General features: G+C 44.1%; 100 protein-coding genes and 3 tRNA genes (1 of these 103 only partly in view). 56 read left to right on the top strand and 47 right to left on the bottom strand.

Annotation, left to right across the window (positions count from 1 at the left end):
* The 6 genes from IEV61_RS07620 to IEV61_RS07595 form a co-directional block, all read left to right on the top strand.
* Positions 1-789, top strand: the 3' portion of a protein-coding gene (locus IEV61_RS07620; protein ID WP_188415350.1) for an aspartyl protease family protein. It extends 183 nt beyond the left edge of the window; 789 of the gene's 972 nt are visible here — the last part of the coding sequence; the start codon falls outside the window, past its left edge; the stop codon is at positions 787-789.
* Positions 790-794: 5 nt separating this feature from the next.
* Positions 795-2222 (top strand): glycogen-binding domain-containing protein, encoded by a 1428-nt coding sequence (locus IEV61_RS07615; protein WP_188415348.1) that lies wholly within the window; start codon positions 795-797, stop codon positions 2220-2222.
* Between the two features lie 94 nt (positions 2223-2316).
* Complete coding sequence (locus tag IEV61_RS07610; protein ID WP_188415346.1) at positions 2317-2640, top strand: hypothetical protein; 324 nt, start codon at positions 2317-2319, stop codon at positions 2638-2640.
* Positions 2627-3277 (top strand): ATP-binding cassette domain-containing protein, encoded by a 651-nt coding sequence (locus tag IEV61_RS07605; RefSeq protein WP_188415345.1) that lies wholly within the window; start codon positions 2627-2629, stop codon positions 3275-3277. The genes IEV61_RS07610 and IEV61_RS07605 overlap by 14 nt, the downstream gene beginning before the upstream one ends.
* A gap of 10 nt (positions 3278-3287) precedes the next feature.
* Positions 3288-4076, top strand: coding sequence for a PhzF family phenazine biosynthesis protein (locus IEV61_RS07600; RefSeq protein WP_188415342.1), 789 nt, complete (start codon positions 3288-3290; stop codon positions 4074-4076).
* A 34-nt stretch (positions 4077-4110) separates the two neighbouring features.
* The gene (locus IEV61_RS07595; protein WP_229747068.1) at positions 4111-4527 is read left to right on the top strand and encodes a hypothetical protein; all 417 of its coding nucleotides are present in this window, start codon (positions 4111-4113) and stop codon (positions 4525-4527) included.
* A gap of 71 nt (positions 4528-4598) precedes the next feature.
* Here IEV61_RS07595 and IEV61_RS07590 read toward each other — a convergent pair whose 3' ends face one another.
* Entirely contained in the window at positions 4599-5240 is a 642-nt protein-coding gene (locus IEV61_RS07590; protein WP_188415340.1) for an NAD(P)-dependent oxidoreductase, read from the bottom strand.
* A gap of 149 nt (positions 5241-5389) precedes the next feature.
* Here IEV61_RS07590 and smc point away from each other — a divergent pair, with 149 nt between their 5' ends.
* The gene (smc, locus tag IEV61_RS07585; protein ID WP_188415338.1) at positions 5390-8932 is read left to right on the top strand and encodes a chromosome segregation protein SMC; all 3543 of its coding nucleotides are present in this window, start codon (positions 5390-5392) and stop codon (positions 8930-8932) included.
* Positions 8933-8936: 4 nt separating this feature from the next.
* Here the strand turns inward: smc and IEV61_RS07580 are convergent, their stop codons facing one another.
* From IEV61_RS07580 to IEV61_RS07565, 4 genes are all read right to left on the bottom strand, one after another.
* Positions 8937-10475, bottom strand: coding sequence for a S41 family peptidase (locus IEV61_RS07580; protein WP_188415335.1), 1539 nt, complete (start codon positions 10473-10475; stop codon positions 8937-8939).
* A 70-nt stretch (positions 10476-10545) separates the two neighbouring features.
* A complete protein-coding gene (locus IEV61_RS07575; RefSeq protein WP_188415333.1) occupies positions 10546-11145 on the bottom strand; it encodes an HAD family hydrolase in 600 nt (199 codons plus the stop codon).
* Positions 11138-11440, bottom strand: a complete 303-nt coding sequence (locus IEV61_RS07570; RefSeq protein WP_188415331.1) for a hypothetical protein — start codon at positions 11438-11440, stop codon at positions 11138-11140. The genes IEV61_RS07575 and IEV61_RS07570 overlap by 8 nt, the downstream gene beginning before the upstream one ends.
* Positions 11441-11444: 4 nt before the next feature.
* On the bottom strand, positions 11445-12101 hold the full coding sequence (locus IEV61_RS07565; RefSeq protein ID WP_188415330.1) for an ABC transporter ATP-binding protein: 657 nt from the start codon (positions 12099-12101) through the stop codon (positions 11445-11447).
* A gap of 177 nt (positions 12102-12278) precedes the next feature.
* Between IEV61_RS07565 and sucC the strand changes: the two genes are divergently transcribed.
* Both sucC and IEV61_RS07555 read left to right on the top strand, forming a co-directional pair.
* Positions 12279-13469 (top strand): ADP-forming succinate--CoA ligase subunit beta, encoded by a 1191-nt coding sequence (sucC, locus tag IEV61_RS07560; protein WP_188415328.1) that lies wholly within the window; start codon positions 12279-12281, stop codon positions 13467-13469.
* A 210-nt stretch (positions 13470-13679) separates the two neighbouring features.
* Positions 13680-14213, top strand: coding sequence for a YceI family protein (locus IEV61_RS07555; protein ID WP_188415326.1), 534 nt, complete (start codon positions 13680-13682; stop codon positions 14211-14213).
* Positions 14214-14264: 51 nt separating this feature from the next.
* Here the strand turns inward: IEV61_RS07555 and IEV61_RS07550 are convergent, their stop codons facing one another.
* Positions 14265-16439 carry a PAS domain-containing protein gene (locus IEV61_RS07550; RefSeq protein ID WP_188415324.1) on the bottom strand — a complete coding sequence of 725 codons (2175 nt, stop codon included), beginning with the start codon at positions 16437-16439 and terminating at the stop codon, positions 14265-14267.
* A 378-nt stretch (positions 16440-16817) separates the two neighbouring features.
* On the opposite strand from IEV61_RS07550, the gene IEV61_RS07545 reads away from it, so the two are divergent.
* Positions 16818-17438, top strand: a complete 621-nt coding sequence (locus tag IEV61_RS07545; RefSeq protein ID WP_188415322.1) for an L-threonylcarbamoyladenylate synthase — start codon at positions 16818-16820, stop codon at positions 17436-17438.
* Positions 17439-17565: 127 nt separating this feature from the next.
* Here the strand turns inward: IEV61_RS07545 and trpA are convergent, their stop codons facing one another.
* The 4 genes from trpA to trpD all read right to left on the bottom strand — a co-directional run bounded on the left by trpA (position 17566) and on the right by trpD (position 21244).
* Positions 17566-18336, bottom strand: coding sequence for a tryptophan synthase subunit alpha (trpA, locus tag IEV61_RS07540; RefSeq protein ID WP_188415320.1), 771 nt, complete (start codon positions 18334-18336; stop codon positions 17566-17568).
* Between the two features lie 116 nt (positions 18337-18452).
* Positions 18453-19634, bottom strand: coding sequence for a tryptophan synthase subunit beta (gene trpB / locus IEV61_RS07535; protein WP_188415319.1), 1182 nt, complete (start codon positions 19632-19634; stop codon positions 18453-18455).
* Between the two features lies 1 nt (position 19635).
* Positions 19636-20232 carry a phosphoribosylanthranilate isomerase gene (locus IEV61_RS07530; protein WP_262890596.1) on the bottom strand — a complete coding sequence of 199 codons (597 nt, stop codon included), beginning with the start codon at positions 20230-20232 and terminating at the stop codon, positions 19636-19638.
* Between the two features lie 22 nt (positions 20233-20254).
* Positions 20255-21244, bottom strand: coding sequence for an anthranilate phosphoribosyltransferase (gene trpD, locus IEV61_RS07525; protein WP_188415315.1), 990 nt, complete (start codon positions 21242-21244; stop codon positions 20255-20257).
* A gap of 220 nt (positions 21245-21464) precedes the next feature.
* Here trpD and IEV61_RS07520 point away from each other — a divergent pair, with 220 nt between their 5' ends.
* Positions 21465-22415 (top strand): ion channel, encoded by a 951-nt coding sequence (locus IEV61_RS07520; protein ID WP_188415313.1) that lies wholly within the window; start codon positions 21465-21467, stop codon positions 22413-22415.
* A gap of 80 nt (positions 22416-22495) precedes the next feature.
* Here IEV61_RS07520 and IEV61_RS07515 read toward each other — a convergent pair whose 3' ends face one another.
* Genes IEV61_RS07515 through recR form a run of 3 tightly spaced genes read right to left on the bottom strand, consistent with a single transcriptional unit; the run spans position 22496 to position 24757 of the window.
* The gene (locus tag IEV61_RS07515) at positions 22496-23311 is read right to left on the bottom strand and encodes an SDR family oxidoreductase (RefSeq protein WP_188415311.1); all 816 of its coding nucleotides are present in this window, start codon (positions 23309-23311) and stop codon (positions 22496-22498) included.
* A complete protein-coding gene (locus IEV61_RS07510; RefSeq protein ID WP_188415309.1) occupies positions 23295-24134 on the bottom strand; it encodes a glycosyltransferase family 2 protein in 840 nt (279 codons plus the stop codon). Before IEV61_RS07510 ends, IEV61_RS07515 begins: the two co-directional genes overlap by 17 nt.
* Before the next feature lie 5 nt (positions 24135-24139).
* Positions 24140-24757 (bottom strand): recombination mediator RecR, encoded by a 618-nt coding sequence (gene recR, locus IEV61_RS07505; protein ID WP_188415308.1) that lies wholly within the window; start codon positions 24755-24757, stop codon positions 24140-24142.
* Positions 24758-24973: 216 nt separating this feature from the next.
* Here recR and IEV61_RS07500 point away from each other — a divergent pair, with 216 nt between their 5' ends.
* From IEV61_RS07500 to IEV61_RS07490, 3 genes are all read left to right on the top strand, one after another.
* Positions 24974-26512 carry a sodium:solute symporter gene (locus IEV61_RS07500; RefSeq protein WP_188415307.1) on the top strand — a complete coding sequence of 513 codons (1539 nt, stop codon included), beginning with the start codon at positions 24974-24976 and terminating at the stop codon, positions 26510-26512.
* Between the two features lie 27 nt (positions 26513-26539).
* Positions 26540-27247 (top strand): LOG family protein, encoded by a 708-nt coding sequence (locus tag IEV61_RS07495; RefSeq protein WP_188415306.1) that lies wholly within the window; start codon positions 26540-26542, stop codon positions 27245-27247.
* A 183-nt stretch (positions 27248-27430) separates the two neighbouring features.
* On the top strand, positions 27431-29095 hold the full coding sequence (locus tag IEV61_RS07490; RefSeq protein ID WP_188415304.1) for an alpha-L-fucosidase: 1665 nt from the start codon (positions 27431-27433) through the stop codon (positions 29093-29095).
* A gap of 67 nt (positions 29096-29162) precedes the next feature.
* Here IEV61_RS07490 and IEV61_RS07485 read toward each other — a convergent pair whose 3' ends face one another.
* Positions 29163-30131: a wax synthase family protein gene (locus IEV61_RS07485; protein WP_188415303.1), complete on the bottom strand. Its 969-nt coding sequence runs from the start codon at positions 30129-30131 to the stop codon at positions 29163-29165.
* Positions 30132-30134: 3 nt separating this feature from the next.
* Positions 30135-30569 (bottom strand): hypothetical protein, encoded by a 435-nt coding sequence (locus tag IEV61_RS07480; protein WP_188415302.1) that lies wholly within the window; start codon positions 30567-30569, stop codon positions 30135-30137.
* Between the two features lie 240 nt (positions 30570-30809).
* On the opposite strand from IEV61_RS07480, the gene IEV61_RS07475 reads away from it, so the two are divergent.
* Entirely contained in the window at positions 30810-32057 is a 1248-nt protein-coding gene (locus tag IEV61_RS07475) for a TCR/Tet family MFS transporter (RefSeq protein WP_188415301.1), read from the top strand.
* 68 nt (positions 32058-32125) lie between these two features.
* On the top strand, positions 32126-33364 hold the full coding sequence (locus IEV61_RS07470; protein WP_188415300.1) for a TCR/Tet family MFS transporter: 1239 nt from the start codon (positions 32126-32128) through the stop codon (positions 33362-33364).
* 143 nt (positions 33365-33507) lie between these two features.
* On the opposite strand, the gene IEV61_RS07465 is transcribed toward IEV61_RS07470, so the two are convergent.
* Positions 33508-34101: a DUF502 domain-containing protein gene (locus IEV61_RS07465; RefSeq protein ID WP_188415299.1), complete on the bottom strand. Its 594-nt coding sequence runs from the start codon at positions 34099-34101 to the stop codon at positions 33508-33510.
* A 14-nt stretch (positions 34102-34115) separates the two neighbouring features.
* Positions 34116-36581 carry a bifunctional UDP-N-acetylmuramoyl-tripeptide:D-alanyl-D-alanine ligase/alanine racemase gene (locus IEV61_RS07460; protein ID WP_188415297.1) on the bottom strand — a complete coding sequence of 822 codons (2466 nt, stop codon included), beginning with the start codon at positions 36579-36581 and terminating at the stop codon, positions 34116-34118.
* Positions 36582-36638: 57 nt separating this feature from the next.
* On the opposite strand from IEV61_RS07460, the gene IEV61_RS07455 reads away from it, so the two are divergent.
* From IEV61_RS07455 to IEV61_RS07445, 3 genes are all read left to right on the top strand, one after another.
* Complete coding sequence (locus tag IEV61_RS07455; RefSeq protein WP_188415294.1) at positions 36639-37121, top strand: regulatory protein RecX; 483 nt, start codon at positions 36639-36641, stop codon at positions 37119-37121.
* A 110-nt stretch (positions 37122-37231) separates the two neighbouring features.
* Positions 37232-37304: transfer RNA gene (locus IEV61_RS07450), tRNA-Gly, on the top strand.
* A 99-nt stretch (positions 37305-37403) separates the two neighbouring features.
* A tRNA-Leu gene (locus IEV61_RS07445) sits at positions 37404-37488 on the top strand.
* A gap of 65 nt (positions 37489-37553) precedes the next feature.
* Here the strand turns inward: IEV61_RS07445 and IEV61_RS07440 are convergent.
* Positions 37554-38072 (bottom strand): hypothetical protein, encoded by a 519-nt coding sequence (locus IEV61_RS07440; protein ID WP_188415292.1) that lies wholly within the window; start codon positions 38070-38072, stop codon positions 37554-37556.
* Between the two features lie 259 nt (positions 38073-38331).
* Here IEV61_RS07440 and IEV61_RS07435 point away from each other — a divergent pair, with 259 nt between their 5' ends.
* Positions 38332-38997 (top strand): Type 1 glutamine amidotransferase-like domain-containing protein, encoded by a 666-nt coding sequence (locus tag IEV61_RS07435; RefSeq protein ID WP_188415290.1) that lies wholly within the window; start codon positions 38332-38334, stop codon positions 38995-38997.
* A 167-nt stretch (positions 38998-39164) separates the two neighbouring features.
* Here IEV61_RS07435 and IEV61_RS07430 read toward each other — a convergent pair whose 3' ends face one another.
* Entirely contained in the window at positions 39165-39530 is a 366-nt protein-coding gene (locus tag IEV61_RS07430) for a DUF2200 domain-containing protein (RefSeq protein WP_188415288.1), read from the bottom strand.
* A 215-nt stretch (positions 39531-39745) separates the two neighbouring features.
* Entirely contained in the window at positions 39746-39994 is a 249-nt protein-coding gene (locus IEV61_RS07425; RefSeq protein WP_188415286.1) for a hypothetical protein, read from the bottom strand.
* A 216-nt stretch (positions 39995-40210) separates the two neighbouring features.
* Between IEV61_RS07425 and IEV61_RS07420 the strand changes: the two genes are divergently transcribed.
* From IEV61_RS07420 to IEV61_RS07405, 4 genes are all read left to right on the top strand, one after another.
* Positions 40211-40283: transfer RNA gene (locus IEV61_RS07420), tRNA-Gly, on the top strand.
* 202 nt (positions 40284-40485) lie between these two features.
* A complete protein-coding gene (locus tag IEV61_RS07415) occupies positions 40486-40980 on the top strand; it encodes a hypothetical protein (protein ID WP_188415285.1) in 495 nt (164 codons plus the stop codon).
* A gap of 292 nt (positions 40981-41272) precedes the next feature.
* The gene (locus tag IEV61_RS07410; protein ID WP_188415283.1) at positions 41273-44047 is read left to right on the top strand and encodes a glycoside hydrolase family 2 protein; all 2775 of its coding nucleotides are present in this window, start codon (positions 41273-41275) and stop codon (positions 44045-44047) included.
* A 21-nt stretch (positions 44048-44068) separates the two neighbouring features.
* The gene (locus IEV61_RS07405; RefSeq protein ID WP_188415282.1) at positions 44069-45865 is read left to right on the top strand and encodes a glycoside hydrolase family 9 protein; all 1797 of its coding nucleotides are present in this window, start codon (positions 44069-44071) and stop codon (positions 45863-45865) included.
* Positions 45866-45901: 36 nt separating this feature from the next.
* On the opposite strand, the gene IEV61_RS07400 is transcribed toward IEV61_RS07405, so the two are convergent.
* From IEV61_RS07400 to rlmF, 3 genes are all read right to left on the bottom strand, one after another.
* Positions 45902-46369, bottom strand: coding sequence for a hypothetical protein (locus IEV61_RS07400; RefSeq protein WP_188415281.1), 468 nt, complete (start codon positions 46367-46369; stop codon positions 45902-45904).
* Between the two features lie 65 nt (positions 46370-46434).
* Entirely contained in the window at positions 46435-46887 is a 453-nt protein-coding gene (locus IEV61_RS07395) for a GNAT family N-acetyltransferase (protein ID WP_229747066.1), read from the bottom strand.
* A 24-nt stretch (positions 46888-46911) separates the two neighbouring features.
* Positions 46912-47859, bottom strand: coding sequence for a 23S rRNA (adenine(1618)-N(6))-methyltransferase RlmF (rlmF, locus tag IEV61_RS07390; RefSeq protein ID WP_188415280.1), 948 nt, complete (start codon positions 47857-47859; stop codon positions 46912-46914).
* Between the two features lie 93 nt (positions 47860-47952).
* On the opposite strand from rlmF, the gene IEV61_RS07385 reads away from it, so the two are divergent.
* The gene (locus tag IEV61_RS07385; RefSeq protein ID WP_188415279.1) at positions 47953-48186 is read left to right on the top strand and encodes a VF530 family protein; all 234 of its coding nucleotides are present in this window, start codon (positions 47953-47955) and stop codon (positions 48184-48186) included.
* A gap of 147 nt (positions 48187-48333) precedes the next feature.
* On the opposite strand, the gene IEV61_RS07380 is transcribed toward IEV61_RS07385, so the two are convergent.
* Positions 48334-49644: a DEAD/DEAH box helicase gene (locus IEV61_RS07380; protein ID WP_188415278.1), complete on the bottom strand. Its 1311-nt coding sequence runs from the start codon at positions 49642-49644 to the stop codon at positions 48334-48336.
* A 200-nt stretch (positions 49645-49844) separates the two neighbouring features.
* Here IEV61_RS07380 and IEV61_RS07375 point away from each other — a divergent pair, with 200 nt between their 5' ends.
* Positions 49845-50318 carry a VOC family protein gene (locus IEV61_RS07375; RefSeq protein ID WP_188415276.1) on the top strand — a complete coding sequence of 158 codons (474 nt, stop codon included), beginning with the start codon at positions 49845-49847 and terminating at the stop codon, positions 50316-50318.
* Positions 50319-50493: 175 nt separating this feature from the next.
* Here IEV61_RS07375 and IEV61_RS07370 read toward each other — a convergent pair whose 3' ends face one another.
* Positions 50494-51573, bottom strand: a complete 1080-nt coding sequence (locus IEV61_RS07370; RefSeq protein ID WP_188415274.1) for an AI-2E family transporter — start codon at positions 51571-51573, stop codon at positions 50494-50496.
* Positions 51574-51766: 193 nt separating this feature from the next.
* On the opposite strand from IEV61_RS07370, the gene IEV61_RS07365 reads away from it, so the two are divergent.
* Together IEV61_RS07365 and IEV61_RS07360 are read left to right on the top strand one after the other, a co-directional pair.
* Complete coding sequence (locus IEV61_RS07365) at positions 51767-52066, top strand: ArsR/SmtB family transcription factor (protein ID WP_188415272.1); 300 nt, start codon at positions 51767-51769, stop codon at positions 52064-52066.
* Positions 52067-52086: 20 nt separating this feature from the next.
* The gene (locus IEV61_RS07360; protein WP_188415271.1) at positions 52087-53193 is read left to right on the top strand and encodes an NADH:flavin oxidoreductase; all 1107 of its coding nucleotides are present in this window, start codon (positions 52087-52089) and stop codon (positions 53191-53193) included.
* A gap of 60 nt (positions 53194-53253) precedes the next feature.
* Here the strand turns inward: IEV61_RS07360 and IEV61_RS07355 are convergent, their stop codons facing one another.
* Positions 53254-54240, bottom strand: a complete 987-nt coding sequence (locus IEV61_RS07355; protein ID WP_188415269.1) for a 2-hydroxyacid dehydrogenase — start codon at positions 54238-54240, stop codon at positions 53254-53256.
* Between the two features lie 200 nt (positions 54241-54440).
* Here IEV61_RS07355 and IEV61_RS07350 point away from each other — a divergent pair, with 200 nt between their 5' ends.
* The gene (locus IEV61_RS07350) at positions 54441-55700 is read left to right on the top strand and encodes an MFS transporter (RefSeq protein WP_188415267.1); all 1260 of its coding nucleotides are present in this window, start codon (positions 54441-54443) and stop codon (positions 55698-55700) included.
* Between the two features lie 19 nt (positions 55701-55719).
* Here the strand turns inward: IEV61_RS07350 and IEV61_RS07345 are convergent, their stop codons facing one another.
* From IEV61_RS07345 to IEV61_RS07335, 3 genes are all read right to left on the bottom strand, one after another.
* Positions 55720-56013: a TIGR03643 family protein gene (locus IEV61_RS07345; protein ID WP_188415265.1), complete on the bottom strand. Its 294-nt coding sequence runs from the start codon at positions 56011-56013 to the stop codon at positions 55720-55722.
* Positions 56014-56200: 187 nt separating this feature from the next.
* Positions 56201-58135, bottom strand: a complete 1935-nt coding sequence (locus IEV61_RS07340) for a glycoside hydrolase (RefSeq protein WP_188415263.1) — start codon at positions 58133-58135, stop codon at positions 56201-56203.
* 85 nt (positions 58136-58220) lie between these two features.
* Positions 58221-58643: a secondary thiamine-phosphate synthase enzyme YjbQ gene (locus IEV61_RS07335; RefSeq protein ID WP_188415260.1), complete on the bottom strand. Its 423-nt coding sequence runs from the start codon at positions 58641-58643 to the stop codon at positions 58221-58223.
* Positions 58644-58774: 131 nt separating this feature from the next.
* Here IEV61_RS07335 and IEV61_RS07330 point away from each other — a divergent pair, with 131 nt between their 5' ends.
* Positions 58775-60013: a GAF domain-containing sensor histidine kinase gene (locus tag IEV61_RS07330; RefSeq protein WP_188415258.1), complete on the top strand. Its 1239-nt coding sequence runs from the start codon at positions 58775-58777 to the stop codon at positions 60011-60013.
* Positions 60014-60270: 257 nt separating this feature from the next.
* The gene (locus tag IEV61_RS07325) at positions 60271-61272 is read left to right on the top strand and encodes a YhdH/YhfP family quinone oxidoreductase (protein ID WP_188415256.1); all 1002 of its coding nucleotides are present in this window, start codon (positions 60271-60273) and stop codon (positions 61270-61272) included.
* Here the strand turns inward: IEV61_RS07325 and IEV61_RS07320 are convergent.
* The 3 genes from IEV61_RS07320 to IEV61_RS07310 form a co-directional block, all read right to left on the bottom strand.
* Positions 61269-62000, bottom strand: a complete 732-nt coding sequence (locus IEV61_RS07320) for a ThuA domain-containing protein (protein ID WP_188415254.1) — start codon at positions 61998-62000, stop codon at positions 61269-61271. The two genes, IEV61_RS07325 and IEV61_RS07320, sit on opposite strands and share 4 nt — an antisense overlap.
* 124 nt (positions 62001-62124) lie before the next feature.
* Positions 62125-64629: a TonB-dependent receptor gene (locus IEV61_RS07315; RefSeq protein WP_188415252.1), complete on the bottom strand. Its 2505-nt coding sequence runs from the start codon at positions 64627-64629 to the stop codon at positions 62125-62127.
* 92 nt (positions 64630-64721) lie between these two features.
* Positions 64722-66551, bottom strand: coding sequence for a PAS domain-containing sensor histidine kinase (locus IEV61_RS07310; protein ID WP_188415250.1), 1830 nt, complete (start codon positions 66549-66551; stop codon positions 64722-64724).
* 197 nt (positions 66552-66748) lie between these two features.
* Here IEV61_RS07310 and IEV61_RS07305 point away from each other — a divergent pair, with 197 nt between their 5' ends.
* The gene (locus IEV61_RS07305; RefSeq protein WP_188415248.1) at positions 66749-69382 is read left to right on the top strand and encodes a glycoside hydrolase family 3 C-terminal domain-containing protein; all 2634 of its coding nucleotides are present in this window, start codon (positions 66749-66751) and stop codon (positions 69380-69382) included.
* 150 nt (positions 69383-69532) lie between these two features.
* Here the strand turns inward: IEV61_RS07305 and IEV61_RS07300 are convergent, their stop codons facing one another.
* The 3 genes from IEV61_RS07300 to IEV61_RS07290 all read right to left on the bottom strand — a co-directional run bounded on the left by IEV61_RS07300 (position 69533) and on the right by IEV61_RS07290 (position 76018).
* Entirely contained in the window at positions 69533-70546 is a 1014-nt protein-coding gene (locus IEV61_RS07300) for a PorP/SprF family type IX secretion system membrane protein (RefSeq protein WP_188415246.1), read from the bottom strand.
* A gap of 7 nt (positions 70547-70553) precedes the next feature.
* Entirely contained in the window at positions 70554-74138 is a 3585-nt protein-coding gene (locus IEV61_RS07295; protein ID WP_188415244.1) for a PKD domain-containing protein, read from the bottom strand.
* Between the two features lie 239 nt (positions 74139-74377).
* Complete coding sequence (locus IEV61_RS07290; protein ID WP_188415242.1) at positions 74378-76018, bottom strand: M28 family peptidase; 1641 nt, start codon at positions 76016-76018, stop codon at positions 74378-74380.
* A gap of 122 nt (positions 76019-76140) precedes the next feature.
* Between IEV61_RS07290 and IEV61_RS07285 the strand changes: the two genes are divergently transcribed.
* The 4 genes from IEV61_RS07285 (at position 76141) to IEV61_RS07270 (ending at position 82715) form a co-directional block, all read left to right on the top strand.
* A complete protein-coding gene (locus IEV61_RS07285) occupies positions 76141-76608 on the top strand; it encodes a MarR family winged helix-turn-helix transcriptional regulator (protein WP_188415240.1) in 468 nt (155 codons plus the stop codon).
* A gap of 67 nt (positions 76609-76675) precedes the next feature.
* Positions 76676-78025 (top strand): TolC family protein, encoded by a 1350-nt coding sequence (locus tag IEV61_RS07280; RefSeq protein ID WP_188415238.1) that lies wholly within the window; start codon positions 76676-76678, stop codon positions 78023-78025.
* 23 nt (positions 78026-78048) lie between these two features.
* Positions 78049-79140 (top strand): efflux RND transporter periplasmic adaptor subunit, encoded by a 1092-nt coding sequence (locus tag IEV61_RS07275; RefSeq protein ID WP_188415236.1) that lies wholly within the window; start codon positions 78049-78051, stop codon positions 79138-79140.
* Between the two features lie 152 nt (positions 79141-79292).
* Positions 79293-82715 (top strand): efflux RND transporter permease subunit, encoded by a 3423-nt coding sequence (locus IEV61_RS07270; RefSeq protein WP_188415234.1) that lies wholly within the window; start codon positions 79293-79295, stop codon positions 82713-82715.
* A gap of 183 nt (positions 82716-82898) precedes the next feature.
* Here the strand turns inward: IEV61_RS07270 and IEV61_RS07265 are convergent, their stop codons facing one another.
* A complete protein-coding gene (locus IEV61_RS07265) occupies positions 82899-83966 on the bottom strand; it encodes an oxygenase MpaB family protein (RefSeq protein WP_188415232.1) in 1068 nt (355 codons plus the stop codon).
* 79 nt (positions 83967-84045) lie between these two features.
* On the bottom strand, positions 84046-84474 hold the full coding sequence (locus IEV61_RS07260; protein ID WP_188415230.1) for a hypothetical protein: 429 nt from the start codon (positions 84472-84474) through the stop codon (positions 84046-84048).
* Between the two features lie 184 nt (positions 84475-84658).
* On the opposite strand from IEV61_RS07260, the gene IEV61_RS07255 reads away from it, so the two are divergent.
* Together IEV61_RS07255 and IEV61_RS07250 are read left to right on the top strand one after the other, a co-directional pair.
* Complete coding sequence (locus IEV61_RS07255; RefSeq protein WP_188415229.1) at positions 84659-84895, top strand: hypothetical protein; 237 nt, start codon at positions 84659-84661, stop codon at positions 84893-84895.
* A gap of 33 nt (positions 84896-84928) precedes the next feature.
* Positions 84929-85540, top strand: coding sequence for a PRC-barrel domain-containing protein (locus tag IEV61_RS07250; RefSeq protein ID WP_188415226.1), 612 nt, complete (start codon positions 84929-84931; stop codon positions 85538-85540).
* Between the two features lie 206 nt (positions 85541-85746).
* Here IEV61_RS07250 and IEV61_RS07245 read toward each other — a convergent pair whose 3' ends face one another.
* Positions 85747-88032 carry a TonB-dependent receptor gene (locus IEV61_RS07245; RefSeq protein WP_188415224.1) on the bottom strand — a complete coding sequence of 762 codons (2286 nt, stop codon included), beginning with the start codon at positions 88030-88032 and terminating at the stop codon, positions 85747-85749.
* 83 nt (positions 88033-88115) lie between these two features.
* Complete coding sequence (locus IEV61_RS07240; RefSeq protein ID WP_188415222.1) at positions 88116-88436, bottom strand: hypothetical protein; 321 nt, start codon at positions 88434-88436, stop codon at positions 88116-88118.
* 161 nt (positions 88437-88597) lie between these two features.
* On the opposite strand from IEV61_RS07240, the gene IEV61_RS07235 reads away from it, so the two are divergent.
* Positions 88598-89539 carry a cation diffusion facilitator family transporter gene (locus IEV61_RS07235; RefSeq protein WP_188415220.1) on the top strand — a complete coding sequence of 314 codons (942 nt, stop codon included), beginning with the start codon at positions 88598-88600 and terminating at the stop codon, positions 89537-89539.
* Positions 89540-89561: 22 nt separating this feature from the next.
* Here IEV61_RS07235 and pyrF read toward each other — a convergent pair whose 3' ends face one another.
* Entirely contained in the window at positions 89562-90401 is an 840-nt protein-coding gene (gene pyrF, locus IEV61_RS07230; RefSeq protein WP_188415219.1) for an orotidine-5'-phosphate decarboxylase, read from the bottom strand.
* Between the two features lie 274 nt (positions 90402-90675).
* Here pyrF and rho point away from each other — a divergent pair, with 274 nt between their 5' ends.
* The 3 genes from rho (at position 90676) to purS (ending at position 93829) form a co-directional block, all read left to right on the top strand.
* A complete protein-coding gene (gene rho / locus IEV61_RS07225; RefSeq protein ID WP_188415217.1) occupies positions 90676-92472 on the top strand; it encodes a transcription termination factor Rho in 1797 nt (598 codons plus the stop codon).
* 392 nt (positions 92473-92864) lie between these two features.
* Positions 92865-93581, top strand: coding sequence for a CDP-alcohol phosphatidyltransferase family protein (locus tag IEV61_RS07220; protein WP_188415215.1), 717 nt, complete (start codon positions 92865-92867; stop codon positions 93579-93581).
* Positions 93578-93829 carry a phosphoribosylformylglycinamidine synthase subunit PurS gene (purS, locus tag IEV61_RS07215; RefSeq protein ID WP_188415213.1) on the top strand — a complete coding sequence of 84 codons (252 nt, stop codon included), beginning with the start codon at positions 93578-93580 and terminating at the stop codon, positions 93827-93829. The genes IEV61_RS07220 and purS overlap by 4 nt, the downstream gene beginning before the upstream one ends.
* A gap of 453 nt (positions 93830-94282) precedes the next feature.
* Here purS and IEV61_RS07210 read toward each other — a convergent pair whose 3' ends face one another.
* Entirely contained in the window at positions 94283-94654 is a 372-nt protein-coding gene (locus IEV61_RS07210; protein WP_188415211.1) for an Hpt domain-containing protein, read from the bottom strand.
* Between the two features lie 16 nt (positions 94655-94670).
* On the bottom strand, positions 94671-95159 hold the full coding sequence (gene folK / locus IEV61_RS07205) for a 2-amino-4-hydroxy-6-hydroxymethyldihydropteridine diphosphokinase (RefSeq protein WP_188415209.1): 489 nt from the start codon (positions 95157-95159) through the stop codon (positions 94671-94673).
* Positions 95160-95245: 86 nt separating this feature from the next.
* Here folK and sppA point away from each other — a divergent pair, with 86 nt between their 5' ends.
* The 5 genes from sppA (at position 95246) to IEV61_RS07180 (ending at position 101642) form a co-directional block, all read left to right on the top strand.
* Complete coding sequence (sppA, locus tag IEV61_RS07200; protein ID WP_188415207.1) at positions 95246-97021, top strand: signal peptide peptidase SppA; 1776 nt, start codon at positions 95246-95248, stop codon at positions 97019-97021.
* Positions 97022-97296: 275 nt separating this feature from the next.
* Positions 97297-98988, top strand: a complete 1692-nt coding sequence (locus IEV61_RS07195; protein WP_188415205.1) for a DNA polymerase/3'-5' exonuclease PolX — start codon at positions 97297-97299, stop codon at positions 98986-98988.
* 34 nt (positions 98989-99022) lie between these two features.
* Complete coding sequence (rfaE1, locus tag IEV61_RS07190; protein ID WP_188415203.1) at positions 99023-100003, top strand: D-glycero-beta-D-manno-heptose-7-phosphate kinase; 981 nt, start codon at positions 99023-99025, stop codon at positions 100001-100003.
* A 143-nt stretch (positions 100004-100146) separates the two neighbouring features.
* The gene (gene rfaE2, locus IEV61_RS07185; RefSeq protein ID WP_188415201.1) at positions 100147-100650 is read left to right on the top strand and encodes a D-glycero-beta-D-manno-heptose 1-phosphate adenylyltransferase; all 504 of its coding nucleotides are present in this window, start codon (positions 100147-100149) and stop codon (positions 100648-100650) included.
* Positions 100651-100670: 20 nt separating this feature from the next.
* Positions 100671-101642, top strand: a complete 972-nt coding sequence (locus IEV61_RS07180) for a glycosyltransferase family 9 protein (protein WP_188415199.1) — start codon at positions 100671-100673, stop codon at positions 101640-101642.
* A gap of 12 nt (positions 101643-101654) precedes the next feature.
* Here the strand turns inward: IEV61_RS07180 and IEV61_RS07175 are convergent, their stop codons facing one another.
* The gene (locus IEV61_RS07175; protein ID WP_188415197.1) at positions 101655-102146 is read right to left on the bottom strand and encodes a hypothetical protein; all 492 of its coding nucleotides are present in this window, start codon (positions 102144-102146) and stop codon (positions 101655-101657) included.
* A gap of 257 nt (positions 102147-102403) precedes the next feature.
* On the opposite strand from IEV61_RS07175, the gene IEV61_RS07170 reads away from it, so the two are divergent.
* The 4 genes from IEV61_RS07170 to IEV61_RS07155 all read left to right on the top strand — a co-directional run bounded on the left by IEV61_RS07170 (position 102404) and on the right by IEV61_RS07155 (position 105239).
* Positions 102404-103114 carry a porin family protein gene (locus IEV61_RS07170; protein ID WP_188415195.1) on the top strand — a complete coding sequence of 237 codons (711 nt, stop codon included), beginning with the start codon at positions 102404-102406 and terminating at the stop codon, positions 103112-103114.
* A gap of 123 nt (positions 103115-103237) precedes the next feature.
* On the top strand, positions 103238-103960 hold the full coding sequence (locus IEV61_RS07165; protein ID WP_188415193.1) for a porin family protein: 723 nt from the start codon (positions 103238-103240) through the stop codon (positions 103958-103960).
* Between the two features lie 74 nt (positions 103961-104034).
* The gene (locus IEV61_RS07160) at positions 104035-104712 is read left to right on the top strand and encodes a porin family protein (protein ID WP_188415191.1); all 678 of its coding nucleotides are present in this window, start codon (positions 104035-104037) and stop codon (positions 104710-104712) included.
* Between the two features lie 53 nt (positions 104713-104765).
* Complete coding sequence (locus IEV61_RS07155) at positions 104766-105239, top strand: SixA phosphatase family protein (RefSeq protein ID WP_188415190.1); 474 nt, start codon at positions 104766-104768, stop codon at positions 105237-105239.
* A 576-nt stretch (positions 105240-105815) separates the two neighbouring features.
* Here the strand turns inward: IEV61_RS07155 and dprA are convergent.
* Positions 105816-106922, bottom strand: a complete 1107-nt coding sequence (gene dprA, locus IEV61_RS07150; RefSeq protein ID WP_188415187.1) for a DNA-processing protein DprA — start codon at positions 106920-106922, stop codon at positions 105816-105818.
* A gap of 340 nt (positions 106923-107262) precedes the next feature.
* Here dprA and IEV61_RS07145 point away from each other — a divergent pair, with 340 nt between their 5' ends.
* Entirely contained in the window at positions 107263-107640 is a 378-nt protein-coding gene (locus IEV61_RS07145; protein WP_229747064.1) for a BlaI/MecI/CopY family transcriptional regulator, read from the top strand.
* Positions 107637-109247 (top strand): M56 family metallopeptidase, encoded by a 1611-nt coding sequence (locus IEV61_RS07140; RefSeq protein WP_188415185.1) that lies wholly within the window; start codon positions 107637-107639, stop codon positions 109245-109247. Before IEV61_RS07145 ends, IEV61_RS07140 begins: the two co-directional genes overlap by 4 nt.
* A 59-nt stretch (positions 109248-109306) precedes the next feature.
* Here the strand turns inward: IEV61_RS07140 and rsmG are convergent, their stop codons facing one another.
* Genes rsmG through IEV61_RS07125 form a run of 3 tightly spaced genes read right to left on the bottom strand, consistent with a single transcriptional unit; the run spans position 109307 to position 111645 of the window.
* Positions 109307-109933 carry a 16S rRNA (guanine(527)-N(7))-methyltransferase RsmG gene (rsmG, locus tag IEV61_RS07135; RefSeq protein ID WP_188415183.1) on the bottom strand — a complete coding sequence of 209 codons (627 nt, stop codon included), beginning with the start codon at positions 109931-109933 and terminating at the stop codon, positions 109307-109309.
* The gene (locus IEV61_RS07130; protein ID WP_188415181.1) at positions 109934-110527 is read right to left on the bottom strand and encodes an RNA polymerase sigma factor; all 594 of its coding nucleotides are present in this window, start codon (positions 110525-110527) and stop codon (positions 109934-109936) included.
* Positions 110518-111645 carry a glycosyltransferase gene (locus tag IEV61_RS07125; RefSeq protein WP_229747063.1) on the bottom strand — a complete coding sequence of 376 codons (1128 nt, stop codon included), beginning with the start codon at positions 111643-111645 and terminating at the stop codon, positions 110518-110520. Before IEV61_RS07125 ends, IEV61_RS07130 begins: the two co-directional genes overlap by 10 nt.
* Before the next feature lie 167 nt (positions 111646-111812).
* Between IEV61_RS07125 and tgt the strand changes: the two genes are divergently transcribed.
* From tgt to IEV61_RS07110, 3 genes are all read left to right on the top strand, one after another.
* Complete coding sequence (gene tgt, locus IEV61_RS07120; RefSeq protein ID WP_188415179.1) at positions 111813-112943, top strand: tRNA guanosine(34) transglycosylase Tgt; 1131 nt, start codon at positions 111813-111815, stop codon at positions 112941-112943.
* The gene (locus tag IEV61_RS07115; RefSeq protein WP_188415177.1) at positions 112943-114058 is read left to right on the top strand and encodes an LptF/LptG family permease; all 1116 of its coding nucleotides are present in this window, start codon (positions 112943-112945) and stop codon (positions 114056-114058) included. Before tgt ends, IEV61_RS07115 begins: the two co-directional genes overlap by 1 nt.
* Positions 114059-114119: 61 nt before the next feature.
* A complete protein-coding gene (locus tag IEV61_RS07110; protein WP_188415175.1) occupies positions 114120-115019 on the top strand; it encodes a DMT family transporter in 900 nt (299 codons plus the stop codon).
* The last annotated feature ends 324 nt before the right edge of the window (positions 115020-115343 follow it).

Here is a 115343-nt window from a genome sequence, read left to right as displayed (position 1 = left end):
GAGGCACAGGTAGATTCAGTTTCAGGCAACTTTGTGTTGGATACCGGTGCTCCCTACTTGGTGCTTAATTCCACTTACTTCAGAGATATGCCCCACCTGGGCGAGAGAGAATCAAACGGGGTTAACGGAACAGCCACCGGCACATTTAAAACGCAGGTGCGCAATTTTGGCATAGGCTTCGATCTGCATTATAATAAGCTAACGGCCGATGTTGTAGACCTATCGGCTATTGAAAACAGCAAAAACATTAAAATACTTGGTTTGCTGGGCACTCAAATATTCAGGAAGATTGCCATAACCATAGATCTCTTTCATAACGTAATGTACCTGCACAAGCTGGATAACAAGGGCAACTTAGCCGACCAGGAACGCCCCTTTGCACAGCCCGACATGCGCATGCCGTTTAAAAACATAAACGATGTTCTTTTTATACAAGGTGTAATTAACGATAAAAAGCTTTGGTTTGCTTTTGATACCGGTGCCGAAAGCAACCTGCTGCATACCAGTGCTCCCGATAAAATTCTATCGTCAATGAGTATTGTTAACAAATCAAAAATTGTGGGCGTTGGCGGCTTACGTTATGATATAGTTTACGCAAAATTTGACAAGCTAACCATTGGCAACTATGCATTTATTAACAACCGCATACTTATAACCAACCTCGAAAATTTGGGTAAAGCTTACGGACAATCGGTTGATGCTGTGCTGGGCTACGACTTTTTTTCGCGCGGCATTTTTACGATAAATTTCGTAAAAAATGAATTTGAAATGTACATTTACAAGCATTGATGGAGATGAAACTGCTTAAACATTTCATAGTAATGTGTTTGGTGCTTGGTACTTTTACCAAGGCAGTGGCACAAAACCGCAGTCGGTTCTTCATCAAGAGCAATCACTTTGTACTGGTGTTGGATGCAAAATCTAACAAGGCCGAGATAGACAGTTTACTCCGCATTGCCAATATACCCGGTTTAACCAGCGATATGATCATCAGCGGCAGTATACCTAATATTGTTGGTGGCTGGCGTATTAAAAAAGTTAAAGGCGGCGCGGTAGAATTAAACAAACCTTTAACCAAAAACCAGCCTGTTACACAACTCAACCATTATTTAGTTACTAATAATATAGTAAAAACCGAATCGAGTCCGGGTTACCCGGGCGACGTTTTATACGGCGTAAACAACTTTTCGAAGATAACCGTACGCGAACTGCCATCGGGAATAACGCGTTTCTTTTTCCCGGGTCGTACCGATGTAAGGCGCATACAGTTGTCGGGCAGCTTTAACGGATGGACCACCTCAAAAGGATTAATGACCAAGACCGATAGCGGCTGGGTTAGCGACATTAAATTAGAGCCCGGTCCTTACGCCTACAAGTTCATTGTAAACGGGCAGTGGATACACGACCTGAACAACAAACTTACCGAGAACGACGGGCATGGTAACTATAATTCCATTTACTATCGTTACAACTACACCTTTAAATTGGCTGGTTATAACTCCGCGAAGCGTGTTATCCTGGCAGGCAGTTTTAATAACTTTAATGTTAGTGAACTGGTGATGACACTGCAAGGCAGCCGCTTGGAAAAACAACTCTATTTGCACGAAGGCACGTACTTATACCGCTTTATGGTTGATGGCCGCTGGATAACCGACCCGGCCAATGCAAATAAGTCGGCTAAAGACGGTATCATGAATTCGGTATTAACGCTGGGTGAGCATATAACTTTTAAGCTCAATGGCTTTGCCAACGCTAAAGACGTTTGTTTATCAGGCAGCTTTAATAACTGGGACCCCGATATGCTGCATTTTCAAAAAACAGCTACCGGCTGGGTATTGCCATACACACTCCCTGCAGGCAATTACCTTTACAAATTTGTGGTAGACGGACAGTGGATGACCGACCCAACAAACCCCCATACCACCGTTATTGCGGAGAATATCAACTCATTTTTATCACTTAAACCTAATTATACCTTTGTACTAAAAGGCAATAATTCTGCAAAAACCGTACGCCTGGCCGGTAACTTTAACGAATGGAACTTTTATGGTTACACCATGGCCCATAACGGTGATGAATGGAGCATTAGCATGCGCTTTAAACCCGGTAAAGTACTTTACAAGTACATAGTTGATGGTAATTGGATAATTGACCCCGGCAACAGGCAATGGGAGCAAAACGAATTCAACACAGGCAACTCTGTTTTGTGGATAGGTAACTGATATACGGCGCAACCTTTATTTCCTAGCAAATACAATAAGCCCGATTTTTTAGTGTTTGATAGCTTTAACCCTGTCAGTCACAACTTAATTCTTCATGCATAAGCTTACCATTCTGCTGCTGCAATTCAATAAACCGTTATGGCTATGCCATTTAATGTTTAGTGTATTTGGCCTTTACTTCGTTATGCTGAACGGAATAGGCTTGCTAATAGTAAGTTTCTCCTTAAAATTAGCCGGTTACCTTGGTGCAACGCTTTACCAAAATTATTTTACACCGCAGATCTATTTTTATTACCGCAACACCGGGAACCCTGTTCGCAAGCTCTACCTGTATAGTTACGCCATAGATTTTTTGCTCTACCTCGCCATTATAGCCGTTTACCAGTCTACTTTAACTTCGCCTCATGCTAAGGGTTGATAGCGTGCAATTAGCCTTTAACGGTCGTAAGATTTTGCAAGACATTTACCTCGATTGCAAACCCGGCGAAATTGTGGGCATACTTGGTCGTAACGGCTGCGGTAAATCAAGTTTGCTGAAGATCATATTTGGCACACTAAATCCTGATTACAAGTACATAAGCATAGACGATCGATATGTTAAAAAAGGGTATGTAGGTAACCAGATAGCTTACCTGCCTCAACATCACTACCTGCCTGCCAACATTACCATTAATAAAATGGCGCCTATGCTGGTAGACCGTAAAGATTGGGAAGAGTTTGCTGCCTATCCTACATACCAGGCACATGCGCATAAAAAGCCCGGCGAACTTTCGGGCGGAGAGATACGGCAGCTTGAAATGCTCATGATATTGTATAGCAGTGCAACCTATATTTTAATGGATGAGCCTTTTACGCACATATCGCCCGTACAGGCCGATGATTTTAAAGCCATACTACGTAAACGTGTCAAAACCAAAGGACTCATCGTAACCGATCACCAGTATCAGAATATTTTAGAAGTAAGTGACCGTATCATTTTGATAGAAAACGGCCATACAAAAATGATTGCTAAGCATGAAGAATTGGTAACTTACGGTTATCTTAGTGGCATATAGCAAGTAATTAATGACTATTCCTATTTATCAGGCCGATGCCTTTACCAGCGAATTATTTGGCGGCAATCCCGCAGCTGTCTGTCCATTAACCAAGTGGCCTGCCGATGAAGTAATGCAAAAAATTGCCTTTGAAAACAACCTGGCCGAAACCGCCTTTTTTGTAAGAACCGAAGATGGCTACCACCTGCGCTGGTTTACCCCCGAACTGGAGATTGACCTTTGCGGCCACGCCACCCTGGCAACAGCCCATATTATTTTTACGGAGTTGGGTTTTACAGGCGCTTCCATAAATTTCAGCACCGAAAAAGCCGGTGAACTTGTGGTCACCAAAAATAACGACCGTTATACGCTCGATTTTCCATCACGACCGCCCTACCCTGCCGAAATGCCCGACGGTTTACTGGAAGGCCTAAATAACAAAATGCCCATTGCGGTAATGCGCTCGCGCGATTATTTCCTGGTATATGAAAACGAGCAGAATATTATCGACATGCAGCCTAACCATTTCCTGCTTTCTAAGATAGATGCCATTGGCATCATCGTAACTGCACCCGGCAAAGAGGTTGACTTTGTATCGCGCTTTTTTGCCCCGGCCTGCGGCGTACCCGAAGACCCGGTAACCGGCTCGGCCCATTGCAATTTGATACCCTACTGGGCCGAAAAGCTGGGTAAAACAGAACTGCATGCCTACCAGCTATCTGCCCGCAAAGGTGAGTTGTGGTGTGAATTTAAGGGTGAACGAGTGCTGATGAGTGGTAAGGCGGTCACTTATTTGAAGGGTGAGATATATGTTATATAGAAATAACAATGAATAATTTAAAACCTAGTATGTCATGATTCAAAGCCAAAAGCTTACCGAGGATGAAACCATCATTTTGTTAATAGACTACTTAGCAAAAGATGGATGGAATATTGATAGTCATTGCCTGGGACAAATAAGAGGTTGTGATATTATTGCCTCAAAAAATTCACAAAAATTTTTTATAGAAGTCAAAGGAGCTAAAGCTGGCGATGCATCACCTACAAAAAAGCGAATATTCTTTGATAGTGGTCAAATTAAAACGCATTTTGGAAAAGCGATCGTAAAGATATTAGATGACAAATATTTGCATCCTAATGCAACATTTGCAATTGCTCATCCTAATGACACTTTAATAAAAAAAGCCATTGGCCATCTAACGCCTTCACTCAAATTATTAGGAATTCAACATTTTTGGGTAGCCGTTGATGGTACAGTAACTGCTGATTAAGCTTTTATAGTCGCCATTGTAAATCAGGACGTAAACTCGTTATAGTAAGAATTACAACACAAAACTTTTGTTTAATATCCAACTGTAAACTGTTCACGAATATGCTGAGGCTGCTCGATCTCATCTAAAACAGCTACGGCAAAATCCTCCATCGATATAAAGCTGCGACCTTGCTCATCTGCTATCAACTGATTGGTACCCGTGCGGAAAACGCCTGTACGTTCGCCTGAAGCAATTTCTGCGGCAGGGCTTACGTAGGTCCACTCCAATTCCGTTTCTTTTTGATACAGCTTCAATGCTTCGCGGTGTGCCAGCGCAACGGCTTTGTAAGCTTCGGGGAATTCGGGGGTATCTACCAGTTGCACACCCGGCGCTACTTCCAGGCTGCCTGCGCCACCTACTACAATTAAACGTTTTACACCGGCTTGCCTAACCCCATTAAGTAAAGGCAATACCACCTCGTAAATGGTTGATGCCGGTGTACCATGTGTGTTGCTGTAAGCGCTCACCACCACATCATGGTCAAAGGCTCCGGTTTCTACCTCCTGCGAATCGAACATGTCAGCCTTGGCCACTTTTAAGTCGGGCTTATTGCCGGGGTTATAATTTACCGGGTTGCGCACTACGGCGGTCACAAAATATCCGCGGTTTAAAGCTTCGTCAACTATGCGGCTGCCTATTTTACCGCCTGCGCCAAATACTGCTATTTTCATGGTAAATTGTATCAAGTAATATTGTATAAACACTTACCCGTATAAATGTTTTGAAGCCCGTTAACATTGTAGTTACGGTATATGGTTAAACCATTTTTTTACGTTAATTTGGAGGTTTAAACGTAATTGAAGGTACGGTTGCAGAGTAAATGCAGTTAACAAAGTTGGAGGTCAAAGGCTTTAAGAGCTTTGGCGATAAGATCACCATTAATTTTAACGAGGGGGTTACCGCTATTGTGGGGCCTAACGGCTGCGGTAAATCTAACGTGGTCGATTCTATTCGCTGGGTATTGGGCGAACAGAGCACCCGTGCCCTACGATCAGAGAAGATGGAGAATATCATCTTCAACGGCACCAAAAGCCGCAAACCTGCAAACCTGGCCGAGGTATCGCTAACTTTTGATAACACCAAAAACGTATTGCCTACCGAGTTTTCGCAAGTAACGTTGACCCGCAAGTTGTACCGCACCGGCGAAAGCGAGTACCGCTTAAACGATGTGCAGTGTCGTTTAAAAGATATTACCGATCTGTTTTTAGATACCGGCATCGGAGCCGACTCCTACTCTATCATCGAACTCAAGATGATAGACGAGATCATCACCAACAAGGAAGGGTCGCGCCGTAATTTGTTTGAGGAAGCATCGGGCATCTCAAAATACAAGCTCCGTAAAAAGCAAACATTTAACAAGCTCAAAGATACCGAGGCCGACCTGGAACGGGTACAGGATCTGCTTTTTGAGATAGAAAAAAACTTAAAAACGCTGGAGAACCAAGCCAAGAAAACCGAACGCTATTACAAACTTAAGGAGCAGTACAAATCGCTCAGCGTTATGCTGGCTTCATTCCGTATTGTATCGTTCACCGATGCTTTGGTGCGCATTGAGGAGCAGGAACAAAAACATAGAGAGGAACGCACAGGCATTACCTCAAAAATTGACTCGCTTGAAGCCGCGTTGCAGCAGCAAAAGCTGGACAATTTGAACAAAGAGAAAAATCTGTCGGTTCAACAAAAAGCGACCAATGAGTGCATCTCTAAGATAAGGGCTTACGAGAGTGAGAAAAAGATCAAAAACGAACAGCTTAAATTTCAGCGCGATAAAGAGGCCCGGTTAACCGAGGAGCTGGAACGTGACCGCAACCAGCTGAACCATGTTCTATACAACATTAAACGCCTTAACGAAGAGAAGCTACAGGAAGAAGAAAACCTGGAAACGGTGAGTAATAAACTGGCCGACTTAAAGCAAGCGGTAGACGACCTGCGCCAGGAACAAACCATTGCCCGTGCCGAGCTAAACGAGGTAAGCAGCATTAATAACCGGCTGCAAAACCAAATTTACCAGGCCGAAAAAGACCTGGACATACTTCGCATTCAGCAACAAGCCCTGGAGCAGGAAAGCCAACGGAACATGGAAGATACGGCCAGCCGCGAGGTGGAACTAAGCCACTTTAACCAGTTGGTGGCTGAGTTGGAGCAACGCCTACAGACCGCCGAGGGCGAGCAACGAGCCGCTGTTGAATTTGAAGCGCAATTACAGGAACAGATCAGGGAAACGGAAGGGCAGATTGCCGGCACCAAGGATAATATAGCGGGGTACAGCAGGCAGTTGGACGCCAAGCAAAATGAGTACAACTTGACCAAGAGTATGGTAGATAACCTGGAAGGTTTCCCGGAATCTATCCGTTTTTTGAAGAAGCAAACCGACTGGGCAAAAAGCATTATGCTGTTTAGCGATATTTTGTTTTGCCGTGAAGAATACCGCATTGCCATTGAGAATTACCTGGAACCACTGATGAACTACTTTGTAGTTGATAACTACGAACAGGCGATTAAAGCCATTAACTTGCTCCGCAGTTCATCCAGAGGTCGAGCCCAGTTCTTTATATTAGATCATTATAAAGCATTGGGTGAACTAACACCGGTTGCTGCAACAGAAAGTTTGCTGCCTGCTTTAAGCGTAGTGGAAGTTGAGCCACGGTATCGTCCGTTGTGTAATTACTTGCTACGCAACGTATATCTGGTAGATGATGCCGCCGAAAATGATTTGAATACCTCAGCTGTACCACAAGGCAGGGTGCTGCTGGGTAAAAGCGGCCGCTTTAGCAAATCGGTATTCAGCATGGCTGGTGGATCGGTTGGATTGTTTGAGGGCAAGCGGATAGGCCGGGCTAAGAATTTAGAAAACCTGGCTAAAGAGATACGCCAAACCGAACAACAAATAGGTGCCTACAAAGCTGAGCAGGAAGCCCTGCAAAGCAAACTGGTGGCCTTAAAAGCATCAGGCAAAACAGCTGAAATACAGCAAAAACAGCAAGAACTAAACCGCCTGCATACCGAACTGGTTACCGTAACCACCCGGCGAGAGCAGTATCAAACCTTTATTACCAACAGCCGTAACCGCAAAGAGGATATTGCCCAGAAGATACGCAGCATACAGGAGGAAGAACAAAAGCTTATCCCGGCACTGGCCGAGTTAAAAACACAGAAAGAGATACAAAGCGACCGGTTGTTAGACAAGCAGGAAGCTTTTAACGAACTGAACGAATATACCACCGTACAAAGCAACGCTTACAACCAGGAAAACATTCGCTTTCATCAACAGCAAAACAAGGTAGCCGGTTTAAATAAAGATTTAGAGTACCGCGAAAGTCAGCAGGATAGCCTAGAAGCACGCCTGCAAACCAACACCACCGAAATGGAAAAGGTGCAGGCCGCCTTATTAGAAACCTTGCAGCAAACCGATTTTTCGGACGATGAACTGCTGGATATGTATAGCCAGCTCGAGGAATTGGAACAGGCTACCAAAGTGGCCGAGCAGGATTATTATACCTCGCGCGGACAGGTGACTGAAAAAGAGAACGAGATCACACAATTACGCCGCCAAAAAGACCAGGCAGATGTAATTGAAAATGAGCTGAAAGACAAACGCACCAACCTAAAACTGGAACTAAACGCTTTAAAGGAAAGGCTTTCTGTAGAATTCAATATAGACATTAACGACCTGCTGGAAACCGAGATACCTGCTGAAGAGAATGAGCACGATTTGCGTGAGCGCACCGAGAAGCTTAAGAAACAGTTGGACGAGTTTGGGGCCATTAACCCTATGGCTTTAGAGGCTTTTAAGGAGATGAACGAGCGCTATGAGTTTATTCAAGCGCAAAAGAAAGATTTAATGGAAGCCAAGGCTTCGCTTCTCTCCACCATACAGGAGATTGATGATACGGCCCGCGAAAAGTTCATGACGGCCTTTATTATGGTGCGCGAGAACTTTATCAAAGTATTCCGCTCGTTATTTAACGAGGAAGATTCGTGCGATTTGATTCTGACCGACCCTAACCGGCCGCTGGAATCGGATATCGATATTATTGCGAAGCCTAAAGGCAAACGACCGCTATCTATCAATCAGCTCTCTGGCGGCGAGAAAACGCTGACAGCAACGGCTATCCTGTTCTCGCTTTACCTGTTAAAGCCTGCCCCTTTCTGTATTTTTGATGAGGTGGATGCCCCGCTGGATGATACCAATATTGATAAGTTTAACAACATTATCCGCAAGTTTTCATCAAGCTCGCAGTTCATCATTGTGTCGCATAATAAAAGAACCATAGCCAGTACCGATGTAGTATACGGCGTGACTATGGTTGAACAGGGAATATCCCGTGTGGTGCCGGTCGACTTACGCCAACTGGCCGATTAATATCTTAGTGTTGTAAACGCTCTAACGAACGGGTATGTACAGCACCTTTAAACTCTTGCTTGGTATCTAAAAGCATGTTGGCATCACGCAGCTTGGTTTGATCTGCAGTTGGCGTAACGCTAAGCGTACTTAAGCTGGCTACTGTATAATTTCCCTTTTCGATGAAGTTGATGGCACGAGCCAGTAAACCCTCGGCCGGGTCGCCAAAATCTTTGGTTACATCATCATTAGCAGTTACACCTGCAAAGTTTCCTCCCGGAACCATACCCTGGTAAAAATCGGCCTTGCCTTGTGAGTTTTGGCTTTCAAATTCAGAAATATACAAATCGTATTTACCTACCGGAATACCGAAGAAACCAACCGGCTTACCATAAGAAGTACGGCCAATAAGCTGCACACCACCCGGCAATGCTGGCATTACGTTATTGATCAGCAACTCGCTGGCAGATGCTGTGCTGCCTGTTACAATGAAGAATGCCCTGTTTAAGTTTAAGGTACCCTTTTTAGCAAAACTGTAAGTATTGTTAGCCAAGCTAAAGTAGCCGTTTGGTATACTGTATTTTTTAGCCAGTAAAGGGTAGGTACCAGCTTGTAGCTTAGCATTGAAACGTTCGGTAAACATTACGGTACCATTTTTTGAAGCCGGAGCGATGTAATTGGCAATATATTCAGATGTCTCAACCGCACCACCACCATTGTAACGCAAATCAACAACCAATTCAGTAACATTATTGGCTGCAAAAAAAGCAAATGCCTCATCAATTTTTGCTTGGGCATTGGTTAAAACCGTAAAACGGCTAAAAGCAAAGTAACCTACTTTTTTACCCGAACCAGTGGTGATAACGCTGTACTTAATGACGGGGTTAATGGTATAACTACCCTTATTAATAGTAACCGTTGCGGTAGTATTATCGGGCTTTTGCACGGTTAAGGTAATAGAGTTACCGCCCAGCGCTTTAACTACAGACAACAAATTAGGATCGGAGTTAGGATCGGCACTGTTTGGATTGTAATAAATGTCTGTGCTATTATTTACAGCAGTTACTTTATAACCACGCGCAATACCCGCTGTACTGGCCGGTGAACTTGGATATACATAGCGGATACGTAGATCATTATAGGCATTATAAAATACCGAGAAGCCAAAATCCCCGCCGGTGCCTCCTATTGAAGTAGCCGCCTGACCCTCATCTATGTACGAGTATTTAGCTGTACCCGGGTAGCTGGCATCGTATTCGTACGGTCTGTTAGCATTTGTAGGGTTAAGCTTTAATTGCGAAAAAGCATCAATTTCTGCCTGCAAGGCAGCACCATCGCTGCTGCCGGTAAACTTACGCGGATTAAATACACTTGCTTCGGGCAAGGCATCGTACCATAAATATTCTTCACGCGCATATGCGTAAACAGAATCCTTCAACAGATCAAGCGCTGATGCATTTGTTGTTCCCTGGCCACCGGTTAAATCTCCACCATCTGTTTTATTCTTTTTACATGAAGTAAATGTAACGGCGAGTAAAATCAGAGCGTATATAATTTTTTTCATTATCAGCTAATATTTTTTCTTTAACGTGCAATGTAATAATATATTACAAGGAAACAATGCAAAGCAATATTTATAAAGCTATATAATCAATTCCGCAAGATTCAGCGCAAAAACGGTCGGTATCGGTAACGCCCAACATCAAGGTTTCGCGACGTTGCAGGTGATGCTTATCTAGCAGGAGATGAACAATATCGGGTTCGGGTTTAGGTGCTACCTCTTCGGCGAAGTAACAGGTAAGGTATTTTTCCAGCCCTTGCCAATCGGTATGTTTTATTTTATTGAGCTGCTGCAGGGGATTGCCGTTGGTTAAAATAAAAATTTGTTTACGGTCTACTACAATATCTTGCAATAAGGTAAGCATGTGTGGATATAACATTATTTTTAATGGAATCTGCGCTGCCGTATGTAAATGCTCAAAGTTAAAGCGGTACTTTTCATCGAGTTTAAAATGCTCCTGTAGGGTGTTAAATACGGCATTGGCACCCTCCTTTTCATAAGCTTGTACCATGAGGTTTACCAGTACCTTGGCATTAAGCAGTTCGGTGTATTCCAAAAAGCTTGCAAAGAGGTAATACACCTGGTACAGGTATTCCTTTTCGGGGAAAAGCACATTATCCAGCTCAAAAATGAAACCCTTGATGCGTGGGTCTATATCGCTGTACTTAATCATAAGAAGCAATTATATCTATACCGTATTCTTTAAAAAGCAATCCGGCGGGTGCCAGGGCTTGCGCCTCCTCGTTACGCAACACGTAAACTGTATTTACATTGTAGTCCAGGCAAAAAGCCAGCATTTGATGCGGATAAGCTTCTTTACCGGGATCAGGCAGCTTTACCATTTTACCTGCTTTGATCATTACCTCGGGCAGATCAAGATAGTCGCCCAACAATACGGTTTGCGTTTGTAGCTGATTTTTAACCTGGTGAGCTTTTGCCGAACTGGCTGCTGTTATTAAAGTATACACTATATTATGATTGAACAATTAAACCGTCTTTCATGGTTACTTTGCGGTCGCTCAGCGCGGCCAGATCTTCGTTATGAGTAACGATGATAAATGTTTGATTAAACTCGTTACGCAGCCTGATGAAGAGTTCATGCAGGTCGCGTGCGTTCGCCGAATCGAGGTTACCCGAGGGCTCATCGGCAAGGATCATGGCCGGTTTATTCACCAGCGCACGGGCCACTGCCACCCTTTGCTGCTCACCGCCCGATAGTTGGTTGGGCTTATGATGTATACGACTGCTTAAGCCCAGCATATCCAACAATGTAGCGGCACGTTTCTCGGCTTCAGCTTTGGGTGTACCTGCAATAAAAGCAGGGATGCAAACATTCTCCAAGGCGTTAAACTCAGCCAACAGATGATGGAACTGGAAAATAAAGCCAATTTGCGTATTGCGAAAATGGCTCAATTGCTTACTGTTTAAGCCGCTGATCTCCGTTTCATTTAAAAACAACTGGCCGGCATCGGGCTTATCAAGGGTACCAATAATGTTCAGTAAGGAACTTTTGCCGGCGCCTGAGGCACCTACTATGGTTACAATTTCGCCTTGCTGTACTTCGAGATTCACTCCTTTTAAAATATGGAGTTTACCGTAAGTTTTTTGAATACCCAGTGCTTTTAGCATAGTTGCAAATGTAATTAAAAAAGAAATTGGTTGATTGGTTGATTGGTTGATTGGTTGATTGGGTCAAGTTAACCATTCACTATTAACCAATCAACTACTTAACCACTCAACTACTCACTAAAAAAATTTCATAACTCCAACCTAAATTGTAGATTTACAGCAAATTCTTTACAACAAATGAATATTCACGAATATCAGGGTAAAGCCATACTTAAAAGTTTTGGCGTTAGAGTACAGGAAGGCATCGTAGCCGACACTGTGGAAGAGGCTGTTGAAGCCGCCAAAAAGATGAAGGAAGATTACGGTTCGAGCTGGGTGGTTATTAAAGCCCAGATACATGCCGGCGGCCGTGGTAAAGGCGGCGGTGTAAAGCTGGCAAAAAACCTTGATGAGGTTAAAGAAAAAGCAGAAGCCATTTTAGGCATGCAACTGGTTACTCCACAAACCGGCCCGGAAGGTAAACTGGTTAGCAAAATATTAGTTGCTCAGGATGTTTACTACCCCGGCGATAGCGAAACCAAAGAGTTTTACATAAGCGTTTTGTTAGACCGTGCCAAAGGCCGTAACATTATCATGTACTCTACCGAAGGTGGTATGGACATTGAAGAGGTTGCACACTCTACCCCCCACTTAATACACAAAGAAGAAATTGATCCTAAAGTTGGCTTACAAGGTTTTCAGGCACGTAAAATTGCCTTTAACTTAGGTTTAAGCGGCGATGCTTTTAAGGATATGGTAAAATTCATCGCTGCCTTATACAAAGCTTACGATGCTACCGATTCTTCTCAATTTGAAATTAACCCGGTGTTAAAAACATCAGACAATAAAATTTTAGCGGTTGATGCTAAAGTAAACCTGGATGATAACGCTTTGTACCGCCATGCAGATTACGCCGCCTTGCGCGATACTGCAGAGGAAGACCCTACAGAGGTTGAAGCAAGTCGCTCTAACCTTAACTACGTTAAACTAGATGGTAACGTAGGTTGTATGGTTAACGGTGCCGGTTTAGCAATGGCTACTATGGACATTATTAAGATTGCCGGTGGTGAGCCTGCTAACTTTTTAGATGTAGGTGGTACTGCCAATGCACAAACTGTTAAGGCTGGCTTCAACATCATTTTGAGCGACCCTAAAGTTAAAGCTATCCTGATCAATATTTTTGGTGGTATTGTACGTTGCGACCGTGTTGCACAAGGTGTAATTGATGCTTACCATGAAATTGGAAACATTCCTGTACCTATCATCGTTCGTTTACAAGGCACTAACGCTAAAGAAGCAAAAGAATTGATCGATAACTCGGGATTAAAAGTTTACTCGGCTATCTTGTTAAAAGAAGCTGCACAGTTAGTAACCGAAGTTTTAGCATAACCCCTCCCAACCCACCTCAAAAGGGAGGGCTTTAGAATCATCTCCCTCTCCTTTGGAGAGGGCCGGGTTGATGTTATTTATTGACAAATATCAAGAAGGGAACACAAAATGTTCCCTTCTTTTGTAACCATAAATTATAATTAAAAAACATTTACATGTTTAAACACATGAATGTTTATAATTGTGTAATCATTTAACAATCATAATATTATGGCAACTACCAAATGGGTTTTAGACCCAATGCACTCAGAAGTACAGTTTAAGGTTAAACACCTGGTTATTTCTACCGTTACCGGATCTTTCCGCAAGTTTGAAGGCGAAGTGGTAACTGAAAGCGACGATTTCCAAGACTCGGAAGTTGATTTTTCATTAGACGTAGCCAGTATTGATACTACGCAGGAAGCTCGTGACCAGCATTTAAAATCGGCTGAGTTTTTTGATGCAGAAAACTACCCTACTATTAATTTCAAGTCTACCTCGTTGAAAAAGGTGAGCGACGAAGATTACAAGCTTGACGGTAACCTAACCATTAAAGGCGTAACCAAACCTGTTACCATGGACGTGGAGTTTGGTGGTTCAGCGGCAGATTTCTATGGCCAGACCAAAGCAGGCTTTGAAATTACCGGTAAAATTAACCGTAAAGAGTTTGGCTTAACCTGGGATGGTATAACCGAAGCCGGTTCTATTGTAGTGGGTGAAGATGTAAAGCTCATTATCAACGCGCAGTTTACTAAACAAGCATAACCAGCGATTGACAAACATATTTAAGCCATGTGATATACCGCATGGCTTATTTTATTTCAATTCTTGTAGTTCTATGCTATCCTTACCCACGTAAAGCTCATTGCTAATTTTATCCGTAATGGTGTGTACTATCTCGTCAAGCTCTTCGGCACAAATGTTTATCATTTGAATGATCTCGTCTTTTTCCTCTTCACTTTCAGAATCTTTGGCCAAATAAACTAATCCTAATATGGAAGCCACCGGCTTGCGTATTTCATGCGAACTAAGCCATGATATTTCCTGAAGAATTTTGTTCTGCTTGTATATCTTCTCTTCTTTATCTTTTCGTTCGGTAATATTATTATAAACGGCTATGTAACCAATATGCTCTGCACAATCGTTAAATAACGGAGTGTACTCAATATTTACCCATTGAATTTCGTCGTTTCTCAAGTGATGCTTAAGGTCTACGGTGAAGGTTTCCAGTTTACGTTTTCGTTCGCATATCTCTTGAATTAACTCTTCGGATACTAAGCTGGCACCTAACAAATCTTTAGGATAATGGCCTTTAACTTGTGCATAAGTATTGCCTGTATACATTTCAAATGCCTTATTCACCCAGGTTATACGGTGTTCCGTATCCATCACCACAATCATATTGTTAACCTTGGTAATAATATCGGCCAGGCGCTTATTTTCTTCATTAGCCCGTTTTAACTGGTCAATATCTTTCACAGCACCAATAATACGCACAACCTCGTTATCGTTGTTATAAATGTAATACGCCTGGGCATAGATGTACTTATAAACATCCACTCCACACTTTATGCGATATTCATACCGCCAAATTTGCTCCTTATTGGCAATAACCTTTTGCTGACTTCTTAAAACATCCTCCCGGTCGTCGGGATGTATCAAAGAACGCCACCAACGTAGGTCGCCGCCTATGTGGTCAATTTCACAGTCGATAAGCTCTGTTATCCGAGTGTTAAATATTAGGCTGTCGTCTATTACGTCATAATCGTAAATTACATCTTGTGTTGCCTTGGTCACTATCTCATAGCGTTCAATAACCTCATTCAGGTTTATTTCGTTCTGTTTTTTTTCTGTAATATCGGTAAAATATACAGCAATACCATCTTCTGTGGGATAGGCAGAAACATGGTGCCATTGTTTAAAGTGCTGCCAATAAGCCTCAAATTTCAAGGATGTTTTTTCGGCAAGCGCCTTTTCATACTGCCTGTAAGTAATTCTTTCTTCGGCACCCGGAAACACTTCTTTAAATTCTTTACCAATGATGTCGGCCTTGCTTAAACCAGTTTCTAACTCAAACTTTTTATTTACGTTGGTAAATACCAGGTTTTCGTTAAGCGTGTAAAAGCCCTCATTAATATTGTTGAGGGTATCTTCAAGGCTAAATAAATAACGATTACGCTCTGATTCCAACTGCTTGAGCTCAGTAACATTTTGTGTTGTCCCTATTACTTTATATGGCTTGCCATCCAAATACTCTAACCTGGCCACCTGCCTTAAATAGCGCTCCTGACCATTTAATAAGGTAATACGATGCGTAACGTTTAGCTGCTTACCTTTCTCCACCAGCATCTCTAAACCTTCTATCATAGCCGGCCTGTCTTCCGGGTGAATATGATCTACATATAGTTCATAAAGATTCAAAGCTGGGTTAGGCTCAACATCGGTAATAATGTACATCTCATCAGACCATAGCAGCTGCCGGGTATCGAGATAAAATTCCCAACCACCAACCTGTACAATTTGCTGTGTTTCAGAAAGCTTTTCTTTTTGCCTTAACAAATCGGCATTCAGTTGCTTTAACTTAGTTTCGTAATTTATGGTTTCTGATACATCCTGCACGGCAACCATTACGCAGGGTTTGTTTTCGAAGACAATTTGCTGCGAGTTTATAATTACATGAAGCAATGTGCCATCTGCCTTACAATGCATCCACGTACCCGACTTCTTAATATTAGAGGAAACACTGCGAAGCGCTTCTAATACTTTGTACTGCTCTTCGGCGGGCCTAATGTCAAGAATGGTCATGGACAGGAACTCGTTGCGGCTGTAGCCGTATTGCTTAATGGCCGATTCGTTAACGGAAACGAACCTCAGGCTCTCGAGGTCGTATACCCAATTGGGAATAGGGCTATCCTCATAAATTAAACGGTACTTATGCTCACTTTGTGAAAGACGCTTATTATTTAGCCTGATGAGGTACCATATTAGCATACTGGTAACCAGAACAAAAAACAATCCTTTGCCACTATTAATGATTTCTACAAAATCTTCGTTGAAAGAATTGCGGAAAAGAAAAAGCAATTTATCACTTAATGTGATCCAGATAATACTGATTAATAAATAAATAACGGATATGCGAACCGGCCCCAACTTCATTAGCTCCTTGATGATTTTGTGATTACTCAGGTAGGTACAGTACGAAATTGAAGAAAAATAGTTCAGCAGAAAAATATGAATGTAATAATTAATCCAGGCTTTACTCAATTAACCTAGTCTTAAATACAACTGTTTACACAAGAAATTAATGCTTTGTCGACAGGATATTACACAATTTAAAAACTAATCCCGACGTATATTTGCTATCTACTTATGCTTATACGAATCTACCCCGAAAATCCTAACCCTAAAGCTATTGAACAAGTAGTGCAGGTGCTGAAGAAAGGCGGACTTATTATTTATCCTACAGATACCGTTTATGGTTTAGGCTGTGATATAACTAACCACAAGGCTATTGAGGCAGTAGCCCGTATCAGGAACATTAAACCCGAAAAGGCTAACTTTTCTTTCATTTGCCACGACTTGAGCAATTTGAGCGATTACACCAAGCCTATTGATAATGCCATGTTCAGGGTATTAAAGAAAGCCCTGCCCGGACCATTTACTTTTATATTGAATGCCAGCGGCAACGTACCTAAGCTATTAAGCTCAAACAAAAAAACAGTAGGTATAAGGGTACCTGATAATGATATAGCCCGCGAGATAGTGAAGCAGTTGGGCAACCCTATTTTGTCTACTTCGATAAAAGATGATGACGATATCATTGAGTACTCTACCGATCCCGAACTCATCCACGAAAAGTACGAAAACCTGGTAGACCTTGTTATAGACGGCGGTTACGGCGGAAATGTAGCTTCTACCGTGGTGGATGTAACTTCTGGAGATTTTGAGGTTATACGTGAAGGCAAAGGCGATTTGGACGCTTATTTATAAGCCCCGCTTAAAAGAACGACTGTTATTCCAAACGACAGTGAGAGATCTTGTTTAAAGCTGCATGTTGCTTTCCTTGCAGGAGTAACAAGATTCTCGTTATCACTCGGAATGAAGGACGCGAGGAGGATTATCCTCTAATCCCCTTCACAAATTCCGGTATTCTTTCCATATAGTTGTCCTCGGCTAAAAACTTCACAAAAGCACTGCCCACAATGGCACCGTTGGCGTAAGACGTAGCTTTATCGAATGCTGCTTTGTTACCAATGCCGAAGCCAATCACGATAGGGTTATTCAACTCCATATCTTTAATACGCTTGAAATAGGTTTCGGTAACGTCTGACAGTGCTAAATTACCACCGGTTATTGAGGCAGACGACAGCAGATAAATAAAGCTGTTGCTCAACTCATCTATTTTGCGAATGCGGGCTTCGGCGGTTTGCGGGGTTACCAAAAATATATTGCTGATGTTGTGGTTAGCAAAGCTGTCTTTGTACAAGGTTTCATACTCATACATGGGTAAATCGGGTACAATAACACCGTCTACCCCTACTTCGGCCGCTTTGGCGCAAAAGCGCTCTACACCGTATTGCACCATAGGATTGGCATAGCCCATGAGCAATACCGGTATGCTTACCCGCTGACGCAGTTCGGCCAGTTGCTCAAACAGCAGGTTCAGGTTCATGCCATTATCCAAAGCCTGTTGCGAGCTATGCTGAATGGTAGGCCCGTCGGCTACAGGGTCACTGTAAGGAAAACCTATTTCTAAAAAGTCTGCTCCTGCTTTTTCTAAAGCTTCAGCTATATCGATGGTGCTGTTAATCGTTGGGTATCCGGCAGTGAAATATACTGAAAGAAGGTTGTTCTTTTTTTGATTGAATAGGCTGTTGAGGCGGTTCATTTTTTTGTTTTATATCTCGTCATTGCGAGGTACGAAGCAATCTCTGCACGACAGGTAAACCGTCGACTTTTCTACGCAGGGATTGCTTCGTACCTCGCAATGACGCTTGTTTACTACTAAAAGCCGAAATGTTTAATATAAGTACTCAGATCTTTATCGCCCCTGCCCGAAAGACAGATCACCACGTTATCCGTTTTCTCAAACTTCATTTTCTCCAGGTATGCAAAGGCATGTGCCGATTCTATAGCAGGAATGATGCCTTCCAGTTGTGACACCAGCAAACCAGCCTCTAAAGATTCGTCATCGGTAATATTTACATATTGCGCGCGCTGTACCTTGTGCAAATGCGCGTGCTGCGGACCAATTCCCGGGTAATCTAAGCCAGCCGAAATGGAATATGGCTCTACCACCTGTCCGTCATCGGTTTGCATCAGGATGGTACGACTGCCGTGTAATATCCCCTCCCGGCCTAACACCGATGTAGCCGCCGAACGACCGCTGTTAACACCCTTACCCGCTGCTTCTACTGCGATTAGCTTTACCTCTTCATCATCTAAAAAATGATAGAACATGCCCATAGCGTTACTCCCGCCGCCTACACAGGCCAGCACATATTCGGGCAGCTCTTTGCCGGTATGCTCCAGCAACTGCTTCTTTGTTTCAAGCGATATGATAGATTGGAAACGGGCTACCATTTCGGGGTAAGGATACGGCCCTACTACCGAGCCTATAATATAGTGTGTATCTATAGGATTGTTGATCCAGTCGCGCATGGCCTCGTTAGTCGCATCTTTAAGAGTTTTACTACCCGATGTTGCAGCTACTACTTTTGCGCCCAGCATTTTCATACGAGCAACATTTGGTGCTTGGCGCTCCATGTCAATTTCGCCCATGTAAACTACGCACTCAATACCTTTTAGCGCACAAACCGTAGCCGTAGCTACACCGTGTTGACCGGCACCGGTTTCGGCAATAATACGTTTTTTACCTAAGCGTTGAGCCAGTAAAATTTGCCCTATAGCATTGTTTATCTTGTGCGAACCGGTGTGGTTCAAATCCTCCCGTTTCAGGAAGATGTTGGCGCCGTATTTTTCAGACAACCGCTTAGCCAGGTATAAGGGCGAAGGACGGCCAACGTAATCTTTCATCAACTGGTCAAACTCCGCAATAAATGCTTCGTCGGTTATGATGGCATTGTATTGCTGGCGCAGTTCTTCTACATTAGGGTACAGCATCTCGGGGATGTATGCTCCGCCAAAATCGCCGTAGTAGCCTTGCTCGTTAACGTTATATTTCATGTTAATCTCTTAATATTTTAAAAGCTTCGCTAAGCTTGTCTGTATCTTTTAAACCGGGTTGTATCTCAAACCTGCTGTTTAAGTCAACACCATAAAAGGCAGGGTGTTTAATATGCTTTATGTTTTCTAAGTTTTCGAGGCTTAACCCGCCTGATAAAAAGAAAGGAACGTTTAGTTTATAGTTTTCTAGCACCTGCCAGTTGAATGTTTGCCCCGAACCGCCATGTGTCACGGTTTTGGTATCAAACAAAAAGTAATCTACGCTGCCTGCATAATCATTCAATGTATCAAAGTTAAAGTTCTCATCAACCCCAAAAGCTTTTAACACGGTTACCTTACTGCGTAACTGCACACACAGCGCCGGGCTTTCATTACCATGCAGTTGTACCGCTCCCAAAGCAAAGCGTTCTATGAGGCTAATTATAACCGCTATATCCTCATTTACGAATACGCCGGTCTTAATCAAATTATCAGGCATATTTTGCAAATCAGTCATTTGCAAATCACCTACATGCCTGGGCGATTTAGCATAAAATATCAAACCCATATAATCAGGCTGTAACCTCATTAAGGCATCTATATTTTCCGGGGACCGCATTCCGCAAACCTTTATCTTCATCTTAGATTTGCAGTAACTGCTTGAAACTGTTTAACGCTTTATGACTTAGCAGCGCCTGTTCGGCTTCGTAAAAGCAATCGGAAAAGGTTTTGGCCGGCTCTATGGTACGTATTGCCAAGCCGGCGTTGCACAGCACTACGTTGTTTTGCGAAGTGCTCCCCTTGCCGTTAAGCACTTTTGTAAATATTTCTGCTGAATCGGCTACCGTATGTCCGCCAGTTATTTCGTTAGCGTCCACTTTATCAAAACCCAACCCGCTAATGCTGTTGATCTTTTCGCCTTCGGTCGAAAATGTTTTGAAATCGCCCGTTAATGATACCTCATCATAGCCATCCAGCGCATTCACAATAGTATAATTAACTGTAGATTTTTGGTATAAATAAGCATATAAACGTGCCAGTTCGAGGTTGTAAACGCCTACCATCTGGTTATTGGGCTTTGCCGGGTTAACCATAGGGCCCAGCATATTAAAGAAAGTTTTAACGGCCAATTCACGGCGAATAGGTGCTACCGTCTTCATGGCCGGGTGAAATAGGGGGGCATGTAGAAAGCAGATACCGGCATTATCCAAACTACTGTTCAGCTTACTTTCATCATTAGTAAACTGGTAGCCCAAATACTCCATTACATTAGAGGAACCGCAGCCTGAAGACACGCCGTAATTACCATGCTTGGCCACTTTATACCCTGCACCGGCTACTACAAACGATGCCAACGTAGATATATTGAACGTATCCTTACCATCGCCCCCGGTACCGCATAAATCTATCAGGCTATCGGCCTCCAGTTTGATGGGCAGGCAAAGTTCGAGCATGGCATCGCGGAAACCCTCCAGTTCATCTACGGTGATGGTGCGCATGCAATAGGCCGTCATAAATGCCGCCATTTGCGAGGCATTGTATTTCCCCTGCGCAATGTTGGTAAGTATATCTTTAGACTGCCCGCGGCTAAAGGTTTTATGTTCGAATAAGTGGTTTAATATTGCTTTCATTAGCTGCCAAAAAAAAGAAGGATTGCCTTTGGGGCAATCCTTCAATATATCATATTTATATAAACAGGAGATTGCCTTACGATTTCTCGTTAAGCCACCACCAGTTATTGTTTTGTATCTTCATTATTTTGTGTGGCAAATATGATTAATGTTTTTCCGAAATGCAAATCATACTTCTATTTTTACATACTTATACCGTTATCATTTCAAGCTGCTGTCTATGTCCCCCAAAAACTTACCCGATAATCCGCAAAACGACTTAGGCTTAGGCAACAAAGCCATTAAACAGCGCATTATTAACCGCGATGGCAGTATAAATATTAAACGCAAGGGCCTACCTTTTTTCAGCACATCTGATAACTATAATGCGCTTATCACTATGCGCTGGCCAAAGTTTTGGTTCATCGTTATTGGCGTTTATTTATTAACCAATATCCTGTTTGCTACCATATATGTAAACATAGGCGACAATAACTTATTGGGTGCCGACACGCAAACGCACTATCACCACTTTTTGAGCGCTTTCTTTTTTTCGGCACAAACGCTTTCTACGGTGGGTTACGGTCATGTTAGTCCACAAGGTATACCCACCAACTTCGTAGCCGCTTTTGAGTCGATGCTGGGTTTGCTGGCTTTCGCCATTGCCACGGGCTTATTATACGGGCGTATATCAAGGCCGTCGGCCAAAGTTGCCTACAGCGATATGGTATTAATTGCCCCTTACGCCCCTACCGGACGTGGTTTGATGCTGCGTTTAGCCAACAAGCGCCACAATGTGTTAATTGATTTAGACATTGAACTGGTATTTTCTTACAACGAAGAGGTAGCAGGAAAGACAATAAGGCGGTTTCATAACCTTAAACTGGAGCGCAGTAAGGTGAGCATTTTAACCCTGAGCTGGACGGTGGTACATCCCATTGATGAAAATAGTCCTTTGTACCATATGACCGCAGAAGATATGGAAGCAGGCCGCGCTAATCTGGTGGTTTTAATGCAGGCTTTTGACGATACGTTTTCGCAAACCGTACACTCGCGCACATCTTACCTTCATGATGAGATAGTTTGGGGTGCAAAATTCACTCCGGCTTTTTATGATGACCCTAATGGATTAGTTACACTTGATCTGAATAAAATAAGCGATTATACAACAGCCAGCTTACCGGCAACGTAAATATAATACAGCTGATTACTCTTGCAATAATTTATTATCTCAGAGCCCTACCTCGCGAGTAGGTTCGGAATGGTTGTTTTTTACTTCAACAACGGATCCTTCTCCTTAGCAAACACATTGTAAACCAGCTTATCCAACAATGCCGGCAGCAATTTGCTTAAAGTAACCGTAAGCTTACCCTGCCCAGTCATGATCAAAGTACGGGCACGGCCTTCAATGCCGCCTGTAATGATTTTAGCTACTTCATCAACGCTCATCATTTTTTCCTCATCCAAGCTACTTTCACCTTGTTGCTGGGCGGCTTTGTTGAGTGCGGTATTGCGGATATTGGAGGCGGTGAAGCCCGGACAGGCAGTCATCACATGTACACCGGTTTTAAGATTTTCTACACGCAGGGCATCCAAAAATCCATTCATGGCAAATTTAGAGGCCGAATAGCCGGTACGCCCCGGCAAGCCTTTGTAGCCCGCAATGGACGATACACCAACTATGCTACCCTTGGTTTTCAATATTTCGGGCAGTGCATATTTGGTGCAGTAAACCGTGCCCCAAAAGTTAACATCCATCAGTTTTTTAAGCACCTGCAGGTCAAGGTCGTTAAATAAGGCACGCATAGATATACCTGCATTGTTAACCAGCACATCAATTTTGCCGAAGGTTAAAATGGCTTGTTTGATCAGAAAGGCACAATCTTCTTCAATGCTTACATCGCATTGAACAGCCAGTGCTTTAACTTTGAATTGCTTTTCGAGGTCTTGCGTAATTTCGCAGAGAGTAACGTACTGGCGGGCACCTAAAACGAGGTTAGCTCCCTTGCCGGCCATTTCATAAGCCAAGGCTTTGCCTATGCCTGATGATGCACCGGTAATAATAACAACTTTATTGCTTAAGTTCATATGCTGACGAAGACCACCTTGGCATCGCTTTCATGCGTAGCTCGGGCATCCTGAATAAATATTTTGCGGCGAAAATAAGCATTGCGCCATAAAAGTTCCTGATATAATACATGCTTGCTTTAGATACCGGTGAAGTATGTTGCTGAATAACGAAAGTTTTAGCAAAATAGAAGTTCTTAAACCCGGCCAGCCTGATGCGGTAAGAAAGATCAATATCTTGCCCGTAAACAACAAAACGCTCATCAAACAACCCAATTTCGCTTAATGCATCCTTACGCAGCAGCATAAAGCAGTTATTCAAAACATCGGTTTCGGTATTCTCAAACTCTTCTACCCAACCTGCCTTGTAATGGTGGCTAAATAACTGTGACTTAGAAAATAGTTTGGATAAGCCTGTGTATTTGAAGAAGTTGATCCAGTTATCGGGCATGCTCTTTTTAGATTCTGGCACAAAATGTCCTTCTGCATCCAGCATACGCACAGATACGCCTCCGGTATCAGGGTGAAGCTTCATAAAATCAAGGATCTTATCCAGTGTATCTTCGCCCACTATAATACTCGGATGCAGGAGCAGTATATGGCTGCCTGTGGCCTCTTTAATACCCTGATTTGCGGCTTTAGAAAAGCTTACGTTCTTGTCATTTACAATAAGCTGAAACTCGCTGAATTCGGTAGAGATCATCTTTACCGATTGGTCTGCCGAAGCATTATCCACCAAAATAACCTCGGCATCCATTTGCTGGATGGCCACTTTTAAAGCAATCAAAGCTTGCTTTAAAAGGTTACAGGTATTATGGTTAACAATAATGACAGATAATTTCATAGCACTTATTTGGCAAGGGAACTTTCGTAAGGTACGCGGGTAGCAATTGACCGTCCTAAGGTAATTTCATCCACGTACTCTAACTCTCCTCCAAAGGCTATGCCACGGGCTATGGTGGAGATGTTTATTTTGAAATCTTTTAAACGCTTATGCAAATAAAAGATGGTAGTATCGCCTTCCATAGTGGCGCTTAGGGCGAATATGACCTCTCTTACCTCATTTGCCTTAATTCTTTCTACCAAAGTGTCTACTTCAAGGTCAGAAGGGCCTACGCCATCCATAGGTGAAATTAGTCCGCCAAGTACATGGTATACACCGTTGTACTGATTTGTATTCTCTATAGCCATTACATCGCGGGTGTCTTCTACCACGCAAATGGTGCCACGGTCGCGTTTGTGCGAGGCGCATATTTCGCAAACGGTATGGTCGGATATGTTGAAACACACCCGACAATGCTGTATTTCGTTGCGCAATTTGGTCATGGCTACGCTAAAACGCTCCACATCGGACTTGTCCTGATTGAGCAGGTGCAGCACCAGGCGCAGGGCCGTTTTTTGGCCAATGCCCGGCAGTTTTGAAAATTCAAGCACCGCGTTTTCCAGCAACTTCGACGAAAAATTCATATGCCCAAATTTACACAAAATAAGGCTCAAATTGGGTCAGCGCAGCTTCATATAAGTAGGTATAAATCCATTATTTCTTCAAAAAACTTCATAAAATTTCATAATAATACAAACACGAATTAGGCAGGTAAATACTTTTGTAGTAGCTTTAAGCCCCTCCCAAACCCTCCCCGGAAGGGAGGGCTTTTTAACCAATATTTTACATTTATAGAAATTATGGCTCCCGGAGTTTTACTTTTATTTATAGCCGGATATTTTTTGGTGCTCATCCTCATCTCCTACCTTACCTCGCGCAAGGCATCAGACAACGATACTTTTTTTGTGGCCAACCGCAATTCTAAATGGTACCTGGTAGCCTTTGGGATGATAGGCACGGCACTAAGCGGCGTAACTTTTATATCGGTACCCGGCAAGGTGGGTGCACCCAGCGGCGATGAGTTCGCTTACTTCCAGTTTGTGCTGGGTAATGCGGCCGGGTTCATTGTCATAGCCACCGTACTGCTACCTCTGTATTACCGTTTGCAGCTCACTTCAATCTACAGTTATATTGAGGGTGCCTTGGGCACATGGAGCTATAAAACGGCGGCTACCATCTTCCTCATCAGCCGTACCATCGGGTCATCGTTCAGGTTGTATTTGGTGGTTATCGTTTTGCAGAAATTCATCTTTGATAGTTACGGCATTCCGTTTTGGGCTACGGTGCTATTTTGCCTGGTGCTTATATGGTCATACACCTTTAAAGGAGGCTTAAAAACCATTATAATTACCGATAGCCTGCAAACGCTGTTCCTGGTATCGTCGGTTTTTCTGTCTATCTACTTCATTTGCCGTAGTTTGGACTATAATATTTTTGAAGCGGCCGATGCCATCAAAAACAGCAGCTACTCCAAGATCTTCTTTGTGAACGATTTTATGAGCAGTAAGCTTCACCTCGGCAAGCAGTTTTTAGGCGGCTTATTTATCACCATTGCCATGACCGGGCTTGACCAGGACCTCATGCAAAAGAACCTGAGCTGCAAGAACATTGGCGAGGCTCAAAAGAATATGTTCAGCTTTACGGCGGTCTTCGTGGTGATCAATATCTTCTTTTTGAGCGTGGGCGCCTTACTATACATCTATGCCGCTAAAAACGGCATCAGCGTGGAGAAAACTGATTACCTCTACCCTACCATTGCCCTTAAATATTTGGGCGTACTACCTGCCATTGTTTTTATGCTGGGATTAACGGCTGCCACCTTTGCTACAACTGATTCGGCCCTTACGGCACTTACCACCTCTTTTTGTGTAGACTTTTTAAATTTTAACAAACGCGCGGATACTAACAGCAAACCGATGGTGCGGGTGAGGCATTACGTGCATATTGCTTTTTCGCTGCTGATGTTTATTACGATCATCATTTTTAACTCCGTTAATAACTCGGCGGTGGTGAGCGCCATATTTACTGTTGCATCTTTTACCTACGGGCCCTTGTTAGGTTTGTATGGCTTTGGACTCTTTATGAGTAACAGGCAGGTACATGACAAGTTGGTACCCATAATTTGTACTTTGTCTCCGGTAATATGCTTCTGCCTTAAAATAGCATCTGAAAAGATCTCGCCTGAAGAAACCGGTTTATTCCTTTGGCTTAAAACGAATATTGGCAGCTTACTGCATGGCTATGTTTTCGACAATGAACTTATCATAATTAACGGATTAATTACCTTTGCCGGCTTGCTGCTAACGTCGAAGGCTAAAACAAAAGTAGCAGCGTTATAATTACTATACTTTTGATATAACATATATATGACAGGTGATGATAAACTAAGACACGCTTTCCAAAACCAAAGCTGGCACGAAATTAAAACGTCAGACTCATGGCAGATCTTCAAGATCATGGCCGAGTTTGTGGATGGCTTTGAAAAACTGGCCAAAATAGGCCCCTGCGTATCTATCTTCGGATCGGCACGCACCAAAAACGACAACCCTTACTATGAAATGGCGGTAGAATGCGGCCGTTTGCTTACCGAGCAGGGTTACGGCGTAATATCTGGCGGTGGTCCGGGTATTATGGAGGCGGCCAACAAAGGTGCCTACGAAGCCGGTGGTAAATCGGTTGGGTTGAACATTGAGCTGCCTTTTGAGCAATTTCACAACAAATACATCGACCGCGATAAACTACTTGAGTTCGATTACTTTTTTGTGCGCAAGGTAATGTTCATGAAATACTCGCAGGGCTTTATCGTGCTGCCCGGCGGCTTTGGTACACTCGATGAATCATTTGAGGCCATTACCTTAATTCAAACCGGTAAAATTGCCCGCTTCCCTATCGTGTTTGTAGGTGTTGATTATTGGAAAGGTTTGTTTGAATGGGTGGAAGAAAAAATGCTGCATAGTGAGCACAACATCAGCCCTGATGATTTGCACCTTTACCGCCTGGTAGATACTCCGCAGGAAGCAGTAGATCATATCTTCCGTTTCTACGAGAAGTATTTGCTGAAGCCGAATTTTTAGCAATACAATTAAAGTATTATTTAAAACAAGCGGGATCTCTTCAGGAAGATCCCGCTTTTATTTTGAAGTGGATTTGCCTTCCTCGATTGAATGCCTGGGTAAGTAGTTAAATTTGTTTTTAAGCGTGATTTTAAAATCATCGATAATACATTTACCTTACGCTCAATTATAACCACCTGTTTTATGAAAAGAAGAACCGCAATTAAGGGCATTACCGCCACAGCGGCTGCGCTATGGCTGGCCAAAGTAGCCGAGGCTGCCCAGGTAAGCAATCCAATTGTACGTGGCGAAGGAATTGCCGCCGGTAAATTTAAACCCACTTGGGATTCTTTAAAGCAGTACGAGGTGCCCAACTGGTTCAAGGATGCCAAGTTTGGCATGTGGGCACACTGGGGACCACAATGCCAACCCGAACATGGCGACTGGTACGCACGCGGTATGTACCAGGAAGGCTCAGACCAATATAAATTTCATGTGCAAAAATATGGGCATCCTTCAAAATTTGGATTTAAAGACGTTATAAACGAGTGGAAGGCCGAAAACTGGAACCCCGAAGAACTGGTTGGCTTATATAAAAATGCAGGTGCGCAATACTTTTTTGCCCTGGCAAACCATCACGATAATTTTGACCTCTACAAAAGCAAGTACCAGCCCAACTGGAACTCTACCAAAATAGGCCCTAAAAAAGACCTGATAGACGGTTGGGCCAAAGCTGCTAAGAAGCACGGCATGCGTTTTGGAGTAAGCGTGCATGCTTCACATGCCTGGCGCTGGTACGAGTCGGCACAACTGGCAGATAAGTCCGGTCCGCTGGCCGGGTTACCCTATGATGGTAAACTAACCAAAGCTGATGGCAAGGGTAAGTGGTGGGATGCATTAGACCCTCAGGAACTATACGCACAAAACCATGCTTTAAGTACAGACAGCCAAAACCCCGGAGCTATTCATGAACAATGGGGCTGGCAAAACGGCGCTGTAGCACCCAGCAAGGCATATTGTGATAACTTTTTTAACCGCACCATAGAACTGCTGGATAAATACGAGCCCGACCTTGTGTACTTTGACGATACCGCCCTGCCGCTATGGCCCGTTAGCGATGCAGGTTTGCGTATTGCTGCACATATGTACAACAGCAGCATAAAAAAGCACAAGGGCCAGTTAGAAGCCGTAATTTTTGGTAAGATATTGGATGCCGAACAACAAAAATGCATGGTTTGGGATATTGAGCGCGGCCAAAGCAATAAAATTGAGCCTTTTATATGGCAAACCGATACTTGCATTGGCCAGTGGCATTATGACCGCCGGGTGTACGACCAAAAACGTTATAAAAGTGCTCAAACCATCATCCATACCCTTGTGGATGTAGTGAGCAAAAACGGTAACCTGCTGGTAAATGTACCCGTGCGCGGCGATGGTACAATTGATGAGCAGGAAAAGGCTATAGTAGCCGGTATAACCACCTGGATGCAGCAAAACAGTGAATGTATATATGCTACCCGCCCATGGACGGTATTTGGCGAAGGGCCGGCTATGGAAAATGCCGCACCTCTGAGTGCACAGGGCTTTAACGAAGGCAAAGGCAAACCTTTTACCGCCGAAGACATACGCTTTACCACCAAAGGCGATATTTTGTATGCCATAGCCCTGGGCACACCTGCCGACGGTAAGATCAGGATCAAAAATCTTTCTACAGGGAATAGTAAATATCCTAAATCAATTGGCCGCGTAGAGCTGGTTGGCATTAAGCAACCTTTGGCTATGGAACGTAATACCGATGCTTTAACTGTTACTTTACCTACCGACAGACTGGGGCAAGTAGCTTATGCCTTAAAGGTTATTCCAGGTTAGAATGGATGAGGTTGCGATATCTGTCAGTGCTTATATTAGACATTTTTTAACTATTTATTTAAATCTTTTATAAACTTAACCCCGCCAGCGGCCATACAATTTGCTTAATAAACTGCTCATGAAACAGCAAGGGCATGGGCAATATCAACCAAAAAAACACCCATGCTCTTGCCCAAAACCAGTGCTGCACAAAGGTAAACTTGTTCAATACCAAAGCTTTTTCTACCAGGACTGCAGTACCTTGTATAAAGAAGTACAATGTTGGTAAGCCATAGCCGCTGTGCACAGGAATGCTTAGTGCCAGCTCGTGCAATAGACCAGAGAACAGGAAGGCCAGCATCAGGGCAATAGTGCCGCCCGTTTTGTTTTTTAACGGCCTGAAAATGGCCATAGAGGTCATCTCGCTAAAAGCTAAGTTCCAGCGTTTGCCCCAAAACTCGGCAAGGCTGGTGGCTTTGGCAGGCTGCCTGAATAACACGTAGGTGTTTACGCCCGCCAATCGCCAGGTACCGGCGCTTATGCCCAGCAATCCAAAATGTAGTATCAGGCTAAAACCTACAAGCAGCATTATACTCACCAAAGTATAGGTTAAACCGGTATTCCATGGTAACCCAACTACCTGGTGTGCTAACAAAACAACAGCAGCCCCGGCAATAACACGGCTTACACCAAACTTAATTATTGGCCAGGCTTGCGGCACCGGTTTACCGCCTAAAGTTTCAAAAGGTTTAGCCCGCATACCTACCCAACCAACCGCAAAAGCCAGCCATTGCGGCATTGTTAAATTGGGCGCTTTACCCTTATACTCGCAGATAACGGCAATAACTTTCATACCCGTAAACGTGGTGGCAATAATGGCCAGCATTTGTATTATAGGATGCACGGCTGCAAAAGCAAAATAGACATCGCCTACGCCAAGTAGCAACAGCAGCCAGCTAAGTAAAAGCTGCTGCCTTTTCACTAAAACGTAACCCACAAAAACCAAGCTTGCATTTAACAGCGCAAAATGAAGCAGGGTTAACAGCTCAATTTTCATGGCTTACAGTTGTATAAAGTTGGAGTAAAAGGTATAGCTGTATACTGCGCTGAAAAAAAAGAATAGTGTTACCAATACACCCTCTCCCAGTTTATGCCAACCGCTTGTGGGGAAATTTGCCCTGTCAAAATAAAAGAATTGGATGCCAACGCGTGAAATCCAATAGACAGCGATAAACCCACTTACAAGCGTTGCCAGCCTGCTGCCGTTGGTAAGATCGGCGTGAACAAATACAGAAAGCAGCCCAAAACTGAAGTTAAAAACCAGGATATAACATGCATAAGTATAAAAAATTTGCTTAATAAGCGGCTGTACCTTGGCCATTTCCTTGCCCCAGTTTAATAATTTGGGTATAACCACGCTGCCTGCAGCCAAACATATTTGCCCAATGCCTGCCAAAAAAATTAAATGCTGAATGTTGATGTCTGATGCTTTCATTTTTGCCCTCCTTTTTTGTTAAATCTCGATTGATTAATACAATACAAATGTATGTATTTTATTGAACTTTCAAATATTATTGAAAGTTTATTTTATATATTTATATCGATGGGCTGTCTTACATCATATTACCTGTTGGGTATTATGAATGCTTTTTAACGTTCAGAACGGCCACACACATAGAAAAATGCCTTAGCTAACATCAATATTCAAAATAAAAAAGCTTTATTTACATTAATTATGAACCAACCTGCACAACCTAAACGTGAGGCTGCTTTAGGCTTTATTTTCATTACACTACTCATCGATGTTACCGGCTTTGGTATCGTGATCCCGGTTTTTCCTAAGTTAATTGAGCATTTAATACATGGCAATTTGAGCGATGCTGCACGTTACGGCGGCTGGCTCACCTTTGCTTACGCCATTATGCAATTCCTGTTTTCGCCGGTGTTGGGTAACCTAAGCGATAAATATGGCCGCAGGCCGGTATTGCTGGGTTCGTTGTTAGGTTTTGGTATCGATTATACTTTTTTGGCCTTTGCCCCTACCATTTGGTGGCTATTTATAGGCCGTATTATAGCGGGGATAACCGGTGCCAGCTTCACCACGGCATCGGCTTACATTGCCGATGTGAGCACCCCCGAAAAAAGGGCACAAAACTTTGGTATTATTGGTGCCGCCTTTGGTATCGGCTTTATTATAGGTCCGGTGTTGGGTGGAGTGCTGGGCCAGTACAGTGTGAAGCTTCCCTTTTTAGCCGCAGCCGGCTTGGCTTTGCTCAACGCGGCTTATGGTTACTTTATTTTACCCGAGTCTTTATCAAAAGAGCACCGCCGCGAGTTTGAGTGGAAACGTGCTAACCCGGTAGGCTCATTGATGCAACTCAAAAAGTACCCTGCTATTAGCGGCTTAATTGCCTCCCTCATCCTCATTTACATAGCTGCCCATGCCGTGCAAAGCACCTGGACGTTTTTCACCATGGAGCGCTTTAAATGGAGCGAGAGTTTGGTGGGCTACTCTTTGGGCTTTGTGGGTTTAATGTCGGGCTTGGTGCAGGGGCTGCTTATTAGAGTGACAATTCCTAAACTGGGGCAAAAAAAGAGTATTGTAATTGGGCTGCTGCTTTACAGCATTGGCCTGTTCTTGTTTGCGTTTGCCAACCAAAGCTGGATGATGTTTGCCATATTGATACCTTATTGCCTTGGTGGTATTGCCGGCCCGGCCTTACAAGGGTTGATCAGCAATCAGATACCGCCTAACGAGCAAGGCGAACTACAGGGTGGCTTAACCAGTTTGATCAGCGTTACCTCGATCATTGGTCCGCCATTAATGACCACGCTTTTTGCCTGGTTTACCAGCAAAAGTGCGCCTTTCCTCTTTCCCGGTGCACCTTTCCTGATGGGTGCCGTATTGATGCTGGTAAGTTCGTTGCTGGCTATCCGCAGTTTCAGGCGGGCACGCGCAGCCAACCTTAAAGCCTCCGTTTAAAGATAAAGGCACTTTTTAATGAAACAATTTTGACCAAATGCCTTTTAAAAGGTGTTAGTTTTGTACAAATGGATGAACCAAACGGGCATAAGCGCCCTGCAGCGCTAAGCTTTATTTTTATTACTGTATTAATTGATACGTTGGGCCTGGGTGTAATTATCCCTGTGTTACCCAAACTACTCGAGAAGCTGGGCAATTTTGATATTAGCATGGCTTCTCAAATAAATGGGTACCTCACTTTTGCCTATGCATTTATGCAGTTCGTATTTTCATCAGTATTGGGCAACCTGAGCGACCGTTTTGGTCGCAGGCCTGTGCTGCTGATCTCTATGGTGGGCTTCGGTATCGATTATGCGCTTATGGCATTTGCCCCTACCGTTTTCTGGCTGTTTGTAGGGCGCATAATTGCAGGTATTGCCGGTGCCAGCAGCACCACAGCCACCGCCTACATAGCAGATATTAGTACGGGCGATAAACGCGCCGCCAACTTTGGTATCATAGGCGCTGCAACAGGTTTAGGTTTTATTTTAGGTATTGGCCTGGGCGGTTACCTGGGCGAAGTAGGGCTGCGTATACCGTTTATGGCTGCCGCCGGTTTAGCGCTGCTTAACGCCGCTTACGGCTACTTTGTACTGCCCGAATCTTTAGCTGTTGAAAACCGTCGCCCTTTTGACTGGAGCCGGGCCAACCCTATTGGTGCACTTAAACGTTTAGCCATGTACCCTGCCATAGCGGGGCTTATTAGTGCATTTAGCCTGGTTTACATTGCATCAAAGGCTGTAGAAACGGTGCTGGCATTTTTCCTGGTCGAAAAATTTAAATGGAGCATGAGCAGTATCAGTAGCCTCGGTATTTTTATTGGCGTGCTTTTAATTGCCATACAGGGCGGCCTGATCAGGATCATTATTCCAAAACTGGGGCAGGAAAAGAGTATTGTGGTTGGGTTGATGTTTTATGCCATTGGCTTAACACTCATCGCCTTTGCCAGCCAGGGCTGGATGATGTACCTGTATATGATACCTTATTGCCTGGGCGGTATATCGGGCCCGGCACTGCAAGGTTTAATTACAAGCAAAGTAGAACCCAACGAACAGGGCGAATTGCAGGGCGGCTTGAACAGTTTGCTCAGTATCACTACCGTAATAGGTCCGTTATTAATGAGCTCTTTATTTGCTCATTTCACCAACACCAAAACTTCATCTATTTACTTCCCCGGCGCACCGTATTTGCTGGGGGCTATATTGATGCTTATTAGTACAATCATAGCGATCAGGAACTTTAAGCGACCGGTGGTAGCGGCGCAGTAAAAATGGAGGTATTGAGGGTTGTCAATCGTAATGCACTGTCATTTCGAGTGCTAACGAGAAATCTTGTTTGTCAACGCCTGTGGCTTACTTTGCAATTTGAACAGGATCTCTCACTATCGTTTGAGATGACAGGTTTGTAACAACTACTTCAACTCCGTAACCCCACCCGAGATCACGAATTTCATCATGTCGGCGGCGCTTTTGTCGATATGCGTTACGTTTTCGGCAGATACGATCAATACCTGACCGGCAAAAGAATACGAAAAAGGAAAGTAAACGGCGACATCGCCGGGTAAGCCTATAACCGAAAGATCATGCTGAGTGAGGAAGCCTATCTTTTTTACACCCGGGCTTACTTCAACCAGCACCGGTTCGTTAAACTTCTTCTCCTCCCCTACAAAAGCTTCGGTAAGGTCTTTAATGGAGGAGTAAAGAAATTTGAAAAGCGGCAAACGGTTAAGCCATCGCGAAAGCCAGTTACGAATAGGGTCGGTTATTACGCTGGTCACCAGTACCCCGGCAATCATGATCAAAACCAGCACCGTTAAAATGCCTAACCCTGGTATGTAAAGGCCTTTCCCGGTTTTGGGGTTAACCCACAGTACATCGCTCAGGTTGAGGGCATTATCTAATTTAGAAACCGCCCAATAAATTAAGAAGATAGCAACGCCCATAGGCACTACTACCAAGAGTCCTTTAATAAAGTATCTGAATAATAAGCTGGCAAACCTGTTCATATCCAGGTGCAATTTTACTCATAAAAATACACTCTTTTTACGCGCTGCGAAATATTGGTCAATATTTCGTACGGAATGGTGCCTATCTGTTGGGCCAGGTCTTCGATGGTTTGCAGTTCGTTAAACACGATCACTTCATCGCCCTCCTTTACCTCCACACTGCTTACATCTATCATACACATATCCATAGCAATATTACCTACGGTGGGTACCAGCACGCCTTTCACCAGCATTTTGCCCACGCCGTTGCCAAAGGCCCGCAGGTAGCCATCGGCATACCCAATGCGGATGGTGGCTATGCGGCCGTCTTTCAGCAAACTGCCGTTGCGGTTATAGCCAATGGTATCGCCTGCTGTTATGTTTTTAACCTGTGAGATACTGGTTTTTAAAGTAGCAATGGGTTGCAGTCCATTCAGATGGTCGGGCACGGCGGCATCAATACCATACAAGCCAATGCCGAGGCGCACCATGTTAAACTGAGCATCGGGCCAGCGGGTAATGGCCGAGGTATTGGCAATATGCTTAATGACCTCGTAGCCTAAAGCTGCCTCTATTTGCTCAAAAGCTTGCTTAAAATGCTTAATTTGTTTGAGGGTAAAGGCATCGTGCGCTTCCGAATCGCTGGCCACCAAATGCGAAAACATAGATTGCACTTGGATGTACTGGTTATCTTCGAGCAAATCGCACAGGGCATCCCATTCAAAGTCTTCAAAACCCAAGCGGTGCATGCCGGTATCTATCTTTAAGTGGACCGGGTAATGGCTGATGCTGTGCAGGCGGGCAAATTTCACAAACTTGTCCATCAGGCCAAAGCTGTAAATTTCAGGCTCCAACTTGTATTCCACCAGCCTGTCAAAGGCAGATGGCTCGGGGTTGAGCACCATAATAGGCAGGGTAATACCGGCTTGCCTTAATGAGATTCCCTCATCTATGTAAGCCACCGCCAGGTAATCTACCTTGTTATATTGTAAGATATTAGCCACCTCAAAGGTACCGCTGCCATAAGAAAACGCCTTGACCATGGCCATTACTTTGACGCCCGGCTGCAACTTCGACTTATAAAAGTTGAGGTTGCTGAGTAAGGCATTCAGGTTAATTTCGAGCATGGTTTCGTGCGCCTTTTCTACCAGGGCACGGCTAATGCGTTCAAACTCAAAACTGCGCGAACCTTTTATGAGGATAGCCTCGTTGGTAAAGTTAATTTCCTTACGATGACGCAGCACATCGGCCGTATGGGTATAAAAGAAGGTTTGCGGAATGCCTTCAAAATAGGCCTGATGCTGTTGCAGCGCCTCGCCTACTCCCACAAACTTATCAACCCGTTTATTCTTTACCATATCGGCCACCTGCCGGTAAAGCTCATCTTGCTGCAAACCCGATTGGAAAATATCCGACAAGATCAACGTTTTCACTTTATGTTGATTTTGCTGTTGCAAAAAGTTCAACGCAATCTCAAGCGAGCGGATATCGGAGTTGTACGAATCATCAATGATAGACGAATCGTTGATGCCTGTCTTCATTTCCAGGCGCATACTTACCGGGCTCAGGTGCTCCAGGCGCTCATCCACATCTGTTGCATTGTAGCCCATAGCCAGCAGGGTTGCCCAACAAACAATGGCATTCTCCACCGAAGCTTCGTCCAGAAACGGTATCAAACACTCAATTTCATCGCCCTTGAAAACAGCACGCAGGTAAAAGCGCTTAGAGATCACTGTTTCGCTGAATACGTAGAGATCGGCCTCCTTAAAGTTCATGCTCCAGGTAAATTGGGTTATCTCCGGCAGGTCAGACTTATATTCGAGCAACTGGTCGTAGTTGTGTATAAGCAATTCGCAACTCTTAAACAGTTTCAGCTTTTCGAGCACCTTGGTACGGCAGCTATCAAAACCCTCATCATGTGCTGAGCCCAGATGTGTGAGTACGCCTATGGTGGGCTGAATAACAGCTTGCAGCTTATCCATTTCATCAATGGTAGATATGCCAGCCTCGAATATCCCCAAGTCGTTGTCTTCCTGTATTTGCCAAACCGAAAGCGGCACCCCTATTTGTGAATTATAGCTTTTAGGGTTGCGAACAATGTTTTTATCAGTAGCGAGCAGTTGGTACAGCCACTCTTTGACAATGGTTTTTCCGTTGCTACCCGTAATGCCTATAACAGGTAAATTAAACCGGCTGCGATGATGGGCAGCCAGCGTTTGCAGCGCTTGTAGTACATTGGTAACTATTAAAAAGTTAGCTGCCGGGTACTCTTGCGTAGGTTGCCTTTGCACCACAAAGTTGCGCACACCGTGGTTATAAGCCTCGGCAATAAACTCGTGCCCGTCGCGGCGGCCATGTAACGCAAAAAACAAACTCTCGGCGGGGTTGCTAATTTGCCGGCTATCGGTAATGAGGGTACTGATGTTGTTTTCCCTTACAATGGTGCCGCCGGCGCTTATCATTTGTTGCACTTGGGCTATAGGATACTGGCTGCTCAACATGTTACTAAGGTGGCTATATTTATACAAACACAAGAATTTTTGGTAAATTTGGTTTGCATGGAGGAGCCGAAAAAGAAGAGAATTACGGATGAAAAAACAGCCCTGGCCAAGGCCGAACACTTTTGCGCCTACCAGGAGCGCTCGCAACAGGAAGTGCGCAATAAGTTATATGAATTAGGCATGTACCCTACCGGCGTAGAGAGTGTAATAAGTCAACTCATTACCGGTAACTTTTTAAACGAAGAACGTTTTGCCCGCGCCTATACCCAGGGCAAATTTAACCTGAAAGGCTGGGGCCGCATTAAAATAAAACAAGGATTAAAATTGAAGCAAGTACCCGATAAATTGATTAGCAAAGCCCTGCAAACCATTGATGGCGACGCTTATTTGGCCACTTTGCAAAAACTGATAGAGAAAAAACAGGCTGTAACTACCGAAAAAAACACTTTTAAACGCCGCTACAAGCTGCAACAGTACGCTATGAGCCGTGGATATGAGAGCGATTTGATCAATGATGTTTTGAAAGACAGCGAGTTATAATAAAGTTAAAAAACTTTTAAAATAATTATTTGCGTAATACGGTTTTGTGCCTATATTTGCATCACCAAAACGCAAGGGGTTATCTGTTAAAAGAAACTTCAAGCTAAAATGCGAAAGTAGCTCAGTTGGTAGAGCACGACCTTGCCAAGGTCGGGGTCGCGAGTTCGAATCTCGTCTTTCGCTCAAATCCCTTTTGAACTTCAGGAGGGATTTATTTTTAAGGTTTATAGTTGTGTGGTGTGCAGGCCGACGCCTGCCTCTTCTCCCGCACAACGATCACCTGCTCAGATGGTGGAACTGGTAGACACGCAGGACTTAAAATCCTGTTCCCGTAAACGGAGTGCGGGTTCGATTCCCGCTCTGAGTACAAAGCCCGATACGAAAGTACCGGGCTTTGTTCGTTTAGCTTAAATTTAGACTAATCATTATATATCATTTTAATACATTTAAAATTGTGTTTTCCTTAATAACAGCATTTGTAAATGACTTTAATATAGGATAGTAAATTTCTAAAAATTCACCTCCATCATTTGCGTAGTCCGAATCTTTAATAACTTCAAGGCTTTTCAAAAAGTCGAAAGCATCAATTTCGTTGTTAGGCTCCGAGTAAATATCGCACCACCCGATCATCTCATTACTATGTCTGATTAATTCGGGAAGCTGCCTGTATTCATCCTCTGTAATTCCATCGTAGTGCCAGCAATTTAAATAAGCATCAAATGAGTCTGCCCCAAGGTGGATTGCCCACTTCTCACCGCTAAATTCGGCCCATAAATACATATCATTACCGCAGTCGGGAGCACCACAAACTGGGCAGATACAATGAAGTGTTAAATCAGCAACAATTTTTAGTCTGTGCGTATATTCTTTTATAACCGTTCCGGAATGGTTGGTATGCTGACTACGATAGTCAAAGAATCTTTCACTTTTAAAATTTAACTGTTCTGACATTGCCTATATATTATCATTATGTAGTAAAGTTATGAAATATCTAACCCTTTATTTGATATCAAATCTTTTGAATAGTAAGCAGTACTGAAATCTTATTCCTATAAATGAAATGCGGGTTTTATTCCCGCTCTGATTACAAAGCCCGATACGAAAGTACCGGGCTTTATTCGTTTAAAAAGTATCGACTGTCGCACTTCACCCTTGATTACGTCGCAGGTACACCTCATTAATTGACGTTATTACTGGTTATCTTTGTGTTATGAAACTCCTTCTAACCTCTGCCGGAATCAGTAATAAAAGTATTCACAATGCATTGGTCGAATTATTAGGAAAACCCGTAAGTGAGGCTAACGCTTTGTTTATTCCTACTGCTATATATGGTATAGCAGGTGGTTCGCAAATAATATCAAAAGTAATTTGCGGAACAATAGGCGATCCTTTTTGCCAGTTAAGCTGGAAGTCGATAGGCGTATTAGAATTGACAGCACTGCCAAGTGTTAAAACCGAACTTTGGATGCCCATGCTGCAGGAAACTGACGTACTGCTTGTTGGGGGTGGCGATTGCCAGTACTTGTGTTACTGGATGCAAAAGAGCGGACTGGCCGCTTTGTTGCCACCACTGTTGCATAAAATGGTTTATGTAGGCTTGAGTGCCGGCAGTATGGTTATGACTCGCTATGGTACTACTTATGGAAACCATACACTAACATCTGAAACTAATAAATCGCTCAACTTCGTAAACTTTGCTATTCACCCACACCTTGACCACGAGTGGTTCCCACAAAACTCATTAGCAAATATTGAACAATTAGCGGCTTCACTACCAGTAACGTCGTATGCCATTGATGACCAAACAGCAATAAAAGTAAACGGTAATCTGGTGGAAGTTGTATCTGAAGGGCACTGGAAGCAATTTTCGTCATAGGGTCGGTGTTTTCACCCATTGCTTATAAATAACAGCCATTTTCAGCCTGTGGTCGGTATTTTCACCGCACCACTTACAAAGTGTGCCGTAAAAGCCATTCAGCCTGTGGTCGGTGTTTTCACCGCACCACTTACAAAGTGTGCCGTAAAAGCCATTAACCAAACCAATTACATCCCACGCAAAATCTTCTCCATCTTTCTACCTTTAGCTAACTCATCTACCAGCTTATCTAAATACCTCAACTGCTGCGTTAAGGGGTTTTGAATTTCTTCTACACGGTAACCGCATATTACACCGGTAATGAGGTGCGCGTTGGGGTTTAGCGAGGCCTGCTTAAAAAACGCTTCGAAAGTTACTTTGTCGTTGATGAGTTGTTGCATTATATCAGTGTCAAAACCGGTTAACCAGGTAATTACCGTATCGAGTTCTTCTTTGGTTCGGCCTTTCTTTTCCACTTTTGCCACATACATGGGGTATACGGAGGCAAAGGTTAGTTTGGCTATGCGCTCATCGTGTGCAACGGTTGTGTTCATTGGTTTATAGGTGCTTTAAAGATTTCCACGTTCTATAAATCAAGAATACAAAAGAATTTTTACAAATAAAGAGGTTGTCTCATAAGTAAAATAGAGGCTCTGAGAATCGTCTATACGAAAACGTTCTCCGCCACCTATCCGAATAAATCAAAGAAAAAGAGGCTGTTCTCGTACTTATGAGACAGCCTCTCTTCATTAAAATATGTTTGCAGATATTATCCTTTCACAATTTCTTCAATCTCGTGCAGATCGGTCTTCTTCTTTTTCAAATGAGGGACCTTCTTTGTAAGGTAATCAGTAGCGTGCTCACTACCTTCTTCTATCACCTCGTTTACTTTTTTGTTCAAAGAAAAGCCTGTTCTTTTGGCGTACAAATAAGCAATGGCGCCAGCTAAAATAGCGCCAACAGATACTGCAACAATTACTAAGCTTTTATCGTCTTCTTTTTCAAATGGATTTTTCATGGCGTTATATTTTTTTAAGTAACAAGAAAAAGCGGTTATGGTTCTGCCTCGTTTTAAATAACACACATAAACTTTAATACCCTCATTTATAAAAGCCTACAAACCATACCATCGCCAAAGCATAATTTTATTTTAAAGATTAGTGCAAAACCGTATATTTGCAGCGCACAAGCCTTGATGCTCATCCATCAGGGCTTTGTTATCAGCATTAACCGTGCGAAAGTAGCTCAGTTGGTAGAGCACGACCTTGCCAAGGTCGGGGTCGCGAGTTCGAATCTCGTCTTTCGCTCTAAAGCCTTTCCTGTTTCAGGGAAGGCTTTTTTTATTGGAAGTATTTTATCCGCGGTTTCTAAGGTCAGGATAATACACACAATACCCTCCTATGGCTTTTTTGAGGCAGCAATATTTTTAAGCTACTGTCACAACTGCCTGCAGTGCAACGTATGGTTGTATAAAAATCATATCGCTTACAAAACCTAAACGCTATCACCATGAAAAAGATCTTGTTTATTTGTACCATATTATTTATTGCCAGCGTAGCCTGTAAAAAAGAGAATGTTGGCGGCGGCGGACTTTGTGCCTGTTCGCCTATCCAGGTGCCGACACTCAACCTGGTCATCAAAAATAGCTTGGGCGGCGATCTGTTAAGTGATAAAATCACCGGCTATTACGAAAAGAGCAAGATTCAAATAACCCGTAAAGATGCCGCCGGAAAGGTAACAGCGGTTGATTTCAATATCAGGCCGCCTTTTTCTTACGGCAATGAAAAGTTCAATTACAATTACTTGTTAATCCCTGTAGGTTTCCTTCAGGCTGCCGATGACACCTTATACCTCAAATTAGGCGACAACAAAACTTACGAGATCAAAGTTATGCTCAACCAGCAAAAATATGATCCGGATAAAATTACGATAGATGGTAAGGTGGTAGAGAAAGACAAGGGCACGATAGCTAATTATACAACGTTATTTTACATAACCGAATGATGTTGCCGTAAGCATGGAAGTGTAAAACATGCTCATGAACCTACTGGTTATTCAAGAGCCTGTTAAAAATTAATTTCCTGCTATCTGCTAAAAAAACATCAACATAAACCATTTGGTTGCAACCTACAGATAAAATAGTATTACACTTCAATTTTAGCCATAAATGGTGTAGGATGATCTATTTTTTGTAGTTACTATTGTAATAATTAAGGCCATGTAGCCGGTTAGCTTTCACTTTTTATTGGGGTGTAAGTGCGTGTATACCGGTACCAAAAACCTTGGTTGTTATACCATGAAAATATATAATCGTGTGGCATACCTTATACTCGTATGCACCTTTTCTGCAATGAGTTTACGGGCACAAAACAGCGGCGTAAAGCAGGTGCAGCTCAGTAATTTTCAACTGCAGTCTTCGGCAATTGTAAAAACGGGCGGTAGCGCGTTATCGGCAGTAAACTATAAGTCGGCAAACCTTTGGTATGCGGTTAAGGTGCCGTCTACAGTGCTTACAGGCTTAGTAGCCAACGGCGTTTACCCCAGCCCCTACCAAGCTTTAAACAACATGCGTATCCCCGATGCCAGCGACGAGTTTAATAAGCAATACGGCCTGGAAAAGTTCAGTCATATTCCGGGCAATCCTAATCCATGGAAGAAGCCTTACTGGTACCGCACTACATTCAAGGTACCGGCGGCAGATAAGGGTAAGATATTTCAACTCATATTTAAAGGAATAAATTACCGGGCCGAGGTTTGGCTCAACGGTAAACGCATAGCCGATTCTACCCAAATGGTGGGCATGTTTGCCGAGCATAATCTCAATGTAAGCGGCCAGGTATTGGCAGGCGGCAACAACGCACTTGCCGTAAAAATTTACCCCTTAGATTATCCCGGACTGCCTGATAAGGAACAGCTGGAAGCTATGGGCCCATTCTACTTAAATGGTGGCCCCACCGGCGATATTGGCAAGAACGTAACCATGCTATGCTCTGCCGGCTGGGACTGGATGCCACCCGTGCGCGACCGTAACATGGGTATATGGCAACCCGTATACCTGCGCACTACCGGCGCAGTAACCATTGGCCGCCCCAAACTGGTAACCCATTTAGCTTCGCTGCCTGATACGAGCACGGCAGACCTATCGCTTAGCTTAACGCTGTCAAATTACACTCAACAAGCCACCAGCGGAAAACTTTTGGTGAACATCAAGCCCGAAAACTTTACAGGTAAAGCCATACAATTTACTAAAGCCATTGCGGTAAAGGCTGGCGAGGCCAAGGCGTTAAGCCTAACGCCTTCGCAAATTAGTGAATTGTATGTGCGTAATCCTAAACTGTGGTGGCCAAACGGGTATGGTCGCGCTAACCTTTACCGCATCAGGCTGCAGTATAGCAATGCCGGAAAAGTAACCGACGATACTACATTTGTGTTCGGTATACGCACGGTGAGCTCTAAAGCTACGGATGTAAACGGCTTTACCCGCCGCGAATTTTATGTGAACGGTAAACGGGTACACCTGAATGGCGGTGCCTGGGTGCCCGATATGATGGTTAACCGCGATTCGGCCCGTTACGATCACGAACTGCACCTGTGCCGCACGGCCAACGTTAACCTGGTACGCATTTGGGGTGGCGGTATTACCCCGCCCGATCATTTCTGGAACGCCTGCGATAAATATGGTTTAATGGTATGGTCCGATTTCTGGATCACCGGCGATACACAGGGCGAATTCAAAGGATCGCCAGACTACCCTTTAGAAGCAAACGTATTTACCAAAAACGTGATCAGTACCATTTACCGCATCCGTAACCACCCCAGTCTACTGGTTTGGACAGGAGGAAACGAGGGACATGCCCGCAGAGAGTTGTACGATGTAATGCGCAACAGCATTATTATGTTAGACGGCACGCGTCCATTCATCCCAAGTTCATCGGGCTTTGCCAAGTTGCCAGTTGGTTGGGAAGGTGCCTGGCCCGATAATAAGCCATCAGGCGTATATAGCGGTGGCCCTTATGCCTGGAAAGACCCTAAAGAATACTACAAGTTAGCCGATGCCGGTAAAGACTGGGTTTTTAAAGACGAAACCGGCCTGCCGTCGCAGCCACCTTATAACACACTGGCTAAAAACATTCCCGATACCACGTGGGACAAAAAGCTGCCTTTCCCGCTTAACAACATGTGGGGTTACCATGATGCTGCTACCGGCGCAGGCAAGTACGATGAATATTATAACGATATGGTAAGCCGTTACGGCAAGCCTACCAGCAGGTTAGATTTCTCCAACAAAATGCAGCTCATGAATGCAACCGGCTACCAGGGCATTTTTGAGGCAGCCGGCCATAAACTTACCGAAACCGGCGGCGTGATGCTATGGAAGCTTAATGCCGCTTTCCCGAGTGTAATATGGCAGATATACGATTGGTACCTTCAGCCTAATGCTGGCTACTACTTTATGCAAAATGCTGTTGAACCACTGCACATCCAGTTTAACCAAAACGACTCCACCGTAGCCGTGGTTAACCGCATGCACAAACCTACCGGTACGCTGATGCTGGAAGCCAATGTTTATAACACCAGCACCAAACAGCTCTTTCACCAATTAGCTACCGCCAGTTTAGACGATGAAGGCGTTAAAAATGTGATACCGCTGGCCTACGTACTGAAGCCGGTTAAAGAACTGAGTTTTGTAGAACTATCATTAAAGAACGTAAAAGGGCAAGTACTCTCGCGCAATACTTATTGGATGGCGCCGGGTAACGATTATACAGCCTTGAATAAGCTGCCTAAAACTCAGTTAAAAACCACGTTACTCAAAACCGTAAAAAGCAAAACGGAACAGCAATGGACCTTACAAATTAGCAATAACAGCAACCAACTGGCCTTTTTTGTGCGGCCGCAACTAATGGTTAAAGGCGAAGAATTGAGGCCAAGTTACTGGTCGGCCAGCTATATCACCCTGGCGCCTCATCAAAGCAGTACAATATCGGTAAGCGCACCACTATCTAAAATTAACGGCACGCCAACTATTACCGTGGAAGGGTGGAATGTAGCTAAACAAACGGTAAATTAGCTACACTTAATTACCTAACCAATGTTTAAATGCCTCACCTATAGCCTGCTCCTAACGTTTGCAATAACATCTGCTACGAGTATAACCGCACGCGGCCAGTTACCAACCATATCGGCCGACAGTATACGGTTAAACCAGGTAGGCTTTTATCCAAATGCGGGTAAAATAGCGGTGGTGCTTTCTGGCAAACCACACAAATTCATCATCCTTAAGGGTGATAATGAACAAGTATTTGCGGGCACTTTAAAAGCCTCTGCCCAACCCGATCTTGCAGGCCGGGTTACTTACATTGCCAACTTTACCGCCCTGCAAATGCGGGGACGTTACAGGCTGGCAATACCAGAGATGGGGGCTTCTTACCCAATGGAAATTAAACCGGGCATACATGCCCAGGCGGCCGCGGCCTCTATTAAGGCATTCTATTATCAGCGGGCATCAATAGCGCTACCGCAAAAACATGCAGGCAAATGGGCACGGCCAATGGGTCACCCGGATGATAAAGTACTCATCCACCCATCCGCCGCAACCGAAAAACGCCCTGCCGGAACGGTGATCTCTTCGCCCAGAGGCTGGTATGATGCCGGCGATTATAATAAATACGTGGTAAACAGCGGCATTAGCATGGGCACTTTGCTATCCTTGTACGAAGATTTTCCGGATTACATGAAAACCGTGCGCCTGAACATTCCCGAGAGCACTAACCAAGTACCCGATGTGCTCGACGAAACCTTATGGAACCTGCGCTGGATGCTCACTATGCAAGACCCTAACGATGGCGGCGTTTACCACAAACTAACCAATGCGGCTTTTGATGCTATGATTATGCCTGATAAGGCTACCACGCCGCGTTACGTGGTGCAAAAGGGCACCGCAGCAACGCTCGATTTTGCTGCTGTAATGGCGCAGGCCAGTCGCGTTTACAAAGCATACAATAAGCCACTGCCCGGACTTTCAGATTCATGCCTGAAAGCAGCTGTACAGGCTTGGCAATGGGCGCTGGCAAATCCAAACGTAGCATACAACCAGGATGCGATGAACACCCGCTTTAAACCAGAGGTGAGTACGGGCGCCTATGGCGATCAGCATTTTGAAGACGAATTTACCTGGGCTGCTACCGAATTATATATCACTACCCTAAACGATGCTTACCTAAAAGGTGCCAATGCTACCAACGCCAGGTTTAATATACCTTCGTGGCCACAGGTAAACACACTGGGTTATTATAGTTTACTGCGAAACCGCACCAAGCTAACCCCTGCCGGTAAAGCGCTTATCCCTGCCCTGCAGGCGCAGCTCATTACTTTTGCCAGCAACCTAATGAAAGGCTGGAATAACACTGCCTACGAAACTGTAATGGGCAAAACGGCTAAAGATTTTGGCTGGGGCAGCAACTCCAATGCTGCCAACCAGGGCATTGCCTTGCTGCAAGCTTATTTATTAACAGGTAAAAATGAATACGCTGATGCGGCGCTCTCCAACCTTGATTACCTGCTGGGCCGTAACGGAACAGGCTATTGCTACGAGAGCGGCTTTGGCCGCAAACCCATTATGCACCCGCATCACCGGCCATCCATAGCCGATGGTATTGCAGAACCGGTGCCCGGCTTACTTTCGGGCGGACCAAACCCGGGCAGGCAGGATAAGGTTGAGCTCCCCTCTTTGATACCTAACCAGGCGTTTGTTGACAACGACCAGGCCTATGCCGTAAACGAAATAGCCATCAACTGGAACGCACCCTTTGCCTATCTCATTAACGCTATAGAAGCTTTGCAATATAAACGCGGATACAGCGCTGTATCAAACAAACAAGGCCACTGATAATCAGCGGCCTTGTTCTTTTAATAGGTCTCAAATTTAGTCGATAAGACGTCTGCGATATTTAATTTCTGTTCTTGCGGGTGCATCTGCCGGGTAGGTAATATATTTCAGGGTGAGCACATTGCCTTCCACTTGATAGGTACCTTTCTCAAACAAATCATTATCAACAACCTCCGAAGAAACAAGCATATTATCTTTAATCGTTTGCTTTTTGTTAATTTTCACCTTAACACTATCATTAACGAGGGTATAAGAACCGGTATAAATATTTATAATATTTGACGGTGAAATTCTGTCTATAACATCCATTTTAAAACCGTTGTCTGAACTGAAATAGAGATTGCGTTCTAACCCAGCGCTTAGGCCCAATTCCTGCCATTCGCCGTGCAAGGCAAGTTTTGGTTCAGGTTTAGCCTTATCTTTTTTACAGGCAACTGCCGATAGCAGCACTACAGCCATTAAAACCAGGCCTAAGTTTGCTTTGATCAATTTTGTGATAGTCATAATTCAGATTTTTATATCAATACGTTTACGCCCGTCACTTTGAAACAGCCCCCGTTAAATAAACCTTACAAATTCTTTTGGAAACAAAAGCTATCAGTCAAATTAACATAAGGGCCATACTTAGGTATAGGCACATATCCAGTCTTTTTGTATAAACTTTGAGCTTCTACCTGCCTCGATCCTGTTTCTAAAACGGTGGCTTTAAAACCTATACTTTTAGCCCATGCTTCCAGTTCCTGTAATACCAAAGCGCTGATGCGCTTACCCCTTGCTTCGGGGCTCACGAACATGCGTTTTATTTCAACAGCCTCGCTATCAAATGGCTTAAAGCAGCCGCAGGCCACTGGTTTTTCATCAAGGTAGGCAATTACAACGGTATCTATGCTTTCAATAATGTTATGCTGTTCGTAAATGTCCATGATGTCACCGTTGGTTACACGTAACCCGGCATCCAGTTGGCCTACCAGTAATTTAAAATCAGGATCGGTACTTTGTGTGCGTTTAAGTTCTATTGCCATATTAGGAGTAATGTATTATTCAGGTTATTTCCACCATTGTTGTTGAGCCGCTTCGTCCATAAACGACCACGCCAGCAAACGGCTTACTTTTTGGCCCTGTGCCATATTAATGGTTTGTACCTGCGCTGCGTTTGCCTGTTTGAGGGCATGGTAGCAGCCGGGCAATGATTCTTTTTTAGAGATCAACGAGGTGAACCACAATACCGAAGTTGCGAAGGTTTTGCTTTCTTCGATCATATTGCGCACAAAACCTTCCTCGCCACCGGCGCACCACAGTTCGTTTTGCCGCCCGCCAAAATTGAGTGTTGCATCTGCTTTTTGCTGATGGCCTAAGTTTTTCCACTTGCGTTCGGTACCAGCCACCGCCTCTTGCAACGATGCATGAAATGGCGGGTTACAAATGGTGAGGCTAAACTTTTCTCCGGCATTGATGATGCCTTTGAAGAACTGCGTTTTGGCATTTTGCTTGCGGATGCTGATGTACTTGCCTAACCCGTTAGCCTCTACAATATTCATGGCCGACCTTACCGCCAACGCATCAATATCGGCTCCCACAAAGTTCCAGCCGTATTCATGATGACCTATCAAGGGGTAAATACAGTTAGCACCCACACCCACATCCAGCACTTTTACCGTTTTACCACGGGGCAGGCTGCTATTGCTTTGAGCCAGCAGATCGGCCACATAATGCAGGTAATCGGCCCGGCCGGGTATAGGCGGACAAAGGTAACCTTCAGGGATATCCCAAAGTTCGACGCCGTAAAAGTGCTTGAGCAGCGCCTTATTCAGCGCTTTTACCGCGTCCGCGTCTTTAAAGTCAATAGATAAATTGTTATACTGATTCATACTCACAAACGACGCCAGTTGTGGGCTCGATTTGATAAGTTCCGGAAAATTATAAAGGCCTTTATGCCTGTTCCGCTGGTGGAGTTGAATTTTTTCTTCAGGAACAAGTTTTGGATTTACCGGCATACAGAGGTTATTGATAGTGCGAAACTATTCAATTTAATGCATTGAATAAACTTACTTTTTTTAGCCGGTAACATTAAATAGCTATTTTTGACCATGCCCACGCAACCCAACAATCCGCTTCATGGCAAAACGCTGGAAAACATCTTAACCGAACTGGTAAACTATTATGGCTTCCCGGAACTGGGCAAACGCATCCGCATCAATTGCTTTACCGCCGACCCAAGCATCTCCTCAAGCCTCAAATTTTTACGCAAAACACCCTGGGCCCGCAAAAAAGTAGAAGACCTGTATGTGGAAAGCCAGGAGAGACTGAGGACTGAGGACTGAGGACTGAGGACTGAGGACTGAGGAAAAATGCATGATTGAAACGGATTGTTTTAGCTCCATTTCAATTCCTTTACCTTCCCTTCCTTTAACTTTCCTAAAGTCCTTCCTCCAAATGTCCTTCTTCTCCAAGTCCTTCTTCCAACCGCATCAACCGTATTTCTTTTTCTTAGTCATTTTGGCTTTTTCGCCTGAGGTGTAGTTATAGGTTTTGCTATTGCTGGCTTTCTTTTCGTGGAAGGCTTCGCCTACAACTGGCTCGTCAGATTTCTTTTTGGCGGCAGGTTTCTCTTCTTCGGTATTTTTCTTGCGTTCCCGCTCTATGATGAGGTCATCGGGCAGTTCGCCTACCGGAATTTTTTGTCCGAGCACCTGCTCTATTTTACGCACCATGCCTAATTCCAGGTCGGTGGCAAAGGTAAGCGCCATGGTTTCTTCGTCGGTACTCAGGTTTTCGTTCACCATGCGGTTTACGTAAGTTTCTTTTTCGGCCGGTAATTCAAAATGGATGATGAAAGGCACCCCGTGCAGCGATATAGGCTCTAAGCCTTCGTTGGCTACGATGAGTATTTTAGTTTGGGCACTCTGCTTAAAATCATCCACCTCGGCAAAACCGGTCCACTCAAAAAACCAGGAATTAAGCAGGGCTACCCGGTTATTTACACGGGTTTCCAGGCTTTTGTACAATTTTTCGGCGGTATGGCGGGTGTTTACGAATACTACTGTTTTAGTAAACAAGTCTTCGTCCTGCATAAACAGGCGCAGCAGGTTAAGCTTGGTGCCAAAGTTAGGCACATGATATAATACCTGCGGATGCGTATCGACCGGTGCCTCTCCTATTTCTTCCACCTCTATCATAGCAGGCTGTTTCATAAAAGGTGCAATCATGCGGTTCAGCTTATCGTGCAAAACCTCGGTAAACACCACGTGCTGACATTTAATAATGCTGTTGGCCAGTTCGGCCACGGGCAGTTGCAGGCCTTGCTTTACAACAAGGTCGGCATCATCTAAAATAAACAGTTCTATTTTATTGAGATTGAGGCCAAGTTTGAGGTAAATAACACGGGCCCTATCGGGCGTAGCCACCACAATATCTGCACCATCGGCCATGGCATCCATTTGCGCCTCGGTACCCGGTGTGGCGTATAAGCCTACTACAGATATATTCTTGTTGTTATTTATAGCCTCTATGCGGCTAATTACCTCTTCAACACGCTCTTTATCGTTTACCAGGATAAGCACACGTGTAATACCATCGGCCGTATGGGTAAAGCGGTTGAGGGCGGCCAGTACCACGGTCGTGGTTTTGCCGCAACCCTCGGGGCCAACGGCTATGATGTCTTGTCCGCCGTTTATGCGCGACAAGGTTTTTTGCTGAATTTCTTTTGGCGCGGTGAGTCCAGCCTCATTCAATGATAATATCAGTCCCTTTTTCAGCTTTAATTTCTCTGACCACGCCATTCGCTTAAATTTTTATTAAAGCGCAAAATTACAATATTACTCCCGGTTTAGCTGTACATTTCCGCTTTAAACCTATTATGTAACTACGGTTGCAGCAAGCCTGTGTAGTTCGCCGCATTTAGCCCCTTATATTGTCGCTATTGAACGTAGCATAATTTAAGCGCAAGCTGTACATTTGATTTATACCCAATACCCAAATTATGCACAAAATATCACCTTTTTTATGGTTTAACGACAATGCCGAAGAAGCCGTAACATTTTACACATCTACCTTTAAAGATTCAAAAATAACAGCAACCACGCGCTACGGCAGCGGCGGCCCCGGCCCGGAAGGTTCGGTAATGACCATGTCGTTCGAACTCAACGGCCAGCACTTTACTGCTTTGAATGGCGGACCACATTACAGCTTTACCCCTGCCATATCGTTCGTTATTATGTGCGATGATCAGGCAGAAGTTGACCATTACTGGGATAACTTTTTACAAGGCGGCAAGGCTATGCAATGCGGCTGGATCACCGATAAGTTTGGCCTTTCATGGCAGGTGGTACCTTCGGCCATGATTACCATGATGACGGATAAAGACCCTAAGAAAGCGCAGAAAGTAGCGCAAGCCATGATGAAAATGGTGAAGCTGGATATTGCAGAGTTGCAGAGGGCTTATGATGAGGCTTAACTAATAATCTTACAGGATGCACAAATACAGTTAACTGTGAAAACGGTTGTCATTTCGAGTGCTAACGAGAAATCCTGTTCGTGATGTAAGGTGTGTAACTTACCATTTGAACAGGATCTCTCACTATCGTTCGAGATGACATTTTATTTTAAGGCTTTTTAGTTTATCCGCTATATCAATCAGCCATGGGCATTTCGCGTGTTTTGGTTTCTAAGGAGGTATTGTTAATTTTTTTGACGTACAACTCATCAACCAAAACAAACACAATTGCCAGTAAAGGTACCGCCATAATAATGCCTAACGCACCCGAAAGCGTACCCATAATGATCTGGCTGATGATGGTCAACGCTGGTGGCAGGTTGATCATCTTTTTCTGAATAAGCGGGGTTACAATATTGCTGACGATGGTTTGCGATATGATGTATAGTAACGTTACAATAATAGCCGTATTAGTGCCCATGGTTAAGGCCAGCAACACGCCCGGTATCATGGCCGCCAATGAGCCAAAGTTAGGGATGATCTTAAGCATACCTGCAATAAGCGCCAGCACGAGAGCTACGGGGATACCAATAATAGACAGCCCAATAGTAAGCAAAATGGTAATGAGCACGATAGACAGCATCATACCCTTAAGCCAGCCTTTGAGCGACAGGCTTATGCGGTTCATAATATAGCGGGCAATGAACTTTTTATCTTCGGGTATCAACATGATAATTCCGTCTTTATACAAGGATGGACTGGCGGTAAAAAATATCCCTAATAAAAATATGATATATATATTTCCGAGTACACCAAAGCTGGTACTAAAGAAAGACTGCGCTGTAGTCATTAGCCTTTGAGAATTATCGCCCGAAAAGTATTCCAGTACCTTGTGCCCTATCGGCGTTTCGGCCATTTTAGCGCGGGCCGTATTGATGGTGGATGGCAATGTATTGCTTAGTTGCGATACCTGATTTTGTATTGTTGTACCCATAAACCATAGCAATATACCCAGCAATGCAAACGACCCTCCCACCGAAATAACCATGGCCCAGCGACGGCTCAGGCTGGTATGGCGCTCTATCAGATCGCCCAGTCCGTGAAAATAAACAGAAATGAGCACGCCGCACAGCATCATGAGCAGCACATTGAATGCCACGCGCGCTATCAGGATAACTACCACCAGCAGGGCCACAATGGCAACCGTATGCCACACTTTTTGTATATAGGTTAGTTCGTTTTTGGTTACTTGGGTAGATTTGTCTTTATATAACATAGCGGTATAGCAGCTTATAAGCAAACGACACGCATCACTCTTAAATGTTTTAAAGAATTGTTAAGCCTACGCTAAATTGTTATGCGCTGGTTTAAAACTCATCTATTTGTCATGAACTGCAATTGCTTTCATGCCATTGTCATCTAACATCAAAAGATTGACATATCGGGAAAAGCCGATATATATTTGTGCCGTGGATCAGATAGAAATATTTAAAGCACTCTCTAACAAAACCCGGCTGCAAATTTTAGCCTGGCTTAAAGACCCGGAATTAAACTTTCCAGATCAAGCTGTTAATGGCTTTGATAACGGCGTTTGTGTAGGGCAAATACAAAACAAGGCAGGCCTTACCCAATCTACCGTTTCTGAGTACTTAGCCACCCTGCAACGTGCCGGGCTGGTAAAATCTACCCGGGTTGGGCAATGGACCTACTACCAACGCAATGAAGATGCTTTTGCACAACTGAGTCAACTTATTCAATCAGATATATAATTTAAATAAATCATTATACAATGAATACCGATAGCTTATTCAGGCCTTTCAGCCTAAAATCGTTAAATATTAAGAACAGAATTGTAATGGCGCCCATGACGCGTTCGTTTTCGCCTGATGGTGTGCCTACCGAAACCGTGGCTGCCTATTACAGCAAAAGAGCCGAGGGAGAGGTTGGATTGATCTTGTCTGAAGGTACGGTGATTAACCGTCCATCATCTTCAAACGATGCCAACGTTCCTCATTTTTACGGCGAGCAGGCTTTAGGCGGCTGGAAGAATGTAATTGACGGTGTACATGCTGCCGGTGGTGCCATGGGCCCGCAAATATGGCACATGGGTGTTATGGCTAATCATGCTTCTGGCTGGGTGCCGCCAGTACCTTTTGAAGGCCCGTCGGGTTTGAACAGCCCGGGCTTTAACAACGGCCGCACCATGACCGAGAGTGATATAGCCGAAACCATTACTGCCTTTGGTAAAGCCGCTGCCGATGCCAAAAGGTTAGGTTTTGATACGGTAGAGATACACGGTGCACACGGCTACCTGATAGACCAGTTTTTTTGGGCGCCCACCAACGAGCGTAAAGACATTTGGGGTGGTAAAACCCTGCCCGAGCGCAGTCGTTTTGCCATTGAAGTGGTTAAAGAAGTACGCAGGCAGGTAGGCGAAGATTTTGCCATTATACTACGCTTATCGCAATTTAAACCTACCGCTTACGATGCCAAGCTGGCCAATAACCCACAGGAAATGGAAGCCTGGCTAAACCCGCTGGCCGATGCCGGTGTTGATATTTTCCATTGCTCACAGCGCCGTTTTTGGGAGCCGGAGTTTGAAGGTTCGGACCTGAACTTTGCAGGCTGGGCTAAAAAAGTGAGTGGCAAAGCTACCATTACCGTAGGTTCGGTTGGTTTAACCGGCGAATTTTTAGCCGCCTTTGCCGGTGAAAGCTCACAACCAAGTTCTTTAGACGAACTGGTACGCCGTATGGACCGTGGCGATTTTGACCTGGTAGCCGTTGGACGCCCGCTATTGTCAGATCCGTTCTGGGTTCAAAAAATCCGCGAAGAACGTACCGACGAGCTAAAAGGCTTCAGTAAAGAAGCCTTAGGCGAATTGGTACTTAACTAAAAACATATTTTATTTGAGTAAAGCCGGTTTGCTTTTGCAGGCCGGCTTTATTTATTTTTACTAAACGGCAACCCTGTTCACCAACTCTTGTCCTTTTACAAAGGCATCAATATTACCGAAAGTAATGGTGGCTATTTGCTCCATGGCTTCTTTTGTAAAAAAGCCCTGATGTGAGGTAATCAGTACATTCGGAAACGATATTAAACGGGTTATCAACTCATCGGGTATAACGTCTTCAGAGTAATCGTGAAAGAACAACTTGCCTTCCTGTTCATAAACATCCAGGCCTAAGTAACCCAGTTGGCAGTCTTTTAAAGCCTCAATAACATCAACGGTATTAATTAGTCCTCCCCTGCTGGTATTGATAAGCATAGCTCCCTTTTTTAATAGCTTAAGCGTTTGTTTATTAATCAGGTGGCGGGTAGTATCCATTAACGGGCAATGCAGCGAAATTATATCCGCATCGGCTAAGGTTTCTTCTAAGGTTCCGTAGGTTACACCTTGTGTTGCAAGGGTATTATCAGGGTAAGTATCATAGGCACTTATTTTACATCCAAAACCTTTTAATATATGGCAAAATGCCTTACCTATGTTGCCAGTGCCAATTACGGCCACCTTGCGGTTGTGGAGGTTGAAACCCATTAATTTCTCGAGCGAAAAGTTACCCTCACGCACACGGTTATATGCTTTATGCGTTTTACGATTTAGCGTAAGTATTAAAGCCATGGCATGTTCGGCTACAGCTTCGGGCGAGTAAGCGGGTACCCGCAGCACCGGCATGCCTAAATCATCGGCTGCCTGTACATCTACATTGTTAAAGCCGGCACAACGCAGTACTATAAGCTTAACGCCGTTGGTATGCAATAAATCTAAAACGGCTTTGTTTACAACGTCATTCACAAAAATGCAGATGGCATCGTACCCTACGGTCAAAGCGGCAGTTTGCTCGTTAAGCGGAAGAATGAAGTAAGTAAGTTCATGACCGGTATTGAACTCACTAAAATAATCCTGATCGTATTGATGGGTACTGAATACTGCAATTTTCATGGTGGGTTTATTTAGGATTGTGCAATCACTTTGGTAAGATAACAGAATTAAGGTGCCTATGACAATTAATTCGCATATGCGATCATATATATTAATTAGCAGGCAATACAATAGCTGTACAACGTTTTTAATACAGCATTTGCCAAACTATATGCTGATGTTGGGTTTATATAAACAATTGCTACTTAAGTACTGCAAAAATGAATTTTAATATAACCTCCGCTCCTGATAAAAAAAGCTGGATAAATGTTTACGTAATTGCATGGTTTATTGGCATGCTGTTCTATTTTGTAGAATATGCGGTACGGTCGGCTCCATCGGTGATGATCCCGGAGCTATCTGTTTTTTTCGGCATTAGTACGGTTGGTGTAGGCTCTATAGTAGGAACTTATTACTATACCTATTCGGTAACCAGTTTAATAGCCGGTATAGCTTTAGACAGGGCCGGCGCCAGGTATGCCGTATCAATAGGAATAGCCATTTTAGGTTTGGGATGCATTTTGTTCGCTCTGTCAAATATATATACTGGCAACATTGCGCGGCTTTTACAGGGCGCGGGGTCTGCGTTTGCGTTTCCGGGTTGTGTTTACCTCGCGGCCAAAGGCTTTTCGGCACGCAAGCTGGCTACAGCCATTGGCTTTACACAATGTTTGGGAATGCTTGGTGGCACGGCAGGGCAGTTTGTTGTAGCTCCTCTAATTCGGGGTGGCATATCGCTGCCGATTTTTTGGGTTGCAGCGGGCATTATTTCTTTAGTGTTGTGCGTAGCTATTTATCTCATTACGCCATCAGAGCAACCAAAAATGCAAGAAGATGAAATCATGCCTAAAGGGCACTGGCTGGCCCCATATAAAATTGTTTTTGGTAATACCCAGTCGTATTTATGCGGCTTGGTTTCGGGGTTACTATTTGCGCCTACCACTGTTTTCATCATGATTTGGGGAATTGTATTTTTTCAGCACGACAGGAAGTTTAGCTATAGTGATGCCACTTTGATAAGCTCCATGGTTCCGCTGGGTTGGGCGTTAGGCTGCCCGCTGATGGGCTGGCTTGCCGATTACACAGGCAAACGTAAGCCTGTGCTTTTGGGCGGTTGCATCATCATGATATTGAGTTTACTGCAACTGCTTTATTTACCCGGTTTGCTGCCGGCTTACATCAGCACATTTATTATGGGTGTAGGCTCTGGTGTGGCTATGATCCCTTATTCCATTATTAAAGAGGTAAACCCCGATAAAGTTAAAGGCAGCGCTACAGGGGCAATTAACTTTATCACCTTTGCAGTTACCTCAGTTTTAGGACCCATTTTTGGTAAGCTATACGGCCAAACATTGACAACTACCAGCAACCATGCAGCGCACTTTCAATCGGCTGGCCTGTTTCTCGTAGCCGGAATTGCAGTTGCGATGCTCATTACGTTTTTCCTGAAAGAAACAGGTAGAAAAGCAATTGAACAATAAGAGATCGGCCCTGAAATAATTACCTGCGCTTGCTGATCTTATTAAGTGTGATCTGTCTTTGCAAATTACACTTAAACCTATCCATATCTTTATTGCGCAACTGCTGGTGCTTAGTGGCTCTGCCCTGCACCCGTTGCCGCCACATTTTAAAACTCGAAAGCTTCATTTCGCGGCGCATTAATTCAATTACCTGCTGCTCGGTTAAACCAAACTGCGAAGTTATGGCATCGAAAGGTGTACGGTCTTCCCAGGCCATTTCAATAATGCGATCGGTATCTGTTGCGGTTAATTTGGCTGTTGCTGCTAATGACATTTACATAAAAGCTCAAATAACGCGGGATGTTTTAGCAACGTCGAAGATTACAGATGAAACGGCACGTTTATAACAAGCAGCTGACTTTTCTACGAAGGATTATTAATATATTGTTTGTTTTAAATGGTATTAATGAGCTCCCTACGGTCGATTGTCTTCGTACTTCGCTATGAAGAGGTATATTGAATTATTCGCTTATCAAAGTAATGTAACTGCGGACGGGTAGCTTGAATTGCAATTGACCGTTAGATGCCTTCTTACTGCCCGATTCCTTGGCATTGTTCTCGGTGTTAGTTACATATACTTTAAACTTTTGAGCCTTAGCAGGCAAGCCTTTTAAAGTCATCTGCCGGTCGGCGCCGTTATTAACCAGGTGTATGGTGTAAATGCCTTTGCTATTATCACCCAAAGCCGCACACGAAATTTCTGTCTTATTACTGCTCACCAGCATAGCATATAGGTTAGGGGGCGTTAACGACAGTTGCTTTAAATTCCAGAAACGCTGGGTAGGTCGTAGCGGCCCATTATCACCAAAAATACCGCCACCTGCAAGCGGCGAATAATCGGCCGTGAGCTGCCATTGCAGTATGGAAGCTGGCTGGCAAATGGCCAGCATACGGGTATACAGGTTAATTTCTTCTATGGCATAAGTGGGTTCCTGAAAAATAACGGGGTACTGCCATGCTGCGGCATCAATACTCCCCTCGCCTACCAGCAAAGGCACGTTTAGTTGCGTAGCAGCGTCGGCCCATTTTTTTAAGGTTTCAGTGTCCCAGCCACGCCACGAGTGAAAAGATATTGCACCGATGTACGGGCGGGCGGCGGCATCGTTCATGGCCGTGGTAATAAAAGCTGATGTGGTGGCATCAGAGTTATCGCCCAGCAATAGCTTGGTTTTTAAACCTTTGGTATTCATGTAAGAGCCAAAACCTTTAATAAAATCGGCATGCTCCTGTGCCGTCATGCGGATGTTGATACCCAGGTCCGACTCGTTGAACGAGAACATCTTAACCTCAACGCCGTAGTTGTCTTTTAAATAAGTGATGTACCGGCTTAGCGAACGGTAAATATCCGTAATGACGTCGTTATTCAAGGGGTTGCCCCAAACGCCGTTTACCGGGTTCAGGTTTTGCGTTCCTACAATGGCCCAATCGGGTGCCGACCAAGCGGAGAGGATAACAGGTATGCCCATCTTACTCAAACGCTGCGCCATTTCCATCGACTGGATAATTTTAGCAGGAAGCCTGTTTTCCCGGGCGGCATCAAGTGGGTTGCCATCCTTTTCGGGCTGCCACAAGCGCCAGGGCAACTCCACGCGGCCCCAGGCCAAACGCAGGTTAGCTAAACTATAATCTATTACCTGTGGGTCGGTTGGGTTTTGCAGCCTGAAATTACCACCCAAGCCTTCAAACGCTCGGCCCTGCCGGCTGCTATTCAACGTCACCACTACCGCCGATTTATCTACCTCGCCATCGGCTTCAAGCTTATACGTTTTTTGAATTACCTCACCCCTTTTAATTGCTTTAGTGCGAATGGTGAAATATACCAGCAAATCGCCGTTGTTCTCGTCCTTGCGAACCAGGATCGAATCCTGTTCTTTACCGCTTACCTTGATCTTAAAATTGGCAGACTTAAATTCAAAACCCTTAGCCCATGATGCCGACCGTTCTTTAACAGGCGCGGTGGTCAGGTTGTTAATATTTAAAGGCTGGTCAGCATCTGTCAACCCAAATTGTGCCTCATTATGATATTTTTTAGGTATGCGAACAATAAAATAAGCGCCTATTAACGTGGTATCGCTATGTGCGTTGAGCTTGATGCTTAGCTCTGCTTTTTCGCCACCTGACTCGGTTAGTGTTTCTTCAAAGTACAGGCTGTCTAAGTTAGTGTTTACCGTTTGCCGGTTACCATTGCGGCTGTAAACCGGACGCTGGCGCTCGCGCTCAGTAGTAAGTATTTGAATACCGTCGCTTTTAATGTATTGCAGGCTGGTTTCAAAATCAAGCAGCTGGCCTTGTTTGCGCACGCCGGTAACATTACCCCAGGGCGCAAGCTCGGCCTGGCTAAAGCCTTGTTCAACAAAACCTACCATAGCAATCATTATTAGATACAGGTATTTCATACAGGCAGTAAAAATATAAAGTTTTGCTTTATACGGACAAGGCACATGGGATGTTTAATAACGACTTGGCAGCTATCCCCACTAATTACTCGCCCCAAGCAGTAATCATGAGGTTACGCGGGCCGCCGTGGTCGCGGTGTTCGCACAGGTAAATGCCCTGCCAAGTACCCAGCGCCAGCTTACCGTTACGTATGGGCAACATTACCGAAAAGCCCAGCATAGCCGCTTTTAAATGAGCAGGCATATCGTCGGAGCCTTCGTAGTCGTGCAGGTAATCGGGGTCGTTTTCGGGTACCGCCTTATTAAAGTACATTTCAAAATCTTGCCGTACTGTCGGGTCGGCATTCTCGTTTACCGTAAGCGATGCCGATGTGTGCTGGATAAATACCTGGCACATACCCATACGTATTTCGCTTATTTGCGGAAAGCTGTGCAACACCTCGGCTGTGATTAAATGAAACCCACGCGCCCGTGCCCTGAGCTGCAGTTGTTGCTGATATATTTTCATGTGTACGAGGTGGTTTTATCTTGAATAAGTATATAATACACTTTTATATAACTTTTTGATTTAAGATAAGTAAAAGGTGTAATATTTGAAGTAACGATTCTTCTAACTGATTTTATCTGAAGCTAACCAATATGACTGATTTAATACTGCCGATGCCTGCCAATGAGCTGGAAAGATTAAAAACCTTGTCTGACCTGGATCTGGATTATTCTGGGTTGAACGATAACCTTAAAAGTTTAAGCGTGCTTGCCGCAAAAATTGCAGGTACCGATATTTCTATGGTTAACCTCATAGACTCGCTTACCCAGTGGACCATTGCCAATCATGGATTGGAAATTGACCAGATGGACCGCGAAGACTCGGTTTGCCAGTATACTATTGTGGAGAGAGATGAATTTGAAGTTAAGGATCTTTCGGCAGATATACGTTTTAAAGACAAGTTTTACGTAACCGATAATCCTGGTTTACGCTATTATTACGGTGTTCCGCTAAAGGCCAACAATGGCAGTCATTTAGGGGCACTTTGCGTTTTAGATACTCAAACCCGCCAGCTTACCCCGGAAAAGGTAGAGATGCTCAAAATTATTGCCGATGAAATTGTAAACCGCTTGAACGCCCTGCGAATGCTGGAAAACCTACGCACCCAAGTAAGCGAAGTAAATGAGAACCAGCGCCGTGTGGCTCACGACATCAGAGGACCGCTGGGCGGCATAATTGGCCTGGCCCGCATTATTAGCGAGCAGGGTGAGGAAAATACGATGGATGAGGTACTGGAGTTTATTAACCTGATTCAAAAGAGTGGCCATTCAATACTTGAACTTGCCGATGAGATATTGAGCATAGATAGCCGGCCAAAAAGCCAGATAGCCGCTTTGGGCAGTGATGAATTTAACCAGTTGGCTTTAAAAGAAAAGCTCATTAAATTATACGCGCCGCAAGCAGTTAATAAAAAGATAACATTCGAGATCTTTACGCATGCCGATACCCAGGCTATCCCATTTTCAAAGAACAAACTGCTGCAAATTATAGGAAACATCATTTCCAATGCCATGAAATTTACCCCGGCCGGCGGTAAAGTAACCGTTAACCTGGGTTTAGAGGTAGTGCCTCAAGCTCATAATACCCTGAAAATACAGGTAACTGATACCGGCGTAGGCATCAGTGCCGAGAAGATACAGCAAATTTTAGAAGGCAAAGGCGAAACCACCAACGGTACTAGTGGCGAACAAGGCTATGGCTTTGGTCTTGCGCTGGTAAAGCACCTGATTGATGGCTTGAAAGGCACTCTGCAAATCACTTCAGAGTTGGGTAATGGCACTACGTTTATTGTTAGCCTGCCGCAAACGGCATCACGTAATAAAAGCATGTAAATTTTATAATATAACAGAAACACTGTTTACAGGTAACATTGCTGTTATGTGGTGTTATTCATAGCATTTTTACGTAAGTTATCAGCAGAAATTTCATGATGATTTCACGAAGCCGCGTTTCTATATTTTATTTTTAATTAGATATTTTTTAAAAGCATTAAACTGTCAAAACTATATCATTAGGTATTATTTAACAATATAACACTATTGTTACGAGTTTTATACGTTCTTTTACCGTTAGTTAACCAATTACCAAGATGAACAGTGTGTTTAATGCTTTATTGATAACCGAAAGGGACGGTAAATTTGTAAAAGAAATTAAGCAGTTAAAAACAGATCAACTTCCTGATAATGAACTACTAATTAAGGTTTGTTACTCCTCTGTAAACTATAAAGACGCACTCTCAGCCTCCGGAAACAGGGGTGTAACCCGCAGGTTTCCGCATGTACCCGGCATAGATGCAGCCGGCATTGTAGTTAAATCTAAAACCCAAAGTTTTACGCTTGGCGATGAAGTTTTTATTACCGGGTACGACCTGGGCATGAATACCTGGGGTGGTTTTAGCCAATACATCAGCATCCCTGCAAAATGGGCCACGCACCTGCCTAAAGGCCTCAGTTTAAAAGATGTGATGTGTTACGGTACAGCTGGCTTAACGGCAGGGTTATCTATTTATAGATTATTAGATTCAGGGATTAGTCCAGGCAAAGGGTCGGTAGCTGTAAGCGGCGCAACGGGAGGCGTAGGCAGTATTGCCATAGCTATTTTACATAAGCTTGGTTTTAAGGTAACGGCTATAACCGGTAAAAACGATGAGCAGTATTTACTTAATACCTTAGGTGCAACTCAAATTGTTAGTCGCGAGCAATTTATTCAAACCTATGATACTAAAGCCTTGTGTACCCCTGCCTTCGCAGCAGGTATTGACACTTGTGGAGGTACCATCCTATCGGGTATGCTGAAAGCTATGAGCTACGGAGGTATAGTTACCTGCTGTGGTATGCTCACCTCACTTGATATTAATACCAGTATATTTCCATTTATATTGCGAGGCGTTAGCTTGGCCGGTATAGACTCAGTACATACGCCTTCTGATATAAGGAAACAAGTATGGCAACTGCTTTCAACAGGTTGGAAACCTGATAACCTGAACGAACTGGCCAGCGAAATAACCTTACCAGAACTCCCTTCCGTATTAGATAAACTGCTTAACGGACAAGCCAAAGGCCGTTACGTACTGGTACACGATAATCTTTAATTTACGGCTTTATATTTTCCGGCAGCATATTTAATTCCTGCAAGCAGGTGCTGTAAAAACAGCGGATCGGTGTAAGACTCGTCTGTATGGCCCAACGCTGTGGTGAATGCACGGCCACCGTCAAACTCCTGGTACCAGCTTATAGGATGTTTAGCGCCATTTTTACCACCGGTATAACTGCTTTCTTCTACGGTTAAAACAACATGCAACTTGTCCGATATCCATTTAAAGTTATACCACTCATCGGTTTTAGTCCACTGTGCCGGTAAGTGCTGTGTAAACACATTAACAGGCTCAACTACCTGCAACATTGCCTGCTGCACCTTTGGATGATCGCTGAAATAAGCGCCGGCCAGCTGCCCGTACCATGGCCAGTCAAACTCGGTATCGGTAGCGGCATGTACCCCTACAAAACCCTTGCCCGAGCGTATGTACTTTTGAAACGCTGCCTGCTGCACGTCATCCAATACATTGCCCGTGGTATTCAGGAATATTACTGCGGCATACTTCTTAAGATTAGCATAAGTAAACTTTCCCGCATCTGTAATGGTATCAGTATCAAATCCGTTTTGCTTCCCTAACACCTGGATAGCCGCAATTCCCGGTGCTATAGATTTATGATGAAATCCTGCGGTTTTACTGAATATTAAAACCCTGGTTTTCGCCGCGGCGCAAGTGCAACATACCGTTAAAAGTATAAGCAGCAATAATTTGGGTAACGAATACATGGTTTATGTTTTGGCAGAGGTAAATCTACAAATTCTTCTAACTAAAGCTTAGCTACGGCTATATTTCAAATACAAAAAGCCGGGCGCATTTCTGCACCCGGCTTTTAAGAAAACTATTTAACGATTAGAATTTATAAGATAATGTTGCAGACACCATACGCGGCGGTATCGGGTTTACACTGTAATTTTCATGTACCAGGTAGTTAAGCTCATTGGTAATGTTGCTAAGCTTAGCTAATAAAGACAGCTTTCTTTTGAACGTGTAACCGGCAGAAACATCCAATGTGGTATAACCGTCCAACTGAACAGGGGCTCCTCTTGATAATCCGGTTTTTAAAGTATTAAACCCGCTACTACGAGCTCCTGTAAAAAAGCCCGATAATCCCAGTTTCAAACCCTTTAAATCGCCCCGGTTAAAGGTGTAAAATACAGTACCATTAGCCGTGTGGGGTACACTGCCTACTATGCGTTCACCTTCGGTAATACCTGCAGTCGTGGTTGTTGTTCCATTTGGATTAGCAGGCGTAGGAGGAGTCGTAGTTGTAACAATTGGCGGAGTGGAAGTATAACGTATAAAGTTATAAGAATAACCAGCCAGAAAATAAACATTGCTTGACAACCTGCCGGTAATGTCTACCTCTAAACCATCGCTAATAGTTTTACCGCTAAACTCTCTAATATTATTGTCGGTATTGGTTTTGCCGTCGGCAGTAAGCAGCGCTGTTTGAACAAAGCGGTTATTTTTAATTCTGTACGCGGTAACATTTACAGATAATTTACCATTTAAAAGGTCGTTTTTTACGCCCACTTCGTACTGGTCTATAATGGAAGGCTGTAATGGCGCTCCAAAAATATCTACGCCGGTATTAACCGTAAAGTTATTAGCATAGCTTGCATAAAGCGAAGTATTGGTTAACGGCTGATAGATTAACCCGATTTTCGGCGAAAACGCTTTATCAATTTTGGCCTTATTAAGCGATGGGAACGTAGCATTAACCGGAACCGTAGTTACACGTGTGTCTTCATTATAAGTACTTGCCCTTGGCTGTTTTTGCCAGGTGTACCTTACGCCTGCCAATACCTTAAATTTATCTGTTATCTCAATCAAATCTTGCACAAATGCACCCATACGGTATACCGGGGTAAATGTGTTTTGATAAATGCGGGTGTAAGGAACATCAGAGCTAACTGCATACGTAGCCGGATTGAGGATATCAAAAGTTGGTAAACTCAAACTCGTTGGCGAAGTTGATGCATCACCATACTTAAAGGCGTAACTGGTTGTTCTTGATTGATCTGCATCGGCGCCAATTAAGAAAGTATGTTTAATAGAGCCGGTTTGAGCAGCACCGGTCAGGTTAATTTGCTGATTGTAGGTGTACTCCTGGTTTTTAGAACGGGTTAGCGCGCGTTGCGATATGCTGGACGGTGCAGCAATAGTTCCACCTTGTGGCCGCTCGGCACCAAAGTAGTTACGGTTGTAAGACTGGTAAGCCGCTATTACGTTCAGCTTCCATACATCGCTAAAACGGTGTGTAAAGTTAGCTTGCGCAGTACCGGTCTTGGTACGGTTGTATGCGTAAGGAACGTTCAGGTAAGCGCTCCGGCCAATATCAGGAATTTGTCCGCCAAACACGGTACCGATACCAAAATCTGGTGTATAATTACTTTTCAAGTAATCGCCTTGCACCAGCAATTCTGTTTTATCACTTATCTTGTACAACAAAGATGGGTTGATGTAAAATCGGTCGGTTTTTACTACATCTCTAAAGCTGTTAGCATTTTCTTTAGTAGCAATAACCCTGAAAGCGATATTCTTGCTGATAGGACCGTAAACGTCTACAATTGGTTTGTAAAAACCATAGCTGCCTGCACGCATGCTCACCTCGCCACCCCAATTAAACTTAGGCTTTTTAGTGACCAGGTTCACCACAGCACCACCGGTTACACCACCATATAAAAGTGCTGCGCTGCCTTTAAGTACCTCAACAGATTCCAGCGTACTGGCCTCGAGCGATCCACCCAACGAGGTACGTGCACCATTTTTGAATACGTTATTGGCACCTAAGCTATAGCCGCGGGCGCTGAAAGTTTCGTTAACCGACCCGCGGTTTTCGCCCAATGCAATACCGTTAATATTTTTGATAACATCGGTCAGGCGGTTAATTTGTTGATCGGCAATTACAGTGCTGTCGATAATTTGAATACCCTGAGGGATATCTAAAGGGCGTAATCCGGATTTTCCAACCTTAACGGGACGGTTTTGACCATGAGATCTTGAAACAACCACCTCATTTAATTGCGCGGCACTCTCACTAAGAATAATGGTAGTTTCTGTTTCTTTACCATCGGCAATTACTACGCGCTGCTCTTCTGTGTTAAGGCCTACGTGCGATATATGCAAAATATAGGTACCCGGTTTAATACCGCCCAGGCGGAAGTTTCCGTCCTCATCGGTCATGGTACTTTTGTTCGTATTTTTAAGGCTTACAGTAACGTAGGCAGCCGCCTTTCCATCACTCGACTGAATATGTCCGCGGATACTTCCGTTTTTCTCAATCTCCTCGTTTGCCATAACAGCATTGGCGAGGAGCGTTAAAAACATTAAAATTGCGTAAAGTTTTTTCATGTGTTTATTTAGACTAATTCTATATGACTGCAAAAATAGAGAACATCTCCACAATGTCAAGTATTATTTAGAATAAGTTTAAATAAAGGTAATTATTGCTGATCCAGCCAATTCAAGGCGCTATCAGCATCGTCAAAAGCTTTGGTATCAATATCGCCGGTAAATTTACTTAGCGTGTAAATGGTAGACAGCTTACTGAAGGTGCTGGGTGAGTATACCCAGGCTAAATGTTTTAATCCTGTATGCTGTGCTATCGGGAGCCATTTGTTCACGATCCAATCGCAGGCTTCCATCCACCCCCCCAACACATTGGAGTTATCGTTCAATATGCGCGTGCAATTGTACAGCTTCATCATAGAAAGCATTCGGTTGCAGCCGTCTTTTACCGTATTGCGGTTTTGGAAGCCTAACCAGTTAACCATCAGGCAATAGCAACTTTCGTCGAAGGTAATTTCTATATTTGAATTTTGAAATATCGAAAAATCGGTTTTACCGGTAGCCTTGTATGCCGCTAAATTTGAAAGCGGAAACCTTAAGCTAAATACCGAGCCCTCTCCCGGCACACTTTCTATCCAGATATTGCCATGATGGCGGCGGCATATCTCGTTGATACGGGGCAGCCCCGAACCAAAGCTCACGTGCTTTTTCTGGTTAATATGCATAAATAACCGGTGCAGCTGCAAATCATCCATCCCCACTCCCATATCTTTTATAGAAAGGATTAGATTATTGTTGATGAGTTCGGTTTTGATATATACGCTGCCTGCGCCGGGCGAAAACTTTATAGCATTATCTATCAAATATTTAAGCGATATTTCAATCCCCTGCCTGCTTCCGTAAAATATCAGATCAACATTGTGGGTTATTATAAGCTGATGGCTGGTATGTACCGTTTGTAACTTGGTAACTACACCGGTTAAAAAGGCATTGAAATCAAAAGTTTCAATGCTCCTGTCCAACGGGTGCAGGTAATCCTCGTTGCTTACTTTACGGTTTACCTCTTTTACCACCTCATCCAGCTCCAGGCTGCACTCATTAACCAATGCTGCAATTTCTTTATACTCATCAGCGCCTACCATTTCGGCAGATATTAATTGCGTAAGCCCCAAAAGGCTGGCAATGGGTTTACGCAAAGCATGCGAGTTTAAATAAGAGATCTCTTTAAGCTGGTCAATTTTTTCGAGGAGGCTTTCCTGCGTTAGTTTTCGTTTGGTAATATCCCTAAAATGTACAATGAGGCCCCCTTCGGCCGGGTAAGCATTACACATAAACCAACGTTGCGTAGGCCAGAAATAATCAACAAAGTCAAAATTTTCCCTATTGGTCATGGCTTTTGAAAAGCAATCATGAAAGTCGGAATGCAATATTTCGGGCAAAACTTCCCAAAGGTTTTTGCCCATCACCTGCTCACGATCATATCCAATCAGGCTCTCGGCCGATTTGTTCCAGTAAGTTATCGTCCAGTCAAAATCAAGTTGGAGGAAACCCAGTACCGTGTTTTCGAGAATATGCAGTAAGCGCTCTTGTGTAAGCTGTAGTTTACCGGCCAGTTCGCGTTTCTCATCCAAGCTGCGGGCGTATACAATACGCGACTTTATGCCTTTAAAATCAATAGGGTAAGAGATGATGTGGACAAAAAGAAGCGTACCGTGTTTGGTAAGATGCCTGAATTCGCGCTCGTTTGTTTTATTGTTCGTTATAGATGGTAAAATTTCATAAAGGAAAGGTATATCTTCTGCCGGCCTTAAGTCACTTATGGTCTTGGTTAAAAACTCTTCTTTTGAATAACCGTAGCGTTCTATAGCAGCGGCATTTACCTCTAAAATTTTTAGCGTATGCGTATTAAACACCCACATTGGCTGCGGGTTGGCATGAAAAAGCACTTCAAACCCACCTGCGTCGGCATTGTCTAATATCTTCATATATTATCTTCCGGCTTGTATACTACGCAACTACTCTGAATACGGGAAAATTGAGTATAATGTTCAAGTTAAAACTAACAAAAATCTTTCAGAAAATTTATTTCACCTGCTTATTTAAATTACACAATCGATTGCATAAATTTACCGCCACCTGCATAGTTACCAACCTGCTATGTATAACCTAAAAACTAACCTGAATGAAAAGATTTCTACAGCTGTTTTTTTGCAGCGCAGTAATTGTTGCCGTATCTGCTTATGTAATTAAGCCGGCAGAAAGTTACCAGTATAACTTTCAAAACCCGGCGTTAACCATTGAGCAGCGCGTTAACGATCTGGTGTCGCGCCTTACTTTACAAGAAAAGGTTGGCCAAATGTTAAACGCGGCCCCGGCTGTAGAAAGATTGGGCATACCGGCCTATAACTGGTGGAACGAAACCCTGCATGGCGTTGCCCGTACCCCTTTCAAAGTGACGGTGTTTCCACAGGCCATAGGCATGGCTGCTACCTTTGATGTGAATGCCTTACATCAAATGGCCGAATATTCTGCCGATGAGGGCCGTGCCGTGTATAACGAAAGCATTAAGCAAAATCACCGCGGCATTTACTTAGGCCTCACCTATTGGACCCCTAACATTAACATATTTCGCGACCCACGCTGGGGCCGTGGACAAGAAACTTACGGCGAAGACCCTTACCTTACCGCCTCGCTGGGCAAATCATTTGTTACCGGCCTGCAGGGTAATGACCCGGTTTATTTGAAAGCTGCCGCCTGTGCAAAGCACTATGCCATACACAGCGGCCCGGAGCCTACCCGCCACGAATTTAATACCGATGTGAGCAACCACGACCTTTGGGAAACATACCTCCCTGCCTTTCATGACCTTATTGTTGAAAGCAAAGTGGCCGGCGTAATGTGCGCTTACAATGCTTTCAGAGGCGAGCCATGCTGTGGCAGCGGTATTTTGCTGAACGACATATTGCGCAAGCAGTGGAACTTTACCGGCTATTTAACATCAGATTGTGGCGGTATTGACGATTTTTATCAAAAACATAAAACCCATGCTGATGCTGAAGCAGCGGCGGCTGATGCCGTTTTGCATGGCACCGATGTAGAGTGCGGCAACGTTACCTTTCTTTCACTAACTAAAGCAGTAGAACACGGTAAAATTACCGAGCAACAAATTGATGTATCGCTGAAGCGCTTGTTCACTATCCGTTTCCGTTTAGGCATGTTCGATCCTCCGGGAAAAGACAAGTATGCACACATAGGTGCTAACATGCTCGAAACGCCGGAGCACAAGGCTCATGCGTTGAAGATGGCGCGCCAGTCTGTCGTGTTGTTAAAAAACCAAAATAATACGCTCCCGCTGAGCAAAACGCTAAAAAGAGTTGCCGTGATTGGTCCCAATGCCGATAATCCTATCAGCGTTTTGGGTAATTACAATGGTATGCCATCAGAAATAAGCACGCCATATAAAGCCATTAAGGCTAAATTGGGCAATAGTGCAGACGTATACTATGACCAGGCCATTAACTACACCAGTTCGAGCTATACCCGTAATGTTGACATGGGCGAAATGGGTAGCATTGATGGGCAAAAAGGCTTTAAAGCCGAGTACTGGCAAAACAGCACCTTAAGCGGCAAACCCGACGTTACCCGCATGGAAACCGCCATTAACTACATTTGGCGCGATGGCACCTTCGTGGTAGGCCAGGTTAGCCAAAAGAACTTTTCGGCACGGTGGACCACCAATTTTACTGCTGGGAGCAATGATGATATTACATTTGAATTAACCGGTAACAAGCCATATCGCCTCATTATCGATGGAGAAGAGCGCACGCTAAGCGGCGAGCCTGATGGCTTTGGCCCCAAAACTTATACCTTAAAGGCAAGCAAGGGCAAAACCTACGGCATTGCATTAGAATACCGCCAAACCGAAGGTAGGGCTACGTTTGCGTTTAAATCGGGCGTGGCTATTAAATCTGATTTGAACGCCATTGTTCAAAGCGTTAAAAATGCAGATGCCGTAGTTTTTGTGGGCGGTATATCGCCGCAGTTAGAAGGTGAAGAAATGCGTGTGAACCTACCCGGTTTCAACGGCGGCGACCGCACTTCTATTGATTTACCTAAAGTACAAACCGACCTGCTCAAGGCTTTGCAAAACACCGGCAAACCGGTAGTATTTGTAATGATGACCGGCAGCGCTATCGCTATCCCTTGGGAAGCCGAACATACGCCTGCTATCATCAACGCCTGGTACGGCGGTCAATCGGCCGGTACGGCCATTGCCGATGTATTGTTTGGAGATTATAACCCGGCCGGCCGCTTGCCTGTAACCTTTTACAAAAGCGATAAAGACCTGCCCGATTTTAACAGCTACTCTATGGAAAATCGTACCTACCGCTACTTTAAAGGAGCACCGTTATATGGTTTTGGCTATGGTTTAAGCTACAGCACCTTTAAATACGATGGCTTAAACGTGCCTGTAGTTTCACGTACCGGCAAAACCATCCCGGTGAGTGTGAAGGTGACTAACACTGGTAAAATGGCAGGCGACGAAGTAGTGCAGCTGTATTTAACCCACCTCGGTCTGGGTTATACTGCACCCATAAGATCGCTCAAAGGCTTTAAGCGCATCTACCTTAAAAAGGGAGAAAGCCGTATGGTTACCTTCAACCTTACACCTAAAGAACTGGCCGTGGTTGACGATCGTGGAAACATAATAAAGGCTCCGGGCAAACTGCGCATAAGCGTAGGCGGCTCACAGCCAGATACCCAAACACGCGCCAGCCATAAAACGGTAGAGAGGGTAGTAGCTATAAAAGGTTAAAAAAAATCTTACACGTCATTTGCTAGGAACGCTATTATGGCTAAATAAATGCATTGCAAGCATAGCGTGGCAATCTCCGACGCCTGGTAACCAAGCGCACAGAGATTGCCACGTCGCTATCGCTCCTCAATGACATTAATTATCAAATCCCTACCAGGTGCGTTGCGGGCTGCTTACCTTGTAGCGGTTGTTCAGCAGTATACCCAATACAATTTCGTGTGAGCCATTGCTCACCGTGCGCAGGTTAGAACTGGTAAAATCGTAAGAGTAACCTACATTAATAGCGGAGTTAATAAATATACCGGCCATGGCCGATTTTGAATCGTTATGCCGGTAGGCACCTCCTACCCAAAGCTTGTTGCTAAAGGCCAGTTTCAAGTTGATATCATAAGTGGCCGGTGCCGGGTCAATTAGTTTAAACAACACCGATGGCAGCAGGGTAATATCATCATCCAAAAACACCTTAAAGCCGGCGGTAAAAAAATAATGCGGTACAGTTTTACCCTGGTTATATACCGATCTATCACCAAACGTTATAGTTTGCTTAACCAGTTGCTGCACCGATGCTCCTACATAGTAATTGCCCGAATAAGCCCACACACCCACACCTAAATCAGGTTTCGACTGGCTGTTGTTACCGTTATAAATGGCGGCATCGTCGGGGTTTTGCAGCCTTACTTCGTTCAGGTCGAGGCTAATGCGGTTAATACCGGCCATTACCCCTACCGATAGATTTAGTTTGCTGGTTAATCCTAAATGGTAAGCGTAGGTAGCCGCCAGGCTGGTTTGCGTAATGGGGCCTGTGCGGTCGCTGATCACCATCCCTCCTATACCGTGGTGCGGCTCGGCGGCCATGTAATCGCGGGTGGCTAAACGGCCCATAGGGTTTTGCGTTTCGCCGGCCATACTGGTGGCATCGCCGTATAAAAAGTTTTGACCGATGGGTGCATTTATAGACAAATAACTGGTTACCGGTGCTCCTTCCAAGCCTGTCCACTGGCTACGGAAACCAGCTTTAAAATCAGTGTAATTTTCAATGCCCGATACAGCCGGGTTGAGTAAATAGTTATTGAATACATACTGTGTATACTGCGGGCGCTGTTGCGCCATAAGCTTACAGCAGCATATCATAACAGTAAACAGCGCGAGTATAAACCTTTTCATTAAATAATTATCTGATAATGGTTAAGGGTCCCGAAAGCGGCTTTTTACCGTCTTTAAGATCAATAATGTAGTAATAAGTACCCGCCGGCAAATCGGCACCGTTATACCGGCCATCCCAGGGCACGGGGTAACCTATTGCGTAAAAAACTCTTTGCCCGTTGCGGGTAAATACCTCCACCACCCCTTTAGGATGATCCTGCATATTAGGGATCTCCCACTTATCATTGCGGCCGTCGCCATTTGGGGTAAAGGTATTATAAGTTATGGGCTGCTGCAATACAGTGATATTAAACAGCGCATAGGCATCGCACTGGTTGTCTGACGTTACTTTGAGCGTGTACTGTACGTCCTTTGCAGGCGTAGCAACGGGGTTACGCACATTGGCACGATCAAGCCCCAACGCCGGCGACCAGGTGTAGGTGAGGTTGGTTCCATTGAGTGATAGGGCCAACGGTTCAAGCATTACGCTGCCGCCTGCATTAATGGTAATATCGCGCTTGCCGGTAACTACAGGTGTAGGGTTCACGAAAATATTAAAGCTCTGTTCATCGGGGCACTGGCTTACATCTGCCTTGAATACATACTTAATGGTATGCAGGCCCGGTCCGGCCTTTTTAGGGTCAAACAAACCGCCTGATGTAATACCATCACCGGTAAACACACCGGGGGCACCCACAAAGCCATTGGTATTCTCAGTTATTTGTACGGCGCTCTTCTCCTGGCATATCTCGGCAGGTATATTTCCAAGTGTTGCCAAAGGATTCGGAAATACGGTTACATCATGTTCAACGTAATATTCGCATCCCTCACCCGATGACACTTCTAATCTTACTTTAAAAGTACGCGAAGTAAGGTCGTGCGATATGCCATAAAAATGCTTATATTTCTTATCAGCATGAATGGTACCATCCCTATATAAAAACTCCTCATACTCGTTGGGCTTGTTCACCATGTCGTAATACCAACGCAAGCGGGTAATTACCCCAAAATCAGGCACCGAACCATCCACAAATATCACACTGTCTTTACTGCAATAGGTATTGGCGGCATCCGGTGTAAATTCAGGTTTTGGATTTGAGCCATTAACCACCAAATTCATCGTAGTATCTTTAAAACAGCCGTTAGCCGTGGTCACGGTAAGCTTTACAATGTAAGGGTTATTGGCATCGCGCGTTTCATGATAGGTATGGCGGCCGTCCTTATCGTAAGAGGTATTATTAACTGCCGTTGAAAGTGGGTCGCCGAAATCCCATTTATAAGTAAGCGGTGTATTATCGGGTACATTGCTTTTATTAACAAAGGTTGCAGTAGCATTATCCAGGCAAACATCCGGCAAAGTAAAATCGGCCTTAGGCAGGTACCCTACCTTCACCTCAATGGAGTCGGTAGCGCTTACGCAGCTCGAATCGGTGGTTACCTGCAATTTAACTTTGTAGGTTCCTGGCTGTGAGTAAACGTGAACCGGGTCTTTAAGCGTAGAGGTGTTATCGGCAGCATCGGCATTAGCATCCCCAAAATCCCAAAGCCACTTGTTCACAGTTCCATCTATAGTGGTAGATTTATCCAAAAAAGTAATGCTTTGCGTGGCACAATCGGGCAGCGAGGGTTGAATATGCGCCACCGGGATACTATTGATGTAGATGATTTTTTTCTTTAACACCTGCGAGGCGCAACCATTTTGATTAATCACTGACAACGTTACCTCATACTTACCCGGACGCGAGTACGTATGTGTTGGATTTTGTGCGATGGACGAGTCGGGGTTAGCCGTTGTACTATACTTATCGCCAAAGGTCCATACCCAGTTCGTTATCGAACTTTGTTTAGGGTCCGATTTATCGGTAAACTGTATGGCGGCGCCTTCGCAAACGCCACCCGTGGTCACAAAATCGGCCACCGGAAAATCGGTAATATTAAAGTTGAAACTTATATCGCGGGTAGATCCGCAATCGTCATTGGTGATCAAATTGGTGGTTACCGTAGCCGTTGCCACATAAAAGCCCGGTATATAAGATTTTGCCTGGATATATTGATAATGGTATAATGTGGTACCATCGGAGCGGGGTTCAACACTAACCGGCGTGGGCGAACTGTCGGTATTCTTTGTTCCGTCGCCCAGATCCCATTCAATTTTAGTGACCGGGTAAGGCACTACCAGCTTTAGCGTATAAGGTACGTTGTTACAGCCGTTCAACTGCGTGGTGTTATTTCCCTGGCTCAACACCAGCGATTCGTTTAAGTTGCGCAGATTGGTGCCGGCGGCATAACCGTAAGATTCGGCATTGCCAAAGCCATAAGCAATGGCGTTAAAGCCCTCGCTGGCACTAATGGTATGCCTGCCCTCACCTACCGTTAACTGCGCATAAGAATAGGCGGTATTACCCGGAATAGGTGTAAAACCGTTTGAGGTGGGGACACCATCCAGCACAAATGTTGATATGGCCTTGGTGGGAATAATGACGTTAATGTAGTTGGCCAAAATACGGAACTGCCCGGTTGAATATAGGGTAACATGGTCTATACTTTGTTCAATGGCTGGCACGTAGATCATTTCCGGGTCGCCAATGTCGCCGGTGGTAGGCCTACAGGTGCTACCTAACGTTTGGTTTTGAGTGGCCGAATACTGAACCACCTGTATAGGCTTATCGGCCGAAACTACGTTAGGCTGTGTGCCGGTGAACTCATAATACAAGCCGCCCGTAAAAGACGAAGCTGCTACCGCTGTACCATTAAGCGTGACCACTGTTGAGGGATCGCTCAAGACAATGCGGTATACATCATAAGGCCGGTTGGCAAGCGGGGCTGTAATGTAATACTTGCCCCATGAGGCTGTAGGGTAAACCTGCTGAAAAAAGTTATCGGATGATAAATTAGCCGGCGAGCTACAGCCTATCCCAATTTTACCACTGCCCGAAAACACAGATATTTTTTTACACTTACCATCTGCAGCACTTATCGACCTGATTTTTGTTCCTGTAAGGTCGGTAAACGATAAGCCCTGATACAGATCGCCTTTCTTGAGCAGTGTAATGGTAAATTTGGTATTGGCCGGTGCACCGCTTGTCAAAGCGGCGGAGGGAGTAATTTCAACTTTGGTACTGTCTTCGGTGGCTATAACAGAGAAAGAGGAACGGGCATTGCTATTGTTAGATATTTGGGTATAGTTTAAGGAGTAATACTCTTTACCCATGGCGTTAACCGGCAAAAGCAATGTAGCACCGGATACGCTTTGCGCATAAATGTGCGCATACACCGCAACAGGCCTTTCGCTCTTGATATGAATGCCCTTGCTAAAATACCCTTCAGTATTAATAAATGCGCTGGTGGGAATAGGAATTACCTGTACATCGTTTGCAGCAATAGTAAATGTAATGGGGGAAAAGGATCCGTCGGCAATTTCAACCGTACCGGTGGTATTGGCATCCGATGCAATATAAAGGTTCATGCCACTGGGCGCACTGCCGGTAATGCCGTTAACGTGATGCATGTAGGCGGTCCAAAACTCGGTTCCCTTATTGCTTTGCGCACGTGTTTCGGTGCAGCATATTATTAGCAATAAAAAGTATAATAAGCCGTAAATAAGCCTTCTCACGCAAGCAATAGTTAATTAGGTAAGCTTATGAAGCAAAAATTGGCATCGTAAGACATTTTAAAAATACATAAATATTTGAATGTAAGTACACCGTGCAGATAAAAGCATTATTTGTGGAGATGAATATCCTACCACTACCAGTAGTAATCGCCTTATAATAACTATGTACCCTAAATTAAAAAGCCACCCGTTTACCGTTGATGTAAAGCGGGTGGCTTGAAACCTTGAAAAGGATTATCTTATTTCACTTCAAATATGTCGCCTTTGTTCCACTCAGGGCGTGCCGGGTTGTTGGCAACCAAATACCCGATCAGGAAATTAAGGCGGGCATACTTGGCGCCCGCGTCAAAATCAAACATCCCGTTTATATCATCCTGTGGTTTGTGGTAATATTTGGCGCGCCATTTACCTACCAGTTCGTTCAGGTTGTTTTTACCATCGGGCGTACGGCTGCCGTATTTAATGTGCAGGGCAGGTATGCCTTGTTTTACAAAGCTATACTGATCGCTGCGCACAAAGCGGTTCTCTTTAGGCTCAGGGTCGGGTTCAACGGTTAGATCCATAGATGCAGCCGCCTGGTCTACCACTTTTGACAGGGATGAATGCTCGGCACCTAAGGCCGTTACCGACAGCAAGGGTGCTATAATGGTAGGCATATCAGTATTTACATCGGCCACCAGGCTTTTAACCGGCACGGTAGGATGAGCGGCAAAATAACCCGAACCCAACTCACCCAGTTCTTCGCCGGTTACAGCCACAAACAGGATAGAACGCTTAGGCTTAACTTTAACCTGCGAGTATATATTGGCTATTTGCAGCAAACTGGCCACCCCCGAAGCATTATCATGCGCACCATTGTAAAGTGAATCGCCTTCTACCGGGCGGCCTATACCCAGGTGATCGAGGTGGGCGCTATGAATTACATATTCATTTTTCAACTTAGCATCGCTGCCGCTTACTTTGCCTACCACATTAAAGCTATTCACATCCTGGTAGGTGCTGGCAAACGTAGCTTTAAGCTTAGAGCCTAAGTCTACCGACTGTGGTTTACCGCTCTTAAGCGCAGCTACCACATCGGCCACGTTTTTCCCGGCCGACTGCATAAGTTTTGATACTATACCGTAATTAAACGTGCCCAGCATTTTAATTTGTGCCGAATAGGTACCCGATACGGTCACTTTTCCCTGCTCATCAAGTACGCTGTAATAAGGGCGGTTCATGTTAGAAATAAACCTGCGGCTGGTATCAACCGTGGCCAGTATAACGGCCACCGCCCCATGGGCAGCCGCATTTTTTTGCAGCGTAATTTGATCCATACTGTGCGATGCCTCCGAAGACGGAAACGCCTCGGGCGCCCCCCTTACTATCAATACGGCTTTACCTTTAACATCTATACCTGCATAGTCGTCATATTTTTGCCCGGCATTGGTAATACCGTAACCAGCAAAAACCAAAGGTGCATCTACACTACCACCGGCATTGACCGGGCTGGGCGTTATGGTTACATCGCGCCCGTAAGTAAGTGTGGTGTTAGCTGTTCCTTTAGCTAAACTTACCTGCGCGCCAGGCGCAATAAATGCTTTACGCAGCTTCACCTGTTGCAGCCAACCACCCTTCTCTCCTGCCGGCTGCACGTTGTAGGCTTTTAGACGCTCAATTACGTAATCAGCCGCCATTTGATAGCCTTCGGTGCCCGGCTGGCGGCCTTTCAGTTTATCATCGGCCAGGTAAGTAATATCTTTTTTAAGCTGGGCGGCACTGGCCTGCTCCATGGCTTTGCTTACCTGCGCATTTACAACAGGTTTTTGCGCGTAAACAGTTATGCTTGATGCACACAGGGCTATGCTGCAAAACAGCAATTTTGACGAATTATACTTCATTAGAATATTTTAGCTAACGGCTAAAAATAACGGATTGGAATTAAAAATTGACGGATTTTATGATGTAACAAAAAAATTCCAAAATTTAGTTGACACATCAACCATTTTGACTATTTTTGTGTGTGGAAAAGTGCGACATAAACAAAGATCTGTTATTATTTAAGATCTTTCATATTCATAAAATAATTTGCAACAAGGCCAATAAATATTTCTCTAAAGAAGGGGTTGTTATACAGGTTGAACAGATACCGGTATTGATGACGGTGTTCTACCACGGGCCGCAAACTCAGCAGGATATTGCACATGAGCTGTTTCGCGATAAATCATCGGTTTTACGCACCGTAGCATCACTTGTAGCTTCAGATTATTTAACAGTAACACCGGATGGTACCGACAAACGAAAGAAAATGGTTGCCATTACCCCTAAGGGTACAGAGGCAGCACAATTTATAGCCAAAGAGGTGGTAACCACCGATAGTAAAATGTTTGCCAACCTCTCTGTAGCCGAAAAGCTTATATTAACAGAACTATTAGATAAATGTGCAAATCATATCAATAATGCCGAATACATTGACGGCCTTATTAGTTGATACATCAACGTTAAATTACACAACACATGGCTAAATACTTTACAGCCCATCACAATTACTAACATATATGAAAAAAACCTTTCTCATTTTTACACTGCTTGGCCTGTTGCTTACGCGCAGTATGGCACAGGTGGTCCCTCCTACCGGGCAAACCTATAGTTTCACGCTGCAGGATTGTATAAATTACGCCTATGAGCACCAGGATACAGTGATCAACGCACGCTTGGATATCAAGAGTGCAGATTACCGGGTAAAAGAAATTATAGGCGGTGGTTTGCCGCAAGTAGATGGCAGTGCCTTGTTTCAGGATTATTTGAAAATACCTACCAATTTATTACCGGGTGAATTTTTTGGACAGCCAGGCACTTTTATTCCGGTAAAATTCGGGGTTAAATACCAATCTAACTTATCGTTGGATGTAAGCCAGATTATTTTTGATGGCAGCTACATTATAGGCTTAAAGGCAAGGAGTACTTATAAGGAGCTTTCGCAACGTAATTACGTTCGTACGCGCATTAACACCAACACCAATGTTACCAAAGCCTATTACCAGGTTTTGGTAAGTAACGAGCAGATCAAGTTGTTAGATGCCAACTTAAACCAATTAAAACAACAATTAGATCAAACCACGGCACAAAATAAACAGGGCTTTGTAGAAAAAATTGACGTTGATCGCTTGGCTTATCAATATAATGCACTGCAAACCAACCGTGAAAATGTAATACGGTTGTTAGTTTTAAACTACCAGCTCCTGAAATTTCAAATGGGGATGCCCATTAACGAGAACCTTACTTTGAGAGATAAGTTAGCAGATGTTAAACTGGAAGAAAGTGCAGCAGACTTAAATAGTGATACTACTGTTTACAAAAATCGGGTAGAATACAGCCTATTTGAAACACAGGTGAAACTGAACCAGTTTGAAGTTTTGCGTGGAAAGGCAGCGTTTTTACCTTCATTAAAAGCCATTGGAAACTTTACCTCTTCTTATCAAAACAATACTTTCGGCAGCTTATACAGCAATAATTTTCCGGCCAGTTATGTGGGTCTGCGTTTAACCGTACCTATTTTTAACGGCTTTCAGCGCACTAATCAGTTAAGGCAAACACAAATTACTTTACAAAAATCGCAAAACGATTTATACCGCGTTAAAGATGCCCTAAACTTACAGGCAGCCAGCGCAAAGGTTATGTTTTATAACGGCATGCAAACCTTAAACAGCCAGCGCCGTAACCAGGAATTGGCCCGTGAGGTACTGCGCGTAACCAAGATCAAATACCAGCAAGGTGTAGGCAGCAGCATTGAAGTAACGCAAGCTCAAACCGCTTTGGAAGACGCCGATAACAAATACATTCAAGGCCTGTACGATGCCCTGGTGAGCAAAGTTGATTTGGATAAAGCATACGGAAGAATACAATAAAAAACCTTATACATAGAAACAACATGAAAAAATTCTTATATATCCCCGCCCTGTTACTGCTGGCCGCATGCAGCAACAAGCCTAAAGACAAAGCCGCCGAGCTTGCCGATCTTAAAAAGCAGCAAGCTGATATCAACTCCAAAGTTACCGCCCTGGAAGCCCAGGTAGGCACCAAAGAAGAAAAAGTGACCGAGGTAGCAGTAATTACCCTGCAACCGGGCAGCTTTACCAACTATGTGCAAATACAAGGTAAGGTAGATGCACAAGATAACGTAACTGCCTATCCGCAATCGCCGGGAACAATTATTGCCTTAAATGCAAGGGTTGGTCAAAAGGTTAGTCGCGGACAGGTTTTAGCGCAATTAGATAACAGTGTAATTAAACAGCAAATAGCTCAATCGGAGGCGCAATTATCGCTTAACCGCACACTCTATCAACGCCAAAAAGCATTATGGGATCAAAAGATTGGTACCGAAGTGCAATTTTTACAGGCACAAACCACGTTACAAAGCAGCCAGAAAGCTGTGGCTGCGCTTAGACAGCAGGCCAACTTATACCGCATTGTATCGCCTATCAACGGCAGTATCGACCAAATGGACTTAAAACTGGGTCAGGTTGCACAACCGGGCACCAACGGCATCCGTATTGTGAACGATAAAAACCTGAAGGTTAAAGCAGATGTACCAGAGTCTTACTCGGCCAGTGTAAACACGGGCAACAATGTAAAAATCCTGGTTCCTGATGCGAATGATTCGCTAACCACCCGTGTAACGTTTGCCGCCAAAGCTATAGACCCGGTATCACGCAGTTTTGCGGTAGAGGTTAAATTGCCTTACCGTGCCTCTATCCGCCCTAACATGACCGCTATATTGAAGATCGCCGATTACTCAAAATCTACCGCTATTGTGGTACCTGTTAAGGCCATTCAACGTTCGGAAGAAGGTGACTATGTGTTTATCAATAATGCGGGTACTGCTAAGCGTGTAATTGTTAAATCGGGTAAAACCTATGGTGGCCAAACCGAAATAACCTCCGGGCTTAAAGCCGGCGATCAGTTGATTACCGAGGGTGTTACCGATGTTGAAGACGGCGACAAAATTAAAGTTACCCAATAAAACACGGCATCATTGCGAGCGATAGCGTGACAACCTCTCGCTGGTTGGGTGACCGAACGCGAAGAGATTGCCACGTCGCTAACGCTCCTCACAATGACCTATAATTTGAATAGCCTCCATGGTATATATATTAACATCCTGATCTGTATCATATGAAAGATGTAAAAAAAGAATTCGGGCCCTCCAGTTGGGCTATCGATAATAAAACGGCAATTTACGTGCTCATGTTCCTCATTACGGTGCTGGGACTCATAAGCTACAACAACCTGCCCAAAGAAAACTTCCCGGATATTGCCGTACCTAAAATATTTGTAACCACTACATTTATAGGCCAGTCGCCGCAAAACGTAGAAAATTTAGTGACAAGGCAAATTGAAAAAAAGCTAAAATCGCTTAAAGGGTTAAAGAAGGTAACTTCTAACTCCTTACAAAACGTGTCGGTTATTACGGCCGAGTTTAACCCTAACATTAAGGTTAAAGATGCTAAAATTGATGTACAGGATGCCGTTGACAAGGCTAAAGAAGATTTGCCTAAAAACGATAATAACTTTAAAGAACCTACGGTATCAGACATTAATGTGGCTGACTTACCTATCCTTTACGTTAACCTTTCGGGTGATTATGACCTGAAGAAACTAAAGGAATACGCCGATATCTTGAAAGATGAGATTGAAGGCTACAAGGAAATTTCGAAAGTAGATGAAATTGGTGCCTTAACGCCCGAAATTCAGATCAATGTTGATATGAATAAGATGTCGGCCGCTCAGATAACGTTCGATGACATCATCCGCGCTGTAGGAAACGAGAATATTTTATCATCAGTAGGAACTATAAAAACTGATGGCGTTAGGCGCAGTATTGACCTGAGACAAGATTTCAAGAATGCCGATGAGGTTGCTGCCATGGTTATACGCAACCCTAAAGGCCAAGCGGTATATTTACGCGACATTGCCGACGTTAAAGATTCGTTTTTAGAACAGGAAAGCTACGCACGTTTAAAAACGCCTGCCAATCCGAGCTTTAAAAATGTTATTACATTAAACGTGAGTAAACGTTCGGGTGAAAACCTTATTGAGGCATCTGACAAAATCAATGCTCTTATTAAAGAGAAACAGGAAACGGTTTTCCCCAAAGGCCTGAATGTAACGGTTACTGGCGACCAGTCTGACAAAACACGTACTACGCTGAATGACCTGATTAACACCATTATCATTGGTTTCATTTTAGTAACAGTTATCTTGATGTTCTTTATGGGAACAACCAACGCGATATTTGTGGCACTATCGGTTCCCTTGTCTTGCTTCATCGCTTTCCTCATATTGCCTTGGCTTGGATATACATTGAACATGATCGTACTGTTCTCTTTCCTATTGGCTTTGGGTATTGTTGTAGATGATGCCATTGTGGTAATTGAAAACACTCACCGTATCTTCGACAATGGAAAAGTGCCCATTAAAGAAGCCGCAAAAACAGCTGCTGGCGAGGTGTTCCTTCCTGTATTTTCGGGTACTATGACTACCTTGGCGCCTTTTGTTCCGCTAATGTTTTGGAACAGCATAATTGGCGAGTTTATGAAATTCTTGCCTGTTACGTTGATTATCACGCTTTTGGCATCTTTAGTGGTGGCCTATATTATGAATCCTGTGTTCGCGGTTGATTTTATGAAGCCGCATCATGATGGTGAGCACGAAAACCCTAAGTTAGATAAGCCTACCAAGCGGGCTTTAATTTATCTGGGTATAGCTACCGTTATTTCCTACTTCTTCAGCTTTGGTTTTGGTAACTTTATGGTGGTTATTATCGTCCTGTACCTGATCAACCATTTCTTCTTGTTGAAAATTATTGACAGGTTCCAAAAGAATAGCTGGCCCAAGTTTCAAAACTGGTACGCCAAGTGGCTGGAACGTGCTGTGCGACGCCCTATTACCATACTGATAGGTACTTTTGTATTATTCATATTGGCCTTGGTTGTTAATAGCATATTAGGTAAAACACCGGAGTTTTTCCCTTCGGGCGACCCTAACTTTGCCTACGTGTACATTACCATGCCCATTGGTACCGACCAGGCTACTACCGATGCTGTAACTAAAAAAGTAGAGCAGCGTGTAGCCCAGGTGGTTGAGCCTGACAAAGAAGTAGTTTCTTCTATTATTTCTAACGTAACCAAAAGCGTTACCGACCCTCAGGATGAAGACCAGGGCGATTACCAAAACAAGGGTAAAGTTACCGTGGCCTTTGTTGAATTTGGCGAGCGTGATGGTGCCGATACCAAGGCTATATTGGCTAAGATCCGTAAATCGGTTAATGGCATTATACCCGGTGTAAAAATTTCCGTAGCACAAGAAAGCAGCGGTCCGCCGGTACAAAAAGATATTAGTATCGAATTAATTGGCGATGATCTGGATTCGTTGGTTAAAACAGGCAATCGTTTAAAAAACTACCTGGCTAAGCAAAACATTGCCGGTATAGAAAACCTTACTGCCGATGTGCAAAGCGACAAGCCGGTTATTGTATTTGACGTAGACCGCGAAAGGGCCAACCGTGAAGGCATTAGCTCGGGCCAAATTACACAAAATCTTGCTGCAGCCATTTTAGGCTTGAAAGCAGCAGATTTCAGGAATACGAAAGAAGACGATTACCAAATTAAAGTAAGGGCACTGCCTGAGCAGCGCAGTAATATTGACGAATTGCGTAACCTCAAGATCACTTACCGTGATTTAGCTACCGGCGGTTCTATACGCCAGGTACCTATCTCTGCCTTTACCGATGTGCGTTATACCAACACCTACAGTAACATTAAGCGTAAACAACAGCGCAGGGTGTTAACGCTGGGCTCCAACGTTATTAAACCGTTTAACGCTAACGATGTTAATGCTAACATTTTGCAAGCTATTAAGAGCTTTAAAAAGCCTGATAACATTATCATCCGTCAGGGTGGCGGTCAGGAAGACCAGATGGAAGCCATGAACTTCCTTTTGGGTGCCTTAGCAACCTCGTTTGGTTTGATCCTGGTTATTTTGATGATCCAGTTTAACTCCATCGGCAAAACGCTCATCATCATCAGCGAGATTTTCTTTAGTATCATTGGCGTACTGCTGGGTATCAGCTTGTTCGGCATGACCATGTCTATCGTAATGACGGGTATTGGCATTATAGCCCTGGCCGGTGTGGTCGTACGTAATGGTATCTTACTGGTGGAGTTCACCGATATGCTTATAGAACAAGGCACCAGCGTACACGATGCTGTGGTAGAAGCAGGCCATACCCGGATGACACCTGTATTGCTGACCGCTACTGCCGCCATATTAGGTTTAATACCCTTGGCGGTAGGTTTCAACATTGATTTCGTAGGCTTATTTACTCACTTTAACCCGCACATTCACTTTGGTGGCGATAACGTGGCCTTTTGGGGACCTTTAGCCTGGACCATGATCTTCGGCTTAGGCTTTGCCACTGTAATTACGCTGATACTGGTACCATGTATGTACCTCATCCGCGTAAATTTAAAGAACAGGTTGTTTGGTAAGAAAAATGAAGAACTGCATACCCAACCGCAATTAGAAGTGGTTGATTAATTAGTTTCATCCCTCAAAATACGCAAGCCGCATTATTTACTTAATGCGGCTTTTTTTTGATAACCATCAATGTCATCTCGAACGTTAGTGAGAGATCCTGTTCAAACTGCAAAGTAGATCAAAAGCATGAATAAACAAGATTTCTCATTAGCACTCGAAATGACAAGGATTTTTTACCACACATCAGCTAAAACTTTCTTGCTGCTTTTTAAAGCTGTTATACTGTTTATTGTAAGTTGCATTTGCCGACGGCTGCCGTTTAAATTGCTGCAAAGTACCACTTAGCTTAAGCAAATTAATTACCGTAGCGGGGGCTTTACCGGCTGGCAGGGCCAAAATGTCGGCCACCTCGTCGCCTATTAAAAAGCGCATGAGCTGTACAGTTTCTTTGCTGCCAAAAGGAGGCTGCAAATTTAAGGAGGTAAAATAGTTAGTAAGTGCTTTGGTAAGCGCCCGCCCTTCTGTTGAGGGTTTGAACTGGTGACTGCTAATGGCCTGTTCAAGTGCTATGGCCTGTTTACCGTCATCGGGTAAAAAGTTATCTTCCAGGCCAGAGAGCGAGCCAATTACATTCCACAAATGCATAAAAGACTGCTGTTCGTCATAACTCACCGCAATATCAAGCTTGCGTAAACCGCGTATAACCAGTAACGAGAACGATAGGTTGGTACCCGCCATATCTTCCTGGTTAACCGGCAGGCCCCAGTCGGCAGTGTTCCATTGGCCGCTTTGCAGCGTGTAATAACGGGCTGCCGCGTGTATTAGGCGCACTTTTAAAATACTGGCAAAAGCTTTACCATCAGCGCTAAAAGCGTTAGGTGCCATTACTTCCCATACAAAATCGCCGGTTTCCTGTAGGCGTTTGGCGGTATCGTTACGTATGCGTTCGCTCAAATACAACACACGCGCACCATCTGCCGCGGCATAGCAGTAAGGTAAACTTAACAAGCCCAGCATATTCATCACCAGGTTGGCATACCTTGCAAAAAAGGCAGCGCCCTGCTCCATTTGTTTTACATTGGCCCACTCGGGTAAGCGGGCGGCAAGGGTAAACAACGGTTCATTAATGTAAGCCAGAGGCAAATTACCAAGCTGTGTGTTATCATTTAAGTTAGCCAGGTACTCGCGCAAAGCTTGCTTCGATGCAGGGTTATTAAAGCTGCGTTCCACAAAATCATCGGCCAGTTTATCGCCAACCTGCCTTTTGCGGGTTAAAAAGTTCGGATTAAATACTTGATCTTGCTGGTTCATGGGTATCGGCATCTATAAATTGGGGGCAAGTGTCATACAGTCACTTGCCCGAATAATGATAAGCTTAATTTCGTTGTAATCAAAATAATCCGCCAAGGGCTCCACCCAAAGCATTTCCTCCACCGCCTAACGATCCTAATATGCTATCGGCTGTTAAGCTATGGTCATTAGGATCGTTGGTTTTATGGGCAAATTTTTGAAGAATGCCGGGTATAGCTGCAGCAATAGCACCTGTTGCAGCCGGTGGTAAATTAAATTTACTGGTTAATGTACCCATTAAACCACCGGTTATAGCATTGGCAACGGGGCTGCCCGAACTGGCTCCTGCCAAAGATGATAACATACTACCTATACCACCCGGACTTGCTGCCTGGCTTTTTACACCATTTTCTACCGCACCTGCAATTTCATGATGAATGGCATCGGCATGTTCTGCAGGTATTACCTGAGAAGCCTGAGGGTGACTACCCATCTGCTCCTTTACCATATTTAAAATTTGATCGAACATAAAATATTAATTTTATTTACTAAAGGTTAATCACCGGCGATATGTTTCAATTTTGATGACTAATATAAGAGCAGGGAGGAATAAAGCTTCCTGATAAGATTAACGCATTCGGCCAAAAACTATCTATAACGAAATTAGTTTATACAGAAGTTAAACCAAGTATAATCATAATCATTTATTCCTCATGGCTGATATTGATGTAAAACCGAAAAACAGAACCCCGGGATGGCTTTGGATCTTACTGCTGATTATTGCAGTTGCCTTATTGTATTTCTTTTTACGGGGCACTGGCCAAAATACCGGCAAGCAAGATAGCGACGCCAATTCATCAACATCCGTTCTGAAAAAAAACAACATTTACGGGCAAACTGCGGTCAGCTTTAACGCGGTTAGCAAGGTGCGTACACCTATATTGAACTAAAAACAATTATAAAATTATAACACCAACACTACTATGGCTATAGAAGATAACGATTTAGAATACAGCCGCCTGGAAGAATTGAGCGGCAGCGATTTTGAAGTAGCAGACGACCAGCCCAACATTAAGGGCTGGGATGTAAAGAATGATTTGGGCGAGGTAATTGGCGATGTAGAAGAACTGCTGTTTAACCCCCAAACCCAAAAAGTACGTTATATGGTGGTTGACACCGATGCTAACGACCTGCGCTTACCGGCACGCAAAGTACTCATTCCTATTGGTGTGGCCGAACTGCATGAAGATAACGATTATGTGGTGGTGCCGCAGGTAACTGTAGCGCACATTGAAACCCTGCCCGATTATGAAAGAGGCGCACTGAACGAGGAGCATGAAAGGCATATTCGCAGTACGTTTTCGAGCATGGGTGCGGCGGGCATGGGCATGGGTGCCATAGGCTCAACCCCTACCGAAGATTTTTATGAGCACGAGCAGTTTAATGCTAACCGCCTTTATAATCGCCGCCGCCAGGAAACCGCCCCCGAAAGGTTACTACCCGAAACCGGAACCAGGGATAGCCTGACCGATCAGTCATTGAACGAAAACCGCATGAACCCCGATTACCCGAGAACCGAAAACGATTTGCCATAGGTGCGTGATCTGTTTTTGTCATCTCGAACGATAGTGAGAGATCTTGTTCAAAATTGCATGTAGCCCCATTGCAGGAGTAACAGGATTTCTCGTTAACACTCGAAATGACATTTTTTCCTTAATATCAATTTTATAATCCACATAACAAAAAGGGTGCTTGTTCCGTTGAACAAACACCCTTTTTGATGAACCAGTAAATTGACCGTTTACCTGATATCGAAAGGTAAAAAGAAACCGAAAGTAATATTACGACCGGGGTTATAAACGCCCAGCGCGGTGTTAGTTTGATCTAAACGGCCGGGTTTTAAACGGCTTAAAGCATCATAGTAACGTTTATCGGTAAGGTTATAGCCCGACACATAAAGCTTTAATTTTTGAGCACCCAGTTTAAAGGTAGCCCCTATACCTGCATTCAACAAGGTATAAGAAGCCGTAGTTGTCTCAAATGTAGCATCAACACGGTTTTGCTTAAAGTAATTATCTATGCCTAACGAAAGATAGAAGGCATTAAGTCCTTTTACTTTTGGCTCAAAACGTAATGTGTTGTGCATGGTACCCGCCGGTATAAACGGCAACGGACGATCGAGCGTGGTGTTTTGCGCGTGAGTATAGCCAAATGTATTCTCAAAGTGCAGGTAGCTCACCGGGTGGATAGTTAAACTGGCTTCTGCACCGTAAAGGTTAGCGTTCACCTGTCCGTAACGGTAAACCGGGTACTTGCCCAGGTCTTCGGTTGGTACTTCTATAGTTTCGTTGTTGGTATTGGAGGCGTAGATGAAATTATGAACATAGTTTTCATAAACACCCAAACTTCCCGTTAATATGCCGGTTCCAAATTCCAAGGTAGCGTCGGCCTGGTAGCTCCTTTCAGGGCTTAAATTACCATTACCCACTTCATACCTGAAGGTACCCTCATGCACACCGTTAGAGCCTAACTCGGCCGGGTTTGGCGCACGGAAGGCCGAACCTGCATTGGCCTTAAAGTTTACATTATCGTTAAACACATGGGTATAACCCAGGGCACCGCTAATACTGTTGAAGGTATTTTTAAAGCCGGTAAACTTTTCTTCGCCTTCTTCAAAAAGCTGTTTACCGTTGTTTTTAATATAATCGTAACGCACACCTGCACTTACCGTGTTATCTCCGTAGGTTTTCTTTACAAAACCAAATACACCGGCTGCATAAGCATCATATTCAGGTATCAGTTTTTCTTCGGCCTTATTTAAGCTATGTCCCCAACTGCCGCTTACACCAATTACCGGCTCCCAACCGTTTTTAGATGGAAGCGTATACTTGGTATCTAACGAATAGGTATTCAGGTCGAAAAACAGTGAGGGATCGGCACTGTCTTCCAGTTCGCGGCGCTGGTTTTTCTGATATCCTAAATCAACCTTTAACGAACCCTCGCCTATTACAAAATTGTTATTAAACGCTATTTTATAATGACGTATGTCCTGGCGCGGGAAATCAAGCGTGCGCGAATGCTCGGTGGTGTACAACTCTTCAACCGACTCAGGGTCAAAGAAACCGATGTTATTTTTGTAATAAGAAAAATTTAAATGCGAGTAGCCCCAGCTTTTGTTTAAGCCCAGCATGCCGCTCACATTGGTATTATTGTAACCGCTGTTAGGAAAATAACCGTTTGGCGTTTTAAACGAATACGCGTTTTGGTAAGAACCACGACCGCGCCATACAAAACCGTTTTCGTTACCGGTTAACATCAATGATGTTCCGCTTAAACCATTATTGGTAGAGTAATTTGATAATACTTCGCCTTTAATTAACCCAGGCGCAGGTGCCAAAGGTTCAACCAAATTAATTACACCGCCTATGGCATCAGAGCCATATTGCAGGGAGGCTGCACCACGCAGCACTTCTACCTTATCGGCCTGGTACTGGTCAATTTCTATGCCGTGCTCATCGCCCCATTGCTGGCCTTGCTGTTTCACACCATCGCTCAGGGTAACTACACGGTTGTATCCTAAACCACGGATAACCGGCTTGGATATACCCGGACCGGTACTAATTTGGCTTACGCCTGGCACTTGCTTGGCCAAAGCATCAATCAGGTTAGTATAAGAGCCTTGCAACTCTTCTTTATTTACCACCGCTGCCGATGTGCTGCTGTTTTTACTGGTAGAGGCAATAAGCGTACCGGTAACTACCACCTCGCGCGCTTCAATAGTACTGGAGGTTAAGGCAAAATTGAATGATGCCGGTGTGGACAGATCGACCGTTTTAACCAGCGTTTGATAGCCTAAGTAACGCACTTCTACCACGTAACGGCCACGGGCCGGCAGGCGGTCGAAGGTAAATTCGCCGTTGGCATTGGTACTGGTACTTATTTTGAGTTGCGATATGGTTACGGTTGCACCTATAATAGGTTCGTTGGTTTTGGCATCGGTTACTTTGCCGGTAAATGCAGCAGCGGCCGCAAATAAATAAACGGGTAATATAAGCAGTAGTAAACTGCCCAATAATTTAACTTTCATGATAAAAAATGAGATAGCTGAAATAATTTTAAATACAATAAGAATGCAATCGTTGCAATGAACGATCGCTTATGGAATTAAGATTATACAGCAGGCGGACCTCTGTTACCCGAAAGAAGTAATTCTATGCTTTGGTATATGGCCGAAAATGCCACAGGTGTATAAGAACTGTTTAACGACCAGAAATTAAACTGGTGTTGCTGTAGCAGCAACTGCGCATTACCATGCTGAACGCAAATGGGGCAATTGTCTTCAGATACTTTAGATTTATCTTTTTGAGCAGCGTAGTGTTTTTCAGTTTGACGGTCAAACTTGTGCGTATGCGCAAAAATAATCACCTGCCCTACCACGAATGTGAACAGGAGCAAGAGCGATGATAATATTTTTGCCTGACGCTTTTTCAAAGTATTTCTGCACAAATATAATTTATTGCAGGATTGATTATCATTTTATTTATAATCCATCACGTTTATTACATTTTTTTGAAGAAGTTTAATTTAAGCGGCCTTTGTTAAGCCTGTGGTTATTTATGCAAACCTATTAACATAAAACGTGTATTATTAATATGCCCGCTTCTAAAACCCCTATCTATACCGCCTTGGCGGCCAACTTACTTATTGCTATTACTAAGCTGGCGGCGGCGGTATTTACCGGCAGTTCGGCCATGGTATCGGAGGGTATACACTCATTGGTTGATACCAGCAACGAGGTTTTGCTACTTTTAGGCATTAGCAAGAGCCAAAAACCAGCAGATGAGGCACGACCCTTTGGTTATGGCCGCGAGTTATATTTCTGGTCATTCGTGGTGTCGCTGTTGTTTTTTGCTTTGGGTGGTGGCTTTTCCATTTATGAGGGTATTGAGCATATAATGAATCCCGAAGAAGTGCGTAACCCTATATGGAATTATATTGTACTGGGCATCGCTTTTGTTTTCGATGGCATATCGTTCATTACGGCTATTAAAGAGTTCAAGCGCCAACGTGGCGATACCCCTTTTTGGAAAGCGGTGCACGATAGTAAAGACCCATCTACCTTTGTGGTTTTGTTTGAGGACGCAGCCGATGTGATAGGTATCCTGATCGCGTTTACAGGTATTTTATTAGGGCAGCTATTGGAGAACCCATACATTGATGGTATTGCTTCTATCATGATAGGCCTACTGCTTACCGCAGTGGCTATATTATTGGTACGCGAGAGCCGTAGCCTGTTGATGGGAGAAACACCTCCGGCCGATGAACTGCAATCGGTTATACAAATTGCCGAAAGCGACCCTATGGTTAACCAAGTTGCTCATCACCTGTCAACCTACCTGGCTCCCGAAGAAGTCATCTTGGTATTAAAGATCAGCTTTATACCACAAGCCGGCAACACGCAAATTACCGATGCCATTAGCCACATACGCAACGCCGTACAAAACCGGTACCCGCATTATAAACAGGTATTTGTAGAGCCTGTAAGCCCCTCCCAACCCTCCCCGGGAGGGAGGGCTTTTGAGCAGTCTTTTTAAAGTCCTCCCTCCCGGGGAGGATTTAGGAGGGGCTTATCCCTGCCTTCTCCAACTCCTCGGCCATTTGCTGCTGTAATTTAAGCGCTTCAGCGCGGGCCGCATCGGCAAAATCTTCGCCGTTGGAGGCGTAGATGATGGAACGGGATGCGTTTACCAGCAAACCACATTCAGGAGTCATACCATAACGGCAAACATCTTCAAGGCTGCCGCCTTGTGCGCCTACGCCGGGTACCAGCAAAAAGTTGTGAGGTGCATGCTTGCGTATATTCTCAAATTCGGCGCCTTTGGTGGCGCCTACCACAAACATGATACGGTCGGTACCGGCCAGCGTATTGCATTTATTAATAACCGCTTCGTGCAGTAAGCCCTCATTAGTTTGCAGGTATTGAAAATCTTTACTCCCTACCGATGAAGTAAGCGCCAGGATAATTACCCATTTGCCTTCGTAAGCCAAATAAGGCGTAATACTATCATGCCCCATATAGGGCGTTATGGTTATGGCATCAAAGCCCATTCCGGTGGCAGCTTCATCAAAAAAGGCGCGGGCATAGCGGTCGCTGGTGTTACCAATATCGCCACGTTTGGCATCTATAATGCTCAGGCAGTCTTTAGGTAAGTACTCATAGGTACTGATGAGGCTTTGTAAACCCTTTACGCCATAGCTTTCATAAAAAGCGGCATTGGGTTTATAGGCCACGCACAAATCGCGGGTGGCATCTATAATGCGTTTATTAAATTCAAATATAGGATCGGCATAATTGTGCAGGAAAGCCGGTATCTTTTCTAAATCGGTATCTAAACCCACACATAAAAAGGATTTCTTTTGCTTGATCTGGTCAATTAATTGCTGGCGTGAAAGCATAAGGGGCAGAAATAAATAATTTTTACAGGCCAAAAAAACTAAAAATCATCCGTAGTGTTAGCGTTATGTAAGTATTTTTTAAAATAATTGTTCTTTCTAAAATAAATACCTACTATTGCAGCGTTCCAAAACAAATTTTTCTTGCACTAAAGAAAAGTTGTAAAATTCCCACGTTGTTTATAAATATCCAAAAGTATTTTTTCAAGGTGCATTACAGCAGCAAGATCAATTTTCTTATATATTAAATAATCCCTTTTGAATTATATTTCTTCTCATGCCTGATACACACGAATTGAATGACAAATTAGTGTCCGAATTACGTCAAATGGCTAAAGATCTGGGTATTGCCGAAGCAGATGAACTGCGCAAGGCCCAGCTCGTTACCCGCATTGTTGAACAAGAAAAGCTGATTGAAACCGCAAGGGAACAACAATCGGCCTTACAAGATAATTATACCGACAAAAATTCTGCTGCTCCTCAGCCCGAAAACGGCGAAGATGCAGACGGAGACGATAAGCCCCGTAAACGTACACGTACTGTAAAAGCCAAAGCAGGTGCTGTAAAAGACACCAAGCCCGAGGCTGCAAGTGCTGCCGATTTATTTGCCGCCCCCGAAACCATAGTACAAGCCGAAACCAGCCAGGCAGGCACGCCTAATGATGTGCAGGCTATTGAAACGGTTAACGAAAACGCTCAGGCAGAACAACCTGCCGATAATGCCGCACGTACACCCAAATTTGAACGCCGCCCGCAGGAAGGTACACGCGAAGTACGCGAACCACGTGAAAATACGCGTGAACCCCGCACCAACACCCGCGAACCTCGTGGCGATGGCAATAATACACGCGAAGCCCGCGAGCCCCGTGATAATAACAACGGCCGCGAACGCGATGGTAACCGTGAAACCAGCATACAACAGCAAACCAAAAATAACCAGGAAGCCATTAACATGGATTTCGACAACGTTATTGTTAATGAAGGTGTGCTTGAAATTATGCCCGATGGTTACGGTTTCTTGCGTTCATCAGACTATAACTACTTAACCTCGCCCGATGATATTTACGTATCGCAATCGCAAATTAAGCTGTTTGGCTTAAAAACCGGCGATACCGTGCGTGGCAGCATACGCCCTCCAAAAGAAGGCGAAAAATATTTCCCTTTGGTACGTGTGGAAGCTATTAACGGCCGCATACCAGCCGAGGTGCGCGACCGTGTTCCTTTCGATCACTTAACGCCGCTTTTCCCATCCGAAAAGATGAACCTGTTTACCGATGCCAACAATTATTCTACCCGCATCATGGACCTCTTCTCTCCTATTGGTAAAGGTCAGCGTGGTTTAATTGTGGCTCAGCCCAAAACAGGTAAAACCATGTTGTTAAAGGATGTGGCTAACGCCATAGCCAAAAATCACCCCGAGGTTTACCTGATCATCTTACTGATTGATGAGCGCCCAGAGGAGGTTACCGATATGGCCCGCAGCGTCCGCGCCGAGGTGGTATCATCAACCTTTGATGAGCCTGCCGAGCGTCACGTGAAAATTGCCAACATTGTGCTTGAGAAAGCCAAGCGTATGGTAGAGTGCGGTCATGATGTGGTTATTTTATTAGATTCCATCACCCGTTTAGCCCGTGCTTATAACACGGTAGCACCTGCATCAGGTAAAATATTATCGGGTGGTGTGGATGCTAACGCCTTACATAAGCCAAAACGCTTCTTTGGTGCGGCCCGTAATATTGAAGATGGCGGTTCGTTAACCATTATTGCCACTGCCTTAACCGAAACTGGTTCTAAAATGGATGAGGTAATATTTGAAGAGTTTAAAGGTACCGGTAACATGGAGCTGCAGTTAGACCGTAAACTGTCTAACAAACGCATCTTCCCGGCTATTGATATTACGGCATCAAGCACCCGTCGCGACGATCTATTGTTAGACCGCGATACCTTACAACGCATTTGGATATTGCGCAACCACCTGTCTGACATGAACTCTGTAGAATCAATGGAATTTATGCAGTCGCAAATACGTGGCACCCGCAGCAACGAAGAGTTTTTAGTATCGATGAACTCGTAACAACTTAAATAAACTAATTTGCAACGTCATTGTGAGAATCTCGCAATGACGTTTTTTATGGCTACCGTGTTATCTCGAACGATAGTGAGAGATCTTGTTCAATTTGCTAAGCTAGGTTATATGCATGGAGTAACAGGATTTCTCGTTAGCACTCGAAACGACACTTTTTTTTTGTACTACAAGGCTTAGCCTTACAAAGTCACAACCCGCTTTGCCAGTCTGATCTTGTAGAAGACTGACAACCTACTTTTGCAAGTTATTCGCATAAGCGCTATGCGAGCATCATAACATACACTAAGCGCTCATCTGCTATATTATTCGTATTAAAATGAGGTTAAGATTTACCTTACTTCATCTTTCCTTAATATTTATTGGCTATCTTGAGCCCCGAAATGAGGAAACGCGTTCAAAAGCATGTACCTAACGCTATTACCTGCGCCAACCTGTTTAGTGGTTGCGTAGGGATAGTTTTTGTTACTTTACAAGACAACCTGATATTTGCTGCCTACTGTATATTTTTAGCTGCCATCTTCGATTTCTTCGACGGATTGGCTTCGCGGGTACTACAATCGTTCTCTGTTATTGGTAAAGATTTAGACTCCCTGGCCGATTTGGTAAGCTTTGGCGTACTACCCTCTTTCATCATGTACCGCTTGTTTTTGCAAGCCCCGCAAATTAACGGCGTAAGCGAATACCTCAACTTCATATCCTTCATGATCCCGGTATTTTCGGCGCTCAGGCTGGCTAAGTTTAACAATGATGAACGCCAGACCGACAGCTTTATTGGCCTGCCCACGCCTGCCAATGCTATCCTCATCGGTTCGTTCCCATTAATTTTAAAAGAACACTATTCCTTTTTTACCGACTATATCCTCAACCCGTTCTTCCTGGCATTCTTTGTAATAACCATGTGTACGCTGCTGGTATTAGAAATGCCGCTGATGTCGTTAAAATTCAAGAATAAAGATGTACAACGTAATATTTATCGGTATATACTGCTCATGTTTTCGGCAATTTTAATATTGTTTTTTAAATTTGCAGCCGTACCGGCGATCATCGTTATGTACATAGCTTTATCTATCATACAACTCAAATTAATAAAATCATGAAGTTTCAGGCCGAAATAGACGTAATGCCTAAAAAAGAAATACTTGACCCACAAGGTAAAGCCGTAACCGGCAGTATGAAAAACCTGGGTTTGGCCGAAATTCAGAATGTACGCATAGGCAAACACATTTCCTTAGAAATTGAAGCCGAAACCGAAGAAGTAGCCAAAGCCAAAACTGAAGAAGCCTGCAAAAACCTGCTGGCTAATTTAATTATGGAAAGCTACACGTTCAAGGTAGTTCCTGCGTAAGTAATATTTCTGATTCTTACCATATTATTCTTCCTTCATGTCATTGCGAGGAGCTTTAGCGACGTGGCAATCGCATGGGTGCAAGCTTTAAGATATAAAAACCCCTCCCTGCCCTCCCCAGGAAGGGAACTGGAAAGGGCTGAAGTAGCAGCATTGTTCAGCAACCCTGCAGATATTCAAAAAAGCGAGGGTCCGCCAGCGCACCCGGCCGGGAGTGGGCCTTGCGGGCAAAGGCAGGAATTGCGCTGGATAGCCCTTTTGGTTACTTTGTGGCTATGACAAAGTAACAGCCACTGCGGCAATTGAGCAGACGAAGGTAGTTTAAAAGCACAAACAAAGCTTAAAAGCAGAAACCTATTCACTCGAACAGGATTTCTCACTGTCGTTCGAAATGACAACCGGTTTATCCAAACTTTTAGATATAGTTTGGTATCAACAAGCTTGAAGAAGTTATTACCCTAACTTCTCCGCTTTGATCGCCTGCAACCTCACCAAATTTTCTTCAATCATTCCTTTGGCGGTATTGAATTTTTGGCTGATCTGACTAATGTCGGGCACACCGCCTTTAGACATGTGCTCAATATCGGCCATCATTTGCTGTAGGGTATGCATGCCAAAAAAACCCATGTTGGGTTTCAACTTATGGGCGGCTGCTCCGGCTACCTGCCAGTTCTGGTCGGCAATGCCCTGTCCTATCTCTTCCAGAAGCTGCGGCGTTTGCTGCGAAAACATGTCTATCGATTCAATAATGAACTCATCGCTCCCATCAGCAATTTCGTACAAAAATGAAAGATCAGGTTCAGGGTTTGATAGCGCTTCAGCCATAAGGAGTTATTAAAAGTTATTCAAAAATATATTTTTTTACTTGCAAATCATCATGTAGCTCAAATTTGAGTAAGCTTATCGTTTTATTGAGCACCGGGTGTACAAAATCAGGCGCTATTTCGGCCAGAGGCGCTAAGGTAAATCGCCTGTTATGTAACTCGGGGTGCGGCACGGTCAAATCAACATCCTCAATAATATCGCTATCATAAAATAAAATATCAATATCCATGGTACGCGCGCCCCACTTTTCCTGGCGTTCGCGGCCGAGTTGTAACTCAATTTTCAACAACACCTGCAACAAATGGTGCGGCAATAAATGGGTTTGTATTAATAATACCTGGTTCAAATAATCGGGCACCGTAGTGTTTCCCCAGCTTTGCGTTTCGTACACTGCCGATTGTGTTACAACTTGCCCCGCATGCTCATTTATTTGCCGGGCGGCTTCCTGTAAATACAACAGTCTGTTTCCCAAATTACTGCCTAATAACAAATAAACGTTTACCATGTTGTAACAAATATTATATGGTTGGCTCTAAAGTTTATATGCAGCCAATGATTAAGTTTGCATATATAAATTATTTAAAATAGTTAATGAAACAATTTTTCAAGTTCGTACTGGCCAGCATAGTAGGTTTTATTGTAGTTGGTGTAATCATGATCTGCGTAGTGATTGGGCTAATTGCATCGGCTGCAAGCGATAAAGACGTTACTGTTGATGATAATTCTATCCTGAACATCTCCTTTAAAACTGCCATTCCCGAACGTACGCCTAACAATCCCCTGTCTTCACTCCCGTTTTTAGGCCTGGGTGATGATAAAAGCGTTGGCCTGAACGATATTTTAGCCAGCATTAAAAAAGCAAAAACCGACGATCATATTAAAGGTATTTTCCTGACCGACAGCTACATGATGGGCGGCCAGGCCACTACCGAAGAAATACGTAACGCGCTTATCGACTTCAAAAAATCTAAAAAATTCATCATTGCTTACTCCGAAATTTACACCCAAGGCTTTTATTACCTCGCCTCAGTAGCCGATAAGGTTTATATCAACCCTAAAGGCATTTTCGAGTTTAGGGGTATGAGTTCGCAGGTGACCTTTTTTAAAGGTGCATTAGATAAACTAGGCATCGAAGCACAGATTATTAAAGTAGGTACTTACAAAAGCGCTGTGGAACCTTTCTTTTTAGAAAAAATGAGCGATGCCAACCGCTTGCAGGTTACCGCTTACTTAGGCTCGTTATACAACCAGTTTTTAACTTGTGTAAGCACAAGTCGCCACTTAAGTAAAGACAGCCTTTACAGCATGGCCAACAATTTAACCATACACTACCCTGCCGATGCTTTACAGTATAAACTGGTAGATGGTTTAAAGTATAAAGACGAAGTACTTAGCGAACTTAAAAAACTCACCAATACCGATTTTAAAAAAGATTTAAGCAGCATAACCTTAGCCGAGTATGCTAAAGACAACGACGGCAAAACGACCGATGATGGCAACAAATCGTCGGGCGATCAAATAGCCATGATCTATGCTTCGGGCGAGATTACAGGCGGCGATGGCGATGATAACACCATTGGCTCGGATAAAATATCGGCCGCTTTACGCAAGGTAAGGTTAGATGATAATGTGAAGGCGGTGGTTTTGCGTGTAAACTCACCCGGCGGCAGCTCATTAGCCAGCGACGTGATATGGCGCGAAGTAAGCCTCACCAAACAAGTAAAACCGGTTATCGTATCCATGGGCGATTATGCAGCATCTGGCGGCTATTACATTGCCTGCGCTGCCGATTCTATTATAGCCGAACCTAATACCATTACCGGCTCTATAGGCATATTTGCTATATTACCCAACATGCAAAAGTTCCTAAACGGTAAATTAGGTATTACCTTTGATGGTGTTAAAACCGGTAAATACGCCGATTTAGGCGATGCCACCCGCCCCCTGACTCCCGAAGAACGTGCAATATTGCAAGACGAAGTTAACCGCGGTTATGGCGATTTTACCAACGCCGTTGCCAAGGGCCGTAATAAAACGCAAGCATATATTAACAGCATTGGCCAGGGCCGCGTTTGGACCGGCGAACAGGCCATAAAGATAGGATTGGTTGACCGCCTGGGCAGCATCAACGATGCCATTGCCAGCGCCGCCAAAAAAGCCAAGATAACCGATTACAAAGTAGTAGGCTACCCTGAGCAAAAGAGCCTGTTTAAAAGTTTTGGCAGCGACATTCAAAGCCGGGTAAGCACCCACTTTGCCAAAGCCGAACTGGGCGAAAGCTATCAATACTACGAACAGCTGAAAGGCATTAAACAAATGATGCGTACCCCGCAGGCCCGCCTACCCTTTTTAACCGAAGTAAAGTAAAATCGAATTTCCATAATTTGAGCCACCCAAAAGGTGGCTTTTTTTGTGCAATAAATGTTCGCTTGTGGTAAAGAAACAGCGGTACTTTGCCCGATCTAATTTTTTGAGGTTTTTTGAGGTTTTCTCTAACTTTTCGGTGGATATATCTAATTTCTTGAAGTTGCCAACACCTTGATACCTATGCAATCATCTTATTATTACCTGATGAACAAAATGCCGGCAAACGCTGTTCATTACAATGGCTTTTGTATTTTTACGGCCGCTACTAACCTATTATGGAAAATAAACCTATTGCCGGCCGTTTAAAATTGTTAGCTCAATTAATGGAGCTGCATGAGCAAAACTCTTTCAAAATACGCTCGGTTACTAATGCCGCATTTAAGGTAGATAAGCTGCCATTTAAGCTGGCCGATAAAAGTACAGAAGAGGTTACGCAGATTGAAGGTATAGGTAAGAGCATTGCCGCCTACATTAAAGAACTGCTCGAAACAGGCTCCATCAAAGACCTGGAAGACCTGCTGCAAGCAACTCCGGATGGCGTGATAGAGATGCTGCACATCAAAGGTATAGGCCCTAAAAAGGTAGCCATCATTTGGCGTGATCTGGGTATTGAGAATACGGGCGAGCTTTATTACGCCTGTAATGAGAACCGACTGATAGAAGCTAAAGGCTTCGGTATCAAGACACAAGAAGAAATAAAACGTGTACTGGAATTCCGTATGGCCAGCAATGGCAAGTTTCTGTATGCCCAAGCTAAACACGAGGCTGATGAATTGATGTTGCTGCTTAAAGGCATGTTCCCCGGGGCGTTAATTGAGTTTGCCGGCGATTACCGCCGTTGCTGCGAGGTTATTTCCGAATTGAGCATTGTGATAGGAAGCCGCGACCCGGAGTTGGTATTAAATGACCTGGAAACTTCGACCTTATTAAATAAGATCACGGTTAAAGACTGCCATGTAAACGGCGAAACAGCCAATGGATTACTGGTAGACCTCATCGTTGCCGAAAAACGCTTCTTCTACCGGGATCTGTTTATTTACACCGGTAGTGAAGAGCATGTGGCTGCTGTAAATGAACGTATTAACGATATTGTCGATCAGCCCGAAAGCGAGGAGTTCATCTACAGGAAAGCAAGCCTGCCCTGGATGCCTCCCGAATTACGCGAGGGTAACACCTTCATTAACAAAGCCGAAGCTAATAACCTGCCCGACCTCATCGACTTTTATGATCTTAAAGGAGCACTGCACAACCACAGTACCTGGAGCGATGGTATTAATACCCTCGAGGAAATGGCACTATACTGCCGCGATGAAATGAAACTCACCTACCTGGGCATTTGCGATCATAGTAAAAGTGCCGTTTACGCCAAAGGATTGAGCATTGAGCGGGTATTACAACAGCATGAAGAAATTGACCATCTGAATAAGAAGATTACTGATTTTCATATATTTAAAGGCATTGAGTCGGATATTTTAGGTGATGGTTCGCTCGATTACCCAAACGAGATATTGGAACGCTTTGATTTCATTGTAGCCTCGGTACATTCCAACATTAAAATGGATAAGGACAAGGCTACCGCACGTATTATTAAAGCGGTTGAAAACCCTTATACTACCATATTGGGCCACCCTACGGGCCGCTTACTGTTGAGCCGTAAAGGTTATGAAATTGACTATGAAAAAGTTATAGATGCCTGCGCGGCTAATAATGTGGCTATTGAGATCAATGCTAATCCATTCAGGTTAGATTTGGATTGGCGCTGGTGCCAGTATGCAATCGAAAAAGGCGTCATGCTTTCCATCAACCCCGATGCCCACCGAAAAGAAGGTTTTCATGACATGGCTTACGGAATTTTGGCAGCGCGCAAAGGTGGCGTAACCAAAGAAAACTGCTTAAACGCTCTTGATTTACCGCATTTACAAGAAATCTTCTTGCGTAAAAAAGCAAATCAGTCGGTTAAACGTTAATAGCATCTGTTCAACTTAAAACTTAACGCAATAAATGCTGATAGATAAATTACGCTCGGTTATACAAACTGGCAAACAGCCTAATATATTGGTTATTGGCGATCTCATGATCGACCATTATGTATGGGGCGATGCCACCCGTCTTTCGCCCGAGGCTCCAGTACCTGTGGTGAACGTAAAAAGCGAATCTACTACCCTGGGAGGTGCAGCCAATGTAGCCCAAAACCTCATTTCTATGGGTGCTAAGGTGGTTTTAGGTGGCTTGGTGGGCGATGATGTTTCAGGCGGACAACTTACCACTATTTTAGAGCAGGAAGGTATTGATACCTGCTGTATCATTAAAGACAGCAGCCGTCCTACCACGGTAAAAACGCGTGTGCTGGCAGGAAGCCATCAACTGGTGCGGGTAGACCGCGAAGTGACCGACGCTATAGCCGTAGACCTTGAAGATGAGCTACTTAAAAAACTGAAAGACTGTATAGCACAGACCGACATTGTGCTATTTTCAGATTATAACAAAGGTTTGTTCTCTCCTTCCTTAACTCAACGATTAATAGCGGCTATAAATGAGCAAGGCAAAAAGATCATTGTTGACCCTAAAGGCTTGAATTACAGCAAGTATAAAGACGTTTATATCATCAAGCCTAACCGTAAAGAGTTAACGGAAGCAGCCAAGGCAGAAAAGATAAAGACCATTGATGACTTGCAACAAGCTTCAAAAACCATTTTTGAACAAACTGGGGTTGAATACCTGGTGGTAACGTTATCTGAAGAAGGCATGGCCATTGTAAGCGAGCTCACTTACAAGCTGTTACCTGTTAAGGCCACCGAAGTGTTTGACGTAACTGGTGCTGGCGATACAGTGCTCGCAGCTATGGCTTACTTTATAGCCTCAGGCATGAGTGTGGAAGAAGCCTGCGAGCTGGCCAACCACGCTGCCGCTATTGTAATACGCCGTGTAGGAAGCGCAACCACTACCCTGGCCGAGATCTTACAAGACGTGGAACGCAGTTGATTTTACCTTAAATAATTTCCCTATTTCTTCATAAAACTTCAAAAAAGTACGTTTTATTAGAACGGTCAACACGGACAGGGCGGATGACCTTGGGTCAACATAACTCATGCCTACCACCCGATAATTTTTATAACTTTACTACCATGCAACCCGACCTGGAAAAACTACTGCTTTCAAAAATTGCCGATCTGCCTACCTTGCAGGAACGTATGGCTCGGTGGAAACAGGAGGGCAAAAAAGTGGTGTTCACCAACGGCGTGTTCGACCTTTTGCACATAGGCCATATCACCTATATGGCCAAAGCTGCCGAAATGGGCGATAAGCTCATCATTGGCCTCAATGCCGACGCCTCGGTTAAACGCCTCAAAGGTACCGACCGGCCGGTTAACGGTCAGGATAGCCGGGCAGCGCTGCTGGCAGCTTTGTTCTTTGTAGATGCGGTGGTACTTTTTGAAGAAGACACACCTTTAAACCTGGTCACTTCCTTGATGCCCGATATATTAGTGAAGGGTGCCGATTACCAGATAGAAAACATTGTAGGCGGCAAAGAGGTGATAGCCAACGGAGGCGAGGTAAAAACCATTAACTTTGTAGAGGGGTATTCATCCACCTCAATTATACAAAAGATCAGGAATCAACTATCCTGAGGTAGGGTTAACGCAAGGCAATGAAAATACTGGTGATCCGCTTTAGCTCCATGGGCGATATTATTTATACCACGCCCGTGGTACGTTGCCTCAAGCAGCAGTTACCCAATGCCGAAGTACACTTTTTAACCAAGCCAGCTTTCCGGTATATTTATGATAATAACCCGTACCTGGATAAACTGCTGCTGCTGAAACCCAGCCTGGGCGAAACCATTATAGATATTAAGGCCGAACAATATGATTACCTTGTTGACCTGCACACCAACCTGCGCACCAGCATCATCAAACTACGCACCGGCATTAAGGCGTTTACGTACGATAAGCAGCGGTTGCGCAAATGGCTGAGCCTGAAATTTAACCTGAAGCTGGTACCACCCTTACATTTGGTAGACCGTTACCTGAAAGCGGTAAAACCTTTAGGCGTGGTAAATGATGGCCAACCCATTAACTACTATATAAAAAATCAATATAGCCTTACTCACCTGCTCCCTGCCACACATCACGAGGGTTATATTGCCTTTGTAATAGGCGCTACGCATTTTACCAAGCGAATGCCCAACGCCAAAATCATTAGCCTCTGCAGGCAAATTAAGCTACCCATTGTGCTTTTGGGCGGAAACGATGTTAAAGCCAATGGAGATGAAATTGCAGCTGCTTTGGGAAACAAGGTTTATAATGCTTGCAGCATCACCACGCTCGATGAATCGGTTTTTCTGACCTCTAAAGCCGAACGTCTTATCGGTTTTGATACGGGGCTTACCCACATTGCCGAAGCTTTTAACATTCCCATTGCCTCGGTTTGGGGTAGTACCGTGCCCGAATTGTTAGGCGTGCAGCCTTATCAAATTGATAAGGCCCTGGTGGCCGGTATAGAACTGCCTTGCCGCCCTTGTTCAAAATTTGGCCAGGAGAAATGCCCGCTCGGCCATTTTAAATGCATGAACGAAATGCCCGAGCAGCCCTTGGCTAATTTCCTAAATTCAGGCTTGTAGCTCCGGGCTTGTTTAACGGCATACGCTGGCTTCAAATCGCCCTTTGAGTTCGGTATTGTCTTCTGAACGCTTAATGTCAACCTGTCCAATAACCTTATCCGCAGTTACCGAGGTAATGGTGATAATGGTAGTTTCCGAAGAGAAAAGAGCACCCTCAGTTCCTGTAGGATCGCGTGGATCATTGGTAAGTATATATACATCGTTTTGCGAGTAAGTGCCAGGTTTCTTAGGCGCGGTAAGCCTCATCGAAAACTCTTTAAGCGTGCTGCTGCAATTACGGGATGCATTTGATGAGATGTACAAACAAACCAAGTCTTCGGGTTTATAATTACCCATGCTAAAACTGGTATACCGCTCAATAGCTACTTTGGCTTCAAACGGAGCACCGTAAAATTTACCCTGTATCACATTAGGTGTTTGCGGCTCAGGATCAGGATCATGGTTCTTCTTTTTACACGATAAAAAGGTAATCGGGATAATTAACAGGTATAGTAAGTTCTTCATAGTATACGTTAAATACAATTGATTCAGTTAAATGTTGTACACCCCATGCTGCTTTATTAACTATTGTTAAGTATACATCATAGACGTAAGCACTTTGTTAAGGTAAAACTTCTCAATGCATGGTTTAATTACATCGCAAAAAAGTGATTCTCCTACACTTAAATGCCGATTTAAGAGAAAGATGAATATTTTTTAACGATAAAATAACTAATAAGATAGTTTTAAATTTTATATTTGCGCTAAACTTTATTACATATATGAAAAAATTATTCCTTGCCATGATCATGGCAGGTTCGGCATTAGGCGCGTCTGCACAATATGCCCAGCCAACAACAACTTTCGGTATTAGGGGCGGCTTAAATCTGGCCAGCGTACAAGTCAGCGCCGATGGAAGTTCTACCACTGCTAATACCGGTAAAATCACAAACTTTTCGGCCGGCTTTTTTGCCGATATTAGCATGAGCGATGGTTTCTCTATACAACCGGGCTTATTTTACAGCGGCAAAGGCTTTAAATTAGATGGTTTAGACAGCAGAGTTGACTTTGGTAACGGTAACGTTATCTCGTCTACCGGTGAAGCAAAAACCCACATTTCATACGTGCAGGTACCTGTCAACTTTGTATTTAATGTACCCACCAGTGCCGGTAAATTTTACGTAGGCGCTGGTCCGTTTGCCTCGGTTGCCATAAGGGCCCGCGTTAAAGGTTATGGAGAGGATACTTATACCATAAATGGCCAAACACGTACCGAAAGAGAAGATATTAACCAAAAAATAGAAATAGGTTCTGATGACGGCATTAAGCGCTTTGATTATGGTGCTACCGGTTTAGCTGGTTTCCGCTTTAGTAACGGTGTATCGGTTAACGCTACCTACGATTTAGGCTTAGCCAACATCTCTGGCGGTAATAGCGATGAAGGAAAGTTGAAAACCCGCACCATTGGATTTTCGTTAGGTTTTAATTTCTAACCATTAAGATAATATTCAGAGTAAAAGAGGAGCTTGTCTCCTCTTTTTTATTTTGATAGTATTTGGTTAGTGGCCTGTTGCATTTGTTTATCTATGTACGTAAAGCTTAAACAACCCATTGTTATGCTTAACAAAATAACCTTATCTGCATTCTTGCTTATTGTCGGCTCTACTGCGTCGGCACAAACTACACCTACATTTGGCGTTAAAGCCGGTTTAAACTTCGCATCTACTACCAATACAACATCGGCCATTACCAGTTTTTCGGCCGGGGCATTTGCAAATATGGACATGGGCAAATCAGTTTGGTTTCAGCCGGGCATATATTACTCGGGTAAGGGTTATGAATTGCATCAGGCTGATATGTATAACGCAGGAATAGGATTCGGACTGGTTGCATCAGATATAAGTGCAGCCAGAGTTAAAAACGAAGAGAAAACCACCATCAATTATCTTCAAATACCACTCAACTTTGTTTATCACAAATCAGTTAAACTGGGAAGCTTTTTCATTGGTGCAGGTCCTTTTGCATCAATAGCGCTTAGCGGCCGGTATAAAGGTTACGCCGAATATTCAATGCTTCCGAACCAGAATGATATAATATATCGTTACGATTTTGATAGAAAAATTAAAATAGGCGAGGAACCCGAGCAAATGGAAGACTATACCCAATTCTCAGACATTAAACGAATGGATTTTGGAGCTACCGCTTTAGCTGGCTTTGCCTTTAACAATGGTTTACTTTTCAATGTGAACTACGATTTAGGCCTAACCAACATACGTTCGGGCAATTACGGCACTGTAAAAACCCGCATCATAGGGTTTTCTTTAGGTTTCAACTTCTAACCATTAAGATAATATTTGGAATAAAAGACGAGTTTGTCTCTTCTTTTATTTAGAATTAACAAAACCAATCAAACATGATCAACAAACTAACCTTATCAGTGGTTCTGCTGTTAAGCGTACTTTCGGTATCGGCACAAGGCATCAAATTTGGTATAAAGGGCGGGCTAAACGCTGCAAACTTTGCACGCTCGGGTAATGCAGATTTTGATATTAAAGGCAGCAATACGCTGGTCGGCGTTCAGGGCGGCTTATTTGCCAACCTTGACTTAGGTCGTATCTCTATACAATCTGCCATCATGTATACAGGCAAAGGCGGCGGAACCTATATGGATTACGTGGATGACGATATCAGGGATATTATTTATGGCAAAGCCAGCATTTATTACCTGCAAGTACCCGTAAACCTTGTTTACCATGTGCCATTAACCAAAGGCAAGTTATTTGTGGGCGCCGGCCCTTTTATATCAAGAGCTATTAACGGAAGGTTTAATGCCTATGACAAACCTAAAAACGCTAACGTTGCTGCTTATTATCGTGACCGTTATGCCTCCGGTATTGAATTCGACAGCAATAAGATCAATGGATTCAAGCCTTTTGATTATGGTATTAACGGGCTCATTGGCGTGCAGCTAAACAAAGTGTTGCTTAACCTGAATTATGATTTGGGACTGGCCGACATTAATCCCGAAAGACGCAGCATGTATAAAACGCGTACACGCAGTTCGGGCCTTACAATTGGTTATATATTCTAAAAAAATATGGATATTGCGGATGATAAACCGTTGTATACCTATTTTTTTAGCTCATGAAAAAGTTACTGCTCATCAGGCATGCCGAGGCCGAAAGCTTTGCCGAACAAGGAGATTTTTACCGTCCGCTATCGGCTAAAGGTATAGCCGATGCCACCCGTTTGGCTCAAAAGCTTGAAGCCGATGGATTGATACCCGATGAGATCATGAGTAGCCGGGCTTTGCGCACCACCACCACGGCCAATATTATTGCAAGCCAGCTAAGGCTGCCTTCTGCCAAACTAAGCCAGGCTATTTATGAAGCCAGCGAACGCACCCTACTCAATACCATTAATCATTTTAACGATAGTATAGCCTTTGCCGCCCTGGTGGGCCACAACCCAGGCATTGCCTACCTGTTGCTTAACCTCACAGGCAAAGTGCGCGATGTACTGCCCTGTACCGCTATTGCCGTGGTGTTTGAAGACGCCCACAGCTGGCAGGAAGTAAGCCATGAAACAGGCGTGATTACTTATTATACCGCACCCTGAGGAGTTAGCTGTTTAAACAAAGAATATCATGTCAGTCTGAGTTCGTCGAAGACTTAGCAAGGCGTACAGGTCTTCGACGAGCTCAGACTAACATGGGAGAAGTCACTTGCTATGGGATCTTGTCAAAGATTAAGCAAGGCGTACAGGTCTTCGACAGGCTGACTGACAAGTTCAGTAATTTTCTTGTAAGAGCTAATTGGCTATCGCGATATATCAACATACGTTTTCTACATCATAGAGTTTCACGTTAGATGGGTAGCACCAACGGCGCAAACATCGAGATGCATTATGTTAGCTATAAACAGGTAGCTCCTGAAGGAGCATTTTACCACCTTATCTACGCTACTACATATAAAACTCAAAAGAAACGATTAATATCCAATACCACTCATTCTGTTAATTCAGAAAATTCCGGTTCAAGACAATTTTGCGTTAGGGATAGCAACGGAAAGCCCGGAGTGCAGCGTAGCGAACGAGGACTTGCAGTGTATAGCCCGGGCCGGAGGCAACGCCCGGGAGAGAGTCAAAAGTATAGAATCCAGATTACAGAATAATACACTAATCAGCTTCAAAGCTTTAGCTGATCACGTACGTTTTACCGGGCCGGGCGTTGATATAGCCTTGCATTTCCATGTTCAGCAGGTTCATGGCCAGCTGACTTACGGGCATGTTGAGGCGTATGCTCAGATCATCTATAGCCACCGGAGCATTTTGCTGGTGCAGGGTTTCCCATATGGTTCTTTCATCGGCGGTTAGGTCGATAGGCAGGGTGATCTGGCTTTGTTTGGATTTAGATTTGGAAGTACCCGGGCTATCCCAGCCTAACAGGAAAGCCAGATCGGCAGCACAGGAGAGCAAACCGGCTTTGTTGTTACGGATGAGGAAATTGCAGCCTTCCGAATATTCGTCGGTAATACGACCCGGAAAAGCAAATACATCGCGGTTGTAAGAGTTGGCAATTTCGGCTGTAATAAGTGCTCCGCCTTTCAACCCAGCTTCTATAACTACGGTTACATCGGCCATGCCGGCTACGATGCGGTTACGCTGTGGGAAGTTTTCGCGGTCGGGTTTGGTACCCGAGGGGTACTCGGTGAGCAAGCCGCCATTCAAAAGCATCTTATCGGCCACGGCGCGGTTTTGGTTGGGGTACAGCCTGTCGAGGCCATGACCCAGTACGCCTACCGTGGGGATATTTAGGCGAAGGCTTTCTTTGTGGGCAGCTACGTCAATGCCCAATGCCAGTCCGCTTACTACCAATACTTCATATTGCTGCAAGTCTTCGAGCAGTTGTTTACATAGAGCGCGGCCATAGTCGGTAGCGTTGCGGGTGCCTACTATGCTTACAACACGTTGCTGGTTAAGGTTAGCATTACCTTTACTATATAAGAGGATGGGCGCATCGTTACAATTGCGGAGCTTTTTAGGGTAGCGTTCATCAGTAAAAAAGATCACATCAATGTTGTTCTTTTCTACATATTCCAGCTCGCGTTCGGCCAGGTGGAGGGCTTCGTTCAGGTTTAACTGATCTACAATTTTGGCGCCTATACCCGGCACCATTTTGAGCCGCCCTGGCGGTACTTTAAAAACATCTTCGGCATTGCCAAAGTAAGCCAGCAGCGAGCGCGATAAGGTGGCGCCTATGCCCTTTAAAAAGGTAAGCGCCAGTTGGTGTTTAAGTGACATATAGATTGGCTTTAAAAATAGAAAATTTTGGCCTGTTAAAGCGAATGCATTGTGAAAGAACATTGAGTTGGTTAAGTAACGACACCACTTGCATCACGAACAGATTTGCAAATCTAAAATGGCCTTTTAAACGCCTATAAGCCGGTTTGAGTAAATCGACTCCGAGCACTTAAAAATATAATACCTGATTATCAACATCTTACAAAATAAAACTACCTAAGTAGTTTGCAAACTATAAATATAGTAGCATATTTGACTATTGGAACTATAAAAACAGTTGGCAAACTATCCGAATAGTTTAAGTAAACTACAAAGGCAGTTGGCATTTTGCCCGGAAAAAATGATGAAAGAATTAACTAAAGCAGAGGAACAGGTAATGCAAATTTTATGGCAGTTGAAAGAGGCCATTGTTAAGCAAATTTTAGACAAGATGCCTGACGACCCCAAGCCGGCTTACAACACCGTAAGCACCGTAGTGCGGGTGCTGGAAAGCAAAGGTTTTGTTGACCATAAGGCGTACGGAAATTCGCACGTGTACTTCCCTATCGTGAGCGAGGAGGACTACAAGAAATTTGCTTTCGATAAGGTGATCAAAAGTTATTTCAACAATTCTTACAAGAGCCTGGTATCGTACCTGGTAAAAGAGCAGAAGCTAAATCTGAGCGAACTGGCAGAATTAATTTTACTGGCCGAACGGAGCCGCAATAAAGACAAATGATGATGAACTGGCTGCACTATCTTTTAGAGGCTAACCTGTACCTTGCTGTGGCTTACGGCTGCTATTGGCTGCTGTTTCGCAAACAAACTTTTTACACCGCTAACCGCATTTATTTGCTCGCAAGCACGGTGCTTTGTTTCGTAATTCCGCTGGTACAGGTAAGCACCTCGGCACCTGTGCAGTCGGTAACTCAAACGGTGCAAACTACGGCTACTGTAGTGGGTGTATCACAAACGGCCGTGGCACCCGTGGTCAGCACCTTGTTTTTAACGCCAAATAAAGCCCTTCAGGCAATTTATTGGCTCGCCGTGGCATCAATGTACGTTTGGCTCGTTACAAAGCTCTACAGCCTCTTAAAATTAGTTTTTACTAACAAGCGACTATCGCGGCACAACCTTACGCTGGTTTATGTGAATGATGAGCATACGCCGTTCTCATTTTTCGGCTACCTGTTCGTAGATCAATCGGGCGAATTGAATGAAGCCATGTTGCGCCACGAAATGGTGCACATACGGCAGAAACACAGCTGGGATATCATGTTCACCGAGGTAATCAAGATCATGAACTGGTTTAACCCGGTGGTATACCTGCTGCAAAATAGCCTCAAGGCTCTGCACGAGTTTGAGGCCGACCGCCTGGCAGCGGGCAACCAGCAAGCACCGGATGCTTATGTGGATTTTTTAATTGCCCGGGCTTATCACAGCAACGGATTGCCTTTTGCGCACCAGTTCTCTAACAAGCAACTTTTAAAATCAAGAATAATGAAGCTTTACCAAAAACGTTCGGGTAAGTTAGCCAGGCTAAGTTACCTGATGGCCTTGCCGCTGTGCGCAGGCCTGCTGTGCGCCTCTACCATGGCTTTCAGCAAAGATTACGGATGGATCAGAATCGGGCTTAAGCAGTTGCCTTCGGCTGTTCAGACAACAAAATCAATACCTGTTGATACCTCGAAGAAGAACAATTTGCTTATGGTTCAATATTTAAACAACCCCCAAAAAAACCGAATACTGGATTCGGTTGAAGTGTTAGAAAACGATGGCAAAAAACACGTTTATACACCACTTAACGTTACCGACGAAGACTTGGTGAGACTTAAAAGAGACTATAACGTTTGGATTCAAATTATGCATTTTCCAAGAAACCCACGCATACCTGCTCATCCAACCTTAATTGCAAAATCGTTGCCTCCGCCACCCCCACCACCGGTTGATCCGTCGAAACCAAAAAGTCTTGATATTCCACCGCCGCCACCGCCAAATGCTGTGCGTTTTCCGTTACCCAAAAAAGCAGTAAAGCCAGCTAAGTCTGTTTACAATGGCACGGAATTGCCTCCTCCACCTCCACCAAATACTGTGCGTTTTCCGCTACCCAAAAAAGCGATTAAGCCCGCCAAAGCCAGAACAATCAAGTTTCCGCCGCCGAAGGTTTATGATGAGAATGGTAAAGAAGTGACTGCAATAAACGGTATACCGCAAATGCACAAAACGACTACATCAAAGCAAGTTGATGAAGTCAAACCCGAGAAGTTGTCATTTATCGAAGCCGAGACTCTTCGGTTTAAGAATATTGCTACGCTTACTAAACCTGTTTTAAAACCTGGGTGTTAATTTAAATAAGCTTACAAAAGCTTCAGGTTAATTGAATATTTTATTTAAAAATCAGACAGTTATCCCTTCACATAAATCACCTGCTTAGTCTCGAAGAACTCCTCCTCAAAGTAATTCTTCAGGAAGTATTGCTGAACGGCCAAACCCGATTCGGCAATTTCCTGTTCAAGGTCTCCCCCCTTTAAATACAATATTCCGTTAGGCAATTGGTTGCCCGATCTCTTTTCGAACTTACCTTTCACCCAGGGGTAAAAATCTTTCAATTGCGTTACCGCACGCGATACCACGAAATTGAATTTTCCCGGCACCTGCTCGGCACGCATGTGTGATGCTTTTAAGTTTTGCAAGCTTATGGCCTGCGCCACTTCCTGTACTACTTTGATCTTTTTACCTATCGAATCTACGAGGTGAAAACTGGTTTCAGGGAACATAACTGCCAGCGGCACACCGGGAAAACCACCGCCCGTACCTACATCCAGCACCTCTTCGCCGGGTAAAAAGCCCATTACTTTGGCAATACCCAAAGAGTGCAGCACGTGGCGCTCGTACAAGGAGTCCATATCCTTGCGCGATATGACATTGATCTGCTGGTTCCAGTAAGGATAAAGTTCGGCCAGCTGTGCATACTGCTCCTGCTGTTTTGCTGTTATTTCGGGGAAATATTTGAGGATAAGTCCTGAGTCCATTTAGCGTTCTATGCGGTTAATAATGTTACCGAGCAGGTACTTGGCCCTAAACAATTGCGCCTTTACGGTACCCAGCGGCAGATCTAACTGCTGTGCAATCTCTTCGTAAGATAACTCGTCGAAGTACCTTAGCGTTAGCAAGTTGCGGTAACGCGGTGGCAAGCTTTCTACGAGCATTTTCAACTCTTCTGACTGCTGCTTCTTTATACTCGACTCCTCGGGGTTCAGCGTGTCGGCTTTAATTTGCATAGGCCGGTCATCATCCTCATCCATCATATTATCGATAGATACCGTGTTCAGCTTTTTCTTACGTAAAAAGTCTATACAGTTATTGGTAGCCACCCTGAACAGCCAGGTACTGAACGCATATTCGGGCTGGTATTTGTCCAGCTTTTCAAAGGCCTTGGCAAAGGTTTCTACCGTAATATCCATAGCATCTTCTTTATTGTTCACCATTTTAAGCGACATAAAGTAGATGGAATCTTTGTAGCGCTGCATCAGGTCGGCAAAGGCCTTCTGGCTGCCCTCCTTCGCTTTCAGCACCAGTTGAAAGTCGTTTTTAGCGTTCTCGGTAAAATTGGCATTTACTTCCATCGGGTAGTTTTTATAAATGTTCCTATTAGGCCAAATACAATTAAATAAACGTTGCACAGCAGATCATAGACTGGTAAGAACCAAACTAACCCTGTACCAGTCAGCTTTTTAGCCGACTGATGATAAACAATAACTTGAGTAATAAGCCGCACCACGTAAGCACCTGCAACAATGAATATATACGGCTCTTTTCGAAAAAAGATTGCCAATCCTAAACTTATATAAAATAAAAATCCGGTAATGGCTTCCAGGCTTAGCATACGGCGGTGCTCGTTCTTATACAACCCGCCTACCCCCATATGTCTTTTTTTCTGGCGGTAGTAAGCACTTAAAGATTCCTTGCTTTCAGAAAATGTAAAAGCATCGGGATGAATTTCGATAACCGTATTATCAGCTGTGGCGTTACGGTTCACAAAAAGATCATCATCGCCGGCCAAAACATGAAGGTGCGAGGCAAAGCCTTTACACTTGAAAAACAAACTCTTGGTATAACCTAAGTTGCGCCCAATACCCATATAGGCATTGCGCCCAATAGCAGCCGATAGGTAATTGATACCCGTACGCAGGGTTTCGAACCGGGTAAAAGCATTCAAAAAACCTGATGATTTAATGTACGGGGAATATCCAAGCACAATTTCGGTGCTGCCGGTAAAGTTGGCTGCCATGCGGGCAATCCATTGCGGCGATGCTGGTACGCAATCGGCATCGGTAAACAGCAGGTGTTCGTTAGCAGCGGCTTTAATACCCATGGTTAAGGCAAATTTTTTCCCCGTTTTAAAACGCGGATGCTCTGTAACAGTAACCAACTTGAGGTGCGGATAGTTTTTACTCAGTTCCTGTAAAACATGCGGCGTATCATCAACAGAGCAGTCATTTACTACAACTACTTCAAAATCAGGATACTCCTGGTTTAAAATGGAAGGTAAAAATTTCGGTAAGTTCCCGGCCTCGTTACGGGCACTGATGATGACTGATATAGGTAAACTAACCGTTTCCAGATCCTGATCGGGAAGACGGTAGGCGGCCAAACGACGCTGCTGAATGAGCAAGAAGCCCTTTTGCACCACAAAGCAAAAAACAAACAGGTAAAATATTGCGTCGGGTATATATTGTTCCAAACTGTAAACAAGTTATTTAATGAAGCAAAGCTAAGAAAAAAGCAGCCCCTCCCAACCCTCCCCGGGAGGGAGAGCTTTAAAAACTTAACATTTATTCAAAAAGTCTCCCCCTTCCGGGGAAGATTTAAAGAGGGCTTCTCTTTATTTTGCTAATTTTGCCACTTAGCATGAAATTTAATTTAACCGCTCAAGATAAATTTTCGAAAGCCCGCGCCGGAGAAATCACTACAGATCATGGTGTTATACAAACACCTATTTTTATGCCGGTGGGCACCGCCGGCACGGTAAAAGCCGTGCATCAACAAGAACTGAAAGACGACATTAAGGCGCAAATCATCTTAGGAAACACTTACCATTTATACCTGCGCCCGGGGCTGCAAACACTTGAACAAGCCGGCGGACTACATAAATTTAACGGCTGGAACGGCCCTATCCTGACCGATAGCGGCGGCTACCAGGTATACTCGTTAAGCAAGGCGCGTAAAATAAAGGAAGATGGTGTTACTTTTCGCTCACATATTGACGGGTCGAAACACTTGTTCACGCCGGAATCGGCCATGGATATACAGCGCGTTATTGGCGCCGATATTATTATGGCTTTTGATGAATGTACACCCTATCCCTGTGACTATGGGTACGCTCGCCGTTCCATAGAAATGACGCACCGCTGGCTAAAACGCTGCTGCGACCGGGTAGATAGCACCCAGCCTAAATACGGTTATAATCAAACCCTCTTCCCTATTGTACAGGGTTCGGTTTACAAAGACCTGCGCGAACGCTCGGCCGAAGTAATTGCCTCTTTTGAGCGCGATGGTAATGCCATAGGCGGCCTTTCGGTTGGCGAACCGGCCGAAGAAATGTACGCCATGACCGAGGTAGTATGCAATATACTGCCCGAAAGCAAACCCCGTTACCTGATGGGCGTAGGCACGCCGGTGAATATTTTGGAAAACATTGCCCTGGGTATTGACATGTTTGATTGCGTAATGCCAACGCGTAACGCACGCCACGGTTTGCTGTTTACTAAAGACGGCATTTTGAACATGCGGAACGAGAAATGGAAGAACGATTTTTCGGCCATTGATGCCGATAGCGATCTTTGGGTAGACCGCGACCACTCCAAAGCCTATTTACGCCACTTAATTACCTCGGGCGAGATGCTGGGCGCACAAATTGCTAGCCTCCATAACCTGCATTTTTACCTGTGGCTGGTAACTCAGGCACGGGAACATATAATAAGTGGCGATTTTTACAGTTGGAAGAATACCATGGTTAAACAATTAGCCCAAAGACTCTAATGTTCAAATTTCTGGATAGGTACATCAGAATAATTGACTGGTACATCATCAAAAAGTACCTGGGCACTTTTGTGTTCACCTTATCCCTTTTCCTGGTTATTATCGTAGTGTTCGATGTATCTGAACACCTGGACGATTTTTTGAAAAGCCATGCGCCGTTAAGTGCCATCGTGTTTCAATACTATGGCGGCTATTTACCCTATTATGCCAACATTTTATTACCGTTGATCAACTTTTTGGCGGTGATATTTTTTACGGCTAAAATGGCCAACCAAACCGAAATTGTGCCCATATTAAGTGGTAAGACCAGTTTTAACCGTTTTTTGCGGCCTTACTTCATTGCCTCAACAGTTATTTTTGTGTTTTTCTTTTTCGGGAACGTATTTGTTATCCCCTTTACCAACAAGCTAAGCGTTGACTTTAATAACACATACACCGGCGGATCGGATCCTACGCAAAAAGAACTGCACATGCAGCTGGATCATCATACTTATGTTTACCTGCAATCTTACGACAATGTAGTGCATACCGGCTATAACTTTGTGTTAGAAAAATTTAATGGTGATACGCTGAAGCAAAAGATGGTAGCCCAGCGGGTGGTTTATGATTCGTTAAAGCACAACTGGAACATACAGGAATATTCGGTAAGATATGTGAATGGCTTAAAGGAGAAGTTTGTAGATGGCACAGGCAAAACCAAAGACACTATTTTGGATATGCGACCCTCCGATTTTGAGACCAATAACGACATCAATAACAACATATACAGGGCTATTTCCACTTCAGACCTGAGCAAGAATATTGAGAAGGAAAAGATACGCGGCACCGGCCGGCTGGTAGAATTACAGTTGGAAAAGTACCGGCGCTTTGTATACCCTTTTTCGGCCTTTGTGTTAACGCTTATTGGCGTATCCATATCATCCCGTAAGGTTAGGGGTGGCATTGGCTTACCGCTGGGTGTAGGCATATTGCTGTGCTTTTTATACATCGTGGTAGATAGGTTTGCCAATGTATTCTCGCTCAAGGCAGGCCTTCCTCCTATTATAGCAGTTTTTATACCTAATGTGCTGTTTGGCCTTACCGGCTTTTACCTGCTCTACAAAGCACCCAAATAAGGTTGTAAGCACAAGTAAATCTTGTTCTTGCAAAATTTTCAAATATCATTGTTAAAGCATTGTGAGCAAAACGCCCGCTACCCAATTAAATAAGAATCTTATCATTCTGCACTTCACCGTTTTTATATGGGGGTTTACAGGCATATTAGGTAAGCTCATTACCATTACAGCGGTTAACCTGGTTTGGTACCGGGTACTTATCGCCTCTTTCACCTTGTTTGTATATTTTAAGTTTAATAAGCAGCAAATTAGCGTTAGCCGTAGCACCTTTATTAAACTGGTTTTAACAGGGGCAATGGTAGGCGGCCATTGGATCTTGTTCTTTCAGGCCATTAAGGTATCTACGGTATCGGTAACACTGGTATGCCTGTCATCGGTAACACTATTTACAGCCGTTTTTGAGCCCTTGATCAATAAAAAGCCTATCTCCAAGCTCGAGATCGTATCGGGTATGTTTATTGTTGCCGGCATTGTACTGATCTTTAAGTTTGAAACGCAGTATACGCTGGGCATTGTTCTGGGCTTAATAAGCGCTGCTGCGGCCAGTTTGTTCTCTATCATTAATTCGAGGCAGGTAAAAACCATTAGTCCGCCTGTAATTGCCTTTTATGAACTACTGGGTGCGTTCTTTTGGATAACTATATACATGCTGCTGACCAACGGCTTCACTAACTTTACGCTCCCTGCAAGCAATGACATTGCTTACTTAATCATCTTGGGCACTATATGCACTTCTCTGGCTTACGTAGCTGGGGTGTCTGTTATGCGCGAATTATCGGCTTTTAAAGTGGCACTTATCACCAACTTAGAACCTGTGTATGGTATTATTATGGCCTTCATGTTCTTTGGCGACATGCATACCATGAGCATAGGTTTTTGGGTAGGTGCTGTCATTATTTTATCTACTATCTTCTTCTACCCCGTAGCCCAAAAACAAATTGTACGTTTCAAAAACCGGTAAGCTTTTTAAGAAATCCCTTCATCCACTTTTTACACTAAGTAATTAATATCACCCTTTATTGATTACAGGCATGTGTTTAAATAATTGGTCGCGCCAACGCCAACAAGTGCAGTGACCGATTAGTTAGTTTCAAACTACGATCACTTCCGGCTTTTCATTACTATATAGACTCGCTTGAACAAAGCGCCTAAGACACCGGCGGGACAGGCAACCATCTTCTGACTTTTTAATGCTGACGCTTTTGTAAGCCTAACCATCATTCATAAATTTCTTCCTGGCTTTGCGCGTTAATATCGACCCAAACTCATATTGGTTTAAATAAAT

This window comes from Mucilaginibacter galii (genome assembly GCF_014635825.1).
GTDB lineage: Bacteria > Bacteroidota > Bacteroidia > Sphingobacteriales > Sphingobacteriaceae > Mucilaginibacter > Mucilaginibacter galii.
The sequence above is the reverse complement of the archived record's forward strand: the minus strand, read 5'-3'. Positions and strand labels throughout refer to the sequence as shown.

Coding starts and splice junctions, on each gene's coding strand:
- IEV61_RS07615 (WP_188415348.1), top strand. CDS start 795: ATGAAACTGCTTAAACATTTCATAGTAATGTGTTTGGTGCTTGGTACT.
- IEV61_RS07610 (WP_188415346.1), top strand. CDS start 2,317: ATGCATAAGCTTACCATTCTGCTGCTGCAATTCAATAAACCGTTATGG.
- IEV61_RS07605 (WP_188415345.1), top strand. CDS start 2,627: ATGCTAAGGGTTGATAGCGTGCAATTAGCCTTTAACGGTCGTAAGATT.
- IEV61_RS07600 (WP_188415342.1), top strand. CDS start 3,288: ATGACTATTCCTATTTATCAGGCCGATGCCTTTACCAGCGAATTATTT.
- IEV61_RS07595 (WP_229747068.1), top strand. CDS start 4,111: ATGATTCAAAGCCAAAAGCTTACCGAGGATGAAACCATCATTTTGTTA.
- IEV61_RS07590 (WP_188415340.1), bottom strand. CDS start 5,240: ATGAAAATAGCAGTATTTGGCGCAGGCGGTAAAATAGGCAGCCGCATA.
- smc (WP_188415338.1), top strand. CDS start 5,390: ATGCAGTTAACAAAGTTGGAGGTCAAAGGCTTTAAGAGCTTTGGCGAT.
- IEV61_RS07580 (WP_188415335.1), bottom strand. CDS start 10,475: ATGAAAAAAATTATATACGCTCTGATTTTACTCGCCGTTACATTTACT.
- IEV61_RS07575 (WP_188415333.1), bottom strand. CDS start 11,145: ATGATTAAGTACAGCGATATAGACCCACGCATCAAGGGTTTCATTTTT.
- IEV61_RS07565 (WP_188415330.1), bottom strand. CDS start 12,101: ATGCTAAAAGCACTGGGTATTCAAAAAACTTACGGTAAACTCCATATT.
- sucC (WP_188415328.1), top strand. CDS start 12,279: ATGAATATTCACGAATATCAGGGTAAAGCCATACTTAAAAGTTTTGGC.
- IEV61_RS07555 (WP_188415326.1), top strand. CDS start 13,680: ATGGCAACTACCAAATGGGTTTTAGACCCAATGCACTCAGAAGTACAG.
- IEV61_RS07550 (WP_188415324.1), bottom strand. CDS start 16,439: ATGCTAATATGGTACCTCATCAGGCTAAATAATAAGCGTCTTTCACAA.
- IEV61_RS07545 (WP_188415322.1), top strand. CDS start 16,818: ATGCTTATACGAATCTACCCCGAAAATCCTAACCCTAAAGCTATTGAA.
- trpA (WP_188415320.1), bottom strand. CDS start 18,336: ATGAACCGCCTCAACAGCCTATTCAATCAAAAAAAGAACAACCTTCTT.
- trpB (WP_188415319.1), bottom strand. CDS start 19,634: ATGAAATATAACGTTAACGAGCAAGGCTACTACGGCGATTTTGGCGGA.
- IEV61_RS07530 (WP_262890596.1), bottom strand. CDS start 20,232: ATGCGGTCCCCGGAAAATATAGATGCCTTAATGAGGTTACAGCCTGAT.
- trpD (WP_188415315.1), bottom strand. CDS start 21,244: ATGAAAGCAATATTAAACCACTTATTCGAACATAAAACCTTTAGCCGC.
- IEV61_RS07520 (WP_188415313.1), top strand. CDS start 21,465: ATGTCCCCCAAAAACTTACCCGATAATCCGCAAAACGACTTAGGCTTA.
- IEV61_RS07515 (WP_188415311.1), bottom strand. CDS start 23,311: ATGAACTTAAGCAATAAAGTTGTTATTATTACCGGTGCATCATCAGGC.
- IEV61_RS07510 (WP_188415309.1), bottom strand. CDS start 24,134: ATGAAATTATCTGTCATTATTGTTAACCATAATACCTGTAACCTTTTA.
- recR (WP_188415308.1), bottom strand. CDS start 24,757: ATGAATTTTTCGTCGAAGTTGCTGGAAAACGCGGTGCTTGAATTTTCA.
- IEV61_RS07500 (WP_188415307.1), top strand. CDS start 24,974: ATGGCTCCCGGAGTTTTACTTTTATTTATAGCCGGATATTTTTTGGTG.
- IEV61_RS07495 (WP_188415306.1), top strand. CDS start 26,540: ATGACAGGTGATGATAAACTAAGACACGCTTTCCAAAACCAAAGCTGG.
- IEV61_RS07490 (WP_188415304.1), top strand. CDS start 27,431: ATGAAAAGAAGAACCGCAATTAAGGGCATTACCGCCACAGCGGCTGCG.
- IEV61_RS07485 (WP_188415303.1), bottom strand. CDS start 30,131: ATGAAAATTGAGCTGTTAACCCTGCTTCATTTTGCGCTGTTAAATGCA.
- IEV61_RS07480 (WP_188415302.1), bottom strand. CDS start 30,569: ATGAAAGCATCAGACATCAACATTCAGCATTTAATTTTTTTGGCAGGC.
- IEV61_RS07475 (WP_188415301.1), top strand. CDS start 30,810: ATGAACCAACCTGCACAACCTAAACGTGAGGCTGCTTTAGGCTTTATT.
- IEV61_RS07470 (WP_188415300.1), top strand. CDS start 32,126: ATGGATGAACCAAACGGGCATAAGCGCCCTGCAGCGCTAAGCTTTATT.
- IEV61_RS07465 (WP_188415299.1), bottom strand. CDS start 34,101: ATGAACAGGTTTGCCAGCTTATTATTCAGATACTTTATTAAAGGACTC.
- IEV61_RS07460 (WP_188415297.1), bottom strand. CDS start 36,581: ATGTTGAGCAGCCAGTATCCTATAGCCCAAGTGCAACAAATGATAAGC.
- IEV61_RS07455 (WP_188415294.1), top strand. CDS start 36,639: ATGGAGGAGCCGAAAAAGAAGAGAATTACGGATGAAAAAACAGCCCTG.
- IEV61_RS07440 (WP_188415292.1), bottom strand. CDS start 38,072: ATGTCAGAACAGTTAAATTTTAAAAGTGAAAGATTCTTTGACTATCGT.
- IEV61_RS07435 (WP_188415290.1), top strand. CDS start 38,332: ATGAAACTCCTTCTAACCTCTGCCGGAATCAGTAATAAAAGTATTCAC.
- IEV61_RS07430 (WP_188415288.1), bottom strand. CDS start 39,530: ATGAACACAACCGTTGCACACGATGAGCGCATAGCCAAACTAACCTTT.
- IEV61_RS07425 (WP_188415286.1), bottom strand. CDS start 39,994: ATGAAAAATCCATTTGAAAAAGAAGACGATAAAAGCTTAGTAATTGTT.
- IEV61_RS07415 (WP_188415285.1), top strand. CDS start 40,486: ATGAAAAAGATCTTGTTTATTTGTACCATATTATTTATTGCCAGCGTA.
- IEV61_RS07410 (WP_188415283.1), top strand. CDS start 41,273: ATGAAAATATATAATCGTGTGGCATACCTTATACTCGTATGCACCTTT.
- IEV61_RS07405 (WP_188415282.1), top strand. CDS start 44,069: ATGTTTAAATGCCTCACCTATAGCCTGCTCCTAACGTTTGCAATAACA.
- IEV61_RS07400 (WP_188415281.1), bottom strand. CDS start 46,369: ATGACTATCACAAAATTGATCAAAGCAAACTTAGGCCTGGTTTTAATG.
- IEV61_RS07395 (WP_229747066.1), bottom strand. CDS start 46,887: ATGGCAATAGAACTTAAACGCACACAAAGTACCGATCCTGATTTTAAA.
- rlmF (WP_188415280.1), bottom strand. CDS start 47,859: ATGCCGGTAAATCCAAAACTTGTTCCTGAAGAAAAAATTCAACTCCAC.
- IEV61_RS07385 (WP_188415279.1), top strand. CDS start 47,953: ATGCCCACGCAACCCAACAATCCGCTTCATGGCAAAACGCTGGAAAAC.
- IEV61_RS07380 (WP_188415278.1), bottom strand. CDS start 49,644: ATGGCGTGGTCAGAGAAATTAAAGCTGAAAAAGGGACTGATATTATCA.
- IEV61_RS07375 (WP_188415276.1), top strand. CDS start 49,845: ATGCACAAAATATCACCTTTTTTATGGTTTAACGACAATGCCGAAGAA.
- IEV61_RS07370 (WP_188415274.1), bottom strand. CDS start 51,573: ATGTTATATAAAGACAAATCTACCCAAGTAACCAAAAACGAACTAACC.
- IEV61_RS07360 (WP_188415271.1), top strand. CDS start 52,087: ATGAATACCGATAGCTTATTCAGGCCTTTCAGCCTAAAATCGTTAAAT.
- IEV61_RS07355 (WP_188415269.1), bottom strand. CDS start 54,240: ATGAAAATTGCAGTATTCAGTACCCATCAATACGATCAGGATTATTTT.
- IEV61_RS07350 (WP_188415267.1), top strand. CDS start 54,441: ATGAATTTTAATATAACCTCCGCTCCTGATAAAAAAAGCTGGATAAAT.
- IEV61_RS07345 (WP_188415265.1), bottom strand. CDS start 56,013: ATGTCATTAGCAGCAACAGCCAAATTAACCGCAACAGATACCGATCGC.
- IEV61_RS07340 (WP_188415263.1), bottom strand. CDS start 58,135: ATGAAATACCTGTATCTAATAATGATTGCTATGGTAGGTTTTGTTGAA.
- IEV61_RS07335 (WP_188415260.1), bottom strand. CDS start 58,643: ATGAAAATATATCAGCAACAACTGCAGCTCAGGGCACGGGCGCGTGGG.
- IEV61_RS07330 (WP_188415258.1), top strand. CDS start 58,775: ATGACTGATTTAATACTGCCGATGCCTGCCAATGAGCTGGAAAGATTA.
- IEV61_RS07325 (WP_188415256.1), top strand. CDS start 60,271: ATGAACAGTGTGTTTAATGCTTTATTGATAACCGAAAGGGACGGTAAA.
- IEV61_RS07320 (WP_188415254.1), bottom strand. CDS start 62,000: ATGTATTCGTTACCCAAATTATTGCTGCTTATACTTTTAACGGTATGT.
- IEV61_RS07315 (WP_188415252.1), bottom strand. CDS start 64,629: ATGAAAAAACTTTACGCAATTTTAATGTTTTTAACGCTCCTCGCCAAT.
- IEV61_RS07310 (WP_188415250.1), bottom strand. CDS start 66,551: ATGAAGATATTAGACAATGCCGACGCAGGTGGGTTTGAAGTGCTTTTT.
- IEV61_RS07305 (WP_188415248.1), top strand. CDS start 66,749: ATGAAAAGATTTCTACAGCTGTTTTTTTGCAGCGCAGTAATTGTTGCC.
- IEV61_RS07300 (WP_188415246.1), bottom strand. CDS start 70,546: ATGAAAAGGTTTATACTCGCGCTGTTTACTGTTATGATATGCTGCTGT.
- IEV61_RS07290 (WP_188415242.1), bottom strand. CDS start 76,018: ATGAAGTATAATTCGTCAAAATTGCTGTTTTGCAGCATAGCCCTGTGT.
- IEV61_RS07280 (WP_188415238.1), top strand. CDS start 76,676: ATGAAAAAAACCTTTCTCATTTTTACACTGCTTGGCCTGTTGCTTACG.
- IEV61_RS07275 (WP_188415236.1), top strand. CDS start 78,049: ATGAAAAAATTCTTATATATCCCCGCCCTGTTACTGCTGGCCGCATGC.
- IEV61_RS07270 (WP_188415234.1), top strand. CDS start 79,293: ATGAAAGATGTAAAAAAAGAATTCGGGCCCTCCAGTTGGGCTATCGAT.
- IEV61_RS07265 (WP_188415232.1), bottom strand. CDS start 83,966: ATGAACCAGCAAGATCAAGTATTTAATCCGAACTTTTTAACCCGCAAA.
- IEV61_RS07260 (WP_188415230.1), bottom strand. CDS start 84,474: ATGTTCGATCAAATTTTAAATATGGTAAAGGAGCAGATGGGTAGTCAC.
- IEV61_RS07255 (WP_188415229.1), top strand. CDS start 84,659: ATGGCTGATATTGATGTAAAACCGAAAAACAGAACCCCGGGATGGCTT.
- IEV61_RS07250 (WP_188415226.1), top strand. CDS start 84,929: ATGGCTATAGAAGATAACGATTTAGAATACAGCCGCCTGGAAGAATTG.
- IEV61_RS07245 (WP_188415224.1), bottom strand. CDS start 88,032: ATGAAAGTTAAATTATTGGGCAGTTTACTACTGCTTATATTACCCGTT.
- IEV61_RS07235 (WP_188415220.1), top strand. CDS start 88,598: ATGCCCGCTTCTAAAACCCCTATCTATACCGCCTTGGCGGCCAACTTA.
- pyrF (WP_188415219.1), bottom strand. CDS start 90,401: ATGCTTTCACGCCAGCAATTAATTGACCAGATCAAGCAAAAGAAATCC.
- rho (WP_188415217.1), top strand. CDS start 90,676: ATGCCTGATACACACGAATTGAATGACAAATTAGTGTCCGAATTACGT.
- IEV61_RS07220 (WP_188415215.1), top strand. CDS start 92,865: ATGAGGAAACGCGTTCAAAAGCATGTACCTAACGCTATTACCTGCGCC.
- purS (WP_188415213.1), top strand. CDS start 93,578: ATGAAGTTTCAGGCCGAAATAGACGTAATGCCTAAAAAAGAAATACTT.
- IEV61_RS07210 (WP_188415211.1), bottom strand. CDS start 94,654: ATGGCTGAAGCGCTATCAAACCCTGAACCTGATCTTTCATTTTTGTAC.
- folK (WP_188415209.1), bottom strand. CDS start 95,159: ATGGTAAACGTTTATTTGTTATTAGGCAGTAATTTGGGAAACAGACTG.
- sppA (WP_188415207.1), top strand. CDS start 95,246: ATGAAACAATTTTTCAAGTTCGTACTGGCCAGCATAGTAGGTTTTATT.
- IEV61_RS07195 (WP_188415205.1), top strand. CDS start 97,297: ATGGAAAATAAACCTATTGCCGGCCGTTTAAAATTGTTAGCTCAATTA.
- rfaE1 (WP_188415203.1), top strand. CDS start 99,023: ATGCTGATAGATAAATTACGCTCGGTTATACAAACTGGCAAACAGCCT.
- rfaE2 (WP_188415201.1), top strand. CDS start 100,147: ATGCAACCCGACCTGGAAAAACTACTGCTTTCAAAAATTGCCGATCTG.
- IEV61_RS07180 (WP_188415199.1), top strand. CDS start 100,671: ATGAAAATACTGGTGATCCGCTTTAGCTCCATGGGCGATATTATTTAT.
- IEV61_RS07175 (WP_188415197.1), bottom strand. CDS start 102,146: ATGAAGAACTTACTATACCTGTTAATTATCCCGATTACCTTTTTATCG.
- IEV61_RS07170 (WP_188415195.1), top strand. CDS start 102,404: ATGAAAAAATTATTCCTTGCCATGATCATGGCAGGTTCGGCATTAGGC.
- IEV61_RS07165 (WP_188415193.1), top strand. CDS start 103,238: ATGCTTAACAAAATAACCTTATCTGCATTCTTGCTTATTGTCGGCTCT.
- IEV61_RS07160 (WP_188415191.1), top strand. CDS start 104,035: ATGATCAACAAACTAACCTTATCAGTGGTTCTGCTGTTAAGCGTACTT.
- IEV61_RS07155 (WP_188415190.1), top strand. CDS start 104,766: ATGAAAAAGTTACTGCTCATCAGGCATGCCGAGGCCGAAAGCTTTGCC.
- dprA (WP_188415187.1), bottom strand. CDS start 106,922: ATGTCACTTAAACACCAACTGGCGCTTACCTTTTTAAAGGGCATAGGC.
- IEV61_RS07145 (WP_229747064.1), top strand. CDS start 107,263: ATGATGAAAGAATTAACTAAAGCAGAGGAACAGGTAATGCAAATTTTA.
- IEV61_RS07140 (WP_188415185.1), top strand. CDS start 107,637: ATGATGATGAACTGGCTGCACTATCTTTTAGAGGCTAACCTGTACCTT.
- rsmG (WP_188415183.1), bottom strand. CDS start 109,933: ATGGACTCAGGACTTATCCTCAAATATTTCCCCGAAATAACAGCAAAA.
- IEV61_RS07130 (WP_188415181.1), bottom strand. CDS start 110,527: ATGGAAGTAAATGCCAATTTTACCGAGAACGCTAAAAACGACTTTCAA.
- tgt (WP_188415179.1), top strand. CDS start 111,813: ATGAAATTTAATTTAACCGCTCAAGATAAATTTTCGAAAGCCCGCGCC.
- IEV61_RS07115 (WP_188415177.1), top strand. CDS start 112,943: ATGTTCAAATTTCTGGATAGGTACATCAGAATAATTGACTGGTACATC.